The following is an 82,791-nucleotide window of genomic DNA, read 5'->3' on the forward strand; positions in this document are numbered from 1 at the left end:
ACCGGCCAGGGTCACCGCGATGATGCTGATCAGGATCGCGCCGAACACGCGGTGGTAACTGAGCACGGCGATCATCAAGAAGCACACCGCAGCCAGCAGCGGACCGGGTTCGCGCAACGAGCCAAGCTTGATCAAGGTCGCCGGACTGTCGACGATGATACCGGCGGTTTTCAGGCCGATCAGGCCGAGAAACAATCCGACCCCCGCGCCCATGGCGAACCGTAGGCTCACCGGAATGCTGTTGAGCAGCCACTCCCGCACCCGGGACAAGGTCAGGATCATGAACAGCACGCCGGAAACAAACACCGCACCTAATGCGGTTTCCCAGTTGTAGCCCATGGTGCCGACCACGGTGTAGGTGAAGAAGGCGTTCAGGCCCATGCCCGGTGCCAGGCCCACCGGCCAGTTGGCGTACAAGCCCATCAACAGGCAACCCAGGGCGGCGGCGATGCAGGTGGCGACGAACGCGGCGCCATGATCGATACCGGCGTCGGCCATGATGTTGGGGTTGACGAAAATGATGTAGGCCATGGTGATGAAGGTGGTCAGGCCGGCGATCAGCTCGGTCTTCACCGTGGTGCCATGCAAGCTGAGTTTGAAGAGGCGTTCCAGCCAGCCACTGCGTAGTGGCGGCGAAAGGTCCAGCGTCTGGGCTTCGGGTTTGCGGCTTTCCACAGCGAGTACTCCTCAAGAGTTTTATTGTTATTTCCAGCCCCGCACGCCCTGAGGGGGGGTGCGAGGCTTTGAGGCAGGTAAGGCTGGCGATGTTTGTTGACCTGTTGGTCAGGAACTCGCACGAAGCGAATTATGCTTTTGTATACAAATAAAGCAAATAATGTTTTATGAGTTGTCGACGAAATGTCTGGCGATAGGGATATATCGCCCATGCGGGCGCTATCGCGAGCAAGCTCGCGATAGCGCCAGTCCAGGCAAAGCCAATCTGAGCCTAGGCCTTGCCCAGTGCCAGATTCACCGCCAACCACCCATCCACCGCCTCCTCCCCAGCCTCGGCAAACACCCGCTCCAGCAATTTCACCTGCTCGCGCCGCAACGCCTGCTCGAACCGCTCGCCCTCGGCGGTCAGTTCCAACAGCCGCTTACGCTTGTCTGTCTCAGACGCGACGCTGTTCACCAGATGCATTTCCATCAACTGGCGCAACGGCATATTCAGCGCCTGTTTGCTCACGCCGAGCAGGGCCAGCAGTTCCTTCACGCTCAAAGACGGGTAGCGGGCGATGAAAAAAACGATGCGTTGGTGCACCCGGCTCAAGCCGCGACGCTCGAGCATTTCATCGGCCTTGGCGGTGAACGCCTGGTAACCGAAGAAAAACGCTTCCATGGCCATTTGTTGGGAAGTCGGGTTTTTAAGGTCAAGCATATTGACGTATCCACAGGGGTCGGAGTAATTTCGGTCAACCAGTTTGACTCATTATTCCAGCGACCCGCTACAGGTGATCCCATGGCTTTTTCCGAACGTGTCTCGCGCCTCAAAAGTTCTTTGATTCGAGAAATCCTCGCGGCGGCGCAGCGCCCGGAAGTGATGTCGTTCGCCGGCGGCTTGCCGGCCGAAGCCATGTTGCCGAAGGTGGAGTGGGAGGCCATGCCGGTGTCCATGGGCCAATACGGCATGAGCGAAGGTGAGCCGGCGCTGCGCGAAGCCTTGGCGGCGCAGGCGCGCTCGTTGGGCCTGGCCTGCGAGGCTAGTCAGGTACTGGTGGTCAGCGGTTCCCAGCAAACCCTCGACCTGGCGGCCAAGCTGCACATCGATGTCGGCACTGAAGTGATGCTGGAAGCGCCCACCTATCTGGCGGCGTTGCAGATTTTTCAACTGTTTGGCGCCGACTGCATCACCGTGCCGCTGGAGGCCGACGGCCCGGACCTGCACCAGTTGCGGGCCCGCCTGGAGCGGCATCGGCCGGCGTTCATCTACCTGATTCCCACCTTCCAGAACCCGTCGGCGGTGCGTTACAGCGAAGCCAAGCGCGATGCGGTGGCGGCGCTGCTGGATGAGTTCGGCGTAACCCTGGTTGAGGACGAACCTTATCGCGAGCTGACATTCGACGGCGGCAGCGCCACGCCAATTGTCAGTCGGCTGAAGAAGGCCAGTTGGATCTACACCGGCACTGTGTCGAAGACTCTGTTGCCGGGACTACGGGTGGGTTACCTGATCGCCAGCCCGGATTTGTTCCCGCACCTGCTGCGGCTCAAGCAGTCGGCGGACCTGCACACCAATCGCATCGGCCAATGGCAGGCCCTGCATTGGATCGGCACCGAGCAGTACCGCCACCACTTGAGTGAGTTGCGGGATTTCTACCGGGATCGTCGTGACCGCTTCCAGGTCGCACTGCAAACGCATTTTTCCGACATCGCCGACTGGAACGTGCCCCAGGGCGGGCTGTTTTTCTGGCTGACCCTCAAGCAACCGCTGGACACCCGCACCTTGCTCGCCGCCGCGTTGGCTGCTGACGTTGCGTTCATGCCGGGGGAGCCGTTCTTCCCGGAGCCGGACAAGCATCCGGGGCACTTGCGGCTGAACTTCAGCCATATTGATCCGGCGCGGCTGGATGAAGGGCTCAAGCGGTTGGCGGGAGTGGTGCGGGAGGCGTTGGCGGTAAAAGCGGCTTGATATCAGGGGCTTTGTGGTGGCTGTCCGGGCCCCATCGCGAGCAAGCTCGGCTCCCACAGGGGACGATGGTGAATACAAATCTAGCGTTCACCAAGGCCCACTGTGGGAGCCGAGCTTGCTCGCGATGAGGCCAGTAGCCACACCAGGAAATTATCAGACCGCAGAAAACCGCTTATCCAGATAATCAATGATCACCTTGGACTCATACATCCAGGTGGTCTTGCCATCCTCTTCAATACGCAGGCACGGCACTTTGATCTTGCCGCCGTGTTCCAGCAGCGTCTGACGATCCTGCTCATTGTTTTTCGCATCGCGCAGGGCCACCGGGACGTTGAGACGGCGCAGGGTGCGGCGGGTTTTCACGCAAAACGGGCAGGCGTGGAACTGATACAGCGTCAGGCCGCGGGCGTCTTGTTCAACCTGCGCCTGGGCCTCGGCCGGGCGTTGTTTCTTGCCGGGGCGGGTGATGAAGTCGATGAAGATAATCAGCTGGCCCAGGCCAACTCGAAGCGCTTTGACAATCACGGTATTAAGCCTCGCGGCAGGGAAGAAGAGGGCGCGCAGCTTACCTGATTTTTCACAGGCGAAAAAAAACCGGCGATCAATGCCGGTTTTTTCATGCGACGGGTTACTTGATGAGGCTGAGGAATTCGCTGCGGGTCGCGGCGTTTTCCCGGAACTCACCGAGCATCACCGAGGTGATCATCGAGGAATTCTGCTTTTCCACACCGCGCATCATCATGCACATGTGCTTGGCCTCGATCACCACCGCCACGCCCAGGGCGCCGGTCACCTGCTGGACCGCGTCGGCGATCTGGCGGCTGAGGTTTTCCTGGATCTGCAGGCGACGTGCATACATATCGACGATGCGCGCGACTTTCGACAGCCCCAGCACCTTGCCACTCGGGATGTAGGCCACATGGGCCTTGCCGATGAATGGCAACAGATGGTGTTCGCACAGCGAGTACAGCTCGATGTCCTTGACCAGCACCATTTCGCTGTTGTCGGAGCTGAACAAGGCACCGTTGGTGACTTCTTCCAGGGTCTGCTCATAACCGCGGCAGAGGTACTGCATGGCCTTGGCAGCGCGCTTGGGCGTGTCAAGCAGGCCCTCGCGGGAAACGTCCTCGCCGAGTTGGCCGAGGATCGCGGTGTAATTCTGTTCCAGAGACATGAAACTACCTGTGGGATTTTACGCAAAGGGCAAGGGTACGGTGGCGGACACGGCGCTGCAAGCTCGGCAATCGGGCGCTACTCGTCGCGACCTTCCATCATGGTGCGCTTGAGCATCACGTACACCGCGCCGGCTCCACCGTGTTTCGCCTGGCAGGAGGTGAAGCCCAGCACTTGCGGGTGCTGGCGCAGCCAGGTGTTGACGTGGCTCTTGATCATCGGCCGCTTGCCATCCAGGCGCACGGCTTTGCCGTGGGTGACGCGCACGCAGCGGATTTCGAATTTGGTGGCTTCGGCCAGGAAGGCCCAGAGGGTTTCCCGGGCCTTTTCGACGGTCATGCCGTGCAGGTCGAGGCTGCCTTCGAAGGGGATCTGGCCAACCTTCAGCTTGCGCATCTGGCTTTCCTGGACGCCGTCGCGCGCCCACATCAACTCGTCTTCAGGGCCTACGTCGATCACGAACTGATCGGACAGGCCATCCGCGGTGGTGGCGTCGGTGCGCACGGTGGCGGCCTGGCGCAGCTTGGCGATCTGTGCGCGATCGGCCTTGGGTTTGCCGGTCTCGGCGCGATCGTGCTTGATCGGTTTTACGCTCTGGATCGCACTTTTGAACAGGGAAAAGTCGTCGTCTTGCATGTCAGCCTCCGCGAAGGCCGGCCAGTTTACCCAACTCCGGGGAGATCGGGCGCGACAAAACGTCGGATAGGGGGTCAGTCGTGCTTTTTCATCAGATGTGGAGCCATGGCCAGCTCCAGGGATTGGCGGGCGCGACGGCGGCAGCGGCGCCAGAGCCAGACACCCAGCCACAATACGAGAAGCCCTACTGCCAGAATAATTGCCGAGCCGAGTGGGGTGGCGTTCAACTCGCCCAGTGCCGGCGGGCGGCCCAGCAGGCTGGCGGCACCGGCCATGGCCAGCAGAACACCGAACGTTGCCAGGAGCGCCGCGAGCGCTGCGCCGAAACGCAAGCGCCAGTTGCTTGGACCTTTGGGCCGCAAGCGACGTGCGTCAAAACCATCGGATAACTTCATTCCGACCTTCCTCAATGGGTATCGGCCCTTCGACCGGAAGATGTTTGGGTTGTTCCTGACAGTAGTGTCCTGTTTCGCAAATACGTTCCTTTTTTGACGAGTGGCTGTTGTCGTCAGGCGAGGAGCGGCAACGCAGCATGACGAAAACAGACGCCGTCAAAAAGGAACAGTCTTTGTGATACAGGACACCAGGGCAATCGCGGCAAATGAGAGGCTTTTGCGGATGAGCGGCGGAACGGGCCGCTCATCGAGACGCGATCAGGTGAAGTCGCGGGTCAGGGCCAGGGTGGCGAAGTTGTCCGCCATGATCGCCATTTCGGTCTGGTGCACATGTTCGGCACTGAGTACGCCGCCCTTGTGCGGCAGATCCCGGGTGGCGCAGGCATCTTCCACCAGGGTGCAGCGAAAGCCCAGGTTCTTGGCGGCGCGCACGGTGGTGCTGACGCTGGAGTGGCTCATGAACCCACAGACGATCAGGTCCAGGGGGCCGAGGTCTTCCAGGCGTTTTTTCAACTCGGTGCCATGGAACGCGCTGGGCAGCAGTTTTTCGATCACGGTTTCGTCACCCAAGGGCTCAAGGCCTGCAATGAACTCCCCGCGTTCGCCCTGTGGATCGAACAGCCCGCCATGGGTGCCCAGGTGGCGCACATGCACGATCGGCCGACCGGCTGCACGGGCCGCGCCGAGCAATTGCTTGATGTTCGCGACTGCTGCATCCATGCCACTCAGGGCCAGGGGACCGGCGAGGTATTCTTTCTGGGCATCGATGATGATCAAGGTCGCTTGACTCAGATTGGCCGCCGCATAACCACGGCCACTGAGTTGAAACATCGTTTTTGGAACGGACATTCTGGGGCTCCTTCGAGTGGGGCTTTTGCGACATTGTCCTCTGGCTGAGCGGTTCTGTGAATCGCTTCCATCGCAAGGGCCGCCGTTGCTGGCCTACAGCCTTGTCAAGATGCTCCTCTTGTTCAATGGGTAGGGCAAAAAACGGATAAATCCTACGTTTGTTCCGGAGCTTTTCTTTCGTCTTTGGGGTGCGTTTTGGTGGGGGCGTGTTTGGCTGGTAGACTCTCCCGTCGATTTTTCTGGAGTTTGCCGCCGTGATCACTTCCCGCCTTCGTACCCTGCGCGACCATATCCGTTGGGCCGTCAGCCGTTTCCATGGGGAGGATCTGTTTTTTGGTCATGGCACCGACAATGCCTGGGACGAAGCCCGGCAACTGGTGTTGGGCGCGCTGCACCTGCCGTGGGAAATTGCCGATAGCTATTTGGACTGCCGTCTTGAAGACGAAGAGCTGGTCCATGTGCAGCGTTTGCTGCGCCGGCGTATCGCAGAACGTATCCCGGCGGCGTATCTGTTAGGTGAGGCGTGGTTCTGCGGGATGTCGTTCATCGTCGACGAGCGTGTGCTCATTCCGCGCTCGCCCATTGGTGAGTTGATCGAAAAGCGTTTCGAGCCGTGGTTGGGCCAGGAACCTGCGCGGATTCTCGACCTCTGCACCGGTTCCGGCTGCATCGGTATCGCCTGTGCGTTTGAGTTTCCCGAGGCCGAAGTGGTGCTGGCCGACCTGTCGTTCGAAGCGCTGGAAGTGGCCAACCAGAACATTGAGCGCCACGGCGTCGATGAGCGCGTGTTCACCGTCCAGGGCGACGGCTTTGAGGGGTTGCCGGGACAACGTTTCGACCTGATCGTGTCGAACCCGCCTTATGTCGATGCGGAAGATTTCGCCGACATGCCGCAGGAATACCAACACGAGCCGGAGCTGGGCCTGGCTTGCGGCGATGACGGCTTGAACCTGGTTCGCCGGATGCTCGCCGAAGCGGCCGATCATCTGACCGAGAAGGGGTTGTTGATTGTCGAGGTGGGCAACAGCCAGGTTCACGTCGAGGCGTTGTACCCGGAAGTCGATTTCGCCTGGCTGGATTTCGAGCGCGGCGGGCATGGGGTGTTCATGCTCAGTGCCGAGCAGTGCCGCCAGCATCAGGCGGTGTTTGCTTCGCGGGTTTGACCCTGGTTTTGATGCGACTGCCTCTGTGGCGAGGGAGCTTGCTCCCGCTCGACTGCGAAGCAGGCGCCCGGGGTTTGGAATTGGTCGTTTCCCTGGGGGCGCTTCGCACCCCAGCGGGAGCAAGCTCCCTCGCCACAGGTGTGTGTGTCAGGCAACTTCCTGCAGCAATCAATGCCGCGTCGCAATCCAGATCAGCAACCCCGCCTGGAACATGGCAAAGGCCACCAGGCAGGTGATGGTGAAGCGCAGGCCGGCGTCTTCGCGCTTGAACTTGGTGACCTTTTCTTCCTGCTGCTTGAGTTTGACTTCCTGTTCCGCCAGGTTCTGCTCGGCCTGTTGCAGCATCTGCGCCGCTTCAAGGATTTCCACGAACTGCAGCTTCTCGGTGTTCCAGTCCCCGAGCAGATCGCCAACGTGGGTTGGCTTGACGCTGCCCTTGAGGTGCTGGGCGTCGGCGTAGACCACCTCGAAACCCTGGGCCTTGAGAAAGCGGTCGCGGCGCAGGCGAGTGTCTTCGTTCAGGGCGTCCTTGTTATCCAGGTCGGTGCCGTGCACCTGGTAGGCCGACCAGCGTTTCTTGGCCCAGGTAATGCCCTGGGCCGCCAGGAAACGGCCGATGCCACGGTTGGACGGCTCGACTTGCAGATTGTCCGGAGAAAAAAACAGGCGTTTCTCGACGTGGTCGGCCCAGACGTCCAGGTGATTCTGTTCCTTGCGCACGCGCTGGTTCGGCAACTGGATGCTCATGCGCAGCAGGCTGCGTTCCTTGCTGTGGCGCTCGGCATAGCTGAACTCGACAAACCGCAACGGCCGCGCACCGGTGGCGCGGTCAGTCTTGAGCGGCGCCAGCCGGAGCATCTTGTGATGTTCGGTATGCACGTCGGCCCAAGGCAGTTCCACCGCAGACGAGGCGGGGGCTTCGGCAGCAGTGTTGGGGGAAGTTTCAGTTTCAGTCATAACGGCAAAAATCCTGTCCAGGCCGGCTGGTCGACAGCCATAGCGCTGCCCGACACCGGGCTATCGGCCGTTTTTTCCAGGACTGGAGGGCCAGTTGCCACTAAAACCGCTCAACGGGCGGCTAACGAGTCAATAAAACGCAGAATTCGCGCACCAAGCTCGGCCGCCAGGGGCAGGTTGGGATCCTTGTAGGAGGCCAGTTGCCGTTTCATGTCGTTGGGCACGATACGCATCACGTGATTCATGCCCTCGATCAGCGCCAATTCAGCGTCGGGCTTGGCGGCTTTCAATTGTCTGGCGTCATCGACGCTGACCTGGATATCGTTGCTGCCCTGGATGATCAAGGCCGGCATCTTCAATGCCGCAAAGGCGCGGGCCGGGTCCTGGCGGAACAACGAGATCAGGTAGGGCTGTACGCTGGGGCGGAAAATGACCTGCAGCTGTGCCGGTACGTTGTCGTCGAGCCGACCGGTCTTGAGGCTGTCGAGCAGTTCGTTGCTGCGCAACATCAGCGGCGGTGGCAGGCGGTTGCTTAATTGTTGACGCAGCACCTGGTCGATCGGCCGGGCGCTGCCGGACAGCGAAATCACCGCCGCCGCGTTGGCCTGGGGCGCGGCGAGGCTGGCGATCAGCGCGCCTTCGCTGTGACCCAGGATAATCAATGGACCCAGCCGTGGGTCGGCGGCGAGTTTGCGGCTCCAGGCCACGGCATCGGCCACATAGGCGTCGACGCTCAGGTTGCGTTCGTCCGGTGTCGCCGCGAGGCTGGCGGCCACGCCGCGTTTGTCATAGCGCACGCTGGCGATGTTGTGTTTGGCCAGCACCCAGGCCAGGCGCTTGAGGCTGTCGTTGCGCCCACCTTCGGGGTTGTTTCCGTCGCGATCCGTAGGACCGGAACCGGAAATGATCAGGACAACCGGCACCGGCGTGTCGGATTTGGGCAGCAACAGCGAGCCGAAAAGCTCACCGCTGCCGGTATCGAGGCTGATGGGACGTTGCAAAACCGTGGCCTGGGCCAGGCCGGTAAAGAGGGTAAGGCACAAGGCAAGCAGCTTTAACATCATCACGCCATTAGTTACGAAGGTGCCGGTTGGACTGGCGGGCACCGATAAGGTTCGAGGATGAACTACTTGGGGAGCCTGCGTATACTGGCGGCCATTACGAATCCAAGGTTGAGTCTCTCAGCGATTTCACGGAGCACCCTGCATGTCCGGCAATACCTACGGCAAGCTGTTCACTGTCACCACCGCGGGCGAAAGCCATGGTCCGGCGTTGGTCGCCATTGTCGACGGCTGCCCGCCGGGCCTGGAGATTTCCCTGGACGATCTGCAGCGTGACCTGGACCGCCGCAAGCCCGGTACCAGCCGCCACACCACCCAGCGCCAGGAAGCCGATGAAGTCGAAATCCTCTCCGGCGTGTTCGAAGGGCGCACCACCGGCTGCGCCATCGGCCTGCTGATCCGCAACACCGACCAGAAGTCCAAGGACTACTCGGCTATCAAGGATCTGTTTCGCCCGGCCCACGCCGACTACACCTACCACCACAAATACGGCGAGCGCGACTACCGTGGCGGCGGGCGCAGTTCGGCCCGGGAAACCGCCATGCGCGTGGCGGCCGGAGCGATAGCCAAGAAATACCTGGCCAGCCAGGGCATCGTGATTCGTGGCTACATGAGCCAGTTGGGCCCTATCGAAATTCCCTTCAAGACCTGGGACTCGGTGGAACAGAACGCTTTCTTCTGCCCCGACCCGGACAAGGTGCCGGAGCTTGAGGCCTATATGGACCAACTGCGCCGGGACCAGGATTCGGTCGGCGCGAAGATCACCGTGGTGGCCGAAGGCGTGATGCCCGGCCTTGGCGAGCCGATCTTCGATCGCCTCGACGCCGAACTGGCCCACGCGCTGATGAGCATCAATGCGGTGAAGGGTGTGGAAATCGGTGCCGGCTTCGCCTGTGTCGCCCAACGCGGTACTGAACACCGCGACGAACTGACCCCGCAAGGTTTCCTCAGCAACAATGCTGGCGGCATCCTCGGTGGCATTTCCTCGGGCCAGCCGATCGTGGCGCACCTGGCCTTGAAGCCGACGTCCAGCATCACCACGCCGGGCCGCTCCATCGACATCCATGGCAACCCGGTGGAGGTCATCACCAAGGGGCGTCACGATCCGTGTGTCGGTATCCGCGCCACGCCAATCGCCGAGGCGATGATGGCGATCGTGTTGATGGATCATCTGTTGCGTCATCGCGGCCAGAACGCCGATGTGCAGGTCGGCACTCCGGTGCTGGGTCAGCTTTGATGGCTGACCTGCCGACCGCCGTGGCCTGACGACCATGGCGGCACTGCCGTACTGGCGGCTCTCCAGTTTTTATCTGTTCTATTTCGCGCTGCTCGGTTCGACGGCGCCGTTCCTGGCGCTGTATTTCGATCATCTGGGGTTTAGCGCGGCGCGCATCGGCGAGCTGGTGGCGATTCCCATGCTGATGCGCTGCGTGGCGCCGAACGTCTGGGGCTGGCTGGGGGATTACACCGGCCGACGCCTGGCGATCGTGCGCTTTGGCGCGATCTGCACGCTGTTGACCTTCTCGCTGATCTTCATCGATAAAAGCTATGCCTGGCTGGCGATGGTCATGGCGCTGCACGCGTTCTTCTGGCACGCGGTGCTGCCGCAATTCGAAGTCATCACCCTGGCCCACTTGAGTGGGCAGGCCTCGCGCTACAGCCAGGTGCGCCTGTGGGGTTCCATTGGCTTCATCATCACTGTGGTGCTGCTGGGGCGATTGTTCGAATGGCTGAGCCTGGACATTTATCCGCAAGCCTTGGTGCTGATCATGGCCGGCATCGTGTTCGCCAGTTTCTGGGTGCCCAACGCCCAGCCGGTGCAGGGACCGCGAGTGGCGGGGGACGGCTTTTTGCGGCAACTGCGCAACCCCGGTGTGCTGGCGTTCTACGCGTGCGTGGGCCTGATGCAGGTGAGCCATGGGCCGTATTACACGTTTCTGACGCTGCACCTTGAGCACCTGGGCTACAGCCGCGGGTTGATCGGCCTGCTCTGGGCCGTCGGGGTGGTGGCGGAAGTGCTGATATTCCTGTTGATGAGCCGGATCCTGGCACGGTTTTCCGTGCGCCGGGTCCTGCTGGCGAGTTTCCTGCTGGCGGCGCTGCGCTGGCTGCTGCTGGGTTCACTGGCTGAGTTTCTCTGGGTGCTGCTGTTTGCCCAGGTGTTGCACGCGGCGACCTTTGGCAGCTTTCACGCGGCTGCCATTCATTTCGTGCAACGTAGCTTCGGACCACGCCAGCAAGGCCAGGGCCAGGCGCTGTACGCGGCGCTGGCTGGCACGGGCGGGGCGTTGGGTGCGTTGTATTCCGGCTACAGCTGGAATGCCCTGGGCGCCACTTGGACTTTCAGCATCGCCAGCGTCGCAGCCTTCGCTGCAGCCGTTATCATTGCCACACGTATGCAAGAGGACAGGCCATGAGCCTTACCCGTGAACAGCTCGCCCGGGAAATCATCGACGCCGGGCGTTTTTTGTATGGCCGCGGCTGGTCCCCGGCCACCAGCAGCAACTATTCGACCCGACTTGCCCCTGACCAGGCCTTGCTGACCGTGTCCGGCAAGCACAAGGGGCAACTGGGGCTCGACGATGTGCTGGCCACTGACCTGGACGGCAACAGTCTGGAGCGGGGCAAGCAACCGTCCGCCGAAACCCTGCTGCACACCCAGCTGTATCGCTGGCGGCCGGAGATCGGGGCGGTGCTGCACACCCACTCGGTGAATGCCACGGTGTTGTCACGCCTGACAAACGCAGCCTTCATCGACTTTGAAGACTATGAATTGCAAAAAGCCTTCAGCGGCGTTTCGACCCACGAATCCCGGGTCCGTGTGCCGATTTTCGACAATGACCAGGACATCGCGCGCCTGGCCGCCCAAGTGCAGCCCTGGCTGGAGGCGCATCCCGATTGTGTCGGCTACCTTATTCGCGGCCACGGCCTGTATACCTGGGGGCCGTACATGAACGATGCACTGCGCCAGATCGAAGCGTTCGAGTTCCTGTTCGAGTGCGAACTCAAGACCCGCGCACTCCTGAACCGTTAATTTGCTGGAGCCATAGCCATGAGCAGCCTGTCCGTCTACCACGTCTCAAGCCCTGACATCCCGAACAAGGTGCTGACCCATTTCGAAGACATCGCCTCGACCTTGGCCGAAAAGGGCGTGCGTTTCGACCGCTGGGAAGCTGCGGCAAAAATCCAGCCCGGCGCCAGCCAGGACGAAGTCATCGCCGCCTACCAGGCCCAGATCGACCGCTTGATGACTGAGCGGGGCTACGTCACCGTCGATGTCATCAGCCTCAACAGCGATCACCCGCAAAAAGCCGAGCTGCGGGCCAAGTTCCTTGATGAGCACCGCCATGGTGAAGACGAAGTACGATTTTTCGTCGCAGGTCGTGGCTTGTTTACCCTGCACATCGACGATTATGTCTACGCCGTGCTCTGCGAAAAGAACGATCTGATCTCGGTACCTGCCGGTACGCCGCACTGGTTCGACATGGGCGAGCATCCGCATTTTGTGGCCATTCGCCTGTTCAATAACCCGGAAGGCTGGGTCGCGAAGTTTACCGGTGATGACATCGCCAGCCGCTTCCCGCGCCTGGAGGACTGAGCCCGTGCCAATCAAAGCCATCCTTACCGACATCGAAGGCACCACCAGCGCGGTGAGTTTCGTGTTCGACGTGCTGTTTCCCTATGCCGCCAGGCATTTGCCGGATTTCGTCCGGCAGAACGCCGACCGCGCTGACGTGGCCGAACAACTGGCTGCCGTGCGTCAGGACAGCGCTGAGCCGGAGGCTGACGTCGAGCGAATCATCGCAATTCTGTTGGGCTGGATCGCCGAAGACCGCAAAGCCACGCCGCTCAAGGCGTTGCAGGGCATGGTCTGGGAGCAGGGGTATCACGCCGGGCAATTGAAAGGTCACGTGTACCCGGACGCCGTGCAGGCACTTCAGCGCTGGCACCAGCAAGGTTTCCAGCTGTTTGTTTATTCCTCGGGCTCGATCCAGGCGCAGAAGCTGATTTTCGGTTGTTCCGAGGCCGGTGATCTGTCGCCGTTGTTCAGCGGGTATTTTGACACCACGTCGGGACCCAAGCGGGACGTGCAGTCCTACCAGCGCATCAGCGCGGCGGTGGGCGTTGCGCCGGGGGAGATTCTGTTTCTGTCTGACATCGTCCAGGAACTGGATGCGGCTCGCGATGCGGGTATGGCGACCTGCGGGTTGGCCCGGGAGGGCGGTGAGCTGGCGGGGCATGTCACGGTGGACAGTTTTGCGCGGATCGAGCCGGCAGACTTTTGAAGTCCGCAAGCTACCACACGAAGTCAGGTGATGGATTGTGGGAGCGAGCAAGCCCGCTCCCACAGAAGGATCAAGCGCTGTGATAAGTCGGCAGAGCGAAGCGATGCTGGCTTTGCAGCAGGGTAATCTGTGGCAATTCGCTGGCCTGCTCAGCCAGGTCGCGACGGATTGCACTGATCACCCAGGACAATTGGTCTCCGGCGTGCAACTGCGCGTAGGAAATCGAGCGCTTCAACTGTTTGCCTTCGCTATTGCGCAATGTCAGCAGAATGCCGCCATCCGGGCGAGCCTGCGTCGTCACTTCGTAGTTGGAAAACAGGGACGAAAACTTTTCTTGAATCATGTTCATATTTGACTGCTCCATGGTTTTGATGGCAAACCGTGGAGGGGTAGTTGCAGTGTCTGTGCCAGCCTTGGCGCTTCTAAAAAATCCTTTAAAAACAGTTAGTTAATGATTCGTTGCATTTTTGCTTTCGTGCATCTTGCATGAATGCCCATCGTGCATCCTGCATTTTGCGTGGTCCGGCGTTAATTTATGGAACCAATTCGCCTCCCCAGGCTCATCGCTCCAGCTGTCTGGGGCAGCGGATACAAAACATTGCAAAAACCGCATGTACAGCGCCGGAATCCCTGGCGTACTTTCGATCCAAAATCACCTCCCACCCGATAATCAGACCCACGAGGTCGAACGGGGAAGATCACCATGAGTCGTACACCCAGCGACGCGATCACCTGGGGCATGATGTTGCGCAAGCTGCCCACCATTGCCAGAGCTGTTCCCCGGATCGTCAGAGGCATGAAGCTCGCCAACGTCCAGGACCCGACCCAGCCCTGCGGCCTGGGCTGGTGTTTCGAGCAGGCGACGCAACGTAATCCAGAGGGCCCGGCGTTGCTGTGCGGCGACACGGTGTGGAGTTATGCACAGGTCAACGAGCAGGCCAATCGCATCGCCCATTACTTACTGGCGCAGGGCATTGCTAAGGGCGACTGCGTGGCGATTTTCGTCGAGAACCGGCCACAGTTGTTGATCGCGGTACTGGCGGTGGCGAAGGTCGGTGCGGTCAGCGCCATGATCAACACCTCACAGACGGGCGATGCACTGGTGCACAGCCTGGCGCTGGTGGCGCCGGTTGCCGTGGTGGTCGGGGACGAACGTGTCGCGGTCTTCAATGACGTACGTAGCCGGACCGCATTGCCGAGCGCTCGAACCTGGTGGGTGGCGGATCAGGCGTACGCCGATGTCCCGTCCGGTTTCGTCGACCTGTTCAGTAGCAGCGACGACTACCCAGGTGACAACCCGGCCAGCAGCCAACAAGTCTTTTTCAACGATCCGTGTTTGTACCTCTACACCTCGGGCACCACCGGGCTGCCCAAGGCCGGGGTCTTTCGCCATGGGCGCTGGATGCGTACTTCCACCAGCTTCGGCTTGATCGCCCTGGACATGCAGCCCGATGACGTCGTGTATTGCACCTTGCCGCTGTACCACGCCACGGGCCTGTGCGTGTGTTGGGGGGCGGCGATCTGTGGCGCATCGGGATTTGCGATCCGGCGCAAGTTCAGCGCCAGTCAGTTCTGGAGCGATGTGCGCCGCTACCGGGCGACCACGCTGGGTTATGTCGGTGAGTTGTGCCGTTATCTGATCGACCAGCCGGCCAGTACCGAAGACCTCCGCCATGACGTGAAGAAGATGATCGGCAATGGCCTGCGCCCAGGGGCTTGGTCTGCCTTCAAGACGCGCTTTGGCATCGACCACATCTGCGAGCTGTACGCGGCCAGCGACGGCAATATCGGTTTTACCAACGTGCTGAATTTCGACAACACCGTCGGGTTTTCCCTGATGGGTTGGGAATTGGTGCAGTACGACCATGACAGCGCGGCGCCGTTACGCAACCTGCAGGGGCGCATGCAGAAAGTGCCCCGGGGCGAACCTGGCCTGCTCTTGGCGCGGATCGACGACAAGGCGCCGCTGGACGGCTACACCGATCAGGCTTTGACCGAAAAAACCATCTATCGAGACGTCTTCGTCCCCGGAGACCGCTACTTCAACACCGGTGACCTGCTGCGCAACATTGGCTTTGGTCATGGGCAGTTCGTTGATCGCCTCGGCGATACCTACCGCTGGAAAGGCGAGAACGTCTCCACCACGGAAGTCGAAAACGTTTTGCTGCAACACCCTCAGGTGGCCGAGGCGGTGGCCTATGGCGTGGAGATCAATGGCACCAATGGCCGCGCCGGCATGGCGGCGATCACCCCGTCGGAATCCCTGGCGGTGCTGGATTTCAGTGAACTGTTGCAGTTTCTGCAGTGCAAACTGCCGGCCTATGCGGTGCCGTTGTTCCTGCGCATCAAGGTGAAAATGGACACTACCGGCACGTTCAAATACCAGAAGACCCGCCTCAGGGCCGAAGCCTTCGACCCTTGCGTCACCGGTGATGAGCCGGTCTACGCCTGGCTGCCCGGCAGCCTGACTTACGTGCGGGTAGACCGGCAACTGGCGATGCAGATCCACGACGGGCAATACCGCTATTGATTCTGGCTATGAGCACTGCAGAGAAAAAAGGGATGACAGCTATCGAGTCCCTCAGGAAACTAGCGGCTTTGCAAAGACTTGAGTGGAGTTTCCCATGTCCGATACAAGCCGCCAGATGACCCCGGAAGAAGCAGCGGAGTTTGCCGAGCAGGTGTTCAACGTCGCACGCCAGGGTGACGCCGCGATGATGGCCGCCCTGCTGAGCAAGGGCCTGCCGCCGAACTTGCGTAATCACAAGGGCGACACCTTGCTGATGCTGGCCGCGTACCACGGGCATGTGGAGACGGTGAGGGTGCTGCTGGAGCACAAGGCTGATCCGGAAGTGCGCAACGACAACGGCCAGAGCCCGATTGCCGGCGCGGCGTTCAAGGGCGACCTGGCAGTGGTCACGGCGCTGGTGGAGGGCGGTGCGCAGGTGGAAGGTTCCTCCTTCGATGGTCGTACCGCGCTGATGATGGCCGCGATGTTCAACCGGGTGGAAATCGTCGACTACCTGATCAGTAAAGGCGCCGACCCCAAAGCCAAGGATGCCAACGGCGTCTCGGCCCTGGATGCGGCCAAGACCATGGGCGCGGTGGATACCACGGCGCAGTTGGAAAAGTTGTTGGGCTGAAAGGCTGTGGGAGCAAAGCTTGCTCGCGATACAGGCACCTCGGTTCCAGAGAGACCGCGTTGTTTTCATCGCGGGCAAGCCTTGCTCCCACAAAACGCTCGTTCGCAGGTTCTTCTCCAATCCTAATCCGCATGCGCTATCCTGCCCGCCCTCAAAAAACCATTCGCCACAGGATCCACCCCATGAAAGCCGCCCTCATCGAACTCATCAGCAAAATCAGCTCCGGCTGCCTGGGCGATGCGGACATTGCGAAAATCGCTGACGAAGCGGCTCAGGCCTACGCCGATCCGGCGGCTTTCCTGGCGGCCAACCCCGATATCAACTACGACGACACGTTCCCGATTCCCCTGGGTGAATGGGTGGTGGTGGGCAGCCTGCCGGACACGGTGTTGTTCCAGGCCGACACCTACGTGGACCTGTTCGAACAGATCGTCGCCTCGTTCGGCCCCGGCGTGGCGTTCAATCTCAAGCCCAAGCAACTGGCAAAAACCGAAGCCCTGACCGCGCTCAACCGCATCCAGATCCAGATGAGCAGCCTGAACAAGGACAATGGCGGTTATGTGCTGATGAACTTCAGCCAGTTGCTCGATGATGAGTTGCAAATGGTGCTGGTGTACGGCAACGACGTGCCGCGGGTGCTGGAGCTGTGTGGCGAAGTTGGCATCGCTGCCGCGCCGTCCCTGGAAGCCCTCAAGGTTGCTGTCCACGTCTGAAGCAATAAAACGGAACCCTCGCCGGGGGCCCGCTATCCTAAGGGTGCCTATCACCATTTGGGAGCGACACCATGGGTTCCACCTTCAACGGCCTGATCGGCCTGATCATCCTGGCGCTCGATATCTGGGCGATCATCAATGTGCTCAAGAGCGGCGCGGAAACCGGGATGAAAATCCTCTGGGTGCTGCTGATTATTCTGTTGCCGGTGCTGGGCCTGATCATCTGGGCGATCGCCGGGCCGCGAGGCAACGTGCGGATTTGACCGCTCCATGAAAAATGCCCGGGCGCCTCCAGCGACCGGGCATTTTTCATGGGTGGATATCAGGCCGTTGCCAGGGTTGGTTTCTGCGCGGCACTCAAAAAGCGCAGCAAGGCCAACAGCGGGAAGGCACTGCCGACGATCACCACCCACAACCAGCCGCCGTGTTCGTACACCGCGCTGGCGATCGATGAGCCGAAGGCACCACCGACGAAGATGCTGGTCATGTACAGCGCATTCAGCCGGCTGCGGCTTTTCGCGTCCAAGGCATAGATGGTGCGCTGGCCCAGGACCATGTTCATCTGCACACAGAAATCCAGGACCACGCCGGTCACGGCCAGGCCGATGACGCTGTACAGCGGATGAATGAACGCCGGTAGAAAGCTCAAGCTGGCGAACAGCATCGCCAGCAGCGAGGCGTTGCGGGTATGGCCGGCATCCGCCAGGCGACCAGCGATGGGCGCGGCGATGGCGCCGATGGCACCGACCAGGGCGAACAGGGCGATTTCAGTCTGGGACAGGCCATGGTTGCGTGACAGCTCCAGCGGCACGGCGGTCCAGAACAGGCTGAACGTGGCGAACAGGCAGGCTTGGTAAAACGCCCGTTGCCGCAACAGCGGTTGCTGGCGCAGCAGAGTGCCGAGCGAGCCCAGCAGTTGACCATAGGAGGCGCTGTGGTCGGGCTGGCGCTTGGGCACGGTCAGTGCCAGGACGATGCTGATCGCGGCCATCAATGCGGCGGCGATCATGAACATCGCCCGCCAGCCGAAGTGATCGGCTACCAGGCTTGAGATCGGCCGCGCCAGCAGGATCCCCAAGAGCAGACCGCCCATGATCCCTCCCACGACCCGCCCTCGGGACTCCTCCGGCGCCAGGTGCGCAGCCAGGGGAATCAGGACTTGCACCGACACCGAGCTGAAACCCACCAGCAGCGAGACCAGCAGGAACACGTTCGGTTGATCGGTGAACGCAGCGGCCAACAGGCTGGCAATCGCCACTACGGTGGTGAGGATCATCAGGCGACGGTTTTCCAGCAAGTCGCCCAGCGGCACCAGGAAAAACAGGCCCAGGGCATAACCGATCTGGGTCAACGAGACGATCAGGCTGGCCATGGTGCTGCTCAGGCCGACATCCGGCGCGATCAGTTCGATGATCGGTTGGGCATAGTAGATGTTGGCGACGATGGCTCCGCAGCAAAAAGCGAACAGCAGGACCATGCCTCGGGTCAGGGTGGCGGGGTGGGCACTCATGGCATTCTCGTCAGTAACTAGGAAGATGGCGTGAGGCTAAAGAGTTGCGATGCTCTGGAACAGGCTTTGTGGCTGATATCAGACATGCTTGCTATTGATGATGAACAGCCCCGTAGGAGCTGTCGAGTGCAACGAGGCTGCGATCTTGTCCCTGACAATTGAGTCTCAAGCGAAAGATCAAGATCAGAAGATCGCAGCCTTCGGCAGCTCCTGCAGAGGCGGGTGGGGCCACTCCCCGCGACTCACTGCCCGCTGTAGATCTGGTCGAAAACCCCACCATCATTGAAGTGCGTCTTCTGCACCGTGCGCCAGTCGCCAAAGGTTTTTTCCACCGACAGGAAGTCCACTTTCGGGAAGCGGTCGGTGTATTTGGCTAATACGGCCGGGTCCCGTGGACGCAGGTAGTTGGCGGCGGCAATTTCCTGGCCTTCAGGCGACCACAGGTATTTGAGGTACGCCTCGGCGGCTTCGCGGGAGCCTTTTTTCTCGACCACTTTGTCGACCACGCTCACCGGTGGCTCGGCTTCAGCGGAGACGCTCGGGTAGATCACTTCAAACTGGTCGCGACCGAACTCGCGGGCGATCATCTCGGCTTCGTTTTCAAAGGTCACCAGCACATCGCCGATCTGGTTAGTCATGAAGGTCGTCGTCGCGGCGCGGCCACCGGTGTCTAGCACTGGCGCCTGTTTGAACAACTTGCCGACGAAGTCCTTGGCTTTGCTTTCATCGCCCCCGTTCTTCAGCACATAACCCCAGGCCGACAGGTAGGTGTAGCGGCCGTTACCGGAGGTTTTCGGGTTGGGCACGATCACCTGCACGCCGTCCTTGAGCAGGTCGGGCCAATCTTTCAGCGCTTTTGGGTTGCCTTTGCGTACGATGAACACCGTGGCCGAGGTGAACGGAGCGCTGTTGTTCGGCAGACGGGTGACCCAGTTCTCAGGCACCAGTTTGCCGTTATCCGCCAGGGCATTGATGTCGGTGGCCATGTTCATGGTGATGACATCCGCCGGCAACCCGTCGATCACCGAGCGCGCCTGCTTGCTGGAACCGCCGAAGGACATCTGCACGGTGATGTTTTCGTTGTGCTCGGCCTGCCAGTGTTTCTGGAAGGCGGCGTTGTAGTCCTTGTAAAAATCGCGCATCACGTCGTAGGACACGTTGAGCAGGGTCGGGGCGGCGTGGGCCAGGCTGCCGAAGGTCAGGCCGGCGGCGAGAAGGGAAGCGCCAAAGAAGTTCTTCACTTACCAATTCCTTTTATTTGAACGGGGGGGCTAGGCAATTAGCCAGCACACTAGCTGCAAGCCTATAGACCTTCAAGCATCAAAAAGTGCTTTGCTTATTCCAGTTTCTTAAACAACGCATTGCCGCAACGTGAGCAAAAAGCGGCGCCATGTTCGTGGTTGTTTTTACTGCACACCGGGCAATCGTGCTTGAGCTGATCAGCGCGCATGGCCGTGGCCAGTTCGGCGGTAAAGATCCCCGTTGGCACGGCGATGATCGAGTAACCGGTGATCATCACCAGGGATGACACCACCTGGCCCAGTGGCGTCTTGGGCACGATGTCGCCAAAACCCACCGTGGTCAGTGTCACGATAGCCCAATAGATGCCCTTGGGAATGCTGGTGAAGCCATTCCCTGGGCCTTCGATGACATACATCAGCGTGCCGAACACGGTCACCAGGGTCGAGACGCTGACCAGGAACACGATGATTTTCTGCTTGCTGCCCCGCAGCGCCGCCATCAGGTAGTTGGCCTGCTTGAGGTAAGGGCTGAGCTTGAGCACCCGGAAAATCCGCAGCATACGGATGATTCGAATGATCAGCAGGTACTGGGCATCGCTGTAATACAACGCCAGGATTCCCGGCACGATCGCCAGCAGATCCACCAGGCCGTAGAAACTGAAGGCATAGCGCAGGGGCTTGGGCGAGCAGTACAGACGCAGACCGTACTCGACGATGAAGATAAAGGTGAAACCCCACTCGATAGCGGCCAAAAGCGTCGCGTAGTTTTTGTGCACGCTGTCGATGCTGTCGAGCATCACGATGACCAGGCTGGCGAGGATGATCAACAGCAGCGTGCTGTCGAAGCGCCGGCCGGCCACGGTGTCGCTCTGGAAAATCATGACGTAGAGCCGTTCACGCCAATTGTTGCTGCTGTCCATAAGCTTCGCCTGAATCAGAATCAGCGAAGCCTAGGGCGATTGTCCCGCAGAGCGCAAGGCGCGGCATCAAGGCTGGCCTGGTGCCACGCTCGGCCAGTGGCCTGGATCAGCCAGCAGGCCAGGACGAACGGTGCGGTCAGCGGCACCAAACCGAGGGCTGCAAAGCCAGGTGTCAGCAGCATTGCCAGGAGCACACCGGCCAGTGGCAGCCATGGCTGGCGGTGCTGTTGGCCGAGAGCCAGAGCCACCAGCGCCGGGTTATATCCAGCAAGTCCTGAAAGGGCGGCTGCGTTTTCATGATGCAGCACGGCGAATGCAAGGCCGGCGGCCGAACCGAACAGTGCCCAGCCGGCGGCGCGACGGTTGCTGATCAGCAGGCCTGCGGCGATCAGCCCTCCGGCCAACGGGTGGTCGAGAAACATCACCTGGCCGAGTCCGTTCAAAAGGGCGGCCAGCAGGCTGGGCATCGTCAGTTCGACCGGCAGAGGCGAGGGTTGTGCAGGGGCGAAACTGAGCAGCAACCAACCCAGGCCCACGAAGGGCGCGGTGTAGGCCGAGAGACATTGTGGGTCGCGAGTACGCTTGAGCCATTGCTGGGTCAGCATCGCGCTGAGACCAGCGCTGGCGATGATCAACGGTGGCAGTAACGCTGACCAAGGCAATGCCAGGCTCAGCAGTAACCCCAGCAGGATGCCGTTGTAACTGAACAGGCCGGCCTGCCGATCTACCTTGGCGTAACCGCGTCTCTGGGCCGTGAGCAATCCGGCGACGCCGCCGAGCAGTGCGCCGCCAAACAGGCCGGGCGCTGTGAGCAGAGTCGCCAGCAGGCACAACAGGCCGCACAGGGGATGGCGCTGGAGGAAAATCTGGCTGAAACCGTTGAGCAGGGCGGTGGCCCAGTCGGGGCAATGGGTGTTGGGCATGGTTAGGCTGTGTATCTGATGGACCGGGGTGCCCTCATCGCGAGCAGGCTCGCTCCCACACTGGATTTGCGGTGTAAACAAATAACCTGTGGGAGCGGGCTTGCTCGCGAAGAGGCCAGAACAGGCGCTAGATCAACCTCCCGATGCACCGTGAATGGGTCAACAGGCGTCATGCCTGGGGCTCTCGAGAATCAGGATGGCGCGAAAGTCGTTGACGTTGGTGCGGGTCGGTTCAGTGACAATCAACCCATCCAGCGCGGCGAAGTAGCCGTAGCCATTGTTGTTATCCAGCTCATCGCTGGCACTCAGGCCCAACTCGGCGGCGCGGCGATAGCTGTCCGGGGTCATGAGGGCGCCGGCGTTGTCTTCGCAACCGTCGATGCCGTCCGTGTCACCGGCCAGTGCGTAGATGCCGGGGTGGCCCTTGAGGCTGTCGGTCAGGCTCAGCAGGAACTCGGCGTTGCGTCCGCCACGGCCATCACCGCGCACGGTGACTGTGGTTTCGCCGCCGGACAGGATCACGCACGGAGCCGCCAGTGGCTGGCCGTACAGGGCGATTTGCCGGGCGATGCCAGCGTGGACTTTCGCCACCTCCCGGGATTCACCTTCCAGGTCGCCGAGGATCAACGGGCTGAAACCAGACTGACGGGCTTTCACCGCGGCCGCTTCCAGTGATTGCTGCGGGCGGGCGATCAGTTGGAAGTGACTGCGGGCCAGGCTCGGGTCGCCGGGTTTGACGGTTTCCGATTCCGGGCTTTGCAACCAGCGGTGCATCGAGGCCGGCACCTCGATCTGGTAGCGCTTGAGGATCGCCAGGGCTTCGGCCGACGTGCTCGGGTCGGCCACGGTGGGGCCGGAGGCGATGACCGTGGCGAGGTCGCCCGGTACGTCGGAAATCGCATAGGTATAGACCGTCGCCGGCCAGCAGGCGTTGCCCAGGCGCCCGCCCTTGATCGCCGAGAGATGCTTGCGCACGCAGTTCATCTCGCCGATGGTGGCGCCGGACTTGAGCAAGGCCTTGTTGATCGATTGTTTGTCGGCCAGGGTCAGGCCTTTGGCGGGCAAGGCGAGCAGGGCAGAACCGCCGCCGGACAACAGGAAAATGACGCGGTCGTCTTCGCTGAGGTGACTCACCATTTCCAGCACCCGCTGGGCCACGGCCAGGCCGGCAGCGTCAGGCACCGGGTGAGCGGCTTCGACCACTTCGATTTTCTGGCAGGGCGCCCCATGGCCGTAGCGGGTCACCACCAGGCCAGAGACTTCGCCCTGCCAGCAACGCTCGACCACTTGCGCCATGGCGGCGGCGGCCTTGCCGGCCCCGATGACGATCACCCGGCCACTGCGATCGCTGGGCAGATAGGGTTCAAGGACGTGCTGCGGATGGGCCGCGTCGATGGCTGTGGCAAACAGCTCGCGGAGCAGTTGTTGCGGATCGACCGACATGGCGGGCTCCCGATTTTTATTCTTAGCGTTGATGCGGACCCTGTGGGAGCGGGCTTGCTCGCGAAAGCGGTGGGTCAGTGCCGGTGATGTTGGCGGTACTGCCGTCATCGCGAGCAAGCTCGCTCCCACGGGGGGGAGTGCAGGGCTTATTTGTCGCGGATGGAGAAATTGGCCATATGCTCCAACCCCTTGATCAGCGCCGAGTGGTCCCAATTGCTGCCGCCAATGGCCGCGCAGGTGCTGAACACTTGCTGGGCGTTGGCGGTATTGGGCAGGTTGATGTTCAGTTCCTTGGCGCCTTGCAGGGCCAGGTTCAGGTCTTTCTGGTGCAGGTTGATGCGGAAACCCGGGTCGAAGGTGCCCTTGATCATGCGCTCGCCGTGCACTTCCAGGATCTTCGATGAAGCGAAGCCGCCCATGAGCGCTTCGCGGACTTTGGCCGGGTCGGCGCCGTTTTTCGCGGCGAACAACAGGGCTTCGGCCACGGCCTGGATGTTCAGGGCGACGATGATCTGATTCGCCACTTTCGCCGTCTGGCCGTCGCCGTTGCCGCCCACCAGGGTGATGTTCTTGCCCATGGCCTGGAACAGCGGCAGGGCACGCTCGAAGGCGGCGCTGTCGCCACCGACCATGATGCTCAGCGTCGCGGCCTTGGCGCCGACTTCACCGCCGGACACCGGGGCGTCGAGGTACTGCGCGCCTTTTGCATTGATCTTCGCCGCGAACGCCTTGGTGGCGGTGGGGGAGATCGAACTCATGTCGATCACCACCTTGCCCGCACTCACACCGGCTGCCAAGCCATCGGCGCGAAACAGCACATCATCGACCTGCGGGGTGTCCGGAACCATGACGATGATGAATTCGGCTTCCTGGGCCACTTCCTTCGGGTTGGCCAACGCCACCGCGCCGCCGGCCAGCAGGTCGGCCGGGGCCGCGTCGTGGTGCTGGGACAGGAACAGGCTGTGACCGGCCTTTTGCAGGTTCAATGCCATGGGGTGGCCCATGATGCCGGTGCCGATGAATCCGATTTTAGCCATGGGAAAATCCTCTTGTTTTTATCGCTGTTTCAAGCAAATGGGGAACTGCTTTCCTGTGGGAGCGGGCTTGCTCGCGAAGGCGGTGTGTCAGCTCACGAAGATGCGGTTTGGTACACCGCCTTCGCGAGCAAGCCCGCTCCCACATTAGGAAAGAGTTGGGTCAGATCGCGTTATGGGTTTTCAACCAGCCCAATCCCGCTTCTGTGCTGGTCAGTGGCTTGTATTCGCAGCCGACCCAGCCCTGGTAGCCGATGCGGTCCAGGTGTTCGAACAGGAAGCGATAGTTGATCTCGCCCGTGCCCGGCTCGTTGCGCCCCGGGTTGTCGGCCAGTTGCACGTGGTTGATCTCGCCCAAGTGCGCCGACAGCGTTCGGGCCAGGTCACCTTCCATGATTTGCATGTGGTAGATGTCGTATTGCAGGAACAGGTTGGCGCTGCCCACCTGCTCGCGGATCGACAGGGCCTGGGCGGTGTTGTTCAGGTAGAAGCCGGGGATGTCGCGGGTGTTGATGGCCTCCATCACCAGCTTGATGCCTTTGGCTTGCAACTTCTCGGCGGCGTATTTCAGGTTGGCGACGAAGGTTTTCTCCACCAGGGCCGTATCGCAGTTCTGCGGACAAATCCCGGCCAGGCAGTTGACCTGGGTGTTGCCCAGCACCTGGGCATAAGCGATCGCCAGGTCAACGCCCGAGCGGAACTCTTCAACCCGGTCCGGCAGACAGGCAATGCCGCGCTCGCCCTTGGCCCAGTCGCCGGCCGGCAGGTTGAACAACACTTGGGTCAGGCCATGGGCCTGGAGCAGCGCCTTGAGCTCGGCGGAGCTGTAGTCGTAAGGGAACAGGTATTCGACGCCTGTGAAACCGGCCTTGGCGGCGGCTTCGAAACGGGCGAGGAAATCCAGCTCGGTGAACAGCATGGACAGGTTGGCTGCAAAGCGTGGCATGGTGGTCTCCTGTAGATAGTTGGCAGGCCCCTGTGGGAGCGGGCTTGCTCGCGAAAGCGGTGTGTCAGCCGACATCTTTGTTGGATCTGAAGCCGTCTTCGCGAGCAAGCCCGCTCCCACATTGGGATGTCAGTCAAGTAGCGAAATGGCTGTCGGTGCATCGTTGCCCACCAGTGCCAGGTCTTCGAACTCGTTGACGGCGTTGATCTCGGTGCCCATGGAGATATTGGTGACCCGCTCCAGGATGATCTCGACAATCACCGGCACCTTGAATTCCTCGATCATCGCCTGGGCCTGGCGCAGCGCCGGTTGGATGCCGGACGGCTCGAACACCCGCAGCGCCTTGCATCCCAGGCCTTCGGCCACGGCGATGTGGTCCACGCCATAACCGTTGAGCTCCGGTGCATTGAGGTTGTCGAAGGACAGTTGCACGCAGTAGTCCATGTCAAACCCGCGCTGGGCCTGGCGAATCAGCCCCAGGTAGGAGTTGTTCACCACGACGTGAATATACGGCAGCTTGAACTGCGCACCCACCGCCAGCTCTTCGATCATGAACTGGAAATCATAGTCACCCGACAGCGCCACGACCTTGCGACTCGGATCGGCCTTGACCACCCCCAGCGCGGCGGGAATGGTCCAGCCCAATGGGCCTGCCTGGCCGCAGTTGATCCAGTGGCGCGGCTTATACACGTGGAGGAACTGCGCCCCGGCGATCTGCGACAGGCCGATCGTGCTGACGTAGCAGGTGTCCTTGCCGAACACCTGGTTCATTTCTTCGTACACCCGCTGTGGCTTGACCGGCACGTTGTCGAAGTGAGTCTTGCGCTGCAGGCTGGCCTTGCGCTGTTGGCAGTCTTGCAACCAGGCGCTGCGGTCTTTCAACTTGCCGGCGACTTGCCATTCGCGGGCCACTTCGATGAACACCGCCAGCGCCGAAGCCGCGTCGGAAACGATACCCAGGTCGGGGGTGAACACCCGGCCGATCTGGGTCGGCTCGATGTCCACATGAATGAACCTGCGACCCTCGGTGTAGACCTCCACCGAACCGGTATGACGGTTGGCCCACCGATTGCCGATGCCCAACACCACGTCCGACTTGAGCAGCGTGGCGTTGCCGTAGCGGTGGGAGGTTTGCAGGCCGACCATGCCGACCATCAGCGGGTGATCGTCGGGGATAGTGCCCCAGCCCATCAATGTAGGAATGACTGGAATGCCGGTCAGCTCGGCGAACTCCACCAGCAGTTCGCTCGCGTCGGCGTTGATGATGCCGCCACCGGCCACCAGCAGCGGGCGCTCCGCCTGATTGAGCATCGCCAGGGCCTTTTCGACCTGCGCGCGGTTGGCGGCGGGTTTGGCCAGCGGCAATGGCTGGTAGGTGTCGATGTCGAATTCGATCTCGGCCATCTGCACATCGAAGGGCAGGTCGATCAGCACCGGACCTGGACGGCCAGAGCGCATCTCATAGAAGGCTTTCTGGAATGCGTACGGCACCTGGCCTGGTTCCAGCACGGTGGTTGCCCACTTGGTCACCGGTTTGACGATGCTGGTGATATCCACAGCCTGGAAATCTTCTTTGTGCAGTCGGGCGCGGGGCGCTTGCCCGGTGATGCACAGGATCGGGATCGAGTCGGCCGATGCGCTGTAGAGCCCGGTGACCATGTCGGTGCCGGCCGGCCCCGAGGTGCCGATGCACACGCCGATGTTGCCGGCCTTGGTGCGGGTGTAGCCCTCGGCCATGTGCGAGGCGCCTTCAACGTGGCGAGCGAGGACATGATCGATGCCGCCGACCTTTTGCAGGGCAGAGTACAGCGGGTTGATAGCAGCACCCGGGATGCCGAAGGCGGTGTCCACGCCTTCACGGCGCATCACCAGGACGGCGGCTTCGATTGCTCTCATTTTGCTCATTGTTTTGTGCCTCTTACGTTTTGTAATTGTATACAAGTGGCTGGTGTGTCGAGTGTATTCACGGCTGGCTGGACAGGTCAATCCCTTTCCTCAAGTGCCTGCTTCATTCGTCGGAAGGCCTAAGATCCTATGATTTATGTCGATAACGGCGATTTTTGTATACAAAAATGTAGTTTGTTGTGTTCTATTTGTTGCATCCGGTTTGGCCGGAAGCGAAACCCATAAGGCTCTCCCATAACAAAAGAAGGACAGCACCCATGAGCGCTCTAACCTTGAAAGTCGCCCTTGGCCTGGCGGGGCAGGCCCTAGCCGCAGGTCGTGAAGTCAGCGCTGCACCGCTGACCGTCGCGGTCCTCGACAGCGGCGGACACCTGATCACCTTGCAGCGCGAAGACGGCGCCAGCCTGCTTCGCCCACCAATCGCCATCGGTAAAGCCTGGGGCGCCATCGCCTTGGGCAAAGGCTCACGCCTGTTGGCCCAGGACGCCCAGCAACGCCCAGCGTTCTTTGCGGCTTTGAATGGGTTGGGTCAGGGCAGCGTCGTGCCGGCACCGGGTGGGGTGTTGATCAGGGATCAGGATGGGAAAGTGCTTGGGGCGATTGGTGTCAGTGGGGATGTTTCGGACCTTGATGAGCAGGTGGCGGTCAGGGCTGTGGAGGGGGTGGGGTTGCTGGCAGATGCGGGGGGTACTGCTTGAATTTGCGGTGAGTGGATTGGCGCCTTCGCGAGCAAGCCCGCTCCCACAGGTTCGGTGATGGACACAAAATGTCTGAACACAGCAAATCCCCTGTGGGAGCGGGCTTGCTCGCGAATGGGCTCACCACAGTCTTTCAGCTCACCTCACACCCCTTCAACACCAACCGAATAATCGTCTGTGCCGCCGCTTCATAATCCGCTTCATCGAGCTTCGCTTTGCCGGTCACCGCGCTGATCTGCCAGTCGAAATCGGCATAGGTCTGGGTCGCGGCCCAGATGCTGAACATCAGGTGGTTGGGGTCGATCGGGGCGATTTGGCCGCGGTCGATCCAGGTCTGGATGCAGTCGATGTTGTGCCGGGCCTGGGCGTTGAGTTGCTCCACCAGGTCGGGGCTCAGGTGGGGGGCGCCATGCATGATTTCGCTGGCGAAGACTTTCGAGGCGAAGGGCAGGTCGCGGGAGATGCGGATTTTGGAGCGGATGTAGTTGCTCAGCACTTCACCCGGCACGCCGTCGGCATTGAACGGTGTCGAGGCCTGGAGGATCGGTTCGATGATGCTTTCCAGGACCTCGCGGTAGAGGTTTTCCTTGGATTTGAAGTAGTAATAGACGTTGGGTTTGGGCAGGCCGGCCTTGGCCGCGATGTCGCTGGTCTTGGTCGCGGCGAAGCCCTTGTCGGCAAATTCCTCGCTGGCGGCACGCAGGATCAATGCTTTGTTGCGCTCGCGGATAGTGCTCATAAACCCAGGGGTTCCTTGCCTGTTCTGGCGGTGGCGCATGGTAGCACCGGCCTCGCGCGGCGCTCAAGAATGCCCCCATGGCACCGCCGCTCGCGGTATGCTGCGCAGCATTATTATTCAAGGAGCCCCTCCATGGCCGGAAGCAGTTTGCTGGTATTGATCGACGATATCGCCACCGTGCTCGACGACGTTGCGTTGATGACCAAGATGGCCGCCAAGAAAACCGCCGGGGTACTCGGCGATGACCTGGCGCTCAATGCCCAGCAAGTCTCTGGTGTGCGTGCCGAGCGGGAGCTGCCGGTGGTCTGGGCAGTGGCCAAGGGGTCGTTTATCAACAAGTTGATCCTGGTGCCGTCGGCGCTGGCGATCAGCGCTTTCGTGCCATGGCTGGTGACGCCGTTGTTGATGGTGGGTGGCGCCTACTTGTGTTTCGAAGGGTTCGAAAAACTGGCCCACAAGTTCCTCCACAGCCCGGCCGAAGACCAGGCTGAACATGCGCAACTGGTCGAGGCCGTGGCTGATCCGGCGGTCGATCTGGTGGCCTTTGAAAAGGACAAGATCAAAGGCGCGGTACGCACTGACTTTATTCTTTCAGCGGAAATCATCGCCATTACCCTCGGCACCGTCGCCGATGCGCCGCTGACCCAGCAGGTAATCGTGTTGTCGGGCATCGCCATCGTCATGACCGTTGGTGTCTACGGCCTGGTGGCCGGCATCGTCAAGCTCGATGACCTGGGCCTCTGGCTGACACAGAAGCCAGGACAAGCCGCCAAAAGCATCGGCGGCGCCATCCTGCGTGCCGCGCCCTACATGATGAAAAGCCTGTCGGTGATCGGCACGGCGGCGATGTTCCTGGTGGGCGGCGGCATCCTCACCCATGGTGTGCCGGTGGTGCATCACTGGATCGAAGGCGTGGCAGCCAGTGCCGGCGGCGCTGGGTTTATCGTGCCGATGTTGCTCAATGCGGTGGCGGGGATCGTCGCGGGGGCAGCGGTGTTGGTGGGTGTGCTGGCGGTCGGCAAAGTCTGGAAGGCGCTGAAAGGCTAACCCAGACAACGCATTAAAACTGTGGGAGCGGGCAAGCCCGCTCCCACATTGGTTTTGTGTTGGCTTACTCGGCAATCTGCAACTTACGCGACTCGGTGTACACGTAACGCACCTTCTCATACTCGAACGGCGTGTTCAGCTGGCCATAGCGGAAGCTGGTCTGGTAGCGCTTGTCCACGGCGCGCAGGAGCAGCAGCTCCGGGTGGTTGCCGCTGACTTCGGAGACGTTCAGGAAGTTGATCGCCGATTCGGCCGTGTAGTCCACCAGCAAGCCCGAGGTATCGCGCAGGTTCGACGGACCGAAGATCGGCAGTACGAAGTACGCGCCACCGGGTACACCGTAGAAACCCAGGGTCTGGCCGAAGTCTTCGCTCTGGCGCGGCAGGCCCATGGCGGTGGCCGGGTCCCACAGGCCGGCGATGCCAACGGTGGTGTTGAGCAGCAGTCGCGCCGTGGTTTCCATCGAACGCTTGCCCTTGAATTGCAGCAGGCTGTTCATCAGGTTCGGCACGTCCCCAAGGTTATTGAAGAAGTTGCTCACTCCGGTGCGCACGAAGCTTGGGGTGATGTATTGGTAGCCATCAACGACGGGCAGGAATACCCATTGGTCGAAGCGGTAGTTGAAGTGGTAGACCCGACGGTTCCAGGATTCCAGCGGGTCATAGACGTTCAGGGCGTTGAGGGTCGAGCGTTCGAACTCGCGCTGGTCCAACCCCGGGTTGAACTTGAGCTTGCTCAGCGGCTCCTTGAAACCGTCGGAATCCACCACCACAGGCGCGTTGGCCTTGCTGTTATCGGCGTGGACCATGCCGGCACTCATTAACGCAGCGATAAGCAGGAGATATTTAGCCACGGAAGAACTCCAGCATGGCGTCGCTGTTGACGCGGTAGTTAAGGTTGCCGCAGTGACCGCCCAGTGGGTAAACCGTCAAGCGGTCACCAAAGGTCTTGCGCAGGAAGCCCAGGTCGCCTGGGCCAAGGATCACGTCATCGGCATTGTGCATGACGGCAATCTTCGGGCTGGCCTGCAGGTAATCCTTCAGCGCGTACAGACTGACCTGGTCGACCAGTTGCAACAGGCTGCCGCCGTCAGTGCGCGCACGCCACATCGGGATCACCTGCTCGGTCAGGTAGCAGTCGAAGTCGCATTGCAGCGCGCGCTTGAGAAACGGTGTCAGGCTGGTGCTTTCGGTGATCGGGAATTTCGGCGGGATGATCAGGCCGCGACGGTTGATCAGGTCCGAGGTGAAGGCGATGTCGGCTGCCGAGAAACGGAATGAGGTGCCGATCAGCATCGCCATCTGCTCGTTGCTCAGGTGTTGCTTGGACTGCTGGAAGTCGTAGAGCAGGGCATCGTTGAGGTCGATGTAGCCTTTTTGCTGGAAGTAGCGGGTCAGCTTATTCAGCACCAGTTCATAGAAGGTGGTGGTGTTGTTGATGCCCTTGACCTCGGTCTGGACCAGTTTGTCCAGGTTGGTGATCGAGGTGTAGAGGTTCACCGGTGGGTTCAGCAGCAACACTTTCTTGAAGTTGAAACTGCGTCGGGTTTCGTCCAGGTGCGCGACGAAGGCTGCGTCCAGGGCGCCGAGGCTGTAGCCGGTGAGGTAATACTCGGTCACCGGCAGTTTCGGGTTCTGCGCGCGCACGGCCTGCATCACCCGGTACATGTCCTCGGCATCTTCCTTGGAAATACCCGGCGTGGCGAAGCGCGAAGCGGCACTCATGAAGTCGAAGCTGGTGGGCGATGACAGCTGCACCACGTGGTAGCCGGCCTTGTAGTAAAGCTGCTTGAGGTATTCGTTGAGGGTGCTGTCGTAGCGTGCACCGGTGCCGGCGATCAGGAAGATCAGCGGCGCGGGTTTATCCTGGGTGGCCATGCGGTAGGTGAGGCTTTTCACCGGCCAGAAGTTGTCCGGCAGGATGAACTCGCGCTCCGGGCGCAGGGTCAGGCTGTGATCCGCCTGATTGATGTCCTCGATCGCTGGCAGCTCCGGGCGCAGGTCCGGCGGCGTGGTGGCGATGGTCGCCTCGAACGGGTTGGTCAGGGGGTAGCCGTAGCTGGCGGCATCGATATCCACCGCCAGCGCGGACGCACTCAGAATAAGGCCGCCGGCGAAGGCAGCGAAGCGCAAGGAACGGAGCATGACGAGATCCCTAAGAGGAAGGTGCCGAATGAGGTTCGCAGCCTATGACCACCGAAGCAGAGCCAAGTGCCATGACGGACACAAAACAGGCGCGGACGGGGCGCGATAATAGTAGCGGGACGATACACGTTCGCGCGCAGTAGCGGATAGTTATCTGATGACTCGGGGAATTGGGCTGCGCAAGATTCGGACGGGATAAGTGGCGAAGACAGCCGAAATCGTCTACTGGCTTTCTGATGTCGTTTCTCGTTGCCTGGACGTCGCAGGCAGAGCAGGTTCCATATCGGCGCAGGTTGATGATCGACAGGTCAGTACTCCACTGGCGTTCGGGCCGGTTTGCAGGCGGGCGTGATGGGGGCGCTGTGCACCATAACAATACGTTGACGCTGCTCGGCATCCGCCGGGCGCAGCACTTTCGGGGAAGTAACGATGAAGATGCGACGACTCTTGGGCGCAGGTGCCGCACTGGTACTGGCGATCAGCTCCACCCTGGCCAGCGCCGAAACCAAAACCCTGAGCATCGGTTACGTTGACGGCTGGTCCGACAGCGTCGCGACCACCCACGTGGCGGCCGAAGTCATCAAGCAGAAACTCGGCTATGACGTGAAACTGCAAGCCGTCGCGACCGGGATCATGTGGCAGGGCGTAGCCACCGGTAAGCTCGATGCAATGCTCTCGGCCTGGTTGCCCGTCACCCACGGCGACTACTGGACCAAGAACAAGGATCAAGTGGTCGATTATGGCCCCAACTTCAAGGACGCAAAAATCGGCCTGATCGTGCCGGAGTACGTCAAGGCCCAGTCCGTGGCTGACCTCAAGACCGATGAAAGCTTCAAAAATCGCATTGTCGGCATCGACGCCGGTTCAGGTGTGATGCTCAAGACCGAACAGGCTATCAAGGATTACGACCTGACCGGTTATCAACTCAAGGCCAGTTCCGGCGCCGGCATGATTGCCGAGCTGACCCGTGCCGAGAAGAAAAACGAATCCATCGCTGTCACCGGTTGGGTGCCGCACTGGATGTTCGCCAAGTGGAAACTGCGCTTCCTGGAAGACCCGAAAGGCGTCTATGGCGCGGCTGAAACCGTGAATAGCATCGGCAGCAAGGAACTGGAGGCCAAGGCGCCTGAAGTGGTCGCCTTCCTGAAGAAATTCCAATGGTCCTCGAAAGACGAAATCGGCGAAGTCATGCTGGCGATCCAGGAGGGTGCCAAGCCTGAAGCCGCAGCCAAGGATTGGGTTGCCAAGCACCCGGACCGCGTGAAGGAGTGGACCGGCAAGTAATCGGCCTGGTTTAGCTGTTCGGAAAAACCGCATGACTTTGCGTCATGCGGTTTTTTTGTGCCTGCAGTTTTTCAGCTTGCGCAAACCCCTGTGGGAGCGGGCTTGCTCGCGAAAGCGGTGGGTCAGCCAGCAGCGGATTCACAGGCAGGTCGCATGCGCGAGCAAGCCCGCTCCCACAAGGGATTGCGAAAGTTTTGCGGGAAGCTGGCGAGTCCGTCATGTCGTTCTAATACTAAGGTCGTCTGGAACCTGGCCTTGAGCCGCATAGAGTAGGGTTGTTCCAACTTAAATCTGTGCTGCGAGGATAAAAACAATGAACGACAGCATTTACCTCTCGATTCAAAACAGCCCGCGCTTCAAGGAGCTGGTGAGAAAAAGGGAAAAGTTCGCCTGGATTCTCTCGGCGATCATGCTTGGGCTGTATTCCGGCTTCATTCTTCTGATCGCCTATGGGCCACACATTCTCGGGGCCAAGATCACGCCTGAGTCCACCATCACCTGGGGTATTCCCATCGGAGTCGGCCTGATTCTCTCGGCCTTCGTCCTGACCGGTATCTACGTGCGGCGCGCAAACGGTGAGTTCGACGACCTGAACAATGCGATTCTCAAGGAGGCTCAGCAATGATCCGGCGTCTACTGGCTCTATTGAGCATCGCAGCGTTCGCACCGGGCGCCTGGGCGGCTGAAGCCTTGACCGGTGCCGTGCAGAAACAACCCCTCAACGTCGCGGCTATCCTGATGTTCGTGGCCTTCGTCGGCGCGACTTTATACATCACCTACTGGGCGTCCAAGAAAAACAACTCGGCGGCCGACTACTATGCGGCCGGCGGCAAGATCACCGGCTTCCAGAACGGCCTGGCCATCGCGGGCGACTACATGTCGGCGGCGTCCTTCCTGGGTATTTCTGCCCTGGTGTTTACCTCTGGCTACGATGGTCTGATCTACTCCATCGGCTTTTTGGTGGGGTGGCCGATCATTCTGTTCCTGATCGCCGAGCGCCTGCGTAACCTGGGTAAATACACCTTTGCCGACGTGGCGTCCTATCGCCTGGGGCAAACCCAGATCCGCAGTCTGTCCGCCTGCGGCTCGCTGGTCGTGGTGGCGTTCTACCTGATCGCGCAAATGGTTGGTGCCGGCAAGCTGATCCAACTGCTGTTCGGCCTGGATTACCACGTCGCGGTGATCCTGGTGGGTGTCCTGATGTGCCTCTACGTGCTGTTCGGCGGTATGTTGGCGACCACCTGGGTACAGATCATCAAGGCGGTGCTGTTGCTGTCGGGTGCTTCGTTCATGGCGTTGATGGTCATGAAACACGTCAACTTCGACTTCAACATGCTGTTTGCCGAAGCGGTCAAGGTGCACCCTAAAGGCGAGGCGATCATGAGCCCTGGCGGCTTGGTGAAGGACCCGATCTCGGCCTTCTCCCTGGGTCTGGCGCTGATGTTCGGTACCGCTGGCCTGCCACACATCCTGATGCGCTTCTTCACCGTGAGCGACGCCAAGGAAGCGCGCAAGAGCGTGCTGTATGCCACTGGTTTCATCGGCTACTTCTACATCCTGACCTTCATCATCGGCTTCGGCGCGATCCTGCTGGTCAGCACCAACCCGGCCTTCAAGGACGCGGCAGGTGCCTTGCTCGGTGGCAACAACATGGCAGCGGTGCATCTGGCCAACGCCGTGGGCGGCAGCATCTTCCTGGGCTTTATCTCGGCCGTAGCCTTCGCCACCATCCTGGCGGTGGTAGCAGGTCTGACCCTGGCCGGTGCCTCGGCGGTGTCCCATGACCTGTATGCCAGCGTGATCAAGAAAGGCAAGGCCAACGAGAAGGATGAGATTCGCGTGTCGAAAGTCACCACCATCGCCCTGGCGGTGCTGGCGATCGGCCTGGGTATCCTGTTCGAGAAGCAGAACATCGCGTTCATGGTGGGCCTGGCGTTCTCCATCGCGGCGAGCTGCAACTTCCCGGTACTGCTGCTTTCGATGTACTGGAAGAAGCTGACCACCCGTGGCGCCATGATTGGCGGCTGGTTGGGCCTGGTCAGTGCCGTGGGCCTGATGGTGCTCGGTCCGACCATCTGGGTGCAGATCATGGGTCACGAGAAGGCGATCTTCCCGTATGAATACCCAGCGCTGTTCTCCATGGCCATTGCTTTCGTCGGCATCTGGTTCTTCTCCATCACCGACAAATCGGCTGAAGGCGCAAACGAGCGGGCGCTGTTCTTCCCGCAGTTCGTGCGTTCGCAGACTGGTTTGGGGGCGAGTGGGGCGGTTAACCATTGATGTAGCGGTAAGTGTTTGAAGAAATACCCCAGTCGAGAGGCTGGGGTATTTTTTTGCGTGTGATAACTGTGGTGTGAGTGATGACGCCTTCGCGAGCAAGCCCGCTCCCACAGGGAATTGGCGTCGTACACAGATCCAGTGTGGGGGCGGGCTTGCTCGCGAAGGCGCCGGACCAGTCACCGCGGATATCAAAGAGGGCACAAACAAAACAGCCCCTGCTCTTATATAAGAAGCAGGGGCTGTTTCGGTGCAGCTTAAGACCTTATTGCAAGGCAGGCCTTACTTGCGGTCTTCCAGCTTGGTGATATCACGCGACTCGTAGCCGGTGTACAGCTGGCGCGGGCGGCCGATCTTGTACGGGCTGGAGAGCATTTCTTTCCAGTGGGAGATCCAGCCCACGGTCCGCGCCAGGGCGAAGATCACGGTGAACATGCTGGTTGGAATGCCGATCGCCTTGAGGATGATCCCCGAGTAGAAGTCGACGTTCGGGTACAGCGAGCGCTCGATGAAGTACGGGTCGGTCAGGGCGATCTCTTCCAGGCGCATGGCCAGTTCGAGTTGCGGATCGTTCTTGATCCCCAGTTCCTTGAGCACTTCGTCGCAGGTCTGCTTCATGACGGTGGCGCGCGGGTCGCGGTTCTTGTAGACCCGGTGACCGAAGCCCATCAGCTTGAACGGATCGTTCTTGTCCTTGGCCTTGGCGATGAACTTGTCGATGTTCGAGACATCGCCAATTTCATCGAGCATGGTCAGTACCGCTTCGTTGGCACCGCCGTGGGCCGGGCCCCAGAGTGCAGCGATACCGGCGGCGATACAGGCGAACGGGTTGGCACCCGAGGAGCCCGCCAGGCGCACGGTGGAGGTGGAGGCGTTCTGCTCGTGGTCGGCATGGAGGATGAAGATCCGGTCCATGGCCTTGGCGAGTACCGGGCTGATCGGTTTGATCTCGCACGGGGTGTTGAACATCATATGCAGGAAGTTCTCTGCATAGGTCAGGTCGTTGCGCGGGTACATCATGGGCTGGCCCATGGAGTACTTGTAGACCATGGCTGCCAGGGTTGGCATCTTCGCCACCAGGCGGATCGCGGAGATTTCGCGATGCTGGGGGTTATTGATGTCCAGGGAGTCGTGGTAGAAGGCCGAGAGGGCGCCGACAACGCCGCACATGACGGCCATCGGGTGGGCATCGCGACGGAAGCCGTTGAAGAAGGTCTTCAACTGCTCGTGAACCATGGTGTGGTTCTTCACGGTGCTGACGAACTGGGCCTTTTGCTCTGCGGTTGGCAGCTCGCCGTTGAGCAGCAGGTAGCAGGTTTCCAGGTAGTCCGATTTTTCAGCCAGTTGCTCGATCGGGTAGCCGCGGTGCAGCAGGATGCCGTTGTCGCCGTCGATATAGGTGATTTTCGACTCGCACGAAGCGGTCGACATGAAACCTGGGTCAAAGGTGAAACGGCCCGTGGCCGTCAGGCCCCGTACGTCGATTACATCGGGACCAACGGTGCCGGTTAAAATGGGCAGCTCGACGGGGGCTGCGCCCTCGATGATCAACTGCGCTTTTTTGTCAGCCATGTGGCCTCCTATTAATGCTTGGAATCATCAGACAGACCCCCCACGCAGGGCCCGCACCACTATAGTGAGATAAATCCGAATGTCAATTTGCCTAAAGTCTTGCTCCAGAAGGCTTTAACCGGACTTTTTCCGCGAAATTACCTGCCGTTTACGCCTTTTGCCTTATATGTGCAATGCGCTATTAGGGGAAGGTGAACGCGTTGTCATTAGTAGCCTAACTGTCTATACTCGGCCACCGACCGCCAGGGGCTTTTGGGCCTGCTTTCTTGGGGGTCGTCACTCCCTGGGTGGTGAGTACCTGACCAGTGCGCGCCCCAACAACTTTGCCCTGATTGTTAGGGGCTCTTCAGTGTGAAAAAAAGCCGTGAAAAGCCAACGACCTGTAAACCTAGACCTAAGGACCATCAAACTCCCAGTCACTGCTTACACGTCCATTCTTCACCGAATTTCCGGTGTCATTCTCTTCGTCAGCCTGGCCATCATGCTTTATGCATTGGACAAGTCGCTCGACTCGGAAGAAGGCTTCGGTCAGGTGAAAGCGTGTCTGACCAGTCCGCTAGCCAAGCTAGTGATTTGGGGCATCCTGTCCGCCTTGCTGTATCACTTGGTCGCCGGTGTGCGCCACTTGATCATGGACATGGGCATCGGTGAGACGCTGGAAGGCGGCAAGCTGGGCTCGAAAATCATTATCGCCGTGTCTGCGGTGTTGATCGTTCTGGCAGGAGTCTGGATATGGTAACCAACGTCACGAACCTCTCGCGTTCGGGCCTCTATGACTGGATGGCACAGCGTGTGTCTGCGGTCGTTCTCGCGGCTTACTTCATTTTCCTGATCGGATATGTCGTGGCAAACCCTGGCATTGGCTACGCCCAATGGCATGAACTGTTCGCAAACAACTGGATGCGCATTTTCAGTCTGCTGGCGCTTGTCGCACTGGGCGCTCACGCCTGGGTCGGCATGTGGACCATTGCAACCGACTACCTGACGCCAATGGCGTTCGGCAAGTCGGCGACTGCCGTACGTTTCCTCTTCCAGGCAGTATGCGGCGTTGCGATGTTCGCTTACTTCGTCTGGGGTGTGCAGATTCTCTGGGGTATCTGATCCATGGCTAACATTCCAACGATTTCTTTCGACGCCATCATCATTGGTGGTGGCGGTGCCGGCATGCGCGCAGCGCTGCAACTGGCGCAGGGCGGTCACAAGACTGCCGTGATCACCAAGGTTTTCCCGACCCGTTCGCATACTGTTTCCGCCCAGGGCGGCATCACCTGCGCCATCGCTTCGGCTGACCCGAACGATGATTGGCGCTGGCACATGTACGATACCGTCAAGGGTTCCGACTACATCGGTGACCAGGACGCTATCGAATACATGTGTCAGGAAGGCCCGGCTGCCGTTTACGAGCTGGACCACATGGGCATGCCGTTCTCGCGTACCGAGCAAGGTCGTATCTACCAGCGTCCGTTCGGCGGTCAGTCCAAGGACTACGGCAAGGGCGGCCAGGCTGCGCGTACTTGCGCGGCGTCCGACCGTACCGGTCACGCGCTACTGCACACCCTTTATCAGGGCAACCTGAAAGCCGGTACCGTGTTCCTGAACGAGTACTACGCTGTCGACCTGGTGAAAAACCAGGATGGCGCTTTTGTCGGCGTGATCGCGATCTGCATCGAAACCGGCGAAACCACCTACATCCGCGCCAAGGCCACTGTACTGGCGACTGGTGGTGCAGGTCGTATCTATGCCTCCACCACCAATGCCCTGATCAACACCGGTGACGGCGTCGGCATGGCCCTGCGTGCTGGCGTGCCGGTGCAAGACATCGAAATGTGGCAGTTCCACCCAACCGGCATCGCCGGCGCCGGTGTACTGGTCACCGAAGGTTGCCGTGGTGAAGGTGGTTACCTGATCAACAAGCACGGCGAGCGTTTCATGGAGCGTTATGCTCCGAACGCCAAGGACCTTGCCGGTCGTGACGTGGTTGCCCGTTCGATGGTTAAAGAGATCATCGCCGGCAACGGTTGCGGTCCGAATGGCGACCACGTGATGCTCAAGCTCGACCACCTGGGCGAGGAAGTGCTGCACAGCCGCCTGCCAGGCATCTGCGAACTGTCCAAGACCTTCGCTCACGTCGATCCGGTCGTCGCGCCGGTTCCAGTGGTTCCAACCTGCCACTATATGATGGGCGGCGTTGCCACCAACATTCATGGCCAGGCAATCACCCAGAACGCCGAAGGCGTCGACGAAATCATCCCTGGCCTGTTCGCAGTGGGTGAAGTGGCGTGCGTATCGGTCCACGGCGCCAACCGCCTGGGCGGTAACTCGTTGCTCGACCTGGTGGTCTTCGGTCGCGCTGCTGGCCTGCACCTGGAGAAAGCGCTGTCTGAAGGTATCGAATACGACGATGCCACCGACGCCAACATCGAAGCCGCCCTGGCGCGTCTGTCCGCCCTGAACGAGCGTACCGAAGGCGAAGACGTGGCGACCCTGCGTCGCGAGTTGCAAAACTGCATGCAGAACTACTTCGGTGTATTCCGTACCGGCGAATACATGCAGAAGGGTATTGCCCAGTTGGCGCAATTGCGTGAACGAATTGCCAACGTGAAGATCAACGATAAGTCGCAGGCGTTCAACACTGCCCGTATCGAAGCGCTGGAATTGCAGAACCTGCTGGAAGTGGCTGAAGCTACCGCCATTGCTGCCGAAGTACGTAAAGAGTCCCGCGGCGCTCACGCCCGTGAAGACTTTGAAGATCGTGACGACGAAAACTGGCTGTGCCACACCCTGTACTTCCCGGGTGACAAGCGCGTGACCAAGCGTGCTGTGAACTTCTCGCCGAAGACTGTTCCGACTTTTGAACCTAAGATTCGGACTTATTAAGGGTGGCCGCCATGTTGCAAGTCAGTGTTTATCGCTACAACCCTGATCAGGACGCTGCGCCGTTCATGCAGGATTTCCAGGTCGATACCGGTGGTAAAGACCTGATGGTGCTGGACGTGCTGGCCCTGATCAAAGAGCAGGACGAGGGTTTCTCCTATCGTCGCTCTTGCCGTGAGGGCGTTTGCGGCTCCGACGGCATGAACATCAACGGCAAGAACGGCCTGGCCTGCATCACGCCGCTGTCCGCGGTGGTCAAGGGCAACAAGCTGATCGTTCGTCCGCTGCCAGGTTTGCCGGTTATTCGTGACCTGGTCGTCGATATGAGCATCTTCTACAAGCAATACGAGAAGGTGAAGCCATTCCTGCAGAACGACACGCCGGCTCCGGCCATCGAGCGTCTGCAGTCCCCGGAAGAGCGTGAGAAGCTTGACGGTCTGTACGAGTGCATCCTGTGCGCTTGCTGCTCGACCTCGTGCCCATCCTTCTGGTGGAACCCGGACAAGTTCCTGGGCCCGGCCGCCCTGCTGCAAGCGTACCGCTTCCTGGCAGACAGCCGTGACACCAAGACGTCCGAGCGTCTGGCTGCACTGGATGACCCGTTCAGCGTATTCCGCTGCCGCGGGATCATGAACTGCGTCAACGTCTGCCCGAAAGGCCTGAACCCGACTAAGGCCATCGGTCACGTACGTAACATGCTGCTGCAAAGCGGCGTGTGATTCAGCTGCTGTACCCGTAGAACCGCTGTACCCGTAGAAGGCCAGGCGCGGGCTTCAACCCGCGCTCAGGCTATAACCAGAACGGCCGCTCACAAAGCGGCAGTTCTTATTTTGAAGAAATGAGACAAGCAGGGGCATCCGGGCTGGTACCCGGACTATCAGCGTGATCCTAAGTGGCTTGTTTTAGTCGCTGCACTCGGACTTCTGCAAGTTTGCTCGGTGTTTTCGCCGGTGGTGTTCCCCTAATCGAGGGTGACCAAGCATGCAAGAAAGCGTGATGCAGCGCATGTGGAACAGTGCCCACCTCTCCGGTGGTAACGCTGCCTATGTGGAAGAGCTCTACGAGCTCTACCTGCACGACCCTAACGCTGTGCCAGAAGAATGGCGCACCTACTTTCAGAAGTTGCCGGCTGACGGTAACTCTGCCACTGATGTTTCGCACTCGACAATTCGCGATCATTTCGTGCTGCTGGCAAAGAACCAGCGCCGCGCTCAACCGGTGTCTGCCGGCAGTGTGAGCAGCGAGCATGAGAAGAAGCAAGTTGAAGTGCTGCGACTGATCCAGGCCTACCGGATGCGTGGCCACCAAGCAGCCCAGCTGGACCCGCTGGGACTGTGGCAGCGTCCTGCACCTGCAGACCTGTCGATCACTCATTACGGCTTGACCAATGCCGATCTTGATACGACCTTCCGTGCCGGCGACCTGTTCATCGGCAAAGAGGAAGCGAGCCTACGCGAAATTCACGAAGCGTTGCAGCAGACATATTGCCGCACCATCGGCGCTGAATTCACGCACATCACCGATTCCGAGCAGCGCCAGTGGTTCCAGCAGCGTCTGGAAAGCGTTCGTGGCCGTCCGACGTACTCCACCGACATCAAGAGCCACTTGCTCGAGCGCGTTACCGCCGGTGAAGGCCTGGAGAAATACCTGGGTACCAAATACCCGGGCACCAAGCGTTTCGGCCTGGAAGGCGGCGAAAGCCTGATTCCGATGCTCGACGAGCTGATCCAGCGTTCCGGTTCCTACGGCACCAAGGAAGTTGTCATCGGCATGGCCCACCGTGGCCGTCTGAACGTGCTGGTCAACACCTTCGGCAAGAACCCGCGCGAGCTGTTCGACGAGTTCGAAGGCAAGAAGAAGGTCGAGCTGGGCTCCGGTGACGTGAAATACCACCAGGGTTTCTCGTCCAACGTGATGACCACAGGTGGCGAAGTCCACTTGGCCATGGCCTTCAACCCATCCCACCTGGAAATCGTTTCCCCGGTGGTCGAGGGTTCGGTCCGTGCCCGTCAGGATCGTCGCAACGACCCGACCGGCGAGAAGGTGCTGCCTATCTCCATCCACGGTGACGCGGCATTCGCCGGTCAAGGCGTGGTCATGGAAACCTTCCAGATGTCGCAGACCCGCGGTTTCAAGACCGGCGGTACCGTGCACATCGTGATCAACAACCAGGTCGGTTTCACCATCAGCAACCCGCTGGACTCGCGTTCCACCGAGTACGCAACCGACGTCGCGAAAATGATCCAGGCGCCGATTCTCCATGTGAATGGCGATGACCCGGAAGCCGTGCTGTTCGTGACCCAGTTGGCCATTGATTACCGCATGCAGTACAAGCGTGACGTGGTGATCGACCTGGTCTGCTACCGTCGTCGCGGCCACAACGAGGCCGACGAACCTAGCGGCACCCAGCCTCTGATGTACCAGCAGATCGCCAAGCAGCGCACCACTCGTGAGCTGTATGCCGAGCGCCTGACCCAAGGTGGCGTGCTGGATGCAGCGCGCGTCCAGGAAAAAGTCGATGAATATCGCAATGCCCTGGACAACGGCCTGCACGTTGTAAAAAGCCTGGTCAAAGAGCCGAACAAAGAGCTGTTCGTGGACTGGCGCCCGTACCTGGGCCATGCCTGGACTGCGCGTCACGACACCCGTTTCGATCTCAAGACCTTGCAAGAACTGTCCGCCAAGCTGCTGGAGATCCCGGAAGGCTTCGTGGTCCAGCGCCAGGTCGCGAAAATCTACGAAGACCGGCAGAAGATGCAAGCCGGCGGCCTGCCGATCAACTGGGGTTACGCTGAAACCATGGCGTACGCGACCCTGGCGTTCGAAGGTCACCCGATTCGCATCACCGGCCAGGACGTAGGCCGCGGTACTTTCTCGCACCGCCACGCGGCGCTGCACAACCAGAAAGACGCCGGCACCTACATCCCGCTGCAACACCTGTACAAAGGCCAGCCACGTTTCGACCTGTACGATTCGCTGCTGTCCGAAGAAGCTGTCCTGGCGTTCGAATATGGCTATTCCACCACCGAGCCGAATGCGCTGGTGATCTGGGAAGCCCAGTTCGGCGACTTCGCCAACGGTGCCCAGGTGGTTGTCGACCAGTTCATCACCAGCGGCGAGCACAAGTGGGGCCGTCTCTGCGGTCTGACCATGCTGTTGCCACACGGTTATGAAGGGCAGGGGCCGGAGCACTCTTCGGCACGTCTGGAGCGTTACCTGCAACTGTGCGCCGAGCACAACGTCCAGGTTTGCGTACCGACGACCCCGGCTCAGATCTACCACTTGCTGCGTCGTCAGGTCATCCGTCCGCTGCGTAAGCCGCTGATCGTGCTGACACCGAAATCGCTGCTGCGTCACAAACTGGCGATCTCTACGCTCGAGGATCTGGCCGAAGGCTCCTTCCAGACCGTTATTTCGGAAATCGATACCCTGGACGCGGCGAAAGTGACTCGCCTGATCCTGTGCAGCGGCAAGGTCTACTATGACCTGCTGGAAAAACGTCGTGCCGAAGGCCGCGAAGACATCGCCATCGTGCGTATCGAGCAGCTTTATCCGTTCCCGGAAGAGGACCTGATGGAAGCCATCGCGGCTTACACCAACCTCACCCACGTGGTGTGGTGTCAGGAAGAACCGATGAACCAGGGCGCGTGGTACAGCAGCCAGCATCACCTGCGTCGCAGCATTGGCAACCATAACAAGGCCCTGGGCCTGGAATATGCCGGCCGTGATGCTTCTGCTGCACCTGCGTGTGGTTATGCGTCGATGCACGCCGAGCAGCAGGAAAAACTGCTGCAAGATGCCTTCACTGTTTAACGCCTTCGCGCTGACTGAAACCGAATTTTAAGGACCCACAGATAATGGCTATCGAAATCAAAGCCCCGTCATTCCCGGAATCGGTTGCCGATGGCACCGTTGCCACCTGGCACAAGAAACCAGGCGAGGCCGTCAAGCGTGACGACCTGATCGTTGACATCGAGACCGACAAGGTCGTGCTGGAAGTACTGGCCGAAGCTGACGGCGTGCTGGGCGCAATCGTTGCCGAGGAGGGCGCTACCGTTCTGTCGAACCAGGTCCTGGGCTCGATCGAAGAGGGTGGCGCCGCTGCCGCCGCTCCAGCCGCCGCTGCACCGGCTGCCGCTCAAGCCGCTGCTCCAGCTGCCGATGGTGAAGACGATCCAGTCGCAGCACCTGCTGCGCGCAAGATCGCTGAAGAGAACGGCATCAACATCGCTTCCGTTGCCGGTACTGGCAAGGGTGGTCGTGTGACCAAGGAAGACGTGGTTGCAGCCGTTGCCGCCAAGAAAGCCGCTCCAGCCGCTGCCCCGTCCAAGCCAGCCGCGCCAGCGGCTGCCGCTCCGGTGTTCGCTGCCGGCGATCGCGTTGAAAAACGCGTTCCGATGACCCGCGTTCGCGCTACCGTGGCCAAGCGTCTGGTAGAAGCCCAGTCGAACATGGCGATGCTGACCACTTTCAACGAAGTCGACATGACTGAAGTCATGGCCCTGCGTTCGAAGTACAAGGACCTGTTCGAGAAGTCCCACAACGGCGTACGCCTGGGCTTCATGTCGTTCTTCGTCAAGGCTGCCACCGAAGCGCTGAAACGCTTCCCGGCCGTCAACGCGTCGATCGACGGTTCCGACATCGTCTACCACGGCTACGCCGACATCGGTGTTGCGGTCTCCAGCGACCGTGGCCTGGTGGTTCCGGTACTGCGTAACGCCGAACTGATGAGCCTGGCCGAAATCGAAGGCGGCATCGCCACCTTCGGCAAGAAGGCCCGTGACGGCAAGCTGTCCATCGAAGAGATGACCGGCGGTACGTTCACCATCACCAACGGTGGTACATTCGGTTCGATGATGTCGACCCCGATCGTCAACCCACCGCAAGCGGCGATCCTGGGGATGCACAACATCATCCAGCGTCCGATGGCAATCAACGGTCAAGTCGTGATTCGTCCGATGATGTACCTGGCACTGTCCTACGATCACCGCCTGATCGATGGTAAAGAAGCCGTGACGTTCCTGGTCACCATCAAGAACCTGCTTGAAGATCCGGCGCGTCTGCTGCTGGATATCTGATTTCGCCGCGAGGGCCGGTCGGTTGACCGGCCTCTTGCTGAAACAACCGGTTTCGTCCCCACGACGGTCGCCACAAGTGACCGTCCGGTTTGATTCGAAAAGGAATGACTCATGACTCAGAAATTCGACGTGGTAGTGATTGGTGCGGGCCCTGGCGGCTACGTAGCAGCCATCAAGGCTGCGCAACTTGGCCTTAGCACTGCCTGCATCGAGAAATACACCGATGGCGAGGGCAAACTGGCCCTGGGCGGTACCTGCCTGAACGTCGGTTGCATTCCATCCAAGGCGCTGCTGGACAGCTCCTGGAAGTACAAGGAAGCGAAAGAAAGCTTCAACGTCCATGGTATCTCCACCGGCGAAGTCAAGATGGACGTCGCAGCGATGGTTGGCCGCAAGGCTGGCATCGTCAAGAACCTGACCAGCGGTGTTGCCACCCTGTTCAAGGCTAACGGCGTGACCTCGATCCAGGGCCACGGCAAGCTGCTGGCCGGCAAGAAAGTCGAAGTCACCAAGCCGGACGGTTCGGTTGAAGTGATCGAAGCCGAGAACGTGATCCTGGCTCCAGGCTCGCGTCCGATCGATATTCCACCGGCTCCGGTCGATCAGAACGTGATCGTCGATTCGACGGGCGCCCTGGAATTCCAGACCGTGCCAAAACGCCTGGGCGTGATCGGTGCTGGCGTGATCGGCCTCGAGCTGGGTTCGGTATGGTCGCGCCTGGGTGCGCAAGTGACCGTGCTGGAAGCCCTCGACACCTTCCTGATGGCCGCTGACACCGCGGTTTCCAAGGAAGCGCTGAAAACCCTGACCAAGCAAGGCCTGGACATCAAGTTGGGCGCTCGCGTGACCGGTTCCAAGGTCAACGGCGAAGAAGTCGTGGTGAACTACACCGACACCAATGGCGAGCAGACCATCACGTTCGACAAGCTGATCGTTGCGGTCGGCCGCCGTCCGGTGACCACCGACCTGCTGGCTGCCGACAGCGGCGTGGTGATCGACGAACGTGGTTTCATCCACGTCGATGACCAGTGCGCTACCGCCGTCCCGGGCGTCTTCGCCATCGGTGACGTGGTACGCGGCATGATGCTGGCGCACAAGGCGTCCGAAGAAGGCATCATGGTTGTCGAGCGCATCAAGGGCCACAAAGCCCAGATGAACTACGACCTGATCCCATCGGTTATCTACACCCACCCGGAAATCGCATGGGTCGGTAAAACCGAGCAGGCCTTGAAAGCCGAAGGCGTTGAAGTTAACGTCGGCACCTTCCCGTTCGCCGCCAGTGGCCGTGCCATGGCAGCCAACGATACCGGTGGTTTCGTGAAAGTGATCGCCGATGCCAAGACGGATCGCGTATTGGGCGTTCACGTCATTGGTCCAAGCGCTGCCGAGCTGGTACAGCAAGGCGCGATCGGTATGGAATTCGGCACCAGCGCTGAAGATCTGGGCATGATGGTCTTCTCCCATCCGACCCTGTCTGAAGCCTTGCACGAAGCGGCCCTGGCCGTAAATGGCGGCGCCATTCACGTGGCCAACCGCAAGAAGCGTTAATAGACAATAAGAAACCACGGCGGTATGGCCCGTCGTGAGCCTTGCGAGCAAGACTCACCGCGGAATATCCGCTGGACGCAGCCTTGCGTAGCCGAACCGGTTAACTGGAACGCTACGCAAGCAGCAGTCACAGGTGGTGCGGCACCAGAACGGTGCAGCACCGAATGCGCAGTACCTAACGAAGACGGTAATAAGCATGAATCTTCACGAGTATCAGGGTAAGCAGCTGTTCGCTGAGTACGGCCTGCCAGTATCCACCGGCTACGCGGTAGACACCCCGGAAGCGGCAGCAGAAGCTTGCGACAAAATCGGCGGCAGCGAATGGGTTGTCAAAGCCCAGGTTCACGCCGGTGGTCGCGGTAAAGCGGGCGGCGTAAAGCTGGTTCGCAGCAAAGAAGACGCCAAAGCCTTCGCACAGCAGTGGCTGGGCAAGCGTCTGGTGACTTACCAGACTGACGCCAACGGTCAGCCAGTCACCAAGATCCTGGTTGAATCGTGCACTGATATCGCTAAAGAGCTGTACCTGGGCGCGGTCGTTGACCGTTCGAGCCGCCGCATCGTGTTCATGGCTTCCACCGAAGGTGGCGTGGACATCGAGAAAATCGCTCACGACACCCCTGAGAAAATCCTCAAGGCCACTATCGATCCACTGGTTGGCGCCCAGCCATTCCAGGGTCGCGAGCTGGCATTCCAGCTGGGCCTGGAAGGCAAGCAAGTTGCTCAGTTCGCCAAGATCTTCGTAGGTCTGGCCAAGCTGTTCAAGGATCACGACCTGGCGCTGCTGGAAGTGAACCCGCTGGTGATCAAGGCCGACGGCGATCTGCACTGCCTCGATGCCAAGATCAACATCGACGCCAACGCCATGTACCGTCAGCCTAAGCTGAAGACTTTCCACGATCCGTCGCAAGACGATCCGCGCGAAGCGCACGCTGCCAAGTTCGAACTGAACTACGTAGCCCTGGAAGGCAACATCGGCTGCATGGTCAACGGTGCTGGCCTGGCCATGGGTACCATGGACATCGTCAACCTGCATGGCGGCAAGCCAGCCAACTTCCTCGACGTGGGCGGCGGTGCTACCAAGGAACGCGTAACCGAAGCGTTCAAGATCATCCTGTCCGACACCAACGTCGCCGCAGTACTGGTCAACATCTTCGGCGGCATCGTTCGTTGCGACATGATTGCCGAAGGCATCATCGGCGCCGTGAAAGAAGTCGGCGTGAAAATCCCGGTTGTTGTTCGCCTCGAAGGCAACAACGCTGAGCTGGGCGCTAAAGTACTGGCAGAAAGCGGTTTGAACATCATCGCTGCTACCAGCCTGACCGACGCTGCTCAACAAGTCGTTAAAGCTGCGGAGGGCAAATAATGAGCGTCCTGATCAATAAAGACACCAAGGTTATCTGCCAGGGTATTACCGGTTCGCAAGGTAGTTTCCACACCCAGCAAGCCATCGAATACGGCACCAAGATGGTTGGCGGCGTAACTCCGGGCAAAGGCGGCACCGAGCACCTGGGCCTGCCTGTCTTCAACACTGTGAAAGACGCTGTAGCTGCCACTGGCGCCACCGCCAGCGTGATCTACGTTCCAGCTCCTTTCTGCAAGGATTCCATCCTTGAAGCAGCGTTCGGCGGCATCAAGCTGATCGTCTGCATCACCGAAGGCATCCCGACCATCGACATGCTGGAAGCCAAGGTCAAGTGCGACGAGCTGGGTATCACCCTGATCGGCCCTAACTGCCCAGGCGTGATCACTCCAGGCGAATGCAAGATCGGCATCATGCCAGGTCACATTCACTTGCCAGGCAAGGTCGGTATCGTTTCCCGTTCCGGCACCCTGACTTACGAAGCTGTGAAGCAGACCACTGACGCCGGTTTCGGTCAGTCGACTTGCGTCGGCATCGGCGGTGACCCGATCCCAGGTTCGAACTTCATCGACATCCTGAAGCTGTTCCAGGAAGACCCGAAGACCGAAGCGATCGTGATGATCGGTGAGATTGGCGGTTCGGCTGAAGAAGAAGCCGCTGCCTACATCAAGGCCAACGTGACCAAGCCGGTTGTTTCCTACATCGCTGGTGTGACTGCTCCTCCGGGCAAGCGCATGGGCCATGCGGGCGCAATCATCTCTGGCGGCAAAGGCACTGCAGACGAGAAATTCGCTGCACTGCAAGACGCAGGCGTGAAAACCGTGCGTTCGCTGGCAGACATCGGCAAGGCCCTGGCCGAGCTGACTGGCTGGGAAATGAAGAAGTAAGCTTCGGCTGACTTTTTTGTTCCAGCAACAAAGGCCACCTTCGGGTGGCCTTTGTCGTTTCTGGCACTGTGGGAGCAAGGCTTGCCCGCGATGAAGACGACGCGGTTCCCGGGTAAACAAGGCGCCTGCATCACGGGCAAGCCTTGCTCCCACAGATAAATCCCCTTGCCACAGGACTCCACTCGGAAAAATAGATATGTAAACGCGACACGGAAATGTCGCGTATCGGATACTTCGCCCCTTAACAGTGCGTTTGTCGCTTAAATTCGTTAGGCTAGCAGCCATTTTTGCGACCGCTGCCCACAAGGAAGCGACGCGCTAAACGGGTCGATCTCATACGGATCGGCAGCATTTCCCTCTACCCTCGGGGAAATCCCTCTCTAAATTCCGATTCAGTAGTGTGGTTTCCTTAATGAAAGTGTTGAAAGGCCAGGACATCCTGGCGCTTGGTTTCATGACATTTGCCCTGTTCGTCGGGGCTGGCAATATCATCTTCCCGCCTATCGTCGGTTTGCAGTCCGGGCCTCATGTCTGGATGGCGGCGCTGGGCTTTCTGATCACCGCAGTCGGCCTGCCGGTCATCACCGTCGTTGCGTTGGCCAAGGTCGGTGGCGCGATGGATGCCCTGAGCAGCCCCATCGGCAAGGTCGCCGGTGGTTTGCTGGCAGCGGTGTGCTACCTGGCGGTCGGCCCGTTGTTTGCCACGCCGCGTACCGCCACCGTTTCGTTTGAAGTCGGCCTGGCGCCACTGACCGGCGAAAGCCCGCTGGCGCTGTTGCTCTACAGTGCGGTGTATTTCCTGCTGGTGTTCTTCATCTCGCTCTATCCGGGCCGCCTGCTGGACACCGTCGGGCGCTTCCTAGCGCCGCTGAAGATCATCGCCCTGGCCGTGCTGGGCATCGCCGCATTTGCCTTGCCCGCCGGCGATATCGGCGTGGCGACACCTGAATACGTGGCGGCGCCGTTCTCCCAAGGCTTCATCAACGGTTACCTGACCATGGATACTCTGGGCGCTTTGGTGTTCGGTATCGTCATCGTCAACGCGATCCGTTCCCGGGGCGTCGAGTCGCCAGCCTTGATCACTCGCTACGCCATCATTGCCGGGCTGATTGCCGGGGTTGGTTTGGCCTTGGTCTACATCAGCCTGTTCCGCCTGGGGGCGGGCAGCCATGAAGTAGCGACGGGCGCGACCAACGGCGCCGCTGTGCTGCACGCTTACGTGCAACACACCTTCGGTAGCCTGGGCAGTGGTTTCCTCGCGGTGTTGATCTCCCTGGCATGCCTGGTGACCGCGGTCGGCTTGACTTGCGCCTGCGCCGAATACTTCAGCCGTGTCCTGCCACTGTCCTACAAGACACTGGTGGTGATCCTGGCGGCGTTTTCGCTGCTGGTGTCCAATCTGGGCCTGACCAAGCTGATTGCCTTCTCTATTCCGGTCCTGACCGCGATCTACCCGCCATGCATCGCTCTGGTGGCCTTGAGCTTCTGCAAGGACTTCTGGCATGAACAGGGGCGCATTGTCGGTCCGGTGATGCTGGTGTCGTTCCTGTTTGGCCTGATCGATGCGCTCAAGGGTGCCGGTTTCGCGGATTGGATGCCGACGCAACTGGCCCACTTGCCGCTGAGCGAGCAGGGCCTGGCCTGGCTGGTGCCTTCGGTGATGACCCTGGTCGTGGCCGTGGTGTGTGATCGTCTGCTGGGCAAACGCAGCGAAGCCTTGGCTTAAGCCGCTACAGGCAGGTCCACCGGTTACAACCGAAATGCCCCGTATCAATCGATACGGGGCATTTTTTTTGAGTGCGGTGTCTTTTTCCGTGGGCTAACGTCGAAGCAGTGTCTTGAAAAGCTTACACAAAACCTTGTGGGAGCAGGCTTGCTCGCGAATACAGTGTGTCAAACGGCATATTTGTGGCTGATACACCGCATTCGCGAGCAAGCCCGCTCCCACAGGGTCCATTGCAAGTTGCCACAGCTTTGTTTTCGTCACACAGGAAATCGAATGTCATTCATCCAAGCCAACCTGATCCATCTGCTTGCCGCCGCCTGGTTCATCATCTGCTGGGGCGGCTACACCCGTTATGCCACCTGGAAGGCTCGCGACACCGCCTGCCTGGCCAGCGTGATGCACCTGTACCGCGAAGACTGGATGCGGCGCATGCTGCTGCGCGAGAACCGCATCGCCGATGCCAGCGTGATCGGTAACCTGGAGCGCAACGCGTCATTTTTCGCCTCCAGTACGCTGATTATCCTGGCCGGTATCCTGACGGTACTCGGGGCGTCTGATCGGGCGGTGTCGTTGCTGGCGGACCTGCCGATGGTGCAGCAGGCTTCCCAGGGGATGGCGGAGGTCAAGTTGCTGTGCCTGGCGCTGGTGTTTGTCTACGCGTTTTTCACCTTCAGTTGGTGTATGCGCCAATACAACTTCGCGGCGGTCCTGATCGGTTCGGCGCCGATGATCGGCGAGCGTCATGTCTCGGAGCAGGAGCGCAAGGCCTTTGCACTCAGGGCGGCGCGGGTGATTTCCATGGCGGCCAACCAGTTCAACTTCGGCCTGCGTTCTTATTATTTCGGCATGACCATGTTGGCGTGGTTCGTCAGCCCCTGGTTATTCATGCTGATGAGTGCGGGTGTGGTGTTTGTGTTGTATCAGCGCGAGTTTCACTCCGACGTGCTCGACGTCATGGTCTATACCCCGACGGAAGCGCCAGCGCCTGAGGTTGGTAAAGAGGCCGCCTGATCGATCAGCTAAATCCCAGGCAAAAGAAAACCCGCACCAGGCGGGTTTCTTTTTGTCACTAAAACCGTATCAGTTGGTTTTAGGCGCAGTAGCAGGTACTTCTTCCTTCGCTGCGGCTTCGTTCGATTCAGCCTGAGCTTTGGCGGCTTCGGCGTTTTCTTTCGCCGCGTCGTTCACTTTATCCTGTGCTTTGTTCATGTCTTGCTGAGCTTGCTCAGCGTGTTGGTTGGCATCTTGAGCTTTGTCCTCGGATTTTTTATCGCAGGCAGCGAGACCGAGGGAGGCGGCCAACATCAAGGCAATAGCAAAAGTCTTACGCATGGGGTGTTTCTCCTTATGGAAATAACTACTGGCCTTTTGAACGCCGGCCCGCGGATTAAGTTCCTGTTACGTAACAGATATATAACTTTGCACTGCGATGGAACTTTGTGGATCGCGCCTGTTGTCAGGTCTCGTCACTCACTGGAGCGTTAACCGAATGGCCGAAGACCCCGTTTTTGAGCGTGCGACACGCTTTTTATCCGCACTTAGGCATTGCCAGGTACTGGGCTTGAAACTGCACAGCGCCAGTCGCGATGGGCTGACCGTGATCCTGCCTTACAGCCCCCGGATCGTCGGGAACCCGCTCTCAGGCATTATTCACGGTGGCGCGTTGACCTCACTGATGGACACCGCCTGCGGGATGTCGACCCTGTGTGTGCTGCCGCAGTTCGAGGTTTGTCCGACCCTGGACCTGCGCATCGACTACATGCACGCTGCCGAACCCCACAAGGATGTCTACGGCTTCGCCCAATGCTACCGAGTCACCCCGGATGTGATCTTCAGCCGTGGTTTCGCCTATCAGGACGACCCGGAGCACCCCATTGCTCATGTAGTGGGCACCTTCATGCGCCTGGGCCAGCACGCCAGGGGCATCAAAACAGGCGGCCCGCAGGCTGCGGTGGACAAGCCATGAGCGATATCACCCAGGAACAACTGCGCCAAGCTTGCGAGCAAGGCGACTACGCGCTGCTGCTGGCCTCGATCCCCTATGCGCAACTCATTGGCGTGGAATGCTCACGCCAGGACGATGGGCTGCTGTTTCGCCTGCCGGCCAACAAGGACAACATTGGTAATCCTTTATTGCCGGCGATCCATGGCGGGGTCATTGCCGGTTTCATGGAGCTGTCGGCTGCCGTTTATCTGCTGATCACCACGGGCGCGCCGGGCGTGCCAAAAATCATCGACTTCTCCCTGGATTACCTGCGCGCCGGGCAGTTTCGCGACACCTATGCCAAGTGCCAGGTCTGGCGCCAGGGCCGGCGGGTGGCCAACGTTGCGATCACCGCCTGGCAGGACGTCGAAGCCGAACCCATTGCCACCGCCCGGGCGCATTTCAAGATCCAGGAGCCCGCAAAAACCGCTGGCCCTTGAAATCATCATCGCTGCCCCCACCTTGAGGACATCCCGCCGCCAATCTCAGCGAGGCGGACACCACCATCCACTTGGAGTTTGATGACCATGAGCGTGGAAACTCAAAAGGAAACCCTGGGCTTCCAGACCGAGGTGAAGCAACTGCTGCACCTGATGATTCACTCGCTGTATTCGAATAAGGAAATTTTCCTTCGCGAGCTGATCTCGAACGCCTCTGACGCTGTCGACAAATTACGTTTCGAAGCCCTGTCCAAGCCAGAATTGCTGGAAGGCGGCGCTGAGCTGAAAATCCGTGTGAGCTTCGACAAGGATGCGAAAACTGTCACCCTCGAAGACAACGGCATCGGCATGAGCCGCGAAGAGGTGATCACGCACTTGGGCACCATCGCCAAGTCCGGCACCGCCGATTTCATGAAAAACCTCTCCGGCGACCAGAAGAAAGATTCCCACCTGATCGGTCAGTTCGGCGTTGGTTTCTATTCCGCGTTCATTGTTGCCGATCAGGTCGAAGTGTTCAGCCGCCGTGCCGGCCTCGCTGCGAGCGAAGGCGTGCATTGGTCGTCCAAGGGCGAGGGCGAGTTTGAAGTCGCTACCGTCGACAAGGCTGATCGCGGTACCCGCATCGTGCTGCACCTCAAGTCCGGTGAAGACGAGTTCGCCGATGGCTGGCGCCTGCGCAACATCATCAAGAAGTACTCCGACCACATCGCGCTGCCGATCGAGCTGCCGAAGGAAGTCAGCGCTGCCGAAGGCGAAGAAAAGCCGGAAGTGGAATGGGAAACCGTCAACCGCGCCAGTGCCTTGTGGACCCGTCCACGCACCGAAGTAAAGGACGAGGAATACCAGGAGTTCTACAAGCACATCGCCCACGACTACGAGAACCCGCTGAGCTGGAGCCATAACAAGGTCGAAGGCAAGCTGGAATACAACTCGCTGTTGTACGTGCCGGCCCGTGCACCGTTCGACCTGTACCAGCGCGAAGCGCCACGCGGCCTGAAACTGTACGTGCAGCGCGTGTTCGTGATGGACCAGGCTGAGTCGTTCCTGCCGCTGTATCTGCGCTTCATCAAGGGTGTGGTCGACTCCAACGACCTGTCCCTGAACGTTTCGCGGGAAATCCTGCAGAAAGACCCGATCATCGACTCCATGAAGTCGGCGCTGACCAAGCGTGTATTGGACATGCTGGAAAAACTGGCGAAGAACGAGCCGGATCAGTACAAGAGCTTCTGGAAGAATTTCGGCCAGGTAATGAAAGAAGGTCCGGCCGAGGACTTCGCCAACAAAGAGAAAATCGCCGGCCTGCTGCGCTTTGCGTCGACCCAGGGTGACGATGGCGAGCAAGTTGTGGGTCTGGCTGATTATCTGGGCCGCGCCAAGGAAGGTCAGGACAAGATCTACTACCTGACCGGTGAAACTTATGCACAGGTCAAGAACAGCCCGCACCTGGAAGTCTTCCGCAAGAAAGGCATCGAAGTGCTGCTGCTGACCGACCGCATCGACGAGTGGCTGATGAGCTACCTCAACGAGTTCGACGGCAAGAGCTTTGTCGACGTGGCGCGTGGTGACCTGGACCTCGGTAACCTGGATTCGGAAGAAGACAAGAAAGCCGCTGAAGAAGTCGCCAAGAGTAAGGAAGGCCTGGTTGAGCGGATCAAGACGGCCCTGGGCGATGCCGTCAGCGAAGTGCGGGTCTCGCACCGCCTGACCGACTCCCCGGCGATCCTGGCCATCGGTGAGCAGGACCTCGGCCTGCAGATGCGCCAGATCCTCGAAGCCAGTGGCCAGAAAGTCCCGGACTCCAAGCCGATCTTCGAATTCAACCCGGCTCACCCGCTGGTGGAAAAACTCGACAACGAGCAGAGCGAAGAGCGTTTCGGCGATCTGTCGCACATCCTGTTCGACCAGGCGGCCCTGGCGGCCGGCGACAGCCTGAAAGACCCGGCGGCGTATGTTCGCCGCCTGAACAAGCTGTTGGTTGAACTGTCAGCTTAATCAAGTGCAGGAAAAACCCGCTTCGGCGGGTTTTTTCATTTCTGGTGTTCGGTTCAAGAGGAGTCCGTCATGAGTCAGGTTACGGTTCGTTCGCTGGTCTATCAGATTGATGGCCAAACCTATGAAGGCCGGCTGGCCTTTGATATTAGCCAGCAGGGTTCGCGTCCGGGTTTGCTGATGGCGCCCAATTGGATGGGCGTAGGGGTGGGGGCCGAGGAGATCGCCAAGTCAGTGGCGGCCAACGGTTATGTCGTGTTGATTGCCGACCTGTACGGCCAGGCTGTGCGCCCGAGCAATGCCGATGAGGCCGGGGCGGCGATGATGCCGCTCAAGAACGACCGGGCGCTGTTGCGCAAACGCATGCAGGCGGCGCTCGAGCAGTTGCAGAATCAGCTCGATGCGCAGGTCGATGCGTCGAACCTCGCCACGTTCGGTTTCTGCTTCGGTGGCTGCTGTGCCCTGGAGTTGGCTCGTACCGGCGCTCCGCTGAAAGCCGCGATCTCGTTTCATGGCACCCTGGACACACCGAACCCGGCGGATGCCCGGAACATCAAGGGTTCAGTGTTGGTGATGCATGGCGCCTCCGATCCGTTGGTGCCGAAAGAGCAACTGCCGGCCTTCGAAGACGAAATGAACGCTGCCGGGGTGGATTGGCAACTGCTGAGCTACGGCGGCGCGGTGCATTCGTTCACCGATCCACAGGCCAACGTGCCGGGCAAGATGATGTACAACGCCAAGGTTGCCGGGCGAGCGTTCAGGTCGATGCATAATTTGTTGGGTGAGGTGTTCAAGGACTGAGTCTGGCTTTTGGGCTAAGTGTTTTCGGTGTCTGGGTTGGCCCCTTCGCGAGCAAGCCCGCTCCCACATTTGATCTCTGGCGAGCACAACATCTGTGAACGACACGATCCACTGTGGGAGCGGGCTTGCTCGCGAAGGGGGCGGCCGGGACAACGCTCAACTCAGGGCAACTCGATCCGCTCACTTTCCCCTGGCACGGTCGGCCAGTCCCCAGCCGCCCAGCGTCGACGGGCTTCATCGATCCGGGCCGGGTCGCTGGAGACGAAATTCCAGTTGATCCGTCGCGGTCCATCCAACGGCGCACCGCCGAACAGCACGGCATGACAATCACTGTCGGCACACAGTGTCAGTTCTTCCCCGGCCGGCAGTATCACCAGCGCGTGGGGTTCCAGCGGTTCACCTTCCAGGTGTGCCTCACCGCTCAGTACATACAGCGCTCGCTCTTCATGTTCGGTGGGAATCAGCAACGTCGTCGCGGTTTGCAGATTCAATTCGGCATAAAGCGTAGGAGACAGCACCGGAACCGGCGATTCCAGGCAAAAGCCAGACCCGGCGATCATGCGGATGCTCACACCCAGGTTCTCGCTCACCGGCAGGCTGTGTGCCGGATGATGGCTGTAATGCCCTGGACCCTGTTCGTGGGATTTGGGCGAGGCCAGCCAGACTTGCAACCCATGCATGACGAAGTCGCTGCCCAGCAGTGACTCGGGCGTACGCTCGACATGGGCAATGGCGCTGCCGGCGGTCATCCAACTGACGTCCCCGGCAGCCACCATCTGGTCGGAACCCAGGCTGTCCTTGTGCTGGAGCTTGCCTTCGAACAGGTAGGTGAGGGTGGACAGGCCGATGTGGGGATGCTGGCGGATGTTCATGCCTTTACCGGCTGGGTAGGCCGTTTTCAGCATGTGGTCGAAAAACACGAAAGGTCCGACGCTGCGGCACTTGGCGGACGGCAATGGGCGAAGAATCGGCTGGCCTTCGACGTCTTCGGCGCGGGGGCGAACGGTCAGGGGCGTGGTCATGGTGTCTTCCAGGGTGAACGGCGAATGGGCAAAGCATAACCCGTCGTCGCCAGCCGCGGCACATGCCGCTTGAACCCAGGCGGGACGGGCGGGGTCTACGCTGCTTATGGCCTTTGGAGACTGCCCGTGCCCCTGACCCGCCTGATCGTTGCCTGGCTGCTGGTTGTTTCCGGCAGCGGCGCCATGGCCCGCGAATATGCCTACAGCGATGCGCACCTGCATTACGTCGATTTTTTCCAGGAAACCGCCGGCATGCCCAAGCTGCTCAAGGCGATGGCGGACAATCGCGTTGAACATGTGATGATTTCCGGCGTTCCGGTCGCCAAGAAATGGCATGAGGATGAGCCCAAGCGCCCACGTTATTACGCCGGTGACGATGCGGACGCCTATTGGTACAGCGCCACCGACGTGATTGTCGCGGCGGCGGTGAGCAAATTGACCGCTGAACAACGCCAGCACTTCCATCCCTTCCTGTCGGGCTTCAACCCCAACGACAAGAACTCCGCCGCGCATATCCAGCGCATGCTCGATCTGTACCCGGGGCTGTGGCAAGGCATCGGCGAGGTGTTCACCCGCCATGACGACCTCACGGCGCTGACCTCGGGCGACACCCCGCGGGCCAACAACGAAGCGATGACGCGGATCTATCATTTGGCGGCCGAGAACGACCTGCCGGTGATACTGCATTCCAACATCACCTCCAAGCGTGAGAAAAATCCGCTGTACCTGGCCGAAATCGAAGAGCCGTTGCGCAATCACCCGCACACGCGCTTCATCTGGGCCCACGCCGGCACCAGTATGGAAATCCATCGCCACCAGACCCAGCTGGATTTTCTCTTGCCGACCCTGACCCGCATGCTCGAGTCCTATCCCAATTTGTACATAGACCTGTCCTGGAGTGTGCTCACGCCGTATCTGCTGGACGAGGCGGGCAAGCCTCGCGAGGCGTGGGTAAAACTGGTGGAGCGCTTCCCGGAGCGCTTTATGGTCGGGTCGGATGTGGTGGGGCGATTCAACAAGCTCGGTAAGGAATTGCACGGCTTCGATCCGTTCCTCGATGCCTTGCCGGAAGAGGTGGCGCGCAAGGTTGCACGGGATAATTTCCTGGCGGTGTTGCCTCGCACTGTCCCGAGATAGGAAAGACATTGTGGCGAGGGAGCTTGCTCCCGCTCGACTGCGCAGCAGTCGTCAAGGCCTTGGGGCTACTGCGTAGCCCAGCGGGAGCAAGCTCCCTCGCCACAGGTCAACCATGTCTGCGGGCTATTGGTGGCATGGCCAACACCGTTGTGTCATCAGCCTGTCACCCCCACGTCATACCCTCGCGCTCATCTCAATCAAGGAGCGCACTATGCACCTCACCCGTTCAAGCGCACTGGTCGCGCTGTTGTTGACCTGCGGCCTGGCCCAGGCAGAAGTCCGTGTCGAAGGCCCGGTGGAGTATGGCGTCTTCCAAGGGCCGCAAGCCGAGCTGCAATCGGGGGAGCGGGTCCTGCGTCGCAGCAACGAGCAGATCCGCCAGACCGAAAGCGTACCGGCCAAGCTGGGCACCAAGTTCGGCATGCGCTACCAGTTGGCGGGCAAGGTCGCGGATGACCAGCCGTTGACCCTGTTGTACTTCACACCTGGCATCCGCACCCCAGATGGCGTGCGCCACGATAAATTCGAAGTCATCCAGAAACTGGTGCCCGGCGCTCCCCAGGATGTCATGGCCTACGAATTCACCGAAAGCCACGAAGTGGTGCCGGGGGAGTGGCGGTTCATGGTGTTCCAGGGTGATCGGTTGCTGACGCAGCAGCGGTTTGTCGTGCGCTGAATTCCACCCACTGTAGACCTCATGTGGGAGCGAGCAAGCCCGCTCCCACAATGAACTCAGGTGTATTTGCCAGGCAAAAAAACGCCCCGAACCAGTCGGGGCGTTTTTTTGTGTGGCGTTAGCGGCGGGGCTTACTTGCCCTGCCAGCGCTTCAATACCAGGGTGGCGTTGGTGCCGCCGAAGCCGAAGCTGTTGCTCATCACGGTGTTGATGGTGGCATTTTCGCGAGTCTTGGTCAGGATTGGCAGGTCGGCCACTTCCGGATCCAGTTCGTCGATGTTGGCCGAACCGGCCATGAAGTTGCCTTCCATCATCAGCAGGCAGTAGATCGCTTCGTGAACGCCAGCGGCGCCCAGGGAGTGACCCGACAGACTCTTGGTGGAGCTGATGGCAGGGGCCTTGTCGCCGAACACTTCGCGCACACCTTTCATTTCCGCGACGTCGCCGACCGGAGTCGAGGTGCCGTGGGTGTTCAGGTAGTCGATCGGTGCATCAACGGTGGACATGGCCATTTGCATGCAACGTACGGCGCCTTCACCGCTTGGTGCGACCATGTCGTAGCCGTCGGAAGTGGCGCCGTAGCCGACGATTTCCGCGTAGATTTTGGCACCACGTGCCAGGGCGTGTTCCAGCTCCTCCACCACGACCATACCGCCACCGCCGGCGATGACGAAACCGTCACGGTCGGCATCGTAGGCGCGGGAAGCTTTTTCCGGTGTGTCGTTGCGCTTGCTGGACAGGGCGCCCATGGCGTCGAACAGGAACGACTGGCTCCAATGTTCTTCTTCACCGCCGCCGGCGAACACGATGTCCTGCTTGCCCATCTGGATCTGCTCGACCGCGTTACCGATGCAGTGAGCACTGGTGGCGCAAGCAGAGGAGATGGAGTAGTTCAGACCTTTGATCTTGAACGGCGTGGCCAGGCAGGCCGAAACGGTGCTGCCCATGGTCCGCGTGACGCGGTACGGGCCGACACGCTTGACGCCTTTTTCGCGCAGGATGTCCAGCGCTTCCATCTGGTTCAAGGTGGAGGCGCCGCCGGAGCCGGCGATCAGGCCGGTGCGCGGGTTGGACACTTGCTCTTCGGTCAGGCCGGAGTCAGCGATGGCGTCCTTCATGGCCAGGTAGGCGTAAGCCGCCGCATGGCCAACGAAACGATAGATCTTGCGATCGATCAGCTCTTCGAGGTTGAGGTCAATGGAGCCGGAAACCTGGCTACGCAGACCCATTTCGGCATATTCCGGGTTGAACCGGATGCCAGGGCGACTTGCACGCAGGTTAGCGGAGACGGTCTCTTTGTCATTGCCCAGGCACGAAACGATGCCCAGACCAGTGATAACGACGCGGCGCATGCGGATAACCCTTAGAAGTTGTCAGTGGAGGTGAAAACGCCGACCCGAAGGCCTTCGGCGGTGTAGATTTCGCGACCGTCCACGGCAACCGAACCATCGGCAATGGCCATGTTCAGCTTGCCCTTGAGGACGCGTTTGATATGAATGTTATAGGTGATTTTCTTGGCGGTCGGCAGGACCTGACCAAAGAATTTCACTTCGCCCGAACCCAGGGCGCGACCGCGACCCGGCAGGCCTTGCCAGCCGAGGAAGAAACCGACCAGCTGCCACATGGCATCCAGGCCCAGGCAGCCCGGCATCACCGGATCACCTTCGAAATGGCAGGCGAAGAACCACAGGTCCGGAGTGATATCCAGCTCGGCGACCAATTCACCTTTGCCGTACTTGCCACCCTCTTCGCTGATATGGGTGATGCGATCCACCATAAGCATGTTCGGGGCGGGCAGTTGCGCGTTACCTGGGCCGAACAGCTCACCGCGACTGCAGCGCAGCAGGTCTTCCCGAGTAAAGGCGTTTTGTTTGGTCATGCGAGCTCCTCAATAGTCCCATGCGGCAGGGTGGGGCAAATCTTCCCGGCCGATCGAAGCGTTCACGCCTCGAATCGACAGCTTACTCATAGACTATTGCGTTGTAGTGAAAGTCACAGCACACGGGAAATGAATGTACACCTGTGCACTGAAATTTTTATTCAAGCCCCAATCGGGGCCTGTTCGGGTGCCTAAGACTGCCGCACTTTCGCCTTTCACGCCAGTCACACCGGCCACTAATGCACCCAGCGTTGCAGAATTTGCTGCAGGTCAACTCTTTTGAACGGCTTGGCCAGGTAATCGTTCATGCCCGCCGCCAGGCAGGCTTCGCGGTCGCCCTGCAAGGCATTGGCGGTCAGGGCGATGATCGGCACGTCGCCGCAGCCGGGCAGTTGGCGGATCTGTCGGGTGGCTTCGTAGCCATCGACGATGGGCAGCCGGCAATCCATGAGAATCGCTTCGAAAATCAGGCTTTCGGCGCTGCGTACGGCCTGAGCGCCATCGGCGGCGACGCTCACCGTGAAGCCCAGGCTGCGCAGCATGGCTTCGATCACCGTCTGATTCACCGGGTTGTCCTCCACCAACAACACGTTGCGGCCTTCACCATTGCCGTTGCCGCTGGGCAGTCGTGGCACCAGGGGCGGCGGGGTCTGTCGCGACCGGGCCAGCGGCACTTCGAGGGTGAACACAGAACCCTGGCCCTCTGCACTCTGGGCCCGCAGCGTGCCGCCCATACGCTCGGCCAGGGTGCGGGCGATCGGCAGGCCCAGGCCAGTGCCGCCGTAACGCCGCGAAATCGAACTGTCGGCTTGCTGGAACGCATCGAACATGCGCTCCAGGCTCTCGGCCGGAATGCCAATGCCGCTGTCACGTACTGTGCAGGTGAACCACAGCAGTTCGTGATCCAGGGCCTGCCACTGGCACTGCACGGTGATACGGCCTTGCTCGGTGAATTTCAGCGCGTTGCCGATCAGGTTCACCAGGATCTGCCGGATCCGCGTCGGATCGCCTTGGACCTGCAAGGCCTGCATGTCGTCGGGGATCTGCAGGTCCAGGCCCAGTTTGCGTTGTGCGGCGCTGTGCTGGAACGACTGGGCGCAACTGCCCACCAGTTCCGCCAGATTGAACGGGATGTGTTCCAGTTCCAGGGCCGAACGCTCGATGCGCGAGAAGTCGAGGATGTCGTTGATCACCTTCAACAGGTGTTCAGTGGATTCGGAAGCCAGCGCCGTGTACTCGTGCTGCTCGTCGGTCATGCGGGTGGTTTCCAGCAGTTGCAGCATGCCCAGTACGCCGTTCATGGGCGTGCGCAGTTCATGGCTCATCATCGCCAGGAACTCGGATTTGGCGCTGTTGGCCTTTTCCGCTTCTTCCCGGGTCTTGATCAGTTGCGCCATGGCCTGGTGTTGTTCCCGGCTGGCTTGCTCCAGTCCGTCGGCCAGGTTGTTGATATGCCGTGACAAGGCGCCCAGTTCACCGTCGTCAACGATGGGCAGCGGCGTGCTGTAGTCGCCTTGCTGGATCGCCTTGACCGCGTTGCCGATGTCGCGGATCGGTCGGGACAGGTTCGCTGCCAGGCGCCGCGCTACCAGGAAGGTGAACAACAGGGCGAACAGCGCGAGGATGGCGGCCTTGAGCAGGATTTCCTGCTGGCGCTGGCTGAAGGCGTCACTGGACATGCCGACGATCACCCGCCCCAGGTAATCCTCGCCGGACGCCTCGGTTGAAGTGCTGTTGCCTTGCAGGAAATCATTGTTCAGGGCAATACGTTGCAGGCGAACCGGGGCCTGGAACACTTCTACCTGCTGAGTGCGCTCGTGGGTTTGCTCGGACTGCTCGACGTACACCAGCACCTTGTCCGTGCTGTCCTGAATCTCCAGGAAACGCACGTGGGGGGTCGCCAGGGTGGCGGCGAGCAGGCTTTCCAGCACCTCCTTGTTGCCGGAAATCACTCCGTATTCCGTGGCGGGGGCCAGTTGGTTGGCGATCAGTTGCCCGGTGTGATTGAGTTCCTGGCGCAGGTCCTGGATTCGCACGAAGGTGAAAAAGCTGATCAACAGCACGGTCAGCAGCAGCGCCGGGCCGAGGGCGATGAGCTGGGTGCGGGTATTGATGTCCCAACGGCGACGCAAGGTCATGGGCGGTGCTCTCCTTCGGCCAACGTCGCAGCGACGGATTCGGCGTCAATCGGTTCGATCCCCAGTGAACGGGTGACCTGTCGGTTGCTCAGGACTTTGAAACGGGCCGGATACAGGGTGCGCGGCCAAGTTGCGGCGGGGCGGTCGAGCAGATCGTCGAGGATCGCCAGCCAGTCGTCCTGGTCGCTGTAGGTGCTGGCCAGGCTACCGGCCTTGACGAAGGCGGCGCTCGGCCCGATCAGCGCACGTTGCCGGGCGTAGCTGCTGAGCAAGAGGTTTTTCACGGTCTTGGGGTTGTACAGGTCGGGATCGTCGAGGCCCAGCAGCACATCGCTCTGGCCCAGCAGGTTTTGCAAGGGGCGGCTGTCGCTGGTGTCGTCCCAGCGTTCGGCCACGATCTCCAGGCCCAGGGGCAGGGCGGCCTGGCGCAGGTCCTTGAGCAAGAACTCGCTGTGTCCGTCGAACAGTACGCCAACCCGGCGCACCTGCGGCAGGACCGTGCGGATCAGCCGCAACTGGCGCGCCATGGGCGGGTCGCTCCAGAGCAGGCTCAGGTGCTCGGGCGTGACCTCGCCCAAGCGATCCCGGGCTTGCTGGCGACTGATGCGCAGCACCAGCGTGGCCGGTCCGTGGGTTTTCTGCAGGCGCCAGTCGAGGCTGGGCAGGTCGAGCAAGACCAGACGGACATTGCCTGGCAATTTGTCCGGCGCTGGCAAGCCGGACAGTGGGGTGAACCGCACATTGTCCTCGGGGCGCAGGGCTTTGAGGGCCTGGGTGAAGGACTGCACGCCGGGGCTGTCCTCGGCGCCGGTCAGCAGTATTTCGGCGGCGCGGGCCTCGATCGTCGCCAGCAACCCTGTAAACACCAGGCATAGCGCCAGCGACAGGCGGCCATGAAATGGCGTCTTGCGTGATGGGCCCCGGGACATCTAGAAGGACAACTCTGCGCTGAAATACAGGACGTGACGGGAGTCGTAGCGGTTGTCGACGAACGTGGTCGGTTGATTGTCCAGGCGCTGTTGCAGGACGCCCGCCAGTTCCAGGCTAGCCTTGCCCAATGGGATGCGCCGGGCCAGCCGAGTGTCGAGCCGTTCGAAGCGATAACCGTTGAGGGCATCGGCGGCGTAATAGAAGACCGCACTGTTCCAACCCTGGCCCCAGTTCCGCAGCCAGCCGGCCGAACCGCTGTTGCGGGCGGTCAGTTGTTCGTCGAGGGGGTTGCTGGCCTGGGCATCGACATAGGCGTAGGTCAGGCGCAGGCGGTCGGCGCTGGTCAGGCGCCAGTCGAGCTGGGTTTCGGCCCCGGAGAACTGCGATTGGTTGCTGTTGCTGGCGATGTACTGATTATTGCGCAGCGGTTCGCTGATCATGCCGGTGATTTCGTCATGGAACAGCTTCACATCGACCGTCAGGCCCAGGTCCATGAAGTAACCGTTGTAGCCCAGTTCCCGGGAGCGCATGTGCTCCTGTTCCAGGTTCCCCGGGCCACGGGTCCGGACGAAGTAACGGGCGCTGCTCTGGCCGAAGGCGGTGGGCTGCAGGTTGGTGACCTGATAGCTCCAGTTGACGTTGTTCTCGAACATGTCCGGCGAGCGCACGGCTTCGGAATACACCGCCCGCAGGCCATGGCGCGGGGTGATCAGGTAGTTGACCGCCACTCGCGGGGTCAGTGAGCTGCCGGTCAGTTGGGTGTCTTCGAACATCGCTCCGCCCTGCAACAGCCAGTGCTCGGTGGCCCGCCATTCGAACTGGCCGAACAGCCGCCAGGTGGTGTCGTCCAGGGTGCCGTTGAAATAGGTTTCGGAGTCGGCCCGGTCGTACCGGTAGTTCGCCCCGGTGACCAGGCGCAGGCTGTCGGACAGGCTCAGGGTGTCCTGGATCTCCAGGTCGTAGCGCGACTCCCGGGCGCTCTGGTCGATATCGCCGCACAGGGTTTGCGAGGCGCCGTTGCGCCATTGATCGAGCACCTGGTTGGCCAACGCTTGTTCCTGTGGCGTGCCGGCTGGCGCGCCGCTGCTGAGGTAGCTGGGAATATTGCGCGCCAGCTTCTCGGCATAGTACGGGTTGAGCTGCCACAGGTCGGTCAGTTGCGGGCTGAAGGACACCTCGGCATCGCAGGCACGCCAGGTCTGCTGACGATCCCAGTGCTGGATCGAGCCTTGGACATAAAGGCTGTGGTTGGGGTCCAGGTCGAGGTTCCAGCGCAGCGAACCGGCGTAGTCCTTGGCGATAACGTCGGAATTGTCGCCGGCGGCGGTAATCCCGGCGAACACCGGGTGGTAGGTGTAGGGCCGCTGATTGGTCCCGTCCTTGGCGTTCAATTGCCAATCGATGCTCTGCTGCTCGTTCAATGCCTGGCTGACGGACAGGTTGAAGCGGTTCAAGCGACGGCTGTCGCGGTAATCGGCGCCGTTACGGTTGCTGTCAAAGCCATCGTCTTCCTGGCCGGACAGCGAAAGTCGCAGGTCGCCGTTCTCCCAGCCGCTGCCCTGGCTGGCGTACCAGTCGCTGATACCACGCTGGCCCCGGGTGATTTTCAGCCGGGTGCCGTGGCTGTCGGCGGGAGCGCGGGTGATGATGTTGACCACCGCCATCAGCGCGTTGGCGCCGTAGCTGACGGTGTTGGGTCCGCGAAAGACTTCGATCCGCTCAATGTCTTCCATGGCGACCGGGATATCGCTCCAGTCCACCGTGGCCAGGCCGGCGCGGTACACCGAGCGGCCATCGATCAGCACTTGCATGCGGCGGGCTTCGCTGGCGTTGGTGCCGTGGTAATTCACGGCGGCCTGGTTGCCGCTGATGTTGCCGACCATCATGCCCGGCACCAGGCGCAGCAGTTCGCTGATGTCCCGGGCGCCGCTGGCCTTGATCAATTCGCTGTCCAGCACGGTCATGCTGCCCGGCACCGCCGCCGGCGATTGCTTCAGGCGCGTGGCCGTCAGCACTTGGGGCAGGGCTTGGCTGTCCACGAACAAGTCGTCGGCCAGCACTGGCGGGCTGATGATCAGCGCCAATAGCAGTGACGAGCCTGAACGGGAAGGGCCAACGGGCACGGAACGACCTTGGGAATGGAAGGATAGCGGGCATGTTAACCGAGCTGAACGACTTTTCCATTCACGTTGACCGCATTTTCCGGGGAATTGATGGTCAGCTTGCTACAGCCTCCGGTAATTGTTGGCGGGGCTGGTCGCGATCCGGCCGCTCCGTATAATGCCCGGCATTGCCACTTGGTATGGATGAACGGATTGCATATGACTGAACAGCGCCCGATTGCGGTCCTGGGAGGCGGGAGTTTCGGCACCGCCGTGGCTAACCTGCTGGCCGAGAATGGTCACCCGGTGCGCCAATGGATGCGTGACCCTGAGCAGGCCGAGGCCATCCGGGTCAACCGCGAAAACCCGCGTTACCTCAAAGGCATCAAGATTCGCCCGGAAGTGGAGCCGGTCACTGATTTGCAGGCGACACTTGAGGGCAGCGAGCTGTTTTTCGTCGCCTTGCCGTCCAGTGCCCTGCGCTCGGTACTGGCGCCCCATGCCGAACGCTTGAGTGGCAAGTTGCTGGTGAGCCTGACCAAGGGCATCGAAGCCCAGACCTTCAAGCTGATGAGCGAGATTCTCGAAGAGATCGCCCCGAAGGCGCGCATCGGTGTGATTTCCGGGCCGAACCTGGCCCGGGAGATCGCCGAACACGCCTTGACCGCCACCGTGGTCGCCAGTGAAGACGAAGACCTGTGTCAGCAGGTCCAGGCCGCGCTCCATGGTCGCACCTTCCGGGTCTACGCCAGCGCCGACCGTTTTGGCGTGGAGCTGGGCGGGGCACTGAAGAATGTCTATGCAATCATCGCCGGGATGGCGGTGGCGCTGGGCATGGGTGAGAACACCAAGAGTATGCTGATCACCCGGGCGCTGGCGGAAATGACCCGCTTTGCCGTCAGCCAGGGCGCCAATCCGATGACCTTCCTGGGGTTGGCCGGGGTGGGTGATCTGATCGTCACCTGTTCCTCGCCCAAGAGCCGCAACTATCAAGTCGGTTTCGCCCTCGGCCAGGGCCTTAGCCTTGATGAAGCCGTGTCGCGCCTGGGCGAAGTGGCCGAAGGGGTGAATACCCTCAAGGTCCTCAAGGCCAAGTCCCAGGAGGCCGGGGTGTACATGCCGCTGGTCGCCGGGCTGCATGCGATTCTGTTCGAAGGGCGCACGCTGGAACAGGTGATCGAACTGTTGATGCGTGGCGAACCGAAGACCGACGTCGATTTCATTTCCACCAGCGGTTTCAACTGAGCCTTTATTTGAGCGCAAGCAGGAGCGAGCTATGAACGATCCGAAAGAGCAGCCCCAATACGAATCCATCCTGCTGCGTGTGCTGTGGATGGTCATTTATCTGTTGGTCTGGCAGGTGGCGCAATTCATCCTCGGCGCCGTGGTGCTGGTGCAACTGATCTATCGGCTGATCTACGGCGCACCCAGCGCCAGCCTGATGAATTTCGGCGACAGCCTGAGCCAGTTCCTGGCCCAGATCGGCCGTTTCGGCACTTTCCACAGTGACCAGAAACCCTGGCCGTTCGCTGATTGGCCAACCCCGCGCGCCCCGGAGGGGGAAGCTCCTCACGTTGTGGCACCGGCCCCGCATCCGGTTCGTGACGAAGAGCCGAAGCTATGAAGCTGTGGGTATTGCGCCACGGTGAAGCCGAGCCCTACGGCGCCCGTCCCGACCCCGAGCGGGCGCTGACCGCTCATGGTCGCGAGGAAGTGTTGCGCAGCGCCGCGCAGTTGATCGGTCAACCGTTGAGCGCCATCTATGCCAGCCCCTACCTGCGCGCCCAGCAGACCGCGCTATTGGTGCGCCAAGCGCTGGGTTTTCAGCCGGAACTGATCACGGTGGACTGGCTCACGCCGGACACCCGGCCGCAAAAAGTCCTGGAACACCTCGATGATCAGGGCGATGTGCTGCTGGTCAGCCATAACCCTCTGGTGGGTAGCTTGTTGGGCTTGCTGCAACATGGTCATCTGCAACAACCTGAACAGGTGAAAACGGCTGGCCTGGCTGAGCTGGAAGGCGATCTGCCGTTGGCTGGGGTGATGATGCTCAAGGGCATCAAGCACCCCTAAGATTGAGCACCCTGAAAATCACAAAGGAAGGGCAACGATGAGTCTGTGGCGCACCCCCCCCAACATCGAGCAACTGAACGCCGCCGGGAAGAACACCATCAGCGAAGTGCTGGACATTCGGTTCGAGTCTTTCGACGACGAATCCCTGACCGCCAGCATGGTCGTCGATCACCGTACTCACCAACCATTTGGCCTGCTGCATGGCGGTGCGTCGGTGGTGCTGGCTGAAACGGTCGGGTCGATGGCCGCCTATCTGTGTGTGGACGCCAGCAAGTTCTATTGCGTGGGGCTGGAAATCAATGCCAACCACCTGCGCGGCGTGCGCAGTGGTCGCGTGACGGCTACGGCGCGGATGGTGCACCTGGGGCGCACCACCCAGGTCTGGGACATCCGCCTGACCAACGACGAGGGCAAGGTCAACTGTGTGTCGCGCCTGACCATGGCCGTGGTGCCGCTGGGCGAGCAACCGCCGGCGCGTTGAAACTCGTTAACTTTTCGGGGCAGGAGAGGGCCTTTGTGGCGAGGAGATAAATCCCCTCGCCACAGTTTCACTGCCCATTGCCCCCCATAGCCCAACCCCGACTGTCATCATTCCTGTCAGTTACGGTCATTGCCGTGCCGCCAGGTTCTGCGGACAATCAGCCCCAGTTCCCCAATGGATCGGCTGTCATGTCGCAACAGGTGTTTTTCGCCCACGCCAATGGTTTTCCCTCGGCCACCTACGGCAAGCTGTTCGCCGCGCTGGCGCCGCAGTACGAGGTCGCGCACCTGGAATTGCACGGCCATGATCCGCGTTTCCCGGTGGACGACAACTGGCACAACCTGGTGGATGAACTCATCCACCACCTGGAACAGCAGGCGGGGCCGGTGTGGGGCGTCGGCCATTCCCTGGGCGGCGTACTGCACCTGCACGCGGCGCTGCGCTGCCCACAGTTGTACCGGGGCGTGGTCATGCTCGATTCGCCGGTGCTGACTCGCACCGATCAATGGGTGATCCTGGCCGCCAAGCGCCTGGGCTTCATCGACCGCCTGACCCCGGCCGGCCGGACCCTGGGACGGCGTGAAGAGTTCGCTGACCTGGCGTCGGCCCGGGCGTATTTTGCCGGCAAGACACTGTTCCGCGGGTTTGACCCGGACTGCTTCGACGCCTACCTGCAACATGGCCTGCAGCCAGTTGGCGATCGGTTGCGGCTGCGCTTCGACCCGGCCACGGAAATCAGCATCTACCGTGGCGTGCCGCACACCAGCCCAGGACGGACCCGTAAGCTCAAAGTGCCGCTGGCGGTGGTGCGCGGCCGGCAAAGTCGGGTAGTGATGGGGCATCACACCCGCTCGGTGGGGCGCATGCCCCAGGGCGAATCCCTGAGCATGCCTGGCGGCCATATGTTCCCCCTGGAGCGGCCGCAAGACACGGCTGATCTGCTCAAGGATTTGCTCCAGCGCTGGGAAGGTCGCAGCCGATGAGTGGGGTCGAAGAAGTCCGCCTGAGCTTGCCCCACATCGAACTGGCGGCCCATCTGTTCGGCCCGGAAGAGGGCCGGCCAGTGATCGCCCTGCATGGCTGGCTGGACAACGCCAACAGCTTCGCCCGGCTGGCCCCAAGGCTTGCAGGCCTGCGGGTGATTGCCCTGGACATGGCCGGCCACGGTCACTCCGGGCATCGGCCGCCCGGAGCCGGTTACGCCCTGTGGGACTATGCCCATGACGTGCTGCAAGTCGCCGAACAACTGGGCTTGAAGCGTTTCGCCCTGTTGGGGCACTCCATGGGCGCCATTGTCTCGCTGGTGCTGGCCGGCTCGTTGCCAGAACGCGTAACGCACTTGGGCCTGATCGACGGGGTGATTCCTCCGACCGCCAAAGGCGATAACGCCGCCGAACGCATGGGCATGGCCCTGCAAGCGCAGCTGGATTTGCAGCAAAAACGCAAACCGGTCTACAAAACCCTCGATCGGGCCATCGAAGCGCGCATGAAAGGACTGGTGGCGGTCAGCCGCGAGGCCGCCGAGTTGCTGGCCCAACGTGGCCTGATGCCGGTGCCGGGAGGTTACACCTGGCGTACCGACAACCGCCTGACCTTGCCATCGCCGCTGCGCCTGACCGATGAGCAGGCCATGGCCTTCGTCGCGCGGGTCGCTTGTCCTGCGCACCTGGTGGTGGCGGCCGACGGCATGCTTGCCCAGCACCCTGAACTGCTGGAGCGTCTACCCTTCAGTCATGAGCAGTTGCCGGGCGGCCATCATTTGCACCTGAACGACGAGGACGGTGCCGCGCTTGTAGCAGACTGTTTCAATCGGTTCTTCACCGTTTCTTGACTTGCGCCGGGCAACTGTCGAGGCTGGGCGGGTTGAAAGGGAGACAACCATGACAGATCTCTGTTTACCCGCCACGCGGCGCATCGACGACGCCTGTTTCGTCCAAGTGACTCAGGCCATGCCGATCCGATGAAATTATCCGTTCATTCACTCGCCCTGCTGGCGCTGGGTTGCTTCAGCCCGGCGTCGTTCGCCGTCGATGTGCCCGGCAGTCACGATCTGGAGCGTGTGCCACGCCTGCCCGATGCGCAGATCGTCGATTACCGGCAAACCAGCGACCTGGAGCGCGTCTACCCCATGGGCTCGATCCGTAGGATCAGCGGCCAGTTGCGCTTCGACGGCCAGGTCGAGGCCCGTGGCAATGTCACGTCGGTCACTTACGAGCTGCCGCCGGAACATTCCGCCACCCAAGCCTTTACCGCCGCTCGCGAAGCGTTGCAGAAGCAGGGCGCCGAGCTGTTGTTCTGGTGCCAGGCCCGCGATTGCGGTGAAAGCAGCCTGTGGGCCAACGAAGTATTCGGCAATTCCAAGCTCTACGGTGCCGACAATGGTCAGGCCTATCTGCTGTTGCGCCTGGCGCCACCGGCGGACAACACATTGATTGCGCTGTACGGCATCACGCGCGGTAACCGCAAGGCCTACCTGCATGTCGAGCAGTTCGAGTCGAGCGCAGCACTGGGCGAGTTGCTGCCGACCTCGGCCACGCTGCTGCGCCAACTCAAGGACACCGGGGTGCTGGACTTGCCGCGTCTTGCCGGTGAGCCGGATGACACCTGGCTACGCCTGCTGTCCCGGGCGCTGAACCTGGACACGGGCCTGCGGGTCAGTATCGCCGGTCCGCAGGCCGAGACCTGGCGCCAGGCGCTGATTGACCAGGGTGTCCGGGCGGCGCGGATGGAAGCTGCCCGTGGCGATGTGGCGGGCCTGCACCTTGAGTTGCTGCGATAAGCTGTTGCGGGTGACGGGCTTCACGCCGTGACCCTGGCCCTGTCCATTTTCGAGACCTTACATGCTCAATAACGATCGGCTGTTGGTGCAGATCCTGCTCCTGGTGTTGTTCGGCGCAAGCCTCTGGGTGATGGCGCCGTTCTGGTCGGCGCTGTTCTGGGGCGCGGTGCTGGCGTTCGCCAGCTGGCCGCTGATGCGCCTGCTGACCCGCTGGCTCAATGGCCGCGAATCCCTGGCGGCGGCGTTGCTGACGTTGGGCTGGATGCTGTTGGTGGCGGTACCGCTGGTGTGGCTGGGGTTCAACCTGGCCGATCATGTGCGCGATGCCACGGCGTTCATCAAGGACGTGCAGGTTGACGGTCTGCCCGAAGCCCCGACCTGGCTGGCCGGCGTGCCGCTGGTGGGCGGGCGGTTGGTGGGTATCTGGAACAGCATCGACCAGCAGGGTGCGGCAATGATGGTGTCCATCAGACCCTACCTGGGGCAGGTCGGCAACTGGCTGCTGGCCCGCAGCGCGCAGATCGGCGGTGGGATTCTCGAACTGACCCTGAGCATTGTGTTCGTGTTCTTTTTCTATCGCGACGGCCCACGATTGGCGGTGTTCGTCCATGGACTGCTGGAGCGCCTGATCGGCGACCGTGCCGGCTATTACATCGAACTGGTGGCCGGAACGGTGCAACGGGTGGTCAACGGTGTGATCGGTACTGCGGCGGCCCAGGCCGTGCTGGCACTGATCGGCTTCCTGATCGCCGGGGTCCCGGGGGCGCTGGTGCTGGGTATCGTCACTTTCCTGCTCAGCCTGATTCCCATGGGGCCGCCGCTGGTCTGGATCCCCGCCACGGCCTGGCTGGCGTGGAAGGGTGAATATGGGATGGCGGTGTTCCTCGGTATCTGGGGCACCTTCATCATCAGCGGCGTGGACAACGTGCTCAAACCCTACCTGATCAGCCGTGGCGGAAACCTGCCATTGGTGATCGTGCTGCTGGGGGTGTTCGGCGGCTTGATCGCCTTCGGTTTCATCGGCCTGTTCATCGGTCCGACCTTGCTGGCGGTGGCGTACAGTTTGCTGACGGATTGGAGCAAGAGCCAGGCACGATAGTGTGAATGCCGAGCACCTGTGGCGAGGGAGCTTGCTCCCGCTGGGGGCGTAGGAGCTGTGTAGGAGCTGTCGAGTGCAACGAGGCTGCGATCTTTCCCCAGACCCTTGAATCCAAGCGAAAGATCAAAAGATCGCAGCCTTCGGCAGCTCCTACGAGTGCAGCCCCGGTGAATCAAGTCGCCACGTTCAGGTGTTTCCCCACGGTCGCGACGTTATCCAGCGAGTATTGCCGGCTGAGGTTGGCGATCATCCTGTTCAACGCTTCGCTGCCATTGGCCTGGGCGGTGGAACTGTCGCTGCTGCGTCCGGCCTGCAAGGTGCTGTTGAACTCGTCGCTGTCGACCCCGCCGCTGCTGTCGCTGTCGAGTGCTTTGATCAGCATTGCGCTGGTGTCGGTGCTCGTGGCGGTGCTGTCGCTGGCCTGCAGGGCGCTGGTCAGTTCGCTGGCGGTAACACTGCCGTCGCCATCGCTGTCGAGCTGGCTGAACAGCTCTTCGCTGGAGGCCTGTTGCGGTGGTGGAGGCGGTGGGGCGAGGCTGGCGGCGAGTTCGTCGGCGCTGACGGTACCGTCTTCATTCTTGTCCAGCGCCGAGAACACTTGCTGACTGTCGGCATCGCTGCCAGCACTGGCCAGGCCGCTGCTCAATTCATCGCTGCTGATCGTGCCATCACCGTCGGCGTCCAAGGTGCTGAGCAGCGCCTCGGCCAGTTCGGTATCCGGCGCCTGGTTCCGTGGAGGTGGAGGTGGAGGGGCCATCGCGGCCATTTCCTCGCTACTCAAGTCACCGCTGCCGTCACTGTCCAGGTCGCTGAAATTGTCGCTCAGGCTGACCAGGATACCGTCGTCGCTCTTCTGCGACAGGGCGGTGCTCAATTCGTCCTGATCAACCGAACCGTCGCCGCTGCTGTCGAGCTTGCTGAGCAGCTCCTTTTGAAACTGCTGGCTGCGGGCACTGCTGGTCGCGGTACTGCTGGTGCTGGTGTAGGGCGAGTAACTGCTGACGCTACCGATCATGGGCGCTCTCCTTGGGCTGGAATGCCGGTGGGTGCACCGGCTTATGCAGCGTCGGCGGGGCAGTTGTCGTGGGTGTGTGGAGTTTGTACCGGTGGGTGTACAAACTCAGCCCCCGGCGGGCTCCCACATGGGATTGAGGTTGTTTCAGGCGCGGGGCAAACGGATGACGGCCGTCAACCCACCCCCCGGCGTTTCTTCCAGGCTCAACTGCCCGCCGAGGCGTTCTGCGGCTTCCCGGGCGATGGTCATGCCCAGGCCGACGCCGCCGGAATTGCGGTTGCGCGAGCCTTCCAGGCGATAGAAGGGTTCGAATACTGTCTCGCGTTTGTCCGCCGCAATACCCGGGCCGTGGTCGATGACCCGGATCAGTAACTGGTGAGGCTGGTCTTCCAGGGTAATCAAGGCGTGACCGGCATAACGCAGGGCGTTGTCCATGAGGTTGTTGAGGCACGAGCGCAGTGCCATCGGCTGCACCTGCAGCGGCGCACAGGAGCCGCTGGCCTGCACATCGGCGCCCTGGTCCTGGGCGTTTTCGCTCAGCGATTCCACCAACGCCTGCACGTCCATCCATTGCAGGGCTTCGCTGGTGCGCTGTTCGTGCAGGTAGGTGAGGGTCGCGTCGAGCATGCCGATCATGTCGTTCAAATCCTGGCGCATCTGGCCTTGCAGCTTGAGGTCATCGATCTGCTCCAGGCGCAGCTTGAGTCGCGACAGTGGAGTGCGCAGGTCATGGGACACCGCGCCGAGCATGCGTGAGCGCTGCTGCACCTGTTCGCGAATCCGTTGCTGCATCAGGTTGAACGTATGGGCCGCCTGCCGCGCTTCCCGGGGGCCGGTTTCTTCCAGTGGCGGGCTGTCGAGGTTCTCGCTCAGGCGCTCGGCGGCCTCGCTCAGGCGCTGGATCGGCCGGGTCAGCAATTTCGCACCGTACCAGGCGGCCACGATCAGGCACACGAACTGGAACGTCAGCGGCACCACCGGGCCGCCGAACCAGGGGCGCGCAGGTCGGTTGGGTGGCGGACCGAAGGCTGGTCGCCCTTCGGTTTGTCGGGAAAATTCCGGCGGTGGCCCGGGCGGTGGTGGCCTGTCGTAGTGAGCAAACCAGGCAAACGCCAACAGATGCGCCAGGACGATCGCCAGCAACAGCACGCCAAACAGACGGCCGAACAGGGAGTCGAGGCGCAAGCGCATCAGCCGATGTCCCGAGCGTCGAACAGGTAGCCTTCACCGCGAACGGTCTTGATCAGTTGCGGCGCCTTCGGGTCGTCGCCCAGCTTCTGGCGCAGGCGCGAGACCAGCAGATCGATGCTGCGGTCGAACGCCTCGATGGAGCGTCCACGGGCGGCGTCCAGCAGTTGCTCGCGGCTGAGTACCCGGCGCGGCCGTTCGATGAAGACCCACAACAGGCGGAATTCGGCGTTGGACAGCGGCACCACCAGCCCGTCGGCGGATATCAGTTGGCGCAGCACGCTGTTGAGCCGCCAGTTATCGAAGCGAATATTGGCTCGCTGTTCGGTGCGGTCGTCACGCACCCGGCGCAGGATCGTCTGGATCCGCGCCACCAGCTCCCTAGGTTCGAAGGGCTTGGCCATGTAGTCATCGGCACCCAGTTCCAGGCCGATGATGCGGTCGGTGGGTTCGCACCGGGCGGTGAGCATCAGGATCGGGATGTCCGATTCGGCGCGCAGCCAGCGGCACAGTTGCAAGCCATCTTCCCCCGGCAGCATCAGGTCGAGCACGACCACGTCGAAATGCTCGGCCTGCATTGCCAGGCGCATGGCCGCGCCATCGGTCACGCCGCTGGCGCGGATGCTGAAACGGGCCAGGTAATCGATCAGCAGCTCGCGAATCGGCACGTCGTCGTCGACGATCAGCGCGCGGGTGCTCCAGCGCTTGTCATCGTCGGGCGCTTTTTGATCGTCAGAATTTGCAACAGGGGTGTTCTGCATGGATGCATCATCTGCCAGGTAGGCTGCCAACCGCAAAGAAGGCGGCGAGGTTGAGGCTTCAGCATAGGCGTCGTGCCGCGAGGCGTGAAGCGCTGAAAGGACGGGGTGCGGCGCCAGACGGTAGCGTGCCGGCATGTTGCACGCATGTCATGAGTGTATCGGCTTCGACACAAAGGCCGGCATCGTCCATGCTGCTCTGGACGCGATGATGATTTACCGATCATCGGGTCCCGCACCGGCGCTGGTTCCGCTACAATGCGCGCCGATTTCGACTTGCCTGAGAGCCCGCTCATGTCCGCCTGCCAGACGCCCATTATCGTCGCCCTGGATTTCCCTACCCGTGACGCCGCCCTGAAGCTGGCCGACCAGTTGGACCCCAAGCTCTGCCGGGTCAAAGTCGGCAAGGAGCTGTTCACCAGCTGTGCCTCGGAAATCGTCGGTACCCTGCGTGACAAGGGTTTTGAAGTATTCCTGGATCTGAAATTCCACGATATCCCCAACACCACCGCCATGGCCGTCAAGGCTGCCGCGGAGATGGGCGTGTGGATGGTCAACGTGCACTGCTCCGGTGGCCTGCGCATGATGGCAGCCTGTCGTGACGTGCTGGATCAGCGTAGCGGCCCCAAACCCCTGCTGATCGGCGTGACCGTGCTGACCAGCATGGAGCGCGAGGACCTGGCCGGGATCGGCCTGGACATCGAGCCTCAGGAGCAGGTGCTGCGGCTCGCGGCGCTGGCGCAGAAGGCCGGCCTGGACGGTCTGGTCTGTTCGGCCCTGGAAGCCAGCGCCTTGAAAGCGGCCCATCCGTCGCTGCAACTGGTGACCCCGGGGATTCGTCCAGCGGGCAGTGCCCAGGACGATCAACGCCGCATCCTGACCCCGCGCCAGGCGCTGGACGCTGGCTCCGATTACCTGGTGATCGGCCGTCCGATCAGCCAGGCAGCGGATCCGGCCAAGGCGTTGGCGTCGGTCGTGGCCGAACTGGCCTGATCAACCTCTGAGGTTCCCCTTGTGGGAGCGGGCTTGCTCGCGAAGACGGAGTGTCAGGCGTCATGTATGCCAGCTGACTCACCGCCTTCGAGCAAGCCCGCTCCCACAGGTGTTTTGTGACTAGACCTTAAGTACCAACTTCCCGAAATTCTCCCCACTGAACAATTTGGTCAGCGTCTCGGGGAACGTCTCCAGCCCTTCGACGATATCTTCCTTGCTCTTGAGTTGCCCCTTGGCCATCCAGCCGGCCATTTCCTGCCCGGCGGCGGCGAATTGCGCGGCATAGTCCATGACCACGAAACCTTCCATGCGCGCTCGGTTGACCAGCAGCGACAGGTAGTTGGCGGGGCCCTTCACCGCTTCCTTGTTGTTGTACTGGCTGATGGCGCCGCAAATCACCACGCGGGCCTTGAGATTCAGGCGGCTGAGCACTGCGTCCAGAATGTCGCCACCGACGTTATCGAAATACACATCCACGCCTTTGGGGCATTCGCGCTTGAGGCCGGCATGGACGTCTTCGCTCTTGTAGTCGATGGCGCCGTCGAAGCCCAGTTCATCGATCAGGAACTTGCATTTGTCGGCCCCACCGGCGATGCCTACCACGCGGCAGCCTTTGATCTTGGCGATCTGCCCGGCAATGCTGCCCACCGCACCGGCGGCACCCGACAGCACCACGGTCTCGCCGGCCTTGGGCGCGCCAACGTCCAGCAGGGCGAAATAGGCAGTCATGCCGGTCATGCCCAGCGCGGACAAATAACGGGGTAGCGGCGCCAGTTTCGGATCGACCTTGTAGAAACCTCTCGGCTCGCCGAGGAAATAATCCTGCACGCCCAACGCACCGTTGACGTAGTCCCCGACGGCGAACCCCGGGTTGTTCGATGCAATCACCTGGCCTACACCCAATGCGCGCATCACTTCACCGATGCCCACTGGTGGAATGTAGGACTTGCCTTCGTTCATCCAGCCGCGCATGGCCGGGTCCAGGGACAAATACTCGTTCTTCACCAGGATCTGACCGGCTGCCGGTTCGCCGACCGGTACTTGTTGATAAGTGAAAGTCTCGCGGGTCGCGGCGCCCACCGGGCGTTTGGCGAGCAGGAACTGGCGATTGGTCTGGGCAGTCATGGCTGGCACTCAAGATGAATGAAGCCTTGTTGATAGACCTTCGAAGCCTTTGCCGCAAGGTTTGCTGATGCAGCGAATGCACTTCGATCCAACACAGTGATAGTCCGGCCAGGCGCTTTATCACTGGCGCCCATGAATGCTCAAACGGCAATTGGATAGTGCTGCCGCGTCATCGAGACCTGTGGCTAGACTGGCGTCATCCCCCGCATTCTTCGAGGAACTGACAATGAGCATGACGTTTTCTGGACAGGTCGCCGTGGTAACGGGCGCAGCCGCGGGCATTGGCCGCGCCACTGCCCAGGCGTTCGCGGCAGAGGGCCTGAAAGTGGTGGTGGCCGACCTGGACGTGACGGGCGGCGAGGGCACGGTGCAGTCGATTCGAGAGGCGGGCGGCGAGGCGGTGTTCGTGCGCTGCAACGTGACGCTGGAAAACGACGTGCAGAACCTGATGAACGAAGTGATCAATACCTACGGTCGCCTCGATTACGCCTTCAACAACGCCGGGATCGAGATCGAGAAGGGCAAGCTGGCCGATGGCACCCTCGATGAGTTCGACGCGATCATGGGCGTCAATGTGAAGGGCGTCTGGCTGTGCATGAAATACCAATTACCATTGCTGCTGGCCCAAGGCGGCGGGGCCATCGTCAACACGGCTTCGGTGGCCGGCCTGGGGGCGGCGCCGAAGATGAGCATCTATGCGGCCTCCAAGCACGCTGTGATCGGCCTGACCAAGTCGGCGGCCATCGAGTATGCCAAGAAGAAAATCCGCGTGAATGCGGTCTGCCCGGCGGTGATCGACACCGACATGTTCCGTCGTGCCTATGAGGCGGATCCGAAAAAGGGTGAGTTCGCCAACGCCATGCACCCAGTGGGTCGTATTGGCAAGGTCGAGGAGATCGCCAGTGCTGTGCTGTACTTGTGCAGCGATGGAGCGGCATTCACCACGGGTCATTCCCTGGCGGTGGACGGCGGTGTCACGGCTTTCTGAGGACCGTCTGCTGAGTTTGTAGGAAAAGCCCGCACTGGTTGCGGGCTTTTTCTTGGGCGGCGGAAAAGTCCTGGGAAGGGACCGACAATGTGTTTCAAGGAGTGAGAATCAGCGGTTTTGAGGCTGTTGTCGTACATCGTCAGGTGGCGGCCTGTGCTTAACTGTTTCCGGAAATAAAACAAACGCTTAGGAGCTTGGTTACTCATGGAATTGAGAATCGACCGACAGGCCCTGGTGCCCGTCGTGCAGCAGATTGTCGACGGGCTGGCGGGCTGGATCCGACAGGATGCGGTGCAACCGGGCACTCGCTTGCCATCCATCCGGCAACTGGCGCGGGAGAATCTGCTCAGCCAGTCCTGTGTCAGCGAAGCGTGCGAACGCCTGGTTGCCCAAGGGCTGTTGGCGTCCCGTCACGGCTCTCGTTTTTTTGTCGCCCCGTCACCTGACACCCTCGACGAAAATCGGCCGCAAGGTGCGCCACCGATCCAGGGGCATTTGCCCGGCAGTTCGCAATGGGCGTTGAAGTTGGGGTGTGGCGGGCTTCCCGAGAGCTGGCGTGAAAGCGATGACCTGGGCTATGCGATCCGCCAGGTTACCCGCACCGATATGGCGGGGCTGTTCAACTACAGTACGCCGTTGGGGTTGCCCGCCTTGCGCGAGCAACTGTCCCGGCGCCTGAAGCTGCTCAATATCGAAGCCGATAAGAACCTGATCATGACCACGACCGGAGCCACCCACGGGCTGGACCTGATCGTGCGGACACTGTTGCAGCCGGGGAGCTGCGTCGTCGTGGAAAGCCCCGGTTATTCGAAACTGTTCGAGCTGCTCAGGCTGCATAAGATCGACATGATCGAACTGCCCAGGACCCCGCGCGGCCCGGACGTCGATGCACTGCAAACCCTCCTGGCAACTCATCGGCCCAGTGCCCTGTTCGTCAACAGCGCCTGCCATAACCCGACCGGCAGCAGCCTGGTCCCGGCCGTGGCCCAGCGGCTGCTGCAACTGACAAAAAAACACGCCATGCTGGTGATCGAAGACGATGTCTATGCCGATTTCCAGGGTTCGGCGCGGACCCGGCTGGCGGCGCTGGACGCCGACGTGGTCTACGTTGGCAGCTTCTCGAAAACCCTGAGCAGCTCGTTGCGAGTCGGTTTCGTGGCGGCCGGGCCATCCGTCATCGCGCGCCTCAGCGAGGTCAAGGGCATTACCAGCATGGGCGGATCGCGGTTTTGTGAGTCGGTGCTCGCCAGCCTGCTGGCCAACGGTGCCTATCGCAAGCTGGTCCAGCGCCAGCGCCAACGTCTCAATGCCGATCGGGCGGCGGTGTTGCAGGTGCTGGAAGACGCCGACTGGGAAGTCTTTGGCAAACCGGTCGGTGGGCTGTTCATCTGGGCACGTCCGCCATTGTGTGACTACGCTGGACTACAACGCTTGGCCAAGCGGTTTGGCGTATCGCTGTCTTCGCGAACGGCCTTCAGCCCTTCGGGTGCCGACAGTGACTGGTTGCGGATCAACGTGGCCTACGCATTGGACCCCAGGGCACAAGCATTTTTCCGGGCCGCGGCCTTGGATCGACCTTGAGTGTCCTGAAAACGACGCGGCTGTAGCTTTTTGCCATTATTCCGACGCCAGCATCTTGTGTTGCGGGGCGTCTCGTTGCGAATCTGCAATCAACACACACTGGCAGAGGACTGAGCGCAATGATTTCGGCCGTGCAAGGACGTTTTGCCAACCTCGGTATGGCAAAAAAACTGGGTATCGGGTTCGTCCTGGTATTACTGCTCACTGCTGTGGTGGCGGCTATCGGAGTCTGGTCCCTGCAGACCATCAGCCATCGCTTCGAGGGGCTCAAACAGATGTCCGCCCTTAACAGCGAGCTACTCAAGGTCCGCCTGCTTGAGCAGGACTACGCCCTGCGCTCCGACGCTAAGACGGCCGACGCCCTGCGCCAGGGCGTCGACGGGCTGATTGTCCTGGCGAACGTGCTCAAGGCGCAGTCGGCGGCCAATGGCCCGGTGATGAGCGACGTCGAGCAGGCGCTGGCGGCTTATCGCAAAGCGTTCGACGAGTTTGTCAGCTTGAGCCAGAGCAAGGACCTGGCGCTGGAAATGGCCAGTTGGTCGGTGTCCAGCGTCGCCAATAACCTGGATGTGCTACAGGCGGGGTTGGCGGACGATGGCGCCTATACCTTGAAAGACACCGAAGGCAAGGAGGGCGCTGAGTTCATCGAGCAGGCCAACCAGATCAGCGAAGTGTCGCGGTTGATGCTGCAGGCCATGAACGAAGCGCGGGTCCGTCTGGACCAGAGTCGCAAAGGCAGTGATGAGGCGGCCGGGCAAGGCAATATTGAACAGGCCGAGCAGGCCATGAAACAGGCTGAAGCGCTCAAGGCCGTCATCAAGGACCCGGGTTACCAGACCGTGCTTAACGAAGTGGCCGGGCACATCGCCGGGTTCAACCAGCAACTGGCCGAATACACCGGGCTGTTGGCCAAGGAAAAAATCGTCTACCAACAACTGCACGAGCGGGCCGCCCAAGTCGTGGAGCGGGTAGACCAGGCCTACAGCGCCGAAGACGGTGCGATGCGGACCGAACTGAAAAAGAACTCGCTGCTGATCATCGGTTCGTCGGCCCTGGCACTGTTGGTGGGCTTGATCGCGGCCTGGGTCATTACCCGGTTGATCGTTGCACCGCTGCGCAGCGTCATTCGTGTCGCCCAGCAGATTGCGGCGGGTGACTTGAGCGCTACGGTCGAAGTGACGCGCCGCGACGAAATTGGTCAGTTGATGCTGGCCATGCAACAGATGGGGGCCGGCCTGAGCAGTATCGTCAGTGGCTTGCAGGCCGGTATCGAGCAGTTGGCCAACTCCGCCCAATCGCTGTCGACCGTGACGGAGCAGACCAACCTGGAGGTCAGCAGCCAGAAAGAGGAAACCGAGCAGGTCGCCACGGCCATGAACCAGATGACCGCCACCGTCCACGACGTGGCGCGCAATGCCGAAGAAGCGGCTCAAGCGGCCCAGACCGCCGACGATAAAGTCGAGAGCGGCCAACAGGTGGTGCGTCAGAGCATGGTGCGTATCGAGCAACTGGCCGATTCGGCCACTTCGGCCAGCACCAGCATTGAAAGCCTCAGCGCGGAGATCCAGAACATCGGTACGGTATTGAGTGTGATCAAGAGCGTTGCCGAGCAAACCAACTTGCTGGCGCTCAATGCCGCCATTGAGGCTGCTCGGGCCGGTGAGCAGGGCAGGGGCTTTGCAGTGGTGGCCGATGAGGTGCGGGCCCTGGCCAGGCGCACGCAACAGTCCACCGAGGAAATCGAGCGGTTGGTCAGCGCCTTGCGCTCAGCGGCCCACACCTCCGTGCAGCAGATCCAGAGCAGTGGCGAGCTAGTGAAAATGGCGGTCAGCGATGCACTGCAGACTGAAAGCGCCCTGGGAAGCATTGCTGCTGCTGTGTCGTTGATCCAACAGATGAACCAGCAGATCGCGGCTGCGGCCGAGCAGCAGAGTTCAGTGGCCGAGGAGATCAACCGCAGCGTCACCAGTATTCGGGCCAGCGCCGATCAATCCTCCCTGGCGATGCAGGGCAATGCCGCGTCCAGCATTGAACTGGCACAGTTGGGCGTTAAGCTGAAGGGGATGGTGGGGCATTTCAGGTTGTGATTTGTTCCATGAGCGCTTGCTCCCGTTGGGCTGTGTAGGCGCTACTGAAGGCTGCGATGTTTTGATCTTTCGCTTGGGACTCAAGCGTTTGGAGAAAGACCGCAGCCTTGTTGCACTCGACAGCTCCTACACAGCTTGGCGGGAGCAAGTTCCCTCGCCACATTTCAGTCGTAAACCTTCTTCTTCTTCCACTCGTCGTTTATTTCGTCATCCTTCAAGCCTTCGGTCAACTGGTTGACTTCGCCTTCGACGGGCTGGGTGCTGGCCAGGACCATGGCATTGGCCCGGCCCAGGAGTTTCTCCAGGTAGGCCAGTTGCTCGGCGTAGACCTGCGGTTCCTGTTGTTTGCGCAAGTATTGCACGCCGCGTTCGAATGCCAGGCGGGCCTGGCCTGGTTGCTCTTGCTGCAAGGCTTGTTGACCGAGGTTGTTGAAGAACTCGATGTGCAACAGGACGAGGATGTGCCGTACTTCGCGGATCCAGCGCTTGGCTTCGTTGGCTGGCAGAAAACCGTCCTGGGCGGCGCGGGTGATCTGACCATGCAAAGCCTCGAGCAGAAACCGCACATCCTTGGCCTTGGCCTCGGTCAGGATCGGTGCTGGTGGATTGTTTACCGGGATCGATTCACCTTGGGCGGCTAATGCGTTCAGTTCATCAAGGCGCGCCTTGACCGCGTTATTGGTTTTCTCCAGGTTCAGCAAGCGCTGGCAGACGTTCATCTCAAGGCGCGTCATCAGCAATTTCAGGGCCGGGGTCATCAACTGCCCCGGAAAGGTTTCCGTGAGTTCGCCACAGCGACGCATGCGGTCGTTGAGTTCAACCTTGGTGCGGGCCTTTTCCAGCTTATTGTTTTCCACCACATGGTTCATGTAGCCAATGGCAATCAACAGTGCGATCCCGGCTACGACGAGCAGGGTGATCATGAGTGGTGTCACCGGTAAGACCTCTTTAATGGGGTTCGCATGTTATGAGTGTAGTGGCTTGGCTTTTAAGCGCATAGGCCCGTGCGACGTGATTAGACGGGCGTCGTGCTGTTTATATGAAGCACAGCTAAGTAGATGCACATTGCCACTATTTGCCAGACGCGACTATAGCGTCTTGGCGGGCGACAGAATATAGACGTCAGAGACCAGGCGAGCAAAATCTGCGAATGGCCTCCAAACCGGGCGAAGTCATTGATTTAAATAAATTTATATCTGGGGGTTGACGACCCTCCAATCCATCCATAGAATGCGCGCCACTTACAGCGTAAAGCACTCAGCTAAACGCGGTAAGCAGTGAATGTTGTACGTGTGTCCCCTTCGTCTAGTGGCCTAGGACACCGCCCTTTCACGGCGGTAACAGGGGTTCGAGTCCCCTAGGGGACGC

General features: G+C 60.8%; 79 protein-coding genes, 1 tRNA gene and 1 pseudogene (1 of these 81 only partly in view). 47 read left to right on the plus strand and 34 right to left on the minus strand.

The genetic code is table 11. The features are described from left to right. Positions 1-675 carry the beginning of an NCS2 family permease gene (locus ACWNZ1_RS25065; RefSeq protein WP_210639922.1) on the minus strand. The gene continues 675 nt to the left of window position 1, outside the view, so only the first 675 of its 1,350 coding nucleotides appear in the window; its start codon is at positions 673-675; its stop codon lies beyond the left edge, outside the window. A 271-nt stretch (positions 676-946) separates the two neighbouring features. Next, a complete protein-coding gene (locus ACWNZ1_RS25070) occupies positions 947-1,378 on the minus strand; it encodes a MarR family winged helix-turn-helix transcriptional regulator (protein ID WP_135846626.1) in 432 nt (143 codons plus the stop codon). Positions 1,379-1,459: 81 nt separating this feature from the next. Here ACWNZ1_RS25070 and ACWNZ1_RS25075 point away from each other — a divergent pair, with 81 nt between their 5' ends. Then, positions 1,460-2,626, plus strand: coding sequence for an aminotransferase-like domain-containing protein (locus ACWNZ1_RS25075; protein WP_256453573.1), 1,167 nt, complete (start codon positions 1,460-1,462; stop codon positions 2,624-2,626). A 153-nt stretch (positions 2,627-2,779) separates the two neighbouring features. Here the strand turns inward: ACWNZ1_RS25075 and ACWNZ1_RS25080 are convergent, their stop codons facing one another. The 5 genes from ACWNZ1_RS25080 to ACWNZ1_RS25100 form a co-directional block, all read right to left on the minus strand. Continuing rightward, a complete protein-coding gene (locus ACWNZ1_RS25080; protein WP_135848049.1) occupies positions 2,780-3,151 on the minus strand; it encodes a glutathione S-transferase N-terminal domain-containing protein in 372 nt (123 codons plus the stop codon). A gap of 103 nt (positions 3,152-3,254) precedes the next feature. Next, complete coding sequence (gene folE / locus ACWNZ1_RS25085; protein ID WP_003204506.1) at positions 3,255-3,800, minus strand: GTP cyclohydrolase I FolE; 546 nt, start codon at positions 3,798-3,800, stop codon at positions 3,255-3,257. Between the two features lie 77 nt (positions 3,801-3,877). Next, positions 3,878-4,435: a Smr/MutS family protein gene (locus ACWNZ1_RS25090; RefSeq protein WP_456027948.1), complete on the minus strand. Its 558-nt coding sequence runs from the start codon at positions 4,433-4,435 to the stop codon at positions 3,878-3,880. A 74-nt stretch (positions 4,436-4,509) separates the two neighbouring features. Continuing rightward, a complete protein-coding gene (locus ACWNZ1_RS25095; RefSeq protein ID WP_135846577.1) occupies positions 4,510-4,830 on the minus strand; it encodes a hypothetical protein in 321 nt (106 codons plus the stop codon). A 258-nt stretch (positions 4,831-5,088) separates the two neighbouring features. Further along, positions 5,089-5,679 (minus strand): cysteine hydrolase family protein, encoded by a 591-nt coding sequence (locus ACWNZ1_RS25100; protein ID WP_135846576.1) that lies wholly within the window; start codon positions 5,677-5,679, stop codon positions 5,089-5,091. Between the two features lie 254 nt (positions 5,680-5,933). Between ACWNZ1_RS25100 and prmB the strand changes: the two genes are divergently transcribed. Beyond that, positions 5,934-6,842, plus strand: coding sequence for a 50S ribosomal protein L3 N(5)-glutamine methyltransferase (gene prmB, locus ACWNZ1_RS25105; RefSeq protein WP_265072311.1), 909 nt, complete (start codon positions 5,934-5,936; stop codon positions 6,840-6,842). Positions 6,843-7,010: 168 nt separating this feature from the next. Here prmB and ACWNZ1_RS25110 read toward each other — a convergent pair whose 3' ends face one another. Both ACWNZ1_RS25110 and ACWNZ1_RS25115 read right to left on the minus strand, forming a co-directional pair. Beyond that, positions 7,011-7,799, minus strand: a complete 789-nt coding sequence (locus ACWNZ1_RS25110) for a hypothetical protein (protein ID WP_135846575.1) — start codon at positions 7,797-7,799, stop codon at positions 7,011-7,013. Between the two features lie 110 nt (positions 7,800-7,909). Further along, complete coding sequence (locus ACWNZ1_RS25115; protein WP_135848047.1) at positions 7,910-8,863, minus strand: alpha/beta hydrolase; 954 nt, start codon at positions 8,861-8,863, stop codon at positions 7,910-7,912. 142 nt (positions 8,864-9,005) lie between these two features. Between ACWNZ1_RS25115 and aroC the strand changes: the two genes are divergently transcribed. The 5 genes from aroC to mtnC are packed head-to-tail and all read left to right on the plus strand — an operon-like array spanning position 9,006 to position 13,146. Continuing rightward, a complete protein-coding gene (gene aroC, locus ACWNZ1_RS25120) occupies positions 9,006-10,097 on the plus strand; it encodes a chorismate synthase (RefSeq protein WP_256453570.1) in 1,092 nt (363 codons plus the stop codon). A 34-nt stretch (positions 10,098-10,131) separates the two neighbouring features. Next, a complete protein-coding gene (locus ACWNZ1_RS25125) occupies positions 10,132-11,277 on the plus strand; it encodes an MFS transporter (protein ID WP_135846573.1) in 1,146 nt (381 codons plus the stop codon). Continuing rightward, positions 11,274-11,894 (plus strand): methylthioribulose 1-phosphate dehydratase, encoded by a 621-nt coding sequence (locus ACWNZ1_RS25130; protein ID WP_135846572.1) that lies wholly within the window; start codon positions 11,274-11,276, stop codon positions 11,892-11,894. The genes ACWNZ1_RS25125 and ACWNZ1_RS25130 overlap by 4 nt, the downstream gene beginning before the upstream one ends. Positions 11,895-11,912: 18 nt before the next feature. Further along, entirely contained in the window at positions 11,913-12,458 is a 546-nt protein-coding gene (locus ACWNZ1_RS25135; RefSeq protein WP_256453569.1) for a 1,2-dihydroxy-3-keto-5-methylthiopentene dioxygenase, read from the plus strand. Between the two features lie 4 nt (positions 12,459-12,462). Then, a complete protein-coding gene (gene mtnC / locus ACWNZ1_RS25140; RefSeq protein WP_135846570.1) occupies positions 12,463-13,146 on the plus strand; it encodes an acireductone synthase in 684 nt (227 codons plus the stop codon). 70 nt (positions 13,147-13,216) lie between these two features. Here the strand turns inward: mtnC and ACWNZ1_RS25145 are convergent, their stop codons facing one another. Beyond that, the gene (locus ACWNZ1_RS25145) at positions 13,217-13,495 is read right to left on the minus strand and encodes a DUF3509 domain-containing protein (protein WP_025214961.1); all 279 of its coding nucleotides are present in this window, start codon (positions 13,493-13,495) and stop codon (positions 13,217-13,219) included. 354 nt (positions 13,496-13,849) lie between these two features. On the opposite strand from ACWNZ1_RS25145, the gene ACWNZ1_RS25150 reads away from it, so the two are divergent. The 4 genes from ACWNZ1_RS25150 (at position 13,850) to ACWNZ1_RS25165 (ending at position 17,265) form a co-directional block, all read left to right on the plus strand. Then, positions 13,850-15,676 carry a long-chain-acyl-CoA synthetase gene (locus tag ACWNZ1_RS25150; RefSeq protein ID WP_456027949.1) on the plus strand — a complete coding sequence of 609 codons (1,827 nt, stop codon included), beginning with the start codon at positions 13,850-13,852 and terminating at the stop codon, positions 15,674-15,676. Positions 15,677-15,770: 94 nt separating this feature from the next. Further along, entirely contained in the window at positions 15,771-16,289 is a 519-nt protein-coding gene (locus tag ACWNZ1_RS25155) for an ankyrin repeat domain-containing protein (protein WP_135846568.1), read from the plus strand. A gap of 182 nt (positions 16,290-16,471) precedes the next feature. Further along, positions 16,472-17,002, plus strand: coding sequence for a hypothetical protein (locus tag ACWNZ1_RS25160; RefSeq protein WP_256453566.1), 531 nt, complete (start codon positions 16,472-16,474; stop codon positions 17,000-17,002). A 71-nt stretch (positions 17,003-17,073) separates the two neighbouring features. Beyond that, the gene (locus ACWNZ1_RS25165; protein ID WP_003223221.1) at positions 17,074-17,265 is read left to right on the plus strand and encodes a PLDc N-terminal domain-containing protein; all 192 of its coding nucleotides are present in this window, start codon (positions 17,074-17,076) and stop codon (positions 17,263-17,265) included. Between the two features lie 59 nt (positions 17,266-17,324). On the opposite strand, the gene ACWNZ1_RS25170 is transcribed toward ACWNZ1_RS25165, so the two are convergent. The 8 genes from ACWNZ1_RS25170 to gcl all read right to left on the minus strand — a co-directional run bounded on the left by ACWNZ1_RS25170 (position 17,325) and on the right by gcl (position 26,924). Then, a complete protein-coding gene (locus tag ACWNZ1_RS25170) occupies positions 17,325-18,512 on the minus strand; it encodes an MFS transporter (RefSeq protein WP_135846565.1) in 1,188 nt (395 codons plus the stop codon). A 242-nt stretch (positions 18,513-18,754) separates the two neighbouring features. Beyond that, complete coding sequence (locus ACWNZ1_RS25175; protein ID WP_135846564.1) at positions 18,755-19,753, minus strand: sulfate ABC transporter substrate-binding protein; 999 nt, start codon at positions 19,751-19,753, stop codon at positions 18,755-18,757. 95 nt (positions 19,754-19,848) lie between these two features. After that, a complete protein-coding gene (locus tag ACWNZ1_RS25180; RefSeq protein ID WP_135846563.1) occupies positions 19,849-20,673 on the minus strand; it encodes an ion transporter in 825 nt (274 codons plus the stop codon). 20 nt (positions 20,674-20,693) lie between these two features. After that, entirely contained in the window at positions 20,694-21,596 is a 903-nt protein-coding gene (locus ACWNZ1_RS25185) for an urea transporter (protein WP_256453565.1), read from the minus strand. A gap of 159 nt (positions 21,597-21,755) precedes the next feature. Beyond that, positions 21,756-23,039 carry a glycerate kinase type-2 family protein gene (locus tag ACWNZ1_RS25190; protein WP_456027950.1) on the minus strand — a complete coding sequence of 428 codons (1,284 nt, stop codon included), beginning with the start codon at positions 23,037-23,039 and terminating at the stop codon, positions 21,756-21,758. Positions 23,040-23,185: 146 nt separating this feature from the next. Next, positions 23,186-24,076, minus strand: a complete 891-nt coding sequence (locus tag ACWNZ1_RS25195; RefSeq protein WP_256453563.1) for a 2-hydroxy-3-oxopropionate reductase — start codon at positions 24,074-24,076, stop codon at positions 23,186-23,188. 160 nt (positions 24,077-24,236) lie between these two features. Further along, entirely contained in the window at positions 24,237-25,019 is a 783-nt protein-coding gene (gene hyi, locus ACWNZ1_RS25200) for a hydroxypyruvate isomerase (RefSeq protein WP_256453562.1), read from the minus strand. Positions 25,020-25,148: 129 nt separating this feature from the next. Beyond that, a complete protein-coding gene (gcl, locus tag ACWNZ1_RS25205) occupies positions 25,149-26,924 on the minus strand; it encodes a glyoxylate carboligase (RefSeq protein WP_135846558.1) in 1,776 nt (591 codons plus the stop codon). A gap of 257 nt (positions 26,925-27,181) precedes the next feature. Between gcl and ACWNZ1_RS25210 the strand changes: the two genes are divergently transcribed. Then, positions 27,182-27,622 carry a GlcG/HbpS family heme-binding protein gene (locus ACWNZ1_RS25210; protein ID WP_256453561.1) on the plus strand — a complete coding sequence of 147 codons (441 nt, stop codon included), beginning with the start codon at positions 27,182-27,184 and terminating at the stop codon, positions 27,620-27,622. 133 nt (positions 27,623-27,755) lie between these two features. On the opposite strand, the gene ACWNZ1_RS25215 is transcribed toward ACWNZ1_RS25210, so the two are convergent. Beyond that, complete coding sequence (locus tag ACWNZ1_RS25215; RefSeq protein ID WP_135846556.1) at positions 27,756-28,361, minus strand: TetR/AcrR family transcriptional regulator; 606 nt, start codon at positions 28,359-28,361, stop codon at positions 27,756-27,758. A 132-nt stretch (positions 28,362-28,493) separates the two neighbouring features. Between ACWNZ1_RS25215 and ACWNZ1_RS25220 the strand changes: the two genes are divergently transcribed. Beyond that, positions 28,494-29,408 (plus strand): DUF808 domain-containing protein, encoded by a 915-nt coding sequence (locus tag ACWNZ1_RS25220; RefSeq protein ID WP_135846555.1) that lies wholly within the window; start codon positions 28,494-28,496, stop codon positions 29,406-29,408. A 64-nt stretch (positions 29,409-29,472) separates the two neighbouring features. Here the strand turns inward: ACWNZ1_RS25220 and ACWNZ1_RS25225 are convergent, their stop codons facing one another. Together ACWNZ1_RS25225 and ACWNZ1_RS25230 are read right to left on the minus strand one after the other, a co-directional pair. Continuing rightward, positions 29,473-30,261 (minus strand): MlaA family lipoprotein, encoded by a 789-nt coding sequence (locus ACWNZ1_RS25225; RefSeq protein ID WP_135846554.1) that lies wholly within the window; start codon positions 30,259-30,261, stop codon positions 29,473-29,475. Continuing rightward, positions 30,254-31,552: an alpha/beta fold hydrolase gene (locus tag ACWNZ1_RS25230; RefSeq protein WP_135846553.1), complete on the minus strand. Its 1,299-nt coding sequence runs from the start codon at positions 31,550-31,552 to the stop codon at positions 30,254-30,256. The genes ACWNZ1_RS25225 and ACWNZ1_RS25230 overlap by 8 nt, the downstream gene beginning before the upstream one ends. Positions 31,553-31,981: 429 nt before the next feature. Here ACWNZ1_RS25230 and ACWNZ1_RS25235 point away from each other — a divergent pair, with 429 nt between their 5' ends. From ACWNZ1_RS25235 to ACWNZ1_RS25245, 3 genes are all read left to right on the plus strand, one after another. Beyond that, entirely contained in the window at positions 31,982-32,836 is an 855-nt protein-coding gene (locus tag ACWNZ1_RS25235) for a glycine betaine ABC transporter substrate-binding protein (RefSeq protein ID WP_135846552.1), read from the plus strand. Between the two features lie 313 nt (positions 32,837-33,149). Further along, positions 33,150-33,461, plus strand: coding sequence for a DUF485 domain-containing protein (locus tag ACWNZ1_RS25240; RefSeq protein ID WP_072406462.1), 312 nt, complete (start codon positions 33,150-33,152; stop codon positions 33,459-33,461). Further along, positions 33,458-35,116 carry a cation acetate symporter gene (locus ACWNZ1_RS25245; RefSeq protein ID WP_135846551.1) on the plus strand — a complete coding sequence of 553 codons (1,659 nt, stop codon included), beginning with the start codon at positions 33,458-33,460 and terminating at the stop codon, positions 35,114-35,116. Before ACWNZ1_RS25240 ends, ACWNZ1_RS25245 begins: the two co-directional genes overlap by 4 nt. 279 nt (positions 35,117-35,395) lie before the next feature. Here ACWNZ1_RS25245 and gltA read toward each other — a convergent pair whose 3' ends face one another. After that, positions 35,396-36,685 (minus strand): citrate synthase, encoded by a 1,290-nt coding sequence (gene gltA / locus ACWNZ1_RS25250; RefSeq protein ID WP_003172803.1) that lies wholly within the window; start codon positions 36,683-36,685, stop codon positions 35,396-35,398. Between the two features lie 364 nt (positions 36,686-37,049). Between gltA and sdhC the strand changes: the two genes are divergently transcribed. From sdhC to ACWNZ1_RS25305, 11 genes are all read left to right on the plus strand, one after another. Beyond that, positions 37,050-37,424 carry a succinate dehydrogenase, cytochrome b556 subunit gene (gene sdhC / locus ACWNZ1_RS25255; RefSeq protein WP_003179220.1) on the plus strand — a complete coding sequence of 125 codons (375 nt, stop codon included), beginning with the start codon at positions 37,050-37,052 and terminating at the stop codon, positions 37,422-37,424. Next, a complete protein-coding gene (gene sdhD / locus ACWNZ1_RS25260; RefSeq protein ID WP_014339587.1) occupies positions 37,418-37,786 on the plus strand; it encodes a succinate dehydrogenase, hydrophobic membrane anchor protein in 369 nt (122 codons plus the stop codon). Before sdhC ends, sdhD begins: the two co-directional genes overlap by 7 nt. Positions 37,787-37,789: 3 nt before the next feature. Continuing rightward, positions 37,790-39,562, plus strand: coding sequence for a succinate dehydrogenase flavoprotein subunit (gene sdhA, locus ACWNZ1_RS25265; protein ID WP_135846550.1), 1,773 nt, complete (start codon positions 37,790-37,792; stop codon positions 39,560-39,562). Positions 39,563-39,573: 11 nt separating this feature from the next. After that, the gene (locus ACWNZ1_RS25270; protein ID WP_024780617.1) at positions 39,574-40,278 is read left to right on the plus strand and encodes a succinate dehydrogenase iron-sulfur subunit; all 705 of its coding nucleotides are present in this window, start codon (positions 39,574-39,576) and stop codon (positions 40,276-40,278) included. 262 nt (positions 40,279-40,540) lie between these two features. Then, complete coding sequence (locus ACWNZ1_RS25275; RefSeq protein WP_135846549.1) at positions 40,541-43,372, plus strand: 2-oxoglutarate dehydrogenase E1 component; 2,832 nt, start codon at positions 40,541-40,543, stop codon at positions 43,370-43,372. Between the two features lie 44 nt (positions 43,373-43,416). Then, entirely contained in the window at positions 43,417-44,637 is a 1,221-nt protein-coding gene (gene odhB, locus ACWNZ1_RS25280; protein ID WP_135846548.1) for a 2-oxoglutarate dehydrogenase complex dihydrolipoyllysine-residue succinyltransferase, read from the plus strand. 111 nt (positions 44,638-44,748) lie between these two features. After that, a complete protein-coding gene (gene lpdA / locus ACWNZ1_RS25285) occupies positions 44,749-46,185 on the plus strand; it encodes a dihydrolipoyl dehydrogenase (RefSeq protein WP_135846547.1) in 1,437 nt (478 codons plus the stop codon). 196 nt (positions 46,186-46,381) lie between these two features. Beyond that, a complete protein-coding gene (gene sucC, locus ACWNZ1_RS25290) occupies positions 46,382-47,548 on the plus strand; it encodes an ADP-forming succinate--CoA ligase subunit beta (protein ID WP_007919879.1) in 1,167 nt (388 codons plus the stop codon). After that, complete coding sequence (gene sucD, locus ACWNZ1_RS25295; RefSeq protein ID WP_003179236.1) at positions 47,548-48,432, plus strand: succinate--CoA ligase subunit alpha; 885 nt, start codon at positions 47,548-47,550, stop codon at positions 48,430-48,432. Before sucC ends, sucD begins: the two co-directional genes overlap by 1 nt. 412 nt (positions 48,433-48,844) lie before the next feature. After that, positions 48,845-50,158, plus strand: a complete 1,314-nt coding sequence (gene brnQ / locus ACWNZ1_RS25300) for a branched-chain amino acid transport system II carrier protein (RefSeq protein WP_265072306.1) — start codon at positions 48,845-48,847, stop codon at positions 50,156-50,158. Between the two features lie 273 nt (positions 50,159-50,431). Further along, entirely contained in the window at positions 50,432-51,169 is a 738-nt protein-coding gene (locus ACWNZ1_RS25305; protein ID WP_256453559.1) for a DUF599 domain-containing protein, read from the plus strand. A gap of 69 nt (positions 51,170-51,238) precedes the next feature. Here ACWNZ1_RS25305 and ACWNZ1_RS25310 read toward each other — a convergent pair whose 3' ends face one another. Next, positions 51,239-51,490 (minus strand): hypothetical protein, encoded by a 252-nt coding sequence (locus ACWNZ1_RS25310; protein ID WP_256453558.1) that lies wholly within the window; start codon positions 51,488-51,490, stop codon positions 51,239-51,241. A gap of 157 nt (positions 51,491-51,647) precedes the next feature. On the opposite strand from ACWNZ1_RS25310, the gene ACWNZ1_RS25315 reads away from it, so the two are divergent. The 4 genes from ACWNZ1_RS25315 to ACWNZ1_RS25330 all read left to right on the plus strand — a co-directional run bounded on the left by ACWNZ1_RS25315 (position 51,648) and on the right by ACWNZ1_RS25330 (position 55,372). Further along, on the plus strand, positions 51,648-52,124 hold the full coding sequence (locus ACWNZ1_RS25315; RefSeq protein ID WP_135846543.1) for a PaaI family thioesterase: 477 nt from the start codon (positions 51,648-51,650) through the stop codon (positions 52,122-52,124). Beyond that, positions 52,121-52,582 carry a PaaI family thioesterase gene (locus ACWNZ1_RS25320; RefSeq protein ID WP_256453557.1) on the plus strand — a complete coding sequence of 154 codons (462 nt, stop codon included), beginning with the start codon at positions 52,121-52,123 and terminating at the stop codon, positions 52,580-52,582. The genes ACWNZ1_RS25315 and ACWNZ1_RS25320 overlap by 4 nt, the downstream gene beginning before the upstream one ends. An 87-nt stretch (positions 52,583-52,669) precedes the next feature. Beyond that, a complete protein-coding gene (gene htpG / locus ACWNZ1_RS25325; protein WP_265072305.1) occupies positions 52,670-54,574 on the plus strand; it encodes a molecular chaperone HtpG in 1,905 nt (634 codons plus the stop codon). 69 nt (positions 54,575-54,643) lie between these two features. After that, positions 54,644-55,372, plus strand: a complete 729-nt coding sequence (locus ACWNZ1_RS25330; protein WP_135846540.1) for a dienelactone hydrolase family protein — start codon at positions 54,644-54,646, stop codon at positions 55,370-55,372. Positions 55,373-55,533: 161 nt separating this feature from the next. Here ACWNZ1_RS25330 and ACWNZ1_RS25335 read toward each other — a convergent pair whose 3' ends face one another. After that, positions 55,534-56,394: a pirin family protein gene (locus ACWNZ1_RS25335; RefSeq protein WP_456027951.1), complete on the minus strand. Its 861-nt coding sequence runs from the start codon at positions 56,392-56,394 to the stop codon at positions 55,534-55,536. Between the two features lie 120 nt (positions 56,395-56,514). Between ACWNZ1_RS25335 and ACWNZ1_RS25340 the strand changes: the two genes are divergently transcribed. After that, on the plus strand, positions 56,515-57,531 hold the full coding sequence (locus ACWNZ1_RS25340) for an amidohydrolase family protein (protein WP_178084324.1): 1,017 nt from the start codon (positions 56,515-56,517) through the stop codon (positions 57,529-57,531). A 211-nt stretch (positions 57,532-57,742) separates the two neighbouring features. Then, complete coding sequence (locus tag ACWNZ1_RS25345; protein ID WP_135846537.1) at positions 57,743-58,207, plus strand: DUF3859 domain-containing protein; 465 nt, start codon at positions 57,743-57,745, stop codon at positions 58,205-58,207. A 131-nt stretch (positions 58,208-58,338) separates the two neighbouring features. On the opposite strand, the gene fabB is transcribed toward ACWNZ1_RS25345, so the two are convergent. From fabB to ACWNZ1_RS25370, 5 genes are all read right to left on the minus strand, one after another. Next, positions 58,339-59,559 carry a beta-ketoacyl-ACP synthase I gene (gene fabB / locus ACWNZ1_RS25350; protein WP_135846536.1) on the minus strand — a complete coding sequence of 407 codons (1,221 nt, stop codon included), beginning with the start codon at positions 59,557-59,559 and terminating at the stop codon, positions 58,339-58,341. Positions 59,560-59,570: 11 nt separating this feature from the next. Further along, complete coding sequence (fabA, locus tag ACWNZ1_RS25355) at positions 59,571-60,086, minus strand: 3-hydroxyacyl-[acyl-carrier-protein] dehydratase FabA (protein ID WP_003204400.1); 516 nt, start codon at positions 60,084-60,086, stop codon at positions 59,571-59,573. Positions 60,087-60,322: 236 nt separating this feature from the next. Beyond that, entirely contained in the window at positions 60,323-62,224 is a 1,902-nt protein-coding gene (locus ACWNZ1_RS25360) for an ATP-binding protein (protein WP_135846535.1), read from the minus strand. Continuing rightward, a complete protein-coding gene (locus ACWNZ1_RS25365) occupies positions 62,221-63,153 on the minus strand; it encodes an ABC transporter substrate-binding protein (RefSeq protein ID WP_265072302.1) in 933 nt (310 codons plus the stop codon). The genes ACWNZ1_RS25360 and ACWNZ1_RS25365 overlap by 4 nt, the downstream gene beginning before the upstream one ends. Then, positions 63,154-65,277: a TonB-dependent receptor plug domain-containing protein gene (locus tag ACWNZ1_RS25370; RefSeq protein WP_135846533.1), complete on the minus strand. Its 2,124-nt coding sequence runs from the start codon at positions 65,275-65,277 to the stop codon at positions 63,154-63,156. 198 nt (positions 65,278-65,475) lie between these two features. Here ACWNZ1_RS25370 and ACWNZ1_RS25375 point away from each other — a divergent pair, with 198 nt between their 5' ends. From ACWNZ1_RS25375 to ACWNZ1_RS25410, 8 genes are all read left to right on the plus strand, one after another. Continuing rightward, positions 65,476-66,501, plus strand: a complete 1,026-nt coding sequence (locus tag ACWNZ1_RS25375) for an NAD(P)H-dependent glycerol-3-phosphate dehydrogenase (RefSeq protein WP_256453553.1) — start codon at positions 65,476-65,478, stop codon at positions 66,499-66,501. 31 nt (positions 66,502-66,532) lie between these two features. After that, positions 66,533-66,880, plus strand: a complete 348-nt coding sequence (locus ACWNZ1_RS25380) for a DUF4389 domain-containing protein (RefSeq protein ID WP_135846531.1) — start codon at positions 66,533-66,535, stop codon at positions 66,878-66,880. Then, complete coding sequence (gene sixA / locus ACWNZ1_RS25385) at positions 66,877-67,329, plus strand: phosphohistidine phosphatase SixA (protein ID WP_135846530.1); 453 nt, start codon at positions 66,877-66,879, stop codon at positions 67,327-67,329. Before ACWNZ1_RS25380 ends, sixA begins: the two co-directional genes overlap by 4 nt. A gap of 37 nt (positions 67,330-67,366) precedes the next feature. Continuing rightward, positions 67,367-67,810, plus strand: a complete 444-nt coding sequence (locus ACWNZ1_RS25390; protein ID WP_135846529.1) for a hotdog fold thioesterase — start codon at positions 67,367-67,369, stop codon at positions 67,808-67,810. A 188-nt stretch (positions 67,811-67,998) separates the two neighbouring features. Next, positions 67,999-68,793: an alpha/beta fold hydrolase gene (locus ACWNZ1_RS25395; protein ID WP_135846528.1), complete on the plus strand. Its 795-nt coding sequence runs from the start codon at positions 67,999-68,001 to the stop codon at positions 68,791-68,793. After that, positions 68,790-69,641: an alpha/beta hydrolase gene (locus ACWNZ1_RS25400; protein ID WP_135846527.1), complete on the plus strand. Its 852-nt coding sequence runs from the start codon at positions 68,790-68,792 to the stop codon at positions 69,639-69,641. The genes ACWNZ1_RS25395 and ACWNZ1_RS25400 overlap by 4 nt, the downstream gene beginning before the upstream one ends. Before the next feature lie 129 nt (positions 69,642-69,770). Then, a complete protein-coding gene (locus tag ACWNZ1_RS25405; RefSeq protein WP_135846526.1) occupies positions 69,771-70,589 on the plus strand; it encodes a DUF4892 domain-containing protein in 819 nt (272 codons plus the stop codon). A gap of 61 nt (positions 70,590-70,650) precedes the next feature. Continuing rightward, the gene (locus ACWNZ1_RS25410) at positions 70,651-71,688 is read left to right on the plus strand and encodes an AI-2E family transporter (RefSeq protein ID WP_135846525.1); all 1,038 of its coding nucleotides are present in this window, start codon (positions 70,651-70,653) and stop codon (positions 71,686-71,688) included. 172 nt (positions 71,689-71,860) lie between these two features. On the opposite strand, the gene xopAW is transcribed toward ACWNZ1_RS25410, so the two are convergent. The 3 genes from xopAW to ACWNZ1_RS25425 form a co-directional block, all read right to left on the minus strand. Next, positions 71,861-72,703 carry a XopAW family type III secretion system calcium-binding effector gene (gene xopAW, locus ACWNZ1_RS25415; protein WP_135846524.1) on the minus strand — a complete coding sequence of 281 codons (843 nt, stop codon included), beginning with the start codon at positions 72,701-72,703 and terminating at the stop codon, positions 71,861-71,863. 144 nt (positions 72,704-72,847) lie between these two features. After that, positions 72,848-73,894, minus strand: coding sequence for a sensor histidine kinase (locus tag ACWNZ1_RS25420; protein WP_256453552.1), 1,047 nt, complete (start codon positions 73,892-73,894; stop codon positions 72,848-72,850). Further along, positions 73,894-74,652 carry a response regulator gene (locus ACWNZ1_RS25425; protein ID WP_135846522.1) on the minus strand — a complete coding sequence of 253 codons (759 nt, stop codon included), beginning with the start codon at positions 74,650-74,652 and terminating at the stop codon, positions 73,894-73,896. Before ACWNZ1_RS25425 ends, ACWNZ1_RS25420 begins: the two co-directional genes overlap by 1 nt. A 291-nt stretch (positions 74,653-74,943) precedes the next feature. Here ACWNZ1_RS25425 and pyrF point away from each other — a divergent pair, with 291 nt between their 5' ends. Continuing rightward, positions 74,944-75,642, plus strand: coding sequence for an orotidine-5'-phosphate decarboxylase (pyrF, locus tag ACWNZ1_RS25430; RefSeq protein ID WP_178084273.1), 699 nt, complete (start codon positions 74,944-74,946; stop codon positions 75,640-75,642). 120 nt (positions 75,643-75,762) lie between these two features. Here pyrF and ACWNZ1_RS25435 read toward each other — a convergent pair whose 3' ends face one another. After that, the gene (locus tag ACWNZ1_RS25435; RefSeq protein ID WP_135846520.1) at positions 75,763-76,767 is read right to left on the minus strand and encodes an NADP-dependent oxidoreductase; all 1,005 of its coding nucleotides are present in this window, start codon (positions 76,765-76,767) and stop codon (positions 75,763-75,765) included. A gap of 226 nt (positions 76,768-76,993) precedes the next feature. Between ACWNZ1_RS25435 and ACWNZ1_RS25440 the strand changes: the two genes are divergently transcribed. From ACWNZ1_RS25440 to ACWNZ1_RS25455, 4 genes and pseudogenes are all read left to right on the plus strand, one after another. Further along, positions 76,994-77,755 carry an SDR family oxidoreductase gene (locus ACWNZ1_RS25440; protein ID WP_135846519.1) on the plus strand — a complete coding sequence of 254 codons (762 nt, stop codon included), beginning with the start codon at positions 76,994-76,996 and terminating at the stop codon, positions 77,753-77,755. A 204-nt stretch (positions 77,756-77,959) separates the two neighbouring features. Further along, positions 77,960-79,336, plus strand: a complete 1,377-nt coding sequence (locus tag ACWNZ1_RS25445; RefSeq protein ID WP_265072301.1) for an aminotransferase-like domain-containing protein — start codon at positions 77,960-77,962, stop codon at positions 79,334-79,336. Positions 79,337-80,337: 1,001 nt separating this feature from the next. Further along, positions 80,338-80,562, plus strand: a pseudogene (locus ACWNZ1_RS25450) (HAMP domain-containing protein); the annotation flags it as partial. Next, complete coding sequence (locus ACWNZ1_RS25455; protein ID WP_456027952.1) at positions 80,560-81,423, plus strand: methyl-accepting chemotaxis protein; 864 nt, start codon at positions 80,560-80,562, stop codon at positions 81,421-81,423. The pseudogene ACWNZ1_RS25450 and the gene ACWNZ1_RS25455, both read left to right, overlap by 3 nt. 164 nt (positions 81,424-81,587) lie before the next feature. Here ACWNZ1_RS25455 and ACWNZ1_RS25460 read toward each other — a convergent pair whose 3' ends face one another. Further along, complete coding sequence (locus ACWNZ1_RS25460) at positions 81,588-82,346, minus strand: hypothetical protein (RefSeq protein WP_135846516.1); 759 nt, start codon at positions 82,344-82,346, stop codon at positions 81,588-81,590. Between the two features lie 371 nt (positions 82,347-82,717). Here ACWNZ1_RS25460 and ACWNZ1_RS25465 point away from each other — a divergent pair. Then, a tRNA-Glu gene (locus tag ACWNZ1_RS25465) sits at positions 82,718-82,790 on the plus strand. The last annotated feature ends 1 nt before the right edge of the window (position 82,791 follow it).

This window comes from Pseudomonas sp. CFBP 5748, from assembly GCF_053850495.1.

Coding starts and splice junctions, on each gene's coding strand:
- ACWNZ1_RS25070 (WP_135846626.1), bottom strand. CDS start 1,378: ATGCTTGACCTTAAAAACCCGACTTCCCAACAAATGGCCATGGAAGCG.
- ACWNZ1_RS25075 (WP_256453573.1), top strand. CDS start 1,460: ATGGCTTTTTCCGAACGTGTCTCGCGCCTCAAAAGTTCTTTGATTCGA.
- folE (WP_003204506.1), bottom strand. CDS start 3,800: ATGTCTCTGGAACAGAATTACACCGCGATCCTCGGCCAACTCGGCGAG.
- ACWNZ1_RS25090 (WP_456027948.1), bottom strand. CDS start 4,435: ATGCAAGACGACGACTTTTCCCTGTTCAAAAGTGCGATCCAGAGCGTA.
- ACWNZ1_RS25095 (WP_135846577.1), bottom strand. CDS start 4,830: ATGAAGTTATCCGATGGTTTTGACGCACGTCGCTTGCGGCCCAAAGGT.
- ACWNZ1_RS25100 (WP_135846576.1), bottom strand. CDS start 5,679: ATGTCCGTTCCAAAAACGATGTTTCAACTCAGTGGCCGTGGTTATGCG.
- ACWNZ1_RS25110 (WP_135846575.1), bottom strand. CDS start 7,799: ATGACTGAAACTGAAACTTCCCCCAACACTGCTGCCGAAGCCCCCGCC.
- ACWNZ1_RS25115 (WP_135848047.1), bottom strand. CDS start 8,863: ATGATGTTAAAGCTGCTTGCCTTGTGCCTTACCCTCTTTACCGGCCTG.
- aroC (WP_256453570.1), top strand. CDS start 9,006: ATGTCCGGCAATACCTACGGCAAGCTGTTCACTGTCACCACCGCGGGC.
- ACWNZ1_RS25125 (WP_135846573.1), top strand. CDS start 10,132: ATGGCGGCACTGCCGTACTGGCGGCTCTCCAGTTTTTATCTGTTCTAT.
- ACWNZ1_RS25130 (WP_135846572.1), top strand. CDS start 11,274: ATGAGCCTTACCCGTGAACAGCTCGCCCGGGAAATCATCGACGCCGGG.
- ACWNZ1_RS25135 (WP_256453569.1), top strand. CDS start 11,913: ATGAGCAGCCTGTCCGTCTACCACGTCTCAAGCCCTGACATCCCGAAC.
- ACWNZ1_RS25145 (WP_025214961.1), bottom strand. CDS start 13,495: ATGAACATGATTCAAGAAAAGTTTTCGTCCCTGTTTTCCAACTACGAA.
- ACWNZ1_RS25150 (WP_456027949.1), top strand. CDS start 13,850: ATGAGTCGTACACCCAGCGACGCGATCACCTGGGGCATGATGTTGCGC.
- ACWNZ1_RS25155 (WP_135846568.1), top strand. CDS start 15,771: ATGTCCGATACAAGCCGCCAGATGACCCCGGAAGAAGCAGCGGAGTTT.
- ACWNZ1_RS25160 (WP_256453566.1), top strand. CDS start 16,472: ATGAAAGCCGCCCTCATCGAACTCATCAGCAAAATCAGCTCCGGCTGC.
- ACWNZ1_RS25165 (WP_003223221.1), top strand. CDS start 17,074: ATGGGTTCCACCTTCAACGGCCTGATCGGCCTGATCATCCTGGCGCTC.
- ACWNZ1_RS25170 (WP_135846565.1), bottom strand. CDS start 18,512: ATGAGTGCCCACCCCGCCACCCTGACCCGAGGCATGGTCCTGCTGTTC.
- ACWNZ1_RS25180 (WP_135846563.1), bottom strand. CDS start 20,673: ATGGACAGCAGCAACAATTGGCGTGAACGGCTCTACGTCATGATTTTC.
- ACWNZ1_RS25185 (WP_256453565.1), bottom strand. CDS start 21,596: ATGCCCAACACCCATTGCCCCGACTGGGCCACCGCCCTGCTCAACGGT.
- ACWNZ1_RS25190 (WP_456027950.1), bottom strand. CDS start 23,039: ATGTCGGTCGATCCGCAACAACTGCTCCGCGAGCTGTTTGCCACAGCC.
- ACWNZ1_RS25195 (WP_256453563.1), bottom strand. CDS start 24,076: ATGGCTAAAATCGGATTCATCGGCACCGGCATCATGGGCCACCCCATG.
- hyi (WP_256453562.1), bottom strand. CDS start 25,019: ATGCCACGCTTTGCAGCCAACCTGTCCATGCTGTTCACCGAGCTGGAT.
- gcl (WP_135846558.1), bottom strand. CDS start 26,924: ATGAGCAAAATGAGAGCAATCGAAGCCGCCGTCCTGGTGATGCGCCGT.
- ACWNZ1_RS25210 (WP_256453561.1), top strand. CDS start 27,182: ATGAGCGCTCTAACCTTGAAAGTCGCCCTTGGCCTGGCGGGGCAGGCC.
- ACWNZ1_RS25215 (WP_135846556.1), bottom strand. CDS start 28,361: ATGAGCACTATCCGCGAGCGCAACAAAGCATTGATCCTGCGTGCCGCC.
- ACWNZ1_RS25220 (WP_135846555.1), top strand. CDS start 28,494: ATGGCCGGAAGCAGTTTGCTGGTATTGATCGACGATATCGCCACCGTG.
- ACWNZ1_RS25230 (WP_135846553.1), bottom strand. CDS start 31,552: ATGCTCCGTTCCTTGCGCTTCGCTGCCTTCGCCGGCGGCCTTATTCTG.
- ACWNZ1_RS25235 (WP_135846552.1), top strand. CDS start 31,982: ATGAAGATGCGACGACTCTTGGGCGCAGGTGCCGCACTGGTACTGGCG.
- ACWNZ1_RS25240 (WP_072406462.1), top strand. CDS start 33,150: ATGAACGACAGCATTTACCTCTCGATTCAAAACAGCCCGCGCTTCAAG.
- ACWNZ1_RS25245 (WP_135846551.1), top strand. CDS start 33,458: ATGATCCGGCGTCTACTGGCTCTATTGAGCATCGCAGCGTTCGCACCG.
- gltA (WP_003172803.1), bottom strand. CDS start 36,685: ATGGCTGACAAAAAAGCGCAGTTGATCATCGAGGGCGCAGCCCCCGTC.
- sdhD (WP_014339587.1), top strand. CDS start 37,418: ATGGTAACCAACGTCACGAACCTCTCGCGTTCGGGCCTCTATGACTGG.
- sdhA (WP_135846550.1), top strand. CDS start 37,790: ATGGCTAACATTCCAACGATTTCTTTCGACGCCATCATCATTGGTGGT.
- ACWNZ1_RS25270 (WP_024780617.1), top strand. CDS start 39,574: ATGTTGCAAGTCAGTGTTTATCGCTACAACCCTGATCAGGACGCTGCG.
- ACWNZ1_RS25275 (WP_135846549.1), top strand. CDS start 40,541: ATGCAAGAAAGCGTGATGCAGCGCATGTGGAACAGTGCCCACCTCTCC.
- odhB (WP_135846548.1), top strand. CDS start 43,417: ATGGCTATCGAAATCAAAGCCCCGTCATTCCCGGAATCGGTTGCCGAT.
- lpdA (WP_135846547.1), top strand. CDS start 44,749: ATGACTCAGAAATTCGACGTGGTAGTGATTGGTGCGGGCCCTGGCGGC.
- sucC (WP_007919879.1), top strand. CDS start 46,382: ATGAATCTTCACGAGTATCAGGGTAAGCAGCTGTTCGCTGAGTACGGC.
- sucD (WP_003179236.1), top strand. CDS start 47,548: ATGAGCGTCCTGATCAATAAAGACACCAAGGTTATCTGCCAGGGTATT.
- brnQ (WP_265072306.1), top strand. CDS start 48,845: ATGAAAGTGTTGAAAGGCCAGGACATCCTGGCGCTTGGTTTCATGACA.
- ACWNZ1_RS25305 (WP_256453559.1), top strand. CDS start 50,432: ATGTCATTCATCCAAGCCAACCTGATCCATCTGCTTGCCGCCGCCTGG.
- ACWNZ1_RS25310 (WP_256453558.1), bottom strand. CDS start 51,490: ATGCGTAAGACTTTTGCTATTGCCTTGATGTTGGCCGCCTCCCTCGGT.
- ACWNZ1_RS25315 (WP_135846543.1), top strand. CDS start 51,648: ATGGCCGAAGACCCCGTTTTTGAGCGTGCGACACGCTTTTTATCCGCA.
- ACWNZ1_RS25320 (WP_256453557.1), top strand. CDS start 52,121: ATGAGCGATATCACCCAGGAACAACTGCGCCAAGCTTGCGAGCAAGGC.
- htpG (WP_265072305.1), top strand. CDS start 52,670: ATGAGCGTGGAAACTCAAAAGGAAACCCTGGGCTTCCAGACCGAGGTG.
- ACWNZ1_RS25330 (WP_135846540.1), top strand. CDS start 54,644: ATGAGTCAGGTTACGGTTCGTTCGCTGGTCTATCAGATTGATGGCCAA.
- ACWNZ1_RS25335 (WP_456027951.1), bottom strand. CDS start 56,394: ATGACCACGCCCCTGACCGTTCGCCCCCGCGCCGAAGACGTCGAAGGC.
- ACWNZ1_RS25345 (WP_135846537.1), top strand. CDS start 57,743: ATGCACCTCACCCGTTCAAGCGCACTGGTCGCGCTGTTGTTGACCTGC.
- fabB (WP_135846536.1), bottom strand. CDS start 59,559: ATGCGCCGCGTCGTTATCACTGGTCTGGGCATCGTTTCGTGCCTGGGC.
- fabA (WP_003204400.1), bottom strand. CDS start 60,086: ATGACCAAACAAAACGCCTTTACTCGGGAAGACCTGCTGCGCTGCAGT.
- ACWNZ1_RS25360 (WP_135846535.1), bottom strand. CDS start 62,224: ATGACCTTGCGTCGCCGTTGGGACATCAATACCCGCACCCAGCTCATC.
- ACWNZ1_RS25365 (WP_265072302.1), bottom strand. CDS start 63,153: ATGTCCCGGGGCCCATCACGCAAGACGCCATTTCATGGCCGCCTGTCG.
- ACWNZ1_RS25375 (WP_256453553.1), top strand. CDS start 65,476: ATGACTGAACAGCGCCCGATTGCGGTCCTGGGAGGCGGGAGTTTCGGC.
- ACWNZ1_RS25380 (WP_135846531.1), top strand. CDS start 66,533: ATGAACGATCCGAAAGAGCAGCCCCAATACGAATCCATCCTGCTGCGT.
- sixA (WP_135846530.1), top strand. CDS start 66,877: ATGAAGCTGTGGGTATTGCGCCACGGTGAAGCCGAGCCCTACGGCGCC.
- ACWNZ1_RS25390 (WP_135846529.1), top strand. CDS start 67,367: ATGAGTCTGTGGCGCACCCCCCCCAACATCGAGCAACTGAACGCCGCC.
- ACWNZ1_RS25395 (WP_135846528.1), top strand. CDS start 67,999: ATGTCGCAACAGGTGTTTTTCGCCCACGCCAATGGTTTTCCCTCGGCC.
- ACWNZ1_RS25400 (WP_135846527.1), top strand. CDS start 68,790: ATGAGTGGGGTCGAAGAAGTCCGCCTGAGCTTGCCCCACATCGAACTG.
- ACWNZ1_RS25405 (WP_135846526.1), top strand. CDS start 69,771: ATGAAATTATCCGTTCATTCACTCGCCCTGCTGGCGCTGGGTTGCTTC.
- ACWNZ1_RS25410 (WP_135846525.1), top strand. CDS start 70,651: ATGCTCAATAACGATCGGCTGTTGGTGCAGATCCTGCTCCTGGTGTTG.
- xopAW (WP_135846524.1), bottom strand. CDS start 72,703: ATGATCGGTAGCGTCAGCAGTTACTCGCCCTACACCAGCACCAGCAGT.
- ACWNZ1_RS25420 (WP_256453552.1), bottom strand. CDS start 73,894: ATGCGCTTGCGCCTCGACTCCCTGTTCGGCCGTCTGTTTGGCGTGCTG.
- ACWNZ1_RS25425 (WP_135846522.1), bottom strand. CDS start 74,652: ATGCAGAACACCCCTGTTGCAAATTCTGACGATCAAAAAGCGCCCGAC.
- pyrF (WP_178084273.1), top strand. CDS start 74,944: ATGTCCGCCTGCCAGACGCCCATTATCGTCGCCCTGGATTTCCCTACC.
- ACWNZ1_RS25435 (WP_135846520.1), bottom strand. CDS start 76,767: ATGACTGCCCAGACCAATCGCCAGTTCCTGCTCGCCAAACGCCCGGTG.
- ACWNZ1_RS25440 (WP_135846519.1), top strand. CDS start 76,994: ATGAGCATGACGTTTTCTGGACAGGTCGCCGTGGTAACGGGCGCAGCC.
- ACWNZ1_RS25445 (WP_265072301.1), top strand. CDS start 77,960: ATGGAATTGAGAATCGACCGACAGGCCCTGGTGCCCGTCGTGCAGCAG.
- ACWNZ1_RS25455 (WP_456027952.1), top strand. CDS start 80,560: ATGGGGGCCGGCCTGAGCAGTATCGTCAGTGGCTTGCAGGCCGGTATC.
- ACWNZ1_RS25460 (WP_135846516.1), bottom strand. CDS start 82,346: ATGATCACCCTGCTCGTCGTAGCCGGGATCGCACTGTTGATTGCCATT.